Below are 115343 nucleotides of genomic sequence, written 5' to 3'. Positions count from 1 at the left end.
CGTGAAGTTGTGGATGTTGCGCAATAATATTGAAAGCTAACAGTAGGCGATTCTCGTTATTTTTTATACCTTTACTACTAAACGCTTCTTATGCATACTTTTAGGTTTTTATTTCTATTATTTGTGCTGTTCAGCTTCGCAAGTTGCCGAACGGATATGGATTTTGAACCCGCTACTCAAGCTTTGCGTTTTTCTGCGGATACGGTTTATTTGGATCCCGTTTTTTCAGAAACACAGTCGAGTTCCTATTTGGTAAAAATCTACAATACGAGTAATAAGAACATCAAAATTCCACAACTCAGGTTGGGCAAAGGTGATCAATCCTACTTCAACTTATTAGTAGAAGGGGTGTCGGGCAAACAATTTTCCAATGTAGAACTTTTAGCCAAAGACAGCTTATATGTTTTTATTCACACCTTAGGCAAAGCCGATCCACAAGCCAAGGAGTTCATTTACACCGATCAGTTACGCCTAATGGGCAATGCACAACCTCAGAGCATTGAACTGGTAACGTTGATCAAAGATGCATATTTTTTACATCCAGGAAAGGCGGATCAACAAGTGCTTCACGATATAAAAATTGCCGATGAAACGACAGTTGAGGGATTTTATATAGGAGATACTAACGTTCACGCAAAGAATACGCTCCACATGGACAATGCCAAGCCTTATGTGGTTTATGGGTATGCTATTATACCTGAGAATCAAACCCTCTATATCGCTGCGGGAACTGAATTATACTTCCACGAGAATTCGGGTATTATTGGCTTAAAAGGCAGTGCAATTCAAGCAAAAGGCACAAAGGAAGAACCCATTATATTTCGCCATGATCGCCTGGAAGCTTCTTATGCGTACACCGCGGGACAATGGTCGGGCATTCGCCTGGAACAACCCGGGGCTAGTACCTTAGATCACGTGCGAATCGAACAGGCTAAGATTGGTCTATACCTGGATAAGGCTGAGGATTTTACCCTGACAAACGCTCAATTGTACAATCATGCATATACCGCTTTAGAAGCGATAAACTCAACGCTAGTGGGGCAAAATATCGTGGCAGCTACAACGCAAAATGCAACAGTGGTATTGCGCAATGGTGGCAATTACCTTTTTCAGCATTGTACGTTTAGCAACAGTGGATTTCGTCCAGACCAACTGGCCTTGCGTATCGAAAATAGCAAGGATGCTCCTTTCGAACGCCTACTAATTCAAAACAGCCTGCTACACACGGCTATCGCACAGAGTTTTGCCTTTATAGGGGATGAAGCACCAAGCCAAGTACAATTTGACTCCAATGCGCTAAAAGATACCAGTAAGCGCAAAGCAACTGCTGCAGTATACAACTACGACAACGAACAGATGTACCTCAACAATATTTTCTTGGACACTCCTACCCTTGCGGCAGTGGATTTCCAAGATCCAAAAAAGAACCTCTTCTACTACTCTAGTCTGATGACACACTTACTCGCTAAGGGCAATCGCACTATTGCAGCAAGTGTTCCGCTTGATTTAGACGGTAAAGATCGACGAAACGCACCAGATTTGGGGGCTTACCAGCATATTGAAACTACGAAAGAATAATTTTTTAATTGTCTTTTTTTAGTATATTTTTGCATCTTACAACAACAACTAAAATAATCTTATCGCAATGATTTATTTCTTCGAAAACCCTTCGAAAAAGTTCTACGCTGTTCAGGTGGAGAACGTTTTATCTATTGAAGATATTCAAAAACTAAATTGGCTTTTTGGCAATGCTACGCATCTAGATCAAAAAGTAATCCACAACAAATTTATTGGTCCACGTGCAACGATGATTACTCCTTGGAGCACCAATGCGGTTGAAATTACCCAAAACATGGGCATCAATGGAATTGTTCGCATTGAAGAATTTTTCGAAGCAAACCAACAGGAATTTGATCCGATGTTGTCTCAAGTATACGAGGTGTTAAATCAAGATATTTTCGCGATTAACATTCAGCCTGAGCCTATTCTGTACATCGAAGATATTGCGAAATACAATCAAGAAGAAGGTTTAGCGCTAAATGAGGAAGAGATTGCATATTTAGAAGACTTAGCTCAAAAAATAGGACGTAAACTAACAGATTCAGAGGTATTTGGTTTTTCACAAGTAAACTCAGAACACTGTCGTCACAAGATATTTAACGGAACCTTTGTCATAGATGGAGAGGAGAAACCGACTTCTCTATTCAAATTAATCAAAAAGACGTCGGAGACGAATCCGAATGCGATCGTTTCAGCCTATAAAGATAACGTTGCATTTGTAAAGGGGCCACGTGTTACCCAATTCGCACCTAAATCGGCAGATAAGCCAGATTTCTATGTGGAGAAAGAATTCGATTCTGTAATTTCATTAAAAGCGGAAACGCATAACTTCCCTACCACGGTAGAGCCCTTTAATGGAGCGGCAACGGGATCAGGAGGAGAGATACGCGATCGTTTAGCGGGGGGACAAGGATCATTACCTTTAGCAGGAACTGCGATCTATATGACTTCTTACTCGCGTTTAGAAGAGAATCGCCCGTGGGAAAAAGCCATGGATGAAAGAGTGTGGTTATACCAAACCCCTATTGATATTTTAATCAAAGCTTCGAATGGAGCCTCTGATTTTGGAAATAAATTTGGTCAACCGTTAATTACGGGATCAATCCTTACTTTCGAACACGAAGAAGACGCGCGCAAACTTGGTTTTGACAAAGTCATCATGCAAGCGGGAGGTATAGGGTATGGAAAGTTAGAGCAGGCGAAAAAACACAAACCAGAACAAGGAGATCAAGTCGTGATTTTAGGTGGAGAAAACTACCGCATTGGTATGGGAGGAGCTGCGGTTTCTTCTGCTAATACGGGGGCTTTTGGTTCGGGTATTGAGTTAAATGCTATTCAGCGTTCAAACCCTGAAATGCAAAAACGCGCGGCGAATGCAATCCGCGGTTTAGTTGAAGCAGACCACAACCCTATTGTATCGATTCACGATCACGGAGCAGGTGGACACCTAAACTGTTTATCTGAATTGGTTGAAGAAACAGGAGGTCATATCAACCTAGATAAACTACCTGTAGGTGATCCAACACTTTCTGCAAAAGAAACGATTGGAAACGAATCACAAGAGCGTATGGGATTGGTCATTGCTCAAAAGGATATGGATACTTTGACGCGTATTGCGGAGAGAGAACGTGCACCGATGTATGCTGTGGGTGAAATCACCAATGATCATCGCTTCACCATCGAATCAGCAAAAACAGGAGACAAACCAATGGACTTTGCTATTGAAGAAATGTTTGGTAGTTCGCCTAAAACAATTATGGCTGATCAAACCATCGAACGCATTTACGCGGATTTAGATTATAGCGTTGAAAAAGTAGATGAATATTTAAACCAATTGTTACAATTAGAGGCTGTTGCATCTAAAGATTGGTTGACCAATAAAGTGGACCGTTGTGTGGGAGGTCGTGTGGCTAAACAACAATGTACAGGTCCTTTACAGTTGCCGTTAAACAATTTAGGGGCGATGGCGCTTGATTTCAAAGGAAAAGAAGGAATTGCTACAACAGTAGGCCATTCTCCTGTTGTTGCTCTAGTTGATCCAACAGCGGGAAGTAGAAATGCCATTGCAGAAGCCTTATCTAATATTGTGTGGGCGCCGCTAAACGAGGGAATGAAAAACATTTCTTTATCTGCTAACTGGATGTGGGCGTGTAATAACCCTGGAGAAGATGCTCGTTTATACGAAGCCGTACAAGCGTGTTCGGATTTTGCCATCGAATTGGGAATTAATATTCCAACAGGAAAAGACTCCCTTTCAATGAAGCAAAAATACCCGAATGACGAGGTAATTGCTCCTGGAACGGTTATTATATCTGCAGCATCAAACTGTACAGATATTACGAAAATCGTTGAACCAACCTTGAAAAAAGACGGTGGATCGATTTATTACATCCGCTTATCTCAAGATGAATTCAAATTAGGAGGTTCTTCTTTTGCACAGATTTTAAACAAAATTGGGCAAGAGGTTCCTACAATTCAAGATGCGGCTTATTTCAAAAAGGCATTTAATGCGGTTCAGACCTTAGTAAACAATGGACAAATTGCAGCTGGACACGATATAGGAAGCGGTGGATTAATCACTACCCTATTGGAAATGACGTTTGCTGATGTGAATTTAGGAGCGGCATACGACTTGACTGCTTTACATGAAAAAGACACCGTAAAAGCGCTTTTCAACGAAAATATTGGTTTAGTCATTCAGGCGAAAAACGACAGCGAGTTCGAAAAAGCACTAGCAGCAGCGGGTGTTGAGGCGACTAAAATCGGGACGGTTCACACGGAAGAAACTGTTAGCTTTAAAAATGGCAACGACAGCTTTAGCTATAGTGTTCCGGCAATTCGCGATACGTGGTTCAAAACCTCGTATTTATTGGATCAAAAACAAACGAAAAACGACAAAGCGACAGATCGCTTTAACAACTATAAAAACCAACCCTTACAATTTGCATTTCCTTCTCAATTTAACGGTAAAAAGCCGGCGATTGACGCGTCTAAACCTCGTCCAAAAGCAGCGATTATCCGCGAGAAAGGAAGTAACTCCGAGCGTGAGGTTGCCAATGCAATGTATTTAGCAGGATTTGATGTAAAAGACGTTCACATGACGGATTTAATCTCAGGAAGAGAAACACTAGAAGACATCCAATTTATTGGAGCAGTAGGTGGATTCTCTAACTCAGACGTATTGGGATCTGCAAAAGGATGGGCTGGTGCATTTATGTACAACGAAAAAGCTAACACTGCTTTGAAAAATTTCTTTGCGCGTAAGGATACACTTTCTGTGGGGATTTGCAACGGATGTCAGTTGTTTATGGAATTAGAGTTAATCAATCCAGAGCACGCTGTACACGGAAAAATGTTACACAACGATTCTCAGAAGCACGAGAGTAACTTTACTTCTGTTAAGATTCAAGAAAACAACTCCATCATGCTATCTACTTTAGCGGGTAGTACCTTAGGTGTTTGGATTTCACATGGTGAAGGTAAGTTCAACTTGCCAGAGGCAGAAAGCAACTACAACATTGTAGCGAAATACGCCTACGATAGCTATCCTGCTAATCCAAATGGATCGGATTACAACACAGCGATGTTATGTGATTCAACAGGACGTCACTTGGTAATGATGCCACATATTGAGCGTTCCTTATTCCAATGGCATTGGGCAAATTACCCTGAAGGTCGTCAGGATGAAGTTTCACCTTGGATGGAGGCATTTGTTAATGCGCGTCAATGGATCGAAGCAACGAACGAAAAATAAAATAAGTAAAAAGCCCTCTAATTCGAGGGCTTTTTTTATGGTCATTAACAAGTAATTAGCAGTAAACTACCTGCGTTGTCGAAAAAAATATGTAGCTTTATAGGAAGGCACTCAAATGCGTGCGCTTATCAATTGAAAAACATGTAAAAAGAAATCATTATGAAAGTAAGACCTATTCGTACGGCGGAAGATTATCACATGGCTATGATAAAGGTACAATTATTAGAAAGCACACCACAAAACAAAGATACTATTGATGAATTAGAGGTGTTGCATATTCTAATTGAAAAGTATGAGCGAGACAATGCCCCCATGGGAATGCCCGATCCGATTGACAGTATCAAAATATACAACCAATACTTTTCTGATGATAAAGAAGAGTAACTAAAAAAACCAACACCCTGCGTAAAGCCATGTGTTGGTTTTTTGTTTTATTTTTTACTATAGACATGACAGCGTCAAACGTGCTAAATATTTACATGAAGAAGATTCAGGCTTTCCTCTACCCTATTTGTTTAATGACGTTGCGAACTCCACCTGCATTGTACACCTGTTGATAGCCTAACTGTTCCAATACTCTTTTTGCCTGTTGGCTGCGCATTCCACTTCGACAGTATACAATAATGGGGGTATCCTTACTATAGCGACCTATTTTAGTCGTTAATTGATCTAGGGGTATATTAATCGCTTTCTTTGCGCCTCCGCCGAGATATTCTCCTTGGGAACGCACATCAATGAGTAGCGCTCCTTCTTTTAATGCCTTTGCCCAGTCTACTTTTGCTTCAGATGACCCAAAAAGGCTTTTTAACCACTGTAACATATTTTTTCTTTTAACTATTCAAAGATAGTACACCTGTATAGGCTGTACCGTAACTTGTGTTACACTACGCTTATTTTGTAGTCCTTCGCCTTACTCTCGAAGTTTGAAAAAAGGATAGACTTCCTCGTAAAAATCGTGAGTTAACGCCACATCGCGAACAAAGCTTACAAAATCCATCTTGTAATCATATCGCGTATAAGGCGTATGCATCATACATTGGTGAATGGCATGTCCCACTGCTTTTTGCTGCTGTGTATTCGCTAAGTCATACAGCTGTTTTAACAGGAGTCCGTCTGTGGTCCACTGGGCACTATGTTGTATAAACACTTGATCCAAAATTTGCATTACTTGAGTTTGCCATTGTTTTTCGCTTTGCATATTGTTAAGCGATAAAGCAAACCAAGTGCTATAGTTTTGGTAAAAATCCTCAAACTTCTTACTGTGATGGGAAATGCGTTTGTCAAAAGCTTTCATCGTATTCATAATCGTTGCAAACAAAGCATAAGCAATGGGTTTATCGAGGTTTACGGTGATGAAATCATTTACTGGTTCAAAGGCAATTTCTAACGTATCTAAGATTTTTTTAATCTTCACACCTTCCAGCGTTTTCCTCTTTCCGGCAACCGCCTTAAAGGTTTGCTCCATAATATCGGATACATAAGTAGCGGTATAGTCCATTTTTTCTTGTGAAAAAGTAACGATAAACTGTTGTTCTAAGGTTTTGTTTTTCTTGAATATTTCTGCCAACCACTGTGCCAGCGTCTCTTTGGTTTGCGCTTCTAACAAAGCACCACTGGCAGAAACCTTGGCTTTTGCTCTTCCTTTTTTAGCCAATTGTGTTGGTGCAACCTTCACTCCTTTTTGGGCAATATGCTGCAGTACCGCTGCCTGGTGAATACAGCGTGTTCCCTCCTCTCCACAGTCACACCTCATCTGTTGGACAACTAGCTCATCTAGCTGTATGTGTACGTCATAGGTTGCTTCCCCTTCATCGACAAAAGCGACAAAATACCCTTTAACTTCTTCATCTAATTCTCTAACTTCTACGGTCTTAATTCTCGCTTTCTCTTGGGTAGTTAAGCGTTGAAGTAGTTCTTGTATGGTCATGTATGCGTTGTATTATTCTATTTTTTTGCTTGTTCACCGTCTAAAGCTATTTGAACAAGAGCAATTAGTTCATCTTTTGTCATCAATTGATTGAGGTAATCTTCTAGACTTCCCTCGTTGGTCATCTCGCCAAAAAAATCTTCGTGATCGGTGCCAAAAACGGTTGGATTATCTGGTTGAGGATCGTCTAAACTAATATACAATTGATCTGGGAATCCGTAACTGTAAAACAATTGTAAAAATTCACCACCTTCTTTTCCCGTCACTTTTTGCACTTCACTGAGGTCTATAAGGGTATCATCGTCAAAATATCCAATATACCACTCGTCATAATCGGCGGTCCCTGCTGTGAAAGGCGTAAATAGCACAGGTTGCCAAAAAGTTTGTCCATGAGGTTCTTCTGTCAGGACATAGAAGTGATCTAGGATTTTTTGATACAATAATTCGCGGTTGTTCTCTACTAAATCGCGATGTTGTTCAATAAAATCGCCTAGTCCATAAATAGGTTCCGTTTCTGCTGCCGTTGCCCAAGGCGTATCGACAGGCTTTCGGTATAAAACAGTCGAAAAGTCAATACTCAAGAGATCTGCTACACGCGAAATGCCTTTTACTTGGCTAATATCTCCACCTAATTGACTAATTCGTTCTAAAATTTCTTTTTTCATCCTCTATTTTTTATCACCTAGCTATTACCTCTCGTCTTCCAATTGACAAGTTAATACTACCTACTAAAGTCTTAGTATGCTCAGCGGTTTGAATTTTCAAAGATACAACAAGTGACCAGTTTACAGCTTACAGTTTTACTTCTCTTTATATTGAACAATCTTCCGTAAAGCGTGAACCGTACACTGTCAACTAAAAAACCTCAACAATCCCCTTTGGAAAGTTGGAGTTAGTGTACTATTTATTACTACTTTTATACAAAGCCTTATATAAAACTTCATCATTTTGCGTTACTGTTATCATAACATCCTCTTCTTTCATTGCATTATATCCATCAAAGTCATTAAATAAATTCGTATCTAAATCATTGTATTGAATCTCTATTTCGGAAAGTTCTACTAAAGGATCTGTTATAATCAACTTATAATAACATTGCTTATTTACTGTCACTCTATGTTTAAATAATTGTAATAATCCATAACTCTTTGAATAACTAAAATCATATTTATAAACATAAAATCTATAATTCATTTTATTAGTATAAACAATGTTTGGTTCAACTACATCTATAAAAGTTTTATTTGCAATTGCTTTTTCTTTTGGTACACTAACTATTTTACCAATATGTATAAAAGTATTATGTGGACTAATTAGTAACGATCCGATAATATATACCGCAACTATTACCAAAAACCATAATAATATTTTTATTCTCTTATTTAGCATCATTTCCTTTATTTACATCATTAATTTTTAATTTATTGTCAATACGCACACCACTATTTTTGTTTTTAATATCATTAAAATACGAATTGGGCCAAAAAGTAGTTTTATCTGCACCTTCTAATCCACCTGCTTCAACTGCCCCATTGACGTTATCAGTACACCAATTAAAAAACTCAGTATAATCTTTCTCAGTAATATCTTTCGCTGTATTATACATATCTAAATCCTGCTTTTCATTGGTAGAAATCTGAAATGCCTTCTCATATCGTTGAAGAAGATTTCCGTCTCTATCTCTTTCTGAACTTTCAAAGCCTTTTCCATCGTAATAATTATCCTTACACGTATTGTGCTCTGATTGCGCAAACTCTTCAACAGACTTATATTTGCCTTTGTCAGATACTATATAACCAGGTTTTACAACTTCTTTTCCTTTTTCATTTTGATAAGTATATTTTCCTCCGTCCAACGAAAAATAAGTCCAACCTTTTTTGTCATCTCCTATAAGCATTGCTAAATGTCCATATTTATGTCCTCTCCTTTGAGCTCCATAGGACAACACAACAATATCTCTTCCATCGGGATCAATTGCATTAATCGGATTATTAGCTACATATACGTAAGGGGTAATATTTGGGTACTTTTCAGCATGCGGATCCATACTCAAAAACACACTCATCGTCGGATCGTAATAACGCGCACCGAAATAGTAGTAACCCGTTTACCTCCTCCTTATTATTTTTTAGGTCTCAGTGAATCTATCTCACCGAGTTATTATTTTGTTTGGGTGTTCGATGAACCTTGCTAACACTGCGGTTTCTCCTCACGAAGTACACTGAATACCAAAACAAATATAAGCGTTAATGAGATAAACGAAGTTCATCGAATACCAATAAACAATAATAAAGTAAATGAGATAAACGAAGTGCATCGAATACCAAAAAAAATATAAGCGTTAATGAGATAAACGAAGTTCATCGAATACCAATAAACAATAATAAAGTAAATGAGATACATGGTCGCTATGATACCACCAAATTTTCCCTTGTCTAAATGGAGGATTCGGAATAGTAGATGGTAGTGCGTCCATGGTGACACCATTGCATATACATAGTAAAGCTTAAAAAAAGAGTGACCTTTTGGGTCACCCTTTTTTCTATCATTCTACAGTTACTTACTACTCCTGTAACTCCACTAAAAACTATCGCTCTTCAGGATGAGTTCCTGAAGACGACGGATTTCCTTTGCGTCTAGTTTCATAGAAGCGAATAAACTCTTTGCTGTAATCGGAATCGGGTAAGTCTTCCGCCCGATTATTCGACGATTCTTTCTCTTCTTTTTTCTTTGCGCGTTTTTCTGCCTGATTTAAAAACTTCGACAATAGCTCTTTAAACGTGTCGAAATCCACTTCATAAGTCAATCCTACACCTTGGGTATAACCAATGCCCTCTCCAATATAGTTGATGTCGTTTTCTCGATTAAAGAAGCGCGCATTTAGCGTTCCCTCTTCGTTAATGCGCAGCAATACTTCTACGTCACCCACAATTACCGATTGCTCTACACCACCCACAGGAACTCCTAGTTTTCCATTAACCGATATGCGATCGTTGACCTTAGTCGTAAAAGTTACCCCTAAACGACCTTCGGTTTGAGTGTATGGATTTCGTTCTCCTTGGGCATAGTTCAATCCTACCTTAAATTTGTCATCCGCATCAGAAAACAAATCGTCAAAAATACTACTCGCACGTTCAAACAAGCTTCCTGCCAAAGCCGAAGATGAGTTGTCAGAAGAAAAGAATGACCCCGTAGCCAATAAGGCCATCGCCTGGCGTTCACGCGTATCTCTATCGCTTAACTTATAGTCTAATTCCGACTTAACAACGGAACTCACTGTTGGAAAATTAATATCAAAATCTACTTCCGGGCTACTCAAACTACCATTTAATACAATGGCAACATCCGTCGGCACTTTTCGGTTGATGATGGAATTGTCAATAATCACACTTGGATTAGCTTCAGTATGGTAAATCGCCTGTAGATCGAGAATCGCATTCATCGGGTTACCATCCCAACGAATGGTTCCATATTTCTTCACCACAAATTTTTTGTCAATTAACCCGCCATATTTGAAGTTGTATTCTCCTTCATAAGCCTGAAAATCTCCCCACATATTAAATTTACCCAACGTATTGATTTCCATCGTAATAAACCCTGCTCCTTTTCCACGCATGGCATGACCAGATTCGCGATCGAGAATAATTTCAATTTCGGCATCTGGTGTTACATAAAATTCAAAATCGAGCTCAATTCCACTGTTACGGTACTTATAGGGATCGAAATCTACTCCCGTCAGACGTAATTTTTTCTCTTGAGGGGATAAGAAGTGAATGAAATTATTCTCTCCTGTACTTTGGGCTTCTTTTAGCGGAATCTTAATGGACGTTCCTTTATTGGAGGTCGCATTGATGTTGATACTCAACATTTCTATAGGCCCTACTATATCCGCTTTCCCGTTAATATAGGCCGTTCCATAGTACAAGCTTCCCTCTTCATATTGGGTATCCAAGGCCAAGAGATTAGAAGACGAGAGCGACAAATTCATCACCCAATCTTTAAAAATCTTATGGGAAACTGTTCCATCGACAAGTCCTCTTGTCTTGTATTTCGTATCCATTAAGCCTGCTTTGCGCAGAATGAACTGTTTGGTTGTAATATCTAAAGGAGTTTCCTGATCAAAGGCATAGGTCACTCCCGTAAACTTGGATTTGAATTTGGTGTCGTTTAAATACAAACGTCCATTGACATCTGGATTTTTAGGTGTTCCCAAAAACGAAATCTTTCCAAAAGCCGTTCCTGTCATATCACTTGCCACACTACTCAAGAAAGGCGCAATCGTTTGCAGCGGAAAATCAGTAAGTCCTGATTCTAAATTGAAATGCGTTTGCCTGTTGATCACATCTACATCCCCATTCAAATAAAATCGCTCTTTCTCATCATCGTCAACCAAGCTCGATTGAACCGTAAATTTTTCTAAGCTTTTGTTTCCGTCTACTTTGAAAAACATATCCCCCAGATACACCTTATTGATCAATAAGGAATCAATTGCAATATTCGCCTGGGGATGATAAATATCTCGTTGTTGGTAAAACTTAACATCTCCATCAATTTTCCCTCCAAAAGAAAGGTTTTCAATATCGGGGGTAATTTTAGCCAAATCTACATTACCGAAGGATAAATTCAACTGTTTATAGGTTGAATCACGCATCACACCACTGAGGTTTACCCGTTGTTTATTATGCGATATCGCCAGGGAATCAATGGTAAAATCCATCAGTGTTTTATTGAAAACTAATTTATTAGCTTTGTCGTTAAACTCGTTGATACTCCACTGGAAATCTTTGAAAAACACTTCGGATTTCTTGAATCCCACAACCGAAAGTTTCTCTTCGTTAATCGTGTGATACAAGTTTAATTCGTATTTGTCTTTTTTATTTTTCCCTCCTTTAAACTCAGAACGCACAAATAACGTATCGTTATGCGTTAAATTCAGCAAATTAAAATCGGTAACATCGTAAAAATTAGTATGGACACTATCAATGGAGACATAGGTATTGTAAATGGGGTTGGAATTGTTGACATTCAGGAGAATATTAAAAAATTCCACACCACTAACTGCAATACTAGGTGAATCGAAATTGAGTTTAAACAAATTTTCATCGCTGTCAATTTCACCATCAACGTGGGTTCTCTCGTTCAGGGTTAACTGTGGGAGAAAAACCTCAATTAGGCGATTGTGAACCGTAATATCAAAGTCGACGTACTGCCCTTTTTTAGTTTTATAGGGAGAGTAATTGGTATACAAACTACCCAATGCATTTGTAAACAACTTTTTTGACTCCACAAACAAGAATTTCCCTTTGATATATCCTTGAATAGCTTCTTTAGAATTGAGTTGTAAGAAACGTTCGCCGTCTGGTGTAAAGGTTGATTCAATTGAAAATTCATCAAACACATAGTGATCCTTACTATTGTCATAAACGGCATTGTGAACTTTAAAGATTCCTTCTAAATCTTCTATATTATTGCCCTTGGCTTTAAATTCGAAGTCGCCCGTAAATTTAGACAGCGTATCATTGACGAATCCAAGTGCGTGTAGATCAGCATAATCCACTTGTGCAACGAAATCGTAGTTCTTTTCTTTGGTACTCAAGTCAATAGTACCGTTAAAATCGAGTTTTACATTGGGATCGGCACTGTGTAATAAGCCGCGGTAATACGGCATTTTCATTAAACCATCAATGGCCAATTGGGTATACTTATACTTTCCGAAAACGAATGAAAACACATCCCCCTTAACAGTTGTATTCAATGATTTTTGATTGAATCCATGTCCATCGACATATAGGTCAAAGGAGGTTAATCCAAACTGTTTATTATCAATAAAATGCCCTAAATCAAAGTGATCGAGTTTAATATTTCCTTTGTAGGTGGCGTGATTGGGATCATCTAATTGTTGAATGGCAATTTTGGCATTTCCCTTTCCGATAGAGGTCATCAATTCGATATCCGTATCCAGGGTTCTCTTGGTCAATTCAATGGTTCCGACAAGATTCACCAAGCCCAATGCCTCTAGTTCAGTTGGCAGTGTTTTGCCCAAGAGGTCAGGCATCAACGCGGCTAAGTTGTAGCGTGTCGTTTGTAAACGCGCCAAATTTGCACGCATCCAAAAAGGTTTGTGATCGTCAAAAACGTTTCGAAACGCAAAATTCCCAATAATTTGAGAGTTATTCTCATCGACTAGATTTGCCCGTTCTAAAACAAAATCATTCATCACCCCTTTCATATGTCCTTTGAAAAAAACTTCCTTATTCGAAGCAAATTCATGGGCAAAAACGTTGATATCAGACGAATTTAGCTTTGCCTTTTTGATTTGAAAATCCCAGTTTACCTTATCGACAAATTCTTTCATGTCCCCTGGTTGAAAGCTCAACAGCAGATCTCCTTCAATATCAGATTGATCCGTAACCAAATGCAATTCTTTCAAACCAATAGTCGTTCGGGTATGGGAAAAATTGGTCGATAAATGTTGTACATTCATTCCCCAGTGATCCATAAAGCTCACTTCTTTCACCAATCCGTATATTTCAGGCCCTTTGATAAAGAAATTATCCACTTGTCCTTTTAACTTTCTGAAATCTACTGCAACTTTTGCTTTGGTATTGTCGTCTGAAATAATCAGTTGAGAATTTTTGATAAAAATACGAGATGCTTTTAATCGAAACTTTCCTTCACCAGGTTGACCATCGTCAAAAATGGCGATCAGTTCATCCAAATTGGTTAGCTCTTCCTTTTCGTATTTGTGAATATTTAGGTATAGTCCGTTGATTCGCGTGGTTCCCAAATACACTTTTCCTTGTTGTAAAGCGTCGAGGTCTGCCAATCGCGTTTGCAATTGATCAATACTGATCAAGATATTTTGATGATTGTCTTTTGCCTCTACTCCTTTAAGGTGAATCACCCCAAAGATGTCGATAGCTAAGCGATCAATATAAAAGTCCGTACCAAATTTTTTGTTTATTTTCTCGGTTGCATATTGTGCCAAATAGCTTTGAACAACAGGCAACATCATTGATCCTACTGCTAGAATCAGCAAACAAAACAGCGCCAAGAATAGGCGAAAAACTATTTTTTTAAATTTTTTGATAACTATTAATGTTTTAAATTTGCTCCTTGTAATCTTCTTTCATTTGAGACCGAGGTACAATCAACAAATTTAATTAATTTTTGCCGTGATTGACCAAAAAAGAAGATATTAATTAGCTTTAAATTTAATTAAAAATGTCCATACAACCCACTTATATATTAGCGATTGAAAGTTCTTGTGACGACACGGCTGCAGCTGTTTTGGCGGACAATCGCGTGCTGTCAAATGTGGTGGCTCGTCAAGAGATACACGAAGAATATGGCGGTGTTGTGCCAGAGCTTGCTTCGAGAGCACATCAGCAGCATATCGTTCCTGTTGTTGATATTGCCTTAAAAAAAGCGGGAATCACCAAAGATCAACTACATGGCATTGCCTTTACTCAAGGGCCTGGTTTAATGGGATCGCTATTAGTTGGAGGGTCGTTTGCCAAGTCATTAGCACTGGCACTAGACATTCCTTTAGTTGCAGTCAACCACATGCACGCCCATATTCTATGCCATTTTATTGAAGAAGACGGTTTTGAACAACCTACTTTTCCGTTCTTGGCGTTGACTATTTCAGGAGGGCATACTCAAATTGTGCAAGTCAACAGTTTCTTTGACTTACAAGTATTGGGTGAAACAACAGATGATGCTGTAGGTGAAGCATTTGACAAATCGGCAAAAATTCTCGGTTTCCCTTATCCAGGTGGGCCGTTAATTGACCGTTATGCCAAAGAAGGAAATCCAAAAGCCTACGCCTTCACCAAGCCAAAAGTAGACGGTTTGAACTTTAGTTTTAGCGGTTTAAAGACACAATTTTTATATTTCATCCAAAAGCAAGTCAAGGAAAATCCCAACTTCATTGAGGAAAATAAGGCGGATATTTGTGCGTCTATTCAACAGACGATCATTGCTATTTTAATGGACAAGCTCAAAAAAGCGGTGGAACAAACAGGTATAACGCAAATTGCTATTGGCGGTGGAGTATCAGCCAATTCGGGTATTCGAAAAACCTTGCAAGAAGCCGAGCAAAAATACGGGTGGAAAACGTTTATTCCCAAGTTTGAATATACCACAGATAACGCAGCGATGATTGGTATTGTTGGATACTATCGCTACCGCGAATCGCTATTTGCCGATTCGTCTGTTGTGTCCAAAGCGAGAATTGAATTTTAATCTACACCAAGTATGCAGTTATTTTACTCCCCTTCTATCGATAAAGAACAAACAACTTTCACCTTTGACAAAGAGGAAAGCAAACACATCATACGCGTATTGCGCAAAAAAGAGGGCGATATTCTCTTTGTAACCAATGGTAGAGGCACGCTGTTTGAAACCAAAATTTCCTTGGCATCAGATCGCAGCTGTTTAACGGAAATTATCAACTATTCCGACAAAGAACAAAAGCCTTTTCGCTTGCATTTAGCTGTAGCTCCTACAAAAATGAACGAGCGCTATGAGTGGTTCTTAGAAAAAGCAACCGAAATTGGCATTTGCGAAATAACCCCAATTATCTGTGATCACTCGGAGCGCAAAGTAATAAAAACCGAACGCTTCGAAAAAATCATTCAATCGGCAATGAAGCAATCCCTTCAACTGTATTTGCCCAAGTTAAATGATCCCATCTCCCTCAAAGAGTTTTTAAAGAAAGACCATGAAGGTGAACTATACATTGCTCATTGTGAAGAAGATAAAGAAAAAGAACTACTTAAAAACAAGATTAAACCCAACGAAAACTACTTGTTATTAGTTGGACCTGAAGGTGATTTTTCTACTGTTGAAATAAAAATAGCGCTAGAAAAAGGTTTTAAACCTGTATCTTTAGGTCATACAAGATTGAGAACAGAAACAGCTGCTCTTGTTGCTTGTCATAGTTTTGTATTCGCTAACGAATAAATCCATGCATATTGAAAGCCAAAGAAATTTCTAAAGGCATCGTCCGCGCGATCCTCATTTTAAGTGGAATTGCACTAAGTGCTGTTTTGTTGTATCAAATCCGCACTTTATTCATTTACCTTGCGCTAGCTTTTGTTTTAGCCTTAATCGGCAAACCATTAGTTGATTTTTTACACCGCAAATGCAAGTTGAAAAAACTCTTTGCCATCAGTGTAACCATGGTCTTTTTTATTTTCGTGTTCATCGGCTTTTCTTTTATGTTTGTCCCGCTCTTCACCACACAAGCTCAAAACTTGTCCGTGTTGAATACCGCACATTTACAAGAGGATTTCAATGGACTTATCTCCAAAATTGACCTATATCTAGACGCAAAAGGCATTAGTTTGGACAAAATTGTGGAGGAATCCCATCTAAAATCACAACTTAACCTCGATTTCGTCCCCAATTTACTCAATACCCTTATCAGTATGTTGAGCGATATTGGAATTGGCTTATTCTCAGTGCTATTTATCGCCTTTTTCTTTTTGAAAGACCAAGTAGTCTTGGAATACCAATTCAAAAAGTTATTCTCTAAAAAGCACGAAAATAAGGTTCTAAACTCCATCAACAAGATTAACAATTTATTATCCCGCTATTTTTTAGGCCTTTGTGTGCAGATGTTTGTCATCTACATTTTAGCTCTTAGCGTATTGTTGATATTTGGAGTAAAAGGCGCTGCAACGATTGCTTTTTTATGTGCTATTCTCAATATTATCCCGTATATCGGTCCATTGATTGGCAATATTTTAGCTGTTGTGTTTACGATGTTAACCTATATTGGCGATGACTTTATTGAAGTTACACTTCCCAAAGCCATCTCCGTAATGATTGGCTTCCTTGTAGTCCAACTCATTGACAATGTGGTAAACCAGCCGTTAATCTTTTCTAATAGTGTTAAATCACACCCCTTAGAAATCTTTATTGTCATCTTAGCAAGTGGTATGTTTAGTGGAATTTTTGGAATGATTGCCGCAGTTCCCTTGTATACCTGTTTAAAAGTGATTGGAAAAGAGTTTTTCCCCAATGTTCGATTTATTCAAGTACTGACCAAAAAATTATAAGTGGATATTCAACTCCTGACACAACCTGAAGTTCAAGCCTATATAGAGGAACACCTCTCGGATTCCCTTGCCTCTTTGGCATTCAAAAAGAGTCCATTTCCCGATTTGACAATGTCGGATTTGCTCACGCAAATTGAGAGTAAGCAAAAGGCTAAAAACAAGCTTTCCAAGTGGTATAAGACGAAAAACATAGTTTTTCCTGCAAAATTGTCTATTGAACAAACCTCATCGGAAGAATGTGCAGCCTATAAAGCTGCATTGGTTGAAGGAGACTCCCTCATTGATTTAACTGGTGGGTTTGGCATTGATTGCTACTATTTTGCTCAGCGGATCAAAACAGTCACACATTGTGAGATACAACCCGAGCTCAGTGCTATTGTTCAACACAATTACCGACAACTCCAACAAGATAATATTGATTGCATTACTGGAGATAGCTTGATTTATCTAGCCAATAGCAACAAGCAGTTTGACTATATTTACCTCGATCCTGCACGGAGAAATCAAAGCAAAGAAAAGGTGTTTTTCTTGCGCGATTGCACCCCTAATATTGTGGAACACCTTGATTTACTCCTAGAGCATACCAAGACGATCTTAGTTAAAACGGCACCTCTCTTAGATATTCAAGCGGGTCTGAGCGAACTAAAACACGTGAAAGCTATTCACATCGTTGCACTGCAAAACGAGGTCAAAGAGTTGTTGTGGATCATCGAGAAAGACTATGTAGGAAAGATTGAATTAATTGCGGTCAACCTAACCAAAACAGAACAACAGCGCTTTGTGATTGATTTATCCGATGACAGCATAGCTACATATGCCCAACCGAAAACCTATCTCTATGAGCCCAATAGCGCCCTGTTGAAGACGGGAAAATTCAATGCAATTAGCGCCATTTTTAAAGTAGATAAATTACAACAACACAGCCAGTTATACACTAGCGATGAATTGGTAAACTTCTCGGGCAGACGCTTTAAAATAAAGCAGAATTTGCCTTATAATAAAGCTACAGCCAAAGAATATTTACAACAACAAAAAGCAAATGTCACCGTGCGTAATTTTCCGTTGAAGGTAGATGAATTACGCAAAAAATGGAAGATCAAAGAAGGAGGTGAAACCTATATATTTTTCACCACTACCCTATCCGATCAAAAGGTATTTCTAATTTGTGAACCCGTATAAAAATCAGCCTTATTATGCCGTTTCGTGAATCCAACACAGTTGAGAAATACTGTGCCAGGTAACGGTTACTGTAGTATTGGGATGCAGGGACAATCCTGGTTGATTGGCAACGAGTAAATAGCGTTTATCTTCGTAGAACACCTCAACTAAAGCGCGTTGTTGTGCATCCTCTCTTATCAACTTTCCCGCATGATCAATAGCCACTACACGTCCCATGGCTCTTAACTTTCCCTTTTGCACGCGTTTGCGATCAAATCGCGGATACAAGTGGTGATACACCCAAACCAAAGGCGTTAACCCCAAAATCATACTTAGAAAGAAAGAAACCACCTCAGCTGTGGTCCAATCAAAATTTTCAAAGTTCCACACAATCGCAACAACTAACGTCAGTGCAACGAGTAAACCCCCAAAAGATAACGTATCGCTAATGCAATGTCCCTTCGGTCGTGGAAAGGCTTTTGGCGTTGGCAAGGCATCCATACCTTTTGTTTTTCTACCAATTGATCTTGCTTGTGCTTGTTCGATAGAATCCTGCAAACCCAAGGCTAACGCATGTCTATACTTTTGTTTCATCTTTTCTGCAAATAATTAATGAACTGTACATCATAAAGCCAATAAAAAAAGTTACAATTACAACACACAGACTACAAATAGTAACAAATTGGGATCAATAAATAGAAAAAACTCTAGGTGAGAACGTGCATTGGTCATTTCCTTCTGCTTGCTCAAAAATCGCTTAAAAAAATAGAATTAGCCCATTGTTATTGTAAATTGTAACTTTAGATCATTGTCTTTTTTATTTCTTTTTCATAAGTCAAAAATACATACAATAAATTCTATAACAATCGAAAAATCAAAGTCTTAACTATTTCATAATTCAATATACACTTTCCAAACATTGGCGTTACATTGCCGAAATATTGCCCAACTTATCCGCTTCTTGTTCCTGTGGTTTTCATGGAAACTACTAGGTGATTATGAAAAAAATAACCCAAAGAAGTAGGGCAAATTGCGCATAATTTCATTACTTTGTAAGGTAATTCCAAATGAATCGTTTCCTATGAAAAGAAAGATATTCTTTGTGGTAACCCTGCTGTCAACTTTAGCTTTTATGAGCTGTAAAAAAGAAGGAAGCACCATACCGCAACCAACTCAAGAAGCAACAGAAACAACTCCAACTACGGAAGTTGATACGGTTGCATTGAAAAAGCAAATTGAACAAGAAAAAGAAACCTTGAGCAAGCCTTATAATGAAGAAGAAGACGCACAAGCGAAATTAGATGCTCTTATCGCTCAAGCAAATAAAGAGGGGAAATTCGTATTTGTACAAGCGGGTGGAAACTGGTGTATCTGGTGCTTGCGTTTCAATGATTTTGTGCAACAGACACCTGAACTAAAGCAAGTAGTGGATCAAAACTATCTGTATTACCACTTAAACTATTCGAAAAACAACAAGAATAAAGCGGTATTTGACAAATACACCCCAAACAGCAAAGGATTGGGATACCCTTTTTTCTTTGTAATCGACGGGACAGGTAAAGTTACAAACATCATCTCTTCTGAAGCCTTAGAAGAAGGCAAGGGATATAGCACAGCCAAAGTGAAAGAAATGTTTATAGCAAACGCACCTAAAAAATAAAAAAATAGCCTCAACGATTTTGAGGCTATTTTTTTTCTCGTACCACAAACGCTTATCCTACAACCAACCTCCTCAAAAACACAGCTACAACAATTGTACAGATTGAGTCGTACGCATCGTGTACATCCATAGACGTAGTTAAATCGTCTTTTGCGATTGCCTAAATATAATTTTAAACCGATGCTTTTTTTGCTATTAGTAAGATTTAAACAGAACACCTTCAGCGAAGAGACATAATCGATAAAAACAGCTTTTATTTTTAGGTTCAATTGTTAATATTTTACACTTTTAAAACTCAAAAACCCTTACATATCCTAATTTCTGATAATAAAATTGTGTTAAATAGCATTATCCTATTTTACACCTGATTTACATTTGTTTTTCTCAACCATAAATTATTCAACTATGTTGATGACTACATTACCCTTAGGAGGAGTAGCGCCCTCTGAATTTATAGTTGTTGTTGTAATCGCTTTATTGCTATTTGGAGGTAAAAAAATTCCAGAATTAATGAAGGGACTTGGAACAGGAATTAGGGAATTCAAAGAAGCTACACGAGAAACAAATGCTACTACAGCAGCTCCTAAACAAAAAATCACGGAACCAATTACGGAAACTGTTGTTGAACCCGCTACAGAAGTAGATACAGCAACAAATCAAGTAGTTGAAAAGTAAAAAAAAGGTTGGATTTGATCCAACCTTTTTCTTTATAAATTGAGAAGTGAGCTATGGGCAATTTGTTCATCCCTCAGTTTGTATAAAACCGTTAGCGTAAACTATCGGATCACCTTGACCTTATCACTATAGCGAATGGGTGCTATAGGACTTTCCGCAGGATATCCCAAAGCGACGTTAATCGTTACTTCGTAATCTTCTGGAATGTTGATCAAGCGCAATAAGTCGGCATTTTCAGGTAAGTTCAAAATAGGAACAATAGTACCCAGTGGGCAAGTTCCTAACCCCAAAGCATGAGCGCTCAAGAGGATATTTTGCAACGCAATTCCCGCGTCTAATCGCGCATGTGCTGCACCTTTTTCTGTAGCAATGACAACAAATGTTGGGGCATGATGTGAAATACTAAATCCAGGTTCCCTATATTTTGCTGCACTTCCTTGAAATTCTTTTCCTTGGGCAAAGGTTAAGAATCGCTGGTTGATTTCTGCAATAATCTTGGGGTTTTGGATAAATCGAATCTCCCAAGCTTGTTTATTCAAAGCACTAGGTGCATAGATCGTCGCTTTCATAATGGTATCCAATTGATCTTGGCTTACTTGTTGATCCGTAAATTTGCGAATCGCCCGACGCTGGAGTAAGTTGTCAATAATGGCTTCTTTTGCACTACCTTGGTAAACCACCTGTTCTACTTTGGTCTCTTGTGTACAAGAAGTAAATAAAACCCCTAGGGTTATTCCTGCATATAGGTATTTTTTCATTTTATTTCTTTTAAATAACGTTGTGAACTTGCTTTGCATACGCATAATTGAATTTGACAATAGTGTAAATGATATAGAGATAAACGAGATAGGGAATCCACCCGTAATAGTACAAGCTGATGACTGCCAATGCACAGCCCAAAATTTGTAGGGTTAAAAAGAAGATTGTCTCCACTTCTTTTTTGCGGTCTTTGGTTTGTCCCCATACTCTAGGTTGAAATACTTGGCTTATTTGAGGAGAGAATCCGTTGAGCAACAAAATGGAATAGGACATGTATTCATAGCGAACGTTCCCTAAAATAAAAAGGTAGACTAGGAGTCCAATCATCGCGCCATAGTACAACTTTCCTTTAGCATTGGTAGGACTAGAAGGCATATCTGTAGCCATAAAGATTGTTGCTAATACAATACCACTCATGGAAAAGCGCAAATCCGTCTCCGTTCCCATCCAGGCGCTCAAGGTAAAGACACTCAACAGGGCCAAGGGAATATGCCAGCTAATTCTATTTCTCAACAGGAGATATCCTCCACCTAAAGCGAGGCAAAGGATGGAATATTCCCCCAAAGCACCAGAAGTTTTATATACTAAATCACTGAAATAATGGGAGATGAACGCATTGTCCAAAGCGGAGAACAAGTTTGAAGCGGGAGTTTGTATGGCGGTCTTGGTGTCCCAAATCGAGGGAGAAGTCATAGTCGAAGCAAAAAATACGCCCATAAATTCTCTGCCTACCAAAGCGGGATTAAACCGATTTTTACCCAAACCACCCCACACTATTTTGCCAAATAAAATAGCCGAAAAAGCGCCAAAAGCGACGATATATCCAGGGGTAATAGGCGAAAGTGTACAGACTAACAACAAGGCTGTAACAACGGCTGATCCATCGCCTAAGGTATTCTTTTTACCCAAAAACAGCCAGGAGCAACAAAACTCAGTGACTAAAGCTGTGAAAACAGCAATACCTACTTGATACAGCAGTAAATGGCCAAAAGCGATCCACCCTACAAACAAAGCAGGTAGCAACGCGATAACCACGTCGAGCATCAGGAGTTGAAGGCGATCAAATCGCGGTTTTATATACGGATACACAGTCATTTAACTCGTTTTAATTGAATTGGTTACTACTTTTGTTTTTCCGTCAAAAATATGCTTCATCAACGGAATATCACTGGGGCAGCTATAAGCACAAGCACCACATTCAATACAATCGAGTAGGTTGAGATTGAGCAAGTCGTCCACTGCATTTCTTTCATTGTGACGCACAAATTCTAACGGCATCAATCGCTGTGGGCACACCTCTATGCACCAGCCACATTTAATGCAATTTTGCTGATTCTGAGGTTGTTTCTTTAACAACAAAACACCTCCTACTCCTTTGTGGAGAGGTGTGAGCCCTGATTGCGCGTGTTTGCCCATCATTGCACCTCCTACTATGGCCCAGTGGGTATTCGAATTCCATGTATTCGCCGTGGCTTGAATCAAGTGTTCCATCGGCGTTCCGACCTTAACTACATAATTTCCTCCTAAGGTTCCCTTCACCCCCGAAAGCGTTACCACGCGCTCAATCGCAGGTTTGCCTTCAAATAATGCTTGGTATATCGCCCAAATTGTTCCGACATTATTGACTATAATGCCGTGATTCGCAGGCACACTTCCTTTGTGAATCTCTTTTTGAGTGGCAGATCGAATCAGTTGTAATTCTCCTCCTTGGGGATAGTTATTTGGTAAAAGTTTGACCTCAACGTTCATATTTGCTTTCGCAGCGGCTTGGTGAATTCCCTTCTTCAACACCCTATTTTGCTTTTCAATTGCCCATATCACACGCTTTACCCCCAATACCGTTTGTATGACACTTACCGCTTGTAGGAGTTCCTCTATTTTCTCTTGCATTAAACTAAAATCTGAACTCAAATACGGTTCACATTCAGCTCCATTCAACAGCAAAGTATCAATCGAACCCTGAGCCACCCTATATTTTAAATGGGTTGGAAATTGAGATCCTCCAGCACCTACAATGCCGGCTTGCAGCAAAATATCGCAAAACCCCTCTAGTGTAAGGGACTTGTGTTCCACGGGTTGTAAGGGAACCTCAGCATCTTTAAAATCATTTCTCAACAAGAGAACGGCTTGTCCGTCTATTTCAGTGAAAGCCTCAACCACACCAGAAACAGGTGCGTGTAACTGAGTGGCAAACGTCCCAGTACTCTTGGCAATGGGCTGGTATTTACGCACGTATTCTCCCTGTTGAACCAGCGGATGCATCACATGGCGATACGCTTGTAAAGGCAGGTAAAAAAGAGCTGCATCTGCTATAGGTGCTATTGCACTTCCCCTGGTCTTTTTCTTGAATGAGGGAATCAAAACCATAGTGTATTATTTATTTTTATTGTGTTCAATTCGGTAGTAGTCAAAAGCAAAATGAGCGCGCAATTGAGCAATGACCGATTCTAATTCTCTCTCCTGTACCGTAAAAAGGGCGGTGGATAAGGCGTCTCCCAAAAAAGCAGTAGGCGTAATCACCCCTACTTGTGCCGTTGATACAGGATATCCCGTTCGCCCATCGAGAATGTGCCCATAAGATTGCCCCTGTATAACCAATTGATTATGCGCAGAACCCGATAAGCTAAAACACGCATTCTCAATCGCTATAGTTCGCTCACATTGGCCAGGTATAAATGCAGAGGGAATATTGACTTTCCAATGCGGATGTGTAGCGTCATTTATCCCCATAATTGTACTTCCGCCAGCGTTGATAATGGCATCGGTTACTCCCCTTGCCTTTAAAAAAGCAAAGACTTGATCCACCGCATATGCCTTGATAAAAGACCCGGTTATTAACTCTTGTCCTCTGGCTATCCGCACAAAATTAGATCGAATGTCTATCTTGTGGTAACCTACCTTTTTCAGGGTATTGGCTAGATCCGTTGGAGAGGGAACCCGTAGATCAGCTGTGTCTTGTTGGTAAAAACCCCAGAGGCGAATCAGGGGCATACAGCTAATATCATAACTCCCATTGGTAAGGGCAGCGATCAATTGCACTTGCTTTAACATCCCAATACACACTTCATCTACTTCAACCCATTGCCCTGCCTTTTGATTGATGCGACTAAAAAAAGAACCCGGTTGATGGGAATTGTAGCGTCGATCCAATTGGTCGAATAGCGCAAAACACTCCTCCAACAATCCCTCGCCATACATCACAGGTATTTTGATCTTCACTTGGCAGTGAAAGAGCCTTCGCGTTTGAGCGAAATACGCCTTAGAAACTGTCGGACGCATTTTCATCATCATGGTGTTCTACAGTTGTAGTTCCTCTATTTTTTAGCGACTTGAAATTGACATTACCCACGTGTATCGTCTGAAAGTAAACGTGATCATTTTTCCATACCCCTCGGGTTGAATCATAGGCTACCTCCTGAATTTCAAAAGGTCTATTCGAAATCATCGCTTCTTCTTGTTGTTGTTTCTCTTGGAGTGCTACTTGCTTTCTAGTCTCCTTGTACTTCTCCCAAAAACTGCGTTGCCCAAAAAGTAACAACACAATTCCCACTAGATATAAAACGAGTGACTGCGGCTTTCTGTGTATCATCTGCTAGTATTAAAACTATTTTAGGTTACAATAATACCAACTACGGATAAAAGTCAAAAGCAATACCGGTTATTCTAAAAAAGAAAATGACCAATTGCATTGGTCACGAAAGGCGGAGGCAATTTAAAGATATCCCTATCTTTGCAACAAAGAGTAGTAGCACAATGCGAGATTTTTTAGAGCGAAAATGGGCACAAGAATTGGGTATCTTGGTGTTCTCATTCATTTTATTTACCTTAAATGACTGGATACTCATTGCCAGTTGGAGGAGTCTTTTTTTGGGCTTGGTTTACTTTATGTTGCTATACGCCCATGCCCAATTGAACCGCTTTTACCTCTTACCTCTATTGGTCAAAAGGGATCGCATTTACCTTTACCTCTTTCTAACCCTTTGTTTGCTCTCGGTAACTGCCTTTTTTCTCAGTCATCTTACGCAAAGTTTTTTATATAAATCTTGCTTTTTGCATTCGAACAATTCCAAGCTCACCTTTCAATATCAATTGGGTGTTTTGTTGGGATCCAATGTTTGTATTTTGGGCACCACTCATTTTTTGGAGTATTACCGCAAACAAAAGGAAATGGCCCATCGAGAAATCATTACCAAAAAAAATGAAATCGACCTGTTAAACAAGCAGCTGAATCCCCATTTTCTCTTTAATACCCTAAATACGATTTATGGGTTGAGTATTGCGTTTCCCGATAAAACCCCTGATGCCATTATGAAAGTGTCTGAACTCTTGCGCTATCAAGTAGAAAATAGCAATAAAGATGTTGTGGCCTTAAGCGATGAGATTTCCTTTATTCAAAGCTATATCGAATTGGAACAAGAACGGGTGGGCTATCGCTGTGACCTCCGCTTTAGGTGGGATATAGACCAGGCAAACAAATATACAATCGCACCGTTGATCGTCTTTACCTTTGTGGAAAATGCCTTCAAACACGGAACCTCTACAATTGAACATTGTTTCATTCACATTGACCTACACGTCAACCAAGGCGTGTTACAACTCGATATAGTCAACCCCCTACCGCTAAAATCGACAGCGCCTACCTCAACCAAAGTAGGCTTAGAAAACACAACAGCGCGCTTGCAAATGATTTACCCCAATCGACATACACTGCGCGTTTACCCAGAGGGAAATCAATTCATTACTCATCTATCAATTGACTTATAAATCATGGAACACCAACAATACAAATGCATGATTATTGACGATGAACCTGCTTCTCACTATGTCTTGCAGAGTTATATTGAAAAAAACGCCAATTTACAATTGGTCAAGCAGTGTTATAATGCTTTAGAAGCCATGGACTACATCCGTCTTCACCCCGTGGATTTAATCTTCCTAGACATTGATATGCCACAAATGTCGGGCATTGAATTTTTAGAGAGCATTCCACAAGCGCCAAAAACCATTTTGACAACTGCTCATTCCCAATATGCCTTAAAAAGTTACGACTATGGCGTGTTAGATTACTTGTTAAAACCCATTTCTTTTCCTCGTTTTATCAAGGCAATTGAGCGTTTTTTATCGCTTTACCTCCCCCAAGAAGTTGAGCTACCTCCCTTGGGCATACAACTAAAAGTAGGAAAAGAAACAATTGAAATACAACAAGATACTATCAATTACATTCAGAGTTATGGCAACTATGTCAAGGTTTTTACTTGCGAAAAAGTTCATATTGTTACCACTACAACCCAAGAGATTGTGTCTCTTTTAGCTGCACAACATTTTTTGCGTATCCACAAATCTTATGTGGTAAATCTCACTAAAATAACAGCGTATACCGAACAGGACGTTTCGATACAAGGCGTTCAAATTCCCATTGGAATCACCTATAAAAGAGAACTTTACAATCGCTTGGACAAGGTGGAATAAGCGTTTTTACTTAAACTTTAGATCCTAAATCTTTACCCGATGCACTGCCCTCGAGCAAAAAAGTAAGCTCCTCACAACGGATTATCTTGCCGTCTAGAAAGGTAAACTCCGCCATCACTAAATGTTTGTGGTACGCTCCATCGCGCAAAACCGATTCAACCTGATGTTTTGTAAATACCACCTGATCCCTCACGGCAGTACTGCATACTTCTACCGCTACTCTTTCGATCAACTCTTTTAATTTTTTGATGTGTTGTTTAAAGGCCTTAAAATCCAACTGTTTCCCATCGACAACCTGTACGTAATCTGGTGAAAAATACGCTTGAATTAACGCTTCGTCATAGGTTTTACCCTCGATGATGTTGTGCAACATCTCTTGTACTCTTTTTTCCATTTTTACACGTTTGATTAAACAGTAGCAAAGGTGAAAAAATCATAGGCTACAGGCGATAACAATTGTTATCAAATAGTCGAGTGCCATTTTTTTTTTCAACGCATAACAGAAGGTTTGGGTTTGTTCAGCTATCTTTGTGTATAAACACGATTCGATTATGAGTATACTATCAAAATTCACTATAGCAACAGAAGAGGGATTGCGCATTCTCTTTCAATTCAGAGAAGCTCAACTAAGAGGTATGTATGCCTCAAAAGTAGAAGAAGATCAGTTCAATCAGTACCTTAGACAGCAATTAGATCACAAGGAAACCATTTTAGAGCTCAATGATTTAAGTACACAAATGTTGACGGTCTATAAAGACGAGATTCCTGCGGGCTATGCGATGATTAAGCAAGTGGATCAACCGGCATTGGCAGAGAACAAGGTGATCAACTTAACTTCCTTTTACCTCTTACCTGACTTTGATCAAGAAGAAGTGCGCGCTTCGCTCTGGAGTAAGACTTTGTCTTTAACGCGACAGTACGACGCCATATGGATGGAAGTTTTACAAGATAATCCGCTACTTCCGCATTACAAGGCATGGGGATTTGAGGTAGTATCACAACTACAGCTACCGCCTTTCGATCAACCGGCCTATCTTTTGGTTCGATGGAAAGATACATTATAAAAGTAAAAAAGGGAGTTTGTGAACTCCCTTTTTTACTTTTATATTTTTGCTAACGCTCGATTGATAAAATCAATTTCAGCTTCATTGAGGTCAATTTGCATGGCTTGTGCGTTGGCAACGGCTTGTTTAGCGTTACGCGCACCAGCTAAAGTAATTGTAATAGCGGGTTGCAAAGTCGTCCATCTCAAAACCAATTGAGCAAATGTTGCTCTTTTTTCTTCTGCTAAAGGGCGAATTTCCTCTAAGAAGTTTTCTACCTTTTTTAAGTCGAATTGGGCAAAGTAGCCTGAGCGGTGATCTCCTTCATCAAAGGCATTGGCTTTAAAATATTTTCCCGTTAACAGCCCTCGTTCCATTGGACTATAGGCAATGATACTCAGATCATGCGCTAAAGCATAAGGAACTAAATCTGCTTCAATACCGCGATTGAGCATACTATAGGGCACTTGATTACTTACTATTCCCAAGGTATTTCTCGCTTCTTTTACTTGATCTACAGTATAATTACTCGCCCCTGCGGATAGAATTTTTCCTTGTTGAATCAACAAGTCCATGGCTTCCATGGTTTCAGCAATGGGCGTTGTAACATCGGGCCAGTGAATTTGCAATACATCGATATAATCTGTTCCCAATCGCTGTAGGCTATCTTCAACTTCTTTGATGACGCTTGCTTTACTAGCGAATTTATAAATAGCGATATCTTTTCCATAATTGTCTTGACTATTCATGACAAAAGTACCTTGAGGCGTTGCTAAGTCCCAGCGCATGCCGAACTTGGTTAGCAATTGTACTTGATCGCGGGCCATTCCTTTGATTGCTTCCCCAACGATTTCTTCACTTACCCCTTGTCCATAAATCGGGGCGGTATCAATGGTGGTTACTCCTTCACGATGCGCAGCGATTATCGCTTCTACGGCTTCTTTTCGATCCGTACTTCCCCACATCCATCCTCCTGCTGCCCATGCACCAAAGGCAATAGCGGAAACTTCTATAGCAGAAGCACCTAATTTTCTAAATTCCATCTGTTCTGTTTTGGTTTACTTGAATACTAAACCCTAAAATCACTCGCGTTTTGGTAAGAATCATCGCTTTTCGATTTTAAGGATGTTATAAAAATAGCAAAAAAAGCGGGCAATTCCAAGAAAACAAGGGAGATATAAGAAAAACTTAACAGCCAAAACCAATAAAATCAAGCTGAAAATCAAAGAGATACCCCTGATCTCACTCTAGTTTACTCGTCTGCCAACCAAAGTGGTTTGTGCGTTAAAACCACCTCGTATATTGGGCAAGTCTCCACATGGGCTCCTTTTAAATAGCCAATACTCATTAAAAACTCATTGACAATTTCTCCTCCAGTAAAGCGAAAGTGTTTCTTAAACAATTTTACCCACTCCTCTTTCGTCTTGGGGTGGTGGTGTTTTAACCAGTTTTCAAAGGATCCGAATTCAACTTGCAACCCTAGAATAACCTTAGCATTTTCTATGGCAGCATTGATTTTTAGTCGATTGCGAATGATTCCCGCATCTTGCATCAATCGCGCACGATCCTCTTCTGTATAAGCGGCAACGGCAGACAGATCAAAATTGCTGTACGCCAATCGAAAGGCGTCTTCCTTTTTGAGGATGGTTTCCCAACTCAACCCCGCTTGGTTAATTTCCATCAGCAAACGCCCAAACAACTCATTGTCATCGTGAATGGGAAAGCCATAGTGGTGATCGTGATATTTTTTGTGTAGCGCTTTTCGATCGCCCGTTAATTGTTCAATGGTATCGCAATAAGACATCTTGTATAATTTTCTTGATTAATGAATAAGTGACTTCCCCTACATCCCCATCTACCGACACTTTGCAACAAAGATAAAATATCTTTGCGACAACCGTTTGTCAGTTTGTTTTCAAAAAAATTAAAAAACAAACCTTTTTTCTTTTTTTTAGCCTGTTGAATTCCGCCTTTACTTTTCCTTTTTTTAGCGTATTTTTGCGCTTTAATTTTTTATTGCTTTATAAAAAAATGCCACAAGAATTACAGTTACAAGTACTTCCTGAAGTTGCAGCTTCAGCCGATTTACTAACCCAACATGTTGCGCAACATATCCGAAGTACTGTTTCCGATATTCAGCACGTGACCATCCTCAAACGATCCATTGATGCTAGACAACGCGCCGTAAAAATCAACCTCAAAGTTCAGGTCTTTTTCGCGGGTGAAGAAGTCATTCACCGACACATAGCTTTTCCCGTTTATAAAAACGTCAAAGACGCAAAGCGCGTAATTGTAGTTGGAGCGGGACCTGCGGGTTATTTTGCTGCCTTACAGCTCATAGAATTGGGAGTAAAACCCATCGTTATTGAGAGGGGAAAAGATGTTCGTGGCCGTCGAAGAGACTTAAAAGCCATTACAATTGAGCACCTTGTCAACCCCGATTCCAACTACTGTTTTGGTGAGGGCGGTGCAGGTACCTATTCAGATGGTAAACTATATACGCGCTCGAAGAAACGAGGCGACATCAATCGCATTTTAGAACTTCTGGTAGCCTTTGGTGCACCCCATGATATTCTCGTTGAGGCACACCCGCATATTGGCACCAATAAATTACCAAAAATCATGCAGGACATGCGCCATAAGATTGAGGAATTTGGCGGCGAGGTATTATTTGAAAAACGCGTGGTTGACTTTGTTTTAGAAGGCAATGAAATTCAAGGTGTCCTATTGGAAAATGGAGATAGGATTGAGGCGAAAAAAGTAATTCTAGCCACGGGACACTCTGCACGTGACATTTATGAATTACTCGATCGAAAAAATATCTTAATTGAAGCCAAGCCTTTCGCATTAGGCGTTCGCGCGGAACATCCTCAATCGTTAATTGATCAGATACAATATTCTTGTGACTACAGAGGAGAGTTTCTCCCACCTGCCCCCTATTCCATTGTAAAACAAGTCAATGGTAGAGGAATGTACTCTTTTTGTATGTGTCCAGGAGGTGTAATTGCTCCTTGTGCTACCGCCCCTGGTGAGGTAGTTACCAACGGTTGGTCTCCATCTAAACGCGATCAACCAACAGCGAATTCGGGTATTGTTGTCGAATTGCGCATGGAAGATTTTAAACCTTTTGAAAAATTTGGCCCTTTAGCAGGAATGGAATTTCAAAAGTCCATCGAACAAAAAGCCTTCCTATTAGCCGGTGAAACACAACGAGTTCCCGCTCAACGCATGGTCGATTTCGCTCAGAAAAAAGTGTCGAATGCTATTCCCAAAACATCCTACCTTCCAGGTACAACTTCCCTAGAACTGGGTGAGGTATTCCCTGGTTTCTTGACGGATATTATGCGAGAGGGTTTTAAAGCCTTTGGACAGTCCATGAAAGGCTATTTCACCAATGACGCCATTCTTCACGCTCCAGAAAGTAGAACCTCTTCCCCTGTGCGAATCCCCCGTGACGATCGCTCTTTGGAACACCCACAAATTAAAGGACTCTATCCGTGTGGGGAAGGTGCAGGATACGCAGGCGGAATCATATCTGCCGCTATTGATGGTGAAAAATGCGCTATTCTATGCGTTGAAAGTCTATCGTAAATCATTCCTTTTCCCTATATCTAAAGTCTAGTTGTTCTCTCAACTAGACTTTTTTTATTTATATAGAAATAACCCTAATCAGGCGGATTTGAATCCGTGCGTTAGATTGCGTTAGATACCCAATGGCGCAGATTTGAAATCCCCTATTCTATACGTTGAAAGTCTATCGTAAATCAATCCTTTTCCCTATATCTAAAGTTTAGTTGTTCCCTCAACTAGGCTTTTTTTCTTTATACAGAGATAATTTATGAATTTCCCTTTTCTACTAAAGATTTCACACCGCTTTATCTTTACCCTTTTCTTTATTTCCCATAGCACAGAAAATAATTCAACCTATTAACACAAAATAACAGTTTACATATTCACAAAACGCGAATTTACCGTTTTATATTATGTTAATTTATTTACTATTTAGTTAATTATTAGAAATAAAATTTAACTTGCACAGACGTAATTCTTTATATATTCAAATTAAAAAAGCTAAAAAATACACTTTTTTGGATGATGTACTTACGTAAACAAAAATAAACCTAGGATGTTGGAAACAATATCTCAACTAATTCAATTTACTTATGAGAAAATTATCGTTTTTAGTTAGCTTTCTTTTACTTGCAACTGCAGGGCTTACATCATGTAGTAGTGATGACAACAAAGGGAGCCATAACACACCTATTACTGTAGAGCAATCAACAGGGACGTACCTTGGTGCTGTGGAGAACAAAGGAGAGTTCACTATCGTTTTAAAGACGAATAAAGGAGAATTTCACTTGAATTTCCTTTCAAAAGTAGTGGCAGAGGAAGATTTATTGGAAGCTACGCTACAACCTGAGACCTACTTAGTTGCTGAAGGAGGGATTATGTACACCCTGACCAGCAAGAGTGTGGTAAAACAAGGCGAGGCTCAGTACAAACTTATAGAAGGAGCACTTGCAGTAAGCCTTTCTAATGAAAGTTATACCTTCAAAGGGGTAGTAAAAGATGAGCAAGGAGTTGCTTATGACATCAACTTTACCCAAGTGATTGACATTGAACCCCTATACAATACGATTTATGAAGTTCAAAATGGTTGGTACTGGGGAGATAACGTATTTGATCACCCAGGTATAGCGGAATACATGACGTATTTTACACAAGGAGATACCAATCAATATGGAGAATTAGACGAAGAGGGAGATGGATACTATATTTCTGCTTCTCTTTTTGATGAAATGGCTCCAAAAGCATGGGAAGCAAAAATTCCAACCAAAACCTTTAGAGCCTCTACTGAATTTGAAGTAGGGACTTTCAAAGTTGGATCAAAAGAAGCGATTGAGAATGGAGATTACGATTATTCTTTTGCCTCATTCCAACACAATGACAAAGCGGCTGGCATTCAAGAGGAATTGTACATTTTAGACGGTTCAATCAAAGTGATGGACAACGAAAAAGGGCAAGAAGTTCGCTTTAATATTGTATTAGAAAACGGGTCAAGACACCTAGGTAAATACATCGGAAAAGTAAAACAAGGCGATGAGTATACCATTTCTACGTTGAGAGCAGATAAAAGCGTTCAGCCATTAACACAGGGATTTTTAGAGTACAAAGGCAAATCACCGATCACAAATAAACCGAATAACCGTTGGAATATGTATTTATACTCAGGTACTTTAACGCCTTACCCTGGGGAGTATTTTGGTGTAGAGGGAAGTGGAGAATGGATGCGTGTAACGCTTTACACAGATGTAAACACAACGACGGATATTCCAGTTGGTGAATTCCCAATTGGAGAGGAACAAGCTGGAAATGCAGGTTTAGGTGGAGGTTCTGAACCAGGATTAGACTGGGGAACTTGGTTCTTCAAACAATCGATAAATGAAGCTGGAGAATCTGTAACATCCGATTTTGCTCCTACGCGTACAGGAACAGTAAAAGTAGAGAAAACAGGAGATCAATACACGATCACTGTCAACGCCATTGACGATAGAGAAAACAAAATTACTGCAAGCTATACAGGAGCTTTACCTTTGGTAAACAACGCAAGTAGAGCTGCTACAAACCAAATAAAAGGAGTTAAAACTTCCTACGGAAAAGGCAAAAAATTTGATGCTGCTAAAAACAGCAGAAAATAAATTGACTGGATCAAAATACGGAAGCCCAAGTGCAGTTGCACTTGGGCTTTTTTTATTTGTCATTCAACCAAAATACTGCTATTTATCATCTTATACTTTTATTTTTCCTTGTACTTTTGAGTATTAACCAATAAAGCTACAGCATATGCAAACAGGAAATTTTACTTGGGACAATCGAATTACACAACTAGTACAAACTAAATACCCGATCATTCAAGCACCTATGTTTGGGGTAGCAACTCCTCAAATGGTTGCGGCAGCGGGCGAAATTGGCGTATTAGGCACCTTGCCTTTGGGTGATTTACCAGCGTCAAAATGCACAGCACTCATTCGAGCCACCAAACAACTTACATCTCATCCGTTTGCAGTGAATATATTTTTAAATCCCTTGCCGGAACGCACAGCGGAATTAGAGCGTCAATATACACGGACTAAACAATTTATTGAAGACTTAGCCCAAAAATCAAATATAACAGTCAACTTAGCTCCCTATGATGAAGTACAGTACACAGATTACCGCGATCAAGTGGATGCAATTATTGCGGAAGGGTGCAAAATAGTTAGCTTCACCTTTGGCGTTTTTGACGATTCTACGATTGCCAAATTAAAGGCCCATCACATTGTACTCATCGGTACATGCACTTCCGTAGAAGAAGCCAAAGTACTAGAAGAAAAAGGAATCGATCTCATTTGTGTACAAGGAATAGAAGCAGGTGGTCACCAAGGAACATTTTTAAGTGAAACCCTACCAAAAATCGGCGGCTTATCCTTACTTGCTCAAGTGTCTGATGCGGTCCGTGTACCGTTGATTTACGCAGGTGGACTCTACAATGCCAAAACAATCTTAGCTACTAAAGCCCTTGGTGCAGAAGGATTTGCCATTGGCAGCTTATTAATGGGATCCCAAGAGAGCAATCTAGCCGAATTTGAAAAAGAAGCCTTGCGTCATGCTAAAGCCAATGATTTGGTGTTGACGAAAAGTTTTTCAGGTCGCTATGCTAGAGGATTAAACAACACCTTTACCAAGCAACTGGACCACACCGATTACATCCTACCCTATCCCTTCCAGAACAAGCTCACTGTAGCATTGAGGCGCATAGCAAAACAAAACGAAGATCCCGAGTTTTTGAGCCTATGGACGGGACAATCAAGAGGTCCCTATAGTGGGGCTTCCATCAAAGCGATTCTCACCCAACTCATTCACGAGGTGGAAACCCATAGCTCCACAACCGATTAAAAAAAAAGGCGAAGAAATTTCGCCTTTATTTTTTATCGAGCAACGGAAGATAGTCTTCATAACCTGCTGTTTTCATTTCTGCTTTGGGAATAAAGCGCAATGACGCCCCATTGATACAATAACGCAGGCCGCCCGTTTCCGCAGGACCGTCGTTAAAAACATGACCCAAATGCGCATCACCCGTGTTACTTCTCACCTCTACACGTTTCATCCCGTGACTGTTATCTGTTTTTTTAGCTATTAATTTCTTGTCAATAGGTTTTGTAAAACTCGGCCAACCACAGCCTGCATCGTACTTATCAGAAGAGATAAACAAAGGTTCACCTGTGGTAATATCTACATAAATTCCCTCGCCAAATTCCTTCCACAGCTCATTGCTATAGGCTCGTTCTGTCCCGTTATTTTGCGTTACTTCATATTGAATAGGAGTCAAACTCTGTTTTAACACTTCCTTCTCCTGACGCTGATAAGCCTGTTTCTTTTTGGGGTTGGCATTTCGCGCATACTCAAATAAATCCGCTCCTATATGACAATAGCCCCCTGGATTTTTGTCTAAATAGTTCTGATGGTAGGTTTCTGCATCGTAAAAATTGCGCAAAGGTTCTACTTCTACCACTATTTTTTGGGTATAGGTTTGAGCTAATGCCTTAATTTTTTGCGAAATTAAGGCTTCATCTTCTGGATTAACATAATAAATTCCACTGCGGTATTGGGTCCCCACATCATTGCCTTGTCGGTTTAAGGTTGTTGGATCAATAGTCTTGAGAAACAAATCTAGTAACAATTCAAAATCTACCGTTTGTGGATCATACACTACTTTCACTGCTTCTGCAAAACCGGTATTCCCTGTGGTTACTTCTTTATATGTTGGCGCACTGGTCGTTCCATTGGCATACCCTACTGTCGTAGATAGCACGCCTCTTACCTGTTGAAAGAAGTGTTCCGTTCCCCAAAAACAACCACCTGCAAAATAGATTTCTCTTCTGTCTTTCTTCTTTCCTCTCCCTGTGTGATCAATCATTTCCTCTCTTGATTTATTGTTGTGAAACCAACTGCTATTCGCTAGTACCAATCCGCTTGCTGCTAGTATAACTATAAAAATAACTTTTTTCATGGTCCTGTATGTTAACGGTTTACCCTATCTTTATTTCTATTTCCTGCAAAGTATTGATTTTTTTACAAGTCTCTCTACAATAAAACATAAATTTAACGCTCTCACCCTATCCTCTTTTTTTCTAAACCTCCTCAAAAAAAATTTGGTACAAAAAGATGTTTAAAATACCTTTCACCTCCAGAAAGTAAAGCTGATTCTATACCGTTCACAGCGAATAAACCAGGTTCTACTGTCTCTGTTACCGACTTAAAAACCACAACGATGATTCCTTTTTTCAAAAAAAACCTTTTTGGGTAAAAATACAAAAGTGGTTTATGGGCAGTGTGTTGCTTTTTCTAGCGACTAAAATGGTGTTGTCAAAAGGGAAATAGTGAACCGTAAAATGTGAACCATAAACCATAAACCAAAATACCGTATCTTGCACATGAACTAAATACTAGTATAAAAATTCAATTCACATGTCAAAAAATACCCGTACCTATACTTGGGAAGCCCCAACTGCTGTTTTAGAAGAAGCTAAAAACCTTACTGGATATGAGATCTTAGTTCGTGTACTTGAAGGTACACTACCCCAAGCCCCTACGTTAGATACCATTGGCAGTACACTACGCACGGTTGAAAAAGGACAAGCTGTTTTTGAATTACACCCTTCAGCCTTTTTATACAATCTGATTGGTACGATTCACGGGGGAGTGATCAGTACCGTATTAGATACAGCAATTGGCTGTACATTACTTACCACCCTAGCTGCAGGAGAAAGTTTTACCTCTTTGGATCTAAAAGTGAATTTCCTCAAAAAAATCACCAAAGACAGCCCTGTTTTACACACCCATACCACCATCATTCACCAAGGTCGCACAACAGCCTATATGGAATCGAGATTGCTTGACCCAGAGGGAACCGTTTACGCCCATGCCGTATCTACTTGTATGATATTTAGGTAAATTCATCCTCTACCCTTTTCAATCCCTCTTCAGAATGAAGTTCAATAAAAAAATTTTCTAATTCGTTTAAGTCAAGTTTTTCAATTGCTATTCGATGCTCTTTTTTGTTATAGTCATACGAAATTGTACCATCATCATAAGCACCATATTTATCAAAGATTGCATTCATTTCAATAACTTTTTCTCGATATTCTTGTTCTGTTAACTGAAATGTGGAAGAATCCTTTACTATTTCTTCTTTACTACATCCCGTAATAAAAATGCTAGTGATTGCTAAAAAGCAGACGAGTAATTTTTTCATATGGATAAAATTTTTAATGGTTATTATTCTATAAAATTAGCAACAATAAATCAAATTAAAAATCTAAAAATCAACCACTTACACTTAATTTCATACTAAAATCAAACATCCTTTTTATACCAATACAAAAAGGATATTTCTTTTACTTCGCGGCCCAAATTTCAATTTCAATCGCAATTTCTGGCAATCCTAAAGCGGAAATATACGCAACGGTCATGGATGGATATTGATTTCCAAAAACGCTAATCCAGATCTGGTCAAAATATTCCCAATCGATGGTTTGTGTGGCCCATATATTCACTTTGATTACATCTGCAGCAGTCAAGTCTTGACTAGCTAATAGAGCTTGAATATTGTCAAAAGTCAATTTTACTTGTTCATTAAAATTAGACGGAATCACGCCTTCTGCATTGATGCCAATTTGGCCTGAAAAGGTATAAAGTGTTGCATCTTTGGGGATGATAGTCACATGAGCGTATTTTCCTACTGGGTGAGGTACATTAACAGGATTCATTCGACTGATTTTGTTTTGCATTTTTTCTCTTTTTAAAATTATACTGCAAAACTAAAGCGTCATCTTTTGCCTAAATTGGATAAAACCGACAGCTTTAAAATTATTCGTCTTTGGCTGTTTTCCATTCGGGAAAGTTCGTCAGTTTTTCATTCGAATACTGCAAGAACTGCGTGGGATTATTTCCTGTAAAGGTCTTAAACTCTCGGATATAATGCGATTGATCAAAATACTCTTGCTCGTAAACGAGACTAGTTAGCGTATCGAATTCTCTTGTGCGCAAGAGCGCTAAACCCGATTGAAAGCGAATAATTCTCGAAAATTGTTTGGGTGACATGCCGATATGTTGCTTGATCAATCGCTCTAATGTGCGTTCAGATAGCTGCATTTTGCGCTGAATTTCCGATAGCGATTCTCCTTGTTGTAGTAGAATTGAAGCGTATTTGGCCTTTTGATTTTCGTATTGTACCGCTTGAATTTGGTCTACTACAAAATGTGAAAGCAGTGAAATTTTCTCTTCTACTGTTTTGGCATAGCCTAATCGTTCTAAAAGTGAAGTAGAGACCAAATCGTCCAGGGGGATATTTTGATTCGTCAGTTCAAAGGCATCTACTTTAAAAATGGCTTTTAAGGCAGTGGGTTCAAAATATGCACCAATCAGGCGAAAAGGTCCGGTTATGACCTGGTTGGTATAGGTTGTAAAGGCTCCATACACATAAAGTTGAGGAGTGACTACTTCTCGTTCGTCTCGAAACAGATTGGGCGAATCTTGATAAATCAAAGCGGGAATTCCATCAGGTAGTACTTTAAACTGACGTTCCCCTTGTTGTTCTCCACTTTCTAACACCCAAAAGTAGCGGATGTATTCTTTTAAAGCGGGAATGGGTTTAATTTCTTGATATCGCATCGTCCTATGTACTTGGTAAGAGCAAAGATAGTATTTTTATCCTTGGCAGTTCCAATTGGGATAAAGCGCATCGCTACGCCAGGCTTATTCAATAACAGTTACTTAACCAGTGTTTCTCTCATGCGAATCCAAACGACAATTCCCGAAAGGAGTGTAAGAAATCCCGCCAAGTGTACCGCCCATCTCAAGCCGAAATAATTACCAACAATACCCGCCATTAAAGCCCCAACAGCATAACCCATATCTCGCCAAAATCGATAAACCCCCAAGGAGGAAGCACGCCAATTGGGATGCGCCGCATCACTCACGGCAGCTAGTAAGGCAGGATACACCATCGCCGTTCCTATTCCCAATAGGATTGATCCTACTAATCCAGCAGTCAAGGGATCAAATCTCTCAATACCAATGACGATATGCCCAAGCACTTGGACGAACATACCCCAAACAATCAACGGTTTTCTCCCCCACCTATCGGTCAACGGTCCTGTCACAATTTGTCCAACTCCCCAAACAACTGGATAAACAGCCTTAATCCATCCAACGCCTTCTACGCCTACTCCCATTGACATAAAAAGCAAAGGGAATACCCCCCAAGACATGCCGTCATTGAGGTTATTGATTAATCCCGCTTGCGAAATGGAAAATAGGTTTTTACTCTTCCACGATGTTTCTTTGAATACCCACCACAAACTCGGTCGTTCTTGTGGAACAGTTGCGGATTGCGCATGTAGATTGGCTTCAATTTTGGCGTAGGCACGCGTATCTTTAATCACTAAAACAGATAGGATCAAACCAAGAATTGTGTAGGCAATACCTAAGTAAAAAGGCGCGGGACGCAATCCGTAGTGGGACGCAATAATTCCCGTCAACAAGGCTGTAATCCCAACTGCGCCATAACCAGCAGCTTCATTTAATCCCATTGCCAATCCTCTGCGCTTGCTCCCTACCAAATCGATCTTCATATTAACCGTCATCGACCACGCCAACCCTTGGCTAATACCCAACAATATATTGGCCAGTAAAATCCAATTCCACGACGGTCCATAGCCCAATAAAAAAGGAACAGGTAAACCGATGAGCCACCCCAAAACCAAAACCTTTTTACGCGTATACCGATCGGCTAATACACCAGAAACTAAATTGGTCAAAGCCTTCACTACCCCAAATGCGATGATAAAGGAAAAAATGACCACTTCCGATTGAATCCCAAACTCTTGTGTTCCTACCAAAGGAACTACTGTGCGCTCCAATCCCACCATTCCACCAACCATCATATTGACAAGTACCAAAAGGGTGAATTGCTGCCAGTTTTCTTTTAATCCTAATTGTATAGCCTTCATAGGTTGTTTGTTTTGTTTGCTCTTTCCCACCAACTGTGGAAGGACAAATATAGCATTTCTTAACCATCTATTCAATAAAGTTATTGAATAGATGGTTAAGAAATGCTTGGTCTGCTCTTTCATCGGTATTCAAAAGTGATTAAAACACAAAAGAGGCGCTAATGACGGATGCATAGGCCTCTTTTGAATATTATTTTTGCTTTTTAGTCTTCTGTTTGACGGGTGGGTAAACCTAATAATGCCCATTCGCCATACCCTTCTTCCAGGCGAATTGCTTTAAATCCCTTGCTGATTAACAAAGCAACGGCTTGATCTGCATAAACACAAAAGGGACCTCTACAGTAAACAACAAGGGTCTTTTTCTTTGTTAAGTTTTCCAGTGATTCTGCTAATCGACTGATTGGAATGGAAAGGGCATGCTCAATATGCCCCCGATGGAATTCTTCTTCCGGTCGTACGTCGAGCAATAGCACTTCTTCTCGTTCTAGCATTTCTGATAAGTTTTCAGCCTTGATCCCCTGTACAGTTGCGTTTACCTCTTGTCTGAAGTCGCCAATGGTCTTTTCTATTTCTGCATTAAACTCCATTCCAAGCGTTCGCAAGGACAGCCAAGTTTGGTATACGCTCTTACTGCTCAAGGTATACAAAACAAAATTTCCTTGTTTATTCACCTGAACTAGCGCGGCATTTTTTAAGTTTTGAAGATGCTGAGAGGTATTGGCCACAGATTGATCGATCGAAGTAGCTAGTTGTTCAACTGTAAAAGGCCCTTGGGCTAATAGATCAATGATCTCGAGTCGAACGGGGTTAGCCATAGCTTTAACTACTTTTGATAGTTCTGTATAAACGGTAGTCTTAAATGCTCTCTTATCCACAATTTACTTCTTTTACAAACGAATCACTTACTGAATACAACAAAGATACGTTATTTTGTTACGGTTTACCGTCAAGCGTACTCCTAATTCCACTTTGAAAAACTCGCCATATAGGGATCCGTAATACTACTTTTTCCGTTTTCGATATGACCAGCATATTGATACATAAAAGCCTTGTGATCTACCAAAGTAACTATAACATCATACCACCCTTTATAGTTGGCATAGTCCAATTCGATTAATTGTTCAGCCTGAGGGTCAACGGTTATTTTTTGGTTTGTTTTTTCGTACACTACGTCTTGTATAAAAAACGAAAGGGGTAGGTTTGTCTTGTTTTTCAAGACGAGTTGTATCATTTGATTGGTCAGCACCCTAAAGTCAATTTCTACTTGGGGATCCGCTATATGACCCTTAAAATTGCGATAGAAGCCATTAAAACTATGTACACTAAAGTTATACAGTCCGTCTTCTAGGGCTTGTTTGTTCCAAGCATAGGTAATTGGGTCGTTTTCATCTACACTAAAATTCCAATTTCTTCCATTTTCGCCTTGAAACTTTTGATGGGAATACACTTGAAGGGGAGCCAAATACGCTTTGTTTTTCAACTGATTAGCTTCGATTTCAAAATGCATTTCTACTTCTTTGGCCTTCACTCTTATATTGGCATTGATATTATAGGGCAATCCACAGGCTTTTTTCACCCCTCTTTCTTGTTTTGGAAAAGCTTTGAGGTCATTCCACACTTGTTGCTGTTGCAGCTCAACAGCGCTATATTGTGAGAAACCATGGGGTAGGTTTTTGTTTCGAGCAGATAAAATACGTTCTACATATTTATTGCGATCTACAAAGTCAATCTCCAATTTTTTCAAATCATTAGCTGGTTGAAACACAGAAGTCATATTACTACAGGTACCTCTTCTCCATAGAGATAAATTTTCTTCTATCACTTTTTTTCCTGTTTTTTTCTCTATGAAATACTCCAAGAACTGCAGGGTTGATGTTAAATCGCACACTTCAGAATTAACCCATCCCCCTCTGGTCCAAGGAGAAGCCACTACCATAGGCACGCGATATCCCAAGCCAATTGGGCTTGCCAAATTACTCTTGTTATCCCTTGCTTTGTCTTGTTCACGCGTCACCCATTCGTCTTGCGTATCTAAGTTTCCTGAGACTTTTCCTTGATTTTTATCTGTACTCAATGGTGGCACAAAAGGGGGTACATGGTCAAAATACCCATCATTTTCATCATATGTCAGAATAAAAATGGTTTTTTTCCACACGTCTGGATTTTTAGTCAAAATATCCAATACTTCAGATACATACCAAGCACCAAACCAAGGAGCTCCCGGATGATCTGAGAAATTACAAGGCGCAACCAACCAACTTACCATAGGCAATGCGTCTTGGTTGACGTCTTTTCTGAACTGATATAAAATATCTCCTTGTGGTACTTCAACTTTTTTTACTACTCCATTTTCCTGATATTCAATCTCTTCCAATTTGTGATAGGCGGGATCTGCTGTATTAGTAGTAAAGGCCTTGTTGTGAATATTTTGTTCAAAAGTACTCAACCTCCCAAAAGCATCTTCTCCATATTGTTCTAAGTATTGCTCTAGTTTCGCTTGCTCTTGGAGCAAGGTGTCAACAGTCGTACCTCCTTGTATTTCTTTTTGTATTTTATCTTGTAAACGCTTTAATTCCAATTGTTTGAAATGGATATGTGCTTTATGATAACGCACGTTATACTGTTTGTAGAATTCCAGGTTATTATCTGTAAAATTCGCCAACCACGCTTCCTCTATATCCGAAAACCCGACAGGCAGGCTTAATTCATTTTGGTATACTTTCCACGAGATATTATTTTCTTCCAATCGTTCTGGATAGGTTTTCCAGCTGACGTCTTGGTAGTTGATTTGGCCATTATTGACGTGAGCTACAGAATTGGGATCGCGAGGATTCTCGCGTATAGCGCCTGCCCAAAAGTAAGAACGATTAGCGCTTGTTCCAGTCAAAGAAGAGCAAAAATGCTGATCACAAACGGTAAAAGCATCGGCAAAGGCATAGTAAAAAGGGATGTCTTCCCTTGTAAAATACCCCATAGTTAGTGGCATGTGGGCGTATTCTTTATTTCCTGGTTTCTTGGCGAGTAACCATTGATCCATTTTCCCATCATTTCTCGCTTCCACCATATCCTTCCAACTGTGGGGTAAACTACCCATCCAGGTGATTTTGGTATTTTCAATATCCAAGCGAAACGGCCCGTAAATGGAGTGATCTTGGTCTTTTTGAAACCAGACAGGCAGTTGATTCGGCTGGCGAATAACACGGGGATCATTAAATCCACGCACCCCACTTAACGTTCCGTAACAATGATCAAAAGAGCGGTTTTCTTGCATCAAAAACACCACGTGCTCCGCATCGAGAAAGGTGGTTCCTGGGTTTGCTTCAATGCTCAATGCACGCTGTATAGAAGCGGGCATGGCATTTAAAACCGTCATCCCGCCCATAAAAAGGGATGACGTTTTAATAAAATCTCTTCTTGTCGTACTCATCTTTGCTTATTTTAACCACCAACTAATTCCTCTAATATTATCTGAACCACTAAACTGACGATCCAATGCTTTTTGTAAATTCTCTTGATTTCGACTGTATTCTGAACTCGGATACTGCCATCTTGTTGGAGCAGTAACCCCTTGTTGAAGTTTAAACTCAGGGTATCCGGTGCGCAAATAATCGTAGTAAATTGTCATCCCCGCTTGGTGAAACATTATTAAATACTTTTGAGTCAAAATTTGTTTCAATTGAGACGCTATATCCCCTCCTTTATAGCGCACAGCCTCTTGTTGTACATAGCCCTCGTATTGCTCAGCACCATAGTAGTGCGCCAACCCTTTTGCGTATTGGGCGTAGTATTCAAAATTTCCTTTAATCCCCTTGAGATAAAACTCCTCTGCATTGCCAGCAATCCAACCTCTTGCTGCGGCTTCTGCTAAAATAAATTGCAATTCCGAATAGCTCAAAATCACATTTGTTTCTGTTGTTGGATCTTGGTAGTACCTATTTCTAACCTTGGAGATGTTTTTGCTTTGTACTAATTTTTCATTTTCTGCATAAGGTACAATAGGATCCCCACCGTTATATCCATTAAAATCATCTTCAGCTAATCCGTTTTCTAGGGCTGTAGCAGTGCGTTGAGCAAAGGCAAACAACCTTGGATCTTTCAACTCCTTTAGTAAGTTGACAAACGTACTCGACATATACATACTAGATCCATACGAACTCGAGTTAAACTGAGGATAACGACTCCCCGCTTGATCAAAAAAGGTCAGCTGTCCATTATCTGCATTGTCCATCAATAATACCCCTTTTTGATAGATCTCATTAAAGCGCTGGGCGATATTTAGGGTCCCTACTTTTTGTTTTTTAGAAAGGGTTAAAAGGACTTTTAACTTATAGGATTCAATTAACTTTTCCCAACGATGCAAGTTTCCGTTGTAAATTATATCCCCTTGTAGGGTTGCATCCTTCTTGATTATTTGAGATGCCTGATCTAGCTCCTCTAAAATGCCAACAAATACAGCTTCTTGCTCATCGTACTTCGGAAATTGAATATCTCCTTCCCCTAGTAAGGCTTCAGAAAAGGGAATATCACCAAAGTTCATCGTCAATTCATAAAAGAAATGTGCCTTTAAGAAATGTCCAATTGCTAGGTATTCCTCTTTACCCGTTCGCGTTGCTTCATCCATCATTTTCTTGGTTTGCAGCAAATCATTATAGCGATTAAATCCCTTACTTCCCCATTTCAAATACTGATAGGTGCTTTCACCATCTGTTTGAATAATCATACGCGCTGCATATTCTTTATCAATATTCTGTAAGGAAAAAGCTGATTTTTCAATCTTAGTCAGCAGTAAATACGGATCCGTTTCTTTAATTTTATTTGGATCTTCATTCAATCGATCTAAATCATGGCATCCTACTACGGTTAAAGCCAAGGTAATTGCATATAGTGTTTTAAGGTATTTTTTCATGATCATGGGTATTAAAATTTAACTTGTAGGCCTAATCCTATCCAGCGCGTGGAAGGATCTTGGATATCGTTTTTCGATGCTGTATCGTAATCAGGATCGGAATATAATCCTTTTGACTTTTTCCACATCCACAGGTTATACCCTGTTAATGAAGCCGACAACTGACTGATTTTGGATGACTTAACCATCGGTGTAAAATCGTAAGACAAGCTCAGTGTTCTCAATTTGAAATAGGTACGATCGAATACGTTGGCAAATAATTTGCTTTCTTTTTCCGTTACTCTAGCGCGGTAGGGGTAGTTTTGCGCCCAACTTTGCCAGCTTACACTTCCCGTATGTGTTTTAAACACGCGGGTATCTGAAATAACATTCCCCTGTACATCGGTTACTAATTCACCTGAAACGAGATTCACCCCTTCAGGAACGAATACTGGATTTCCTGATTTGTATTCTTGATCTCTGTATTGAACCGATTCCGGGTGTTTACCGCCCCACCACATTTTTTCCACTACTTCAGAGCGCATTACACCGCCCCAAATACCGTCAATTCCAATGTTTAAGCCCCAATTTTTATACTTAAAACTGTTGTTCCATCCCAAGGTCCATTTAGGGTCTCTATGTCCTAGATAAGTTGCTTGTTTATTCGCCGTTGGCATTCCTGTTTTCTCATCTAAAATCACTTTCCCATCAGGTGATTTCATCCATTCTGTTCCATAGTAAGCATCCACTCTATCGTTGAGTCTCAAATCACCAAACTGGGCTGCTCCTTCGTGAATCTTAGTCAGACGTCGGGTTCGCGCACTCCAGTTAATTGCTGAATTCCATTGAAAATTGTCGTTCTTTACTACAGCTCCTGAAAGGGTAACCTCCCAACCATTTGTGGTGTATTCATTGCCGTTGACTTTCATATTATTAAACCCAGAAGCCTCTGAAACGGGATAATCGATAATAAAGTTTGAATCCAATACGCGGTAATAGGTCACGTCTAGGTTGAGGCGTTTTTTGTAAAATGCACTAGACAGTCCCACCTCAAAGGTTTTTGATTTTTCAGGAAGTAAGTATGGATTTAAAACCGCATTGGGATATTCAACCATTTGGTTCCCGTTAAACGACGGATTGACAGGCGAATAAGTTGATTGCAATTGATAAGGAGTTAAATCACTTGAAACATTAGCCCAAGATGTATAAACTTTCAAGTAGTCAATTTGATGGGGCATCTCGATCAAATTTGACACTACGACACTCAAAGAAGCAGAAGGGTAAAAATACGAACGTTGACTCTTAGCCAAAGCAGAAGACCAGTCGTTGCGACCTGCAAAACTTAAGAAAAACGCGTTATACAAATCAAATTCGATGGTTCCATAAACACTGTTTACTGCTTTTTTCTCAAGGTAATTTGTCGCCGTTACAGGTCCTTTTGAGTTTCCTAAGTTGTGTACCCCCGGCACGGTAAGTCCATCTGCTGCTGAATAGGCATTAGTCAAACGGTAATAACGAGAAGCAGCTCCAGCATTCACACTGATACCCAAGTTATCCGTAATGCTTTTGTTGTACATCGCCAAAAAATCGTAATCCACATCTAAGCGATCATTTTTATCTAAGCTATACCCTCCTTCTCTGGAAGCACTGTAGTTAAAATAGGATTTAGGACTTTGTAATTCGGTATTATTATTGGTAGAAATCATCGAAGCACGCCCTTGTAACACCAAGTCTTCGGAGACTTGATAGCTCAAGCTCAACTGTGCATTGGTTACATCTTTATTCCAAATTCGCTTAAAGTATTCTGAACCAAACCAAGGGTTGTTATACCAGGCATAATTGTAACTCGCCTGCTTATACCCTTCCATTCCTGGTGTCCATAAATTGTTTTTTAGATCGCGTCCATTGACATCATCTCCCATCCAAATTAAAATGGTATACATATGCCCACTTGGATTGTAGTCGTAGTTTGGAACATTAGGAGCGTGTACGCGACTATAAGACAACTTGGAATCCATGGTCAACTTATCTGTCAGCTTGGTGGTTGATTTAAAATTCAAACTTCCTCTGTACATGCTAGTGTTAGGCACGCGATCCTTGTTGTACGAAAAATCTCCACCCAAGCGGAACGATCCCTTTTCAGACTTATTTGTCACGGCAAAATTCGTACGTGAAATAATCCCGGTTTCCAAGAATTCTTTTAAGTTATCGTGGTATTCCCATGCAATAGGAACTCTTTCATAGCGCGACTTATCGTTGTATTGTGTTCCTTCTACGTTTCCGTACCACGGAATGACACTTCCCGTTGCTTTATCGCGAATCGGACTGTTCCACTGTGGAATTTTTACTCCTGCTTCAAATTTAGGCCCCCAAATCATATCTCCATCGCTAATTCCCCCATCTTTTCCGTCCCAGAATTCGTATTGCCCATTAGAACCACTTCCGTATTCATTTTGGGTTTTAGGAAATAACGTATAACCCGCACTAATCATCGTATTTTGAGAGACCTCAACCATAACTCCCTCTGTTTGCGCATTTTTTGTCGTAATCATAATCGCTCCATTACGCCCTAAGGATCCGTATAATACGGATGCACTAGTTCCTTTGAGCACGTTGATATTGGCGATATCTTCAGGAGATACATCGTAAAAATCAGTGGTAACAGGTATTCCGTCAATCACAATTAATGGATCTTTTCCCCTTAAAGAAAATTTAGGCGATTGCAACATCCCTGGTGGATTAGATACTTGAAGTCCTGCTACTTGACCACTCAACAAACTTCCCATATTAGGTGTGGCTACTTCTTGTACTTTTTTGACATCGATAGCTTGTGTGGCATAACCAATCTTCTTCTCCGCTTTTGTAATTCCTAAAGCGGTAATTACCACTTCGTCTAAAGACGCTTGCTCGGGTTGTAACACAAAAGTAAAGTCCGCTGTATTTTGCACCGCTTTCTCAGCGTTTTTGTACCCAATAAAAGAGACAATAATCCAGTCTTTCTCATCTACTGATAAGGTAAATTTTCCATTCAAATCGGTGGTTGTTCCACTTGTTGTTCCTTTAATCACAACAGAGGCCCCTGGCAACTCTAATCCCGCTTCATCTTGTACAACTCCTGTAATATTACGCTTTTGTTGCGCATAGGTCAGCGTAATACAAAACAAGAATACGGTATTCCAAAATAGTAATTGTTGTCTCATGATTCTTCTTTAATTTAGTTGAGACAAATATTGTATTTTAGACTTGCTAACGTATTACGCTAAAAATAAGAATCCTCAGATTTACTTTAACTTAGTATTAAGAATTAAAACAAAAAGAAACAATAAAATAACATCTTAGAACAACTCCCTCTATTTCAACTCAATATCTTATTTACACGAGGTGTTTTTCGCTATAATTCGTTCTGATTCGAGCAATTTTTCTTAGGTATACTGTTTTTTTTAGGATAAAAATTAACGATTAATTGGTCAAAATTCACCCGTATTTTCTCCCTTGCTCCCAATGCATTTTAGTAATTTTGCACAAAAATCACATCCAAAATGAACGTAGTCAAACAAGTTGCAGTCATCTTTGGCTGCCTTGCCTTTGGTGAATTAATCATTTACCTTACAGACATCAAGCTTCCTTCTAGTATTATCGGTCTTATTACTTTGTGGATCCTCTTGCAAACAAAAGCAGTAAAAGTGGAGGCAATTCGAGACATTTCAGGTTTTTTAATGCGTAACATGGGTATTTTTTTCGTTCCACCTTGTGTGGCCATGCTCAATTACTTCGACCTGCTTAGTGCGTCCTTTATTCCTCTTCTCGTTGCTACTCTAATCAGTACCATCCTCGTAGTATTCACAACGGGATTAACCCATCAATTAGTAAGAAAACGCAAAAAATGAGCTTTTTATCCAACCCTACGTTTCTCCTGTTTTTAGTAGTGGCCCTCTATGCTTTGGGACTCTCACTTACTGAAAAATACAAGTGGATTATTTTCAATCCCATTATTTTATCCACAGCCATATTAATCACTTACTTGGTTGTATTAGATATTCCTTATGCCAATTTTAGTCAGGCAGGACAATACATTGACTTTTTTCTAAAACCGTCAATTGTAGCCTTAGCGATTCCGTTATACCTCAACTGGCCTGTGATTAAAAAACAGCTAGTTCCCATTGTGTTGAGTCAACTTGCAGGATGTATCACGGGAATTGTATCTGTCATATTTTTGGCCTATTGGACAGGAGCCGAACGGGAGATTATCTATTCTTTGGTTCCTAAATCGGTCAGCACGCCTATTGCACTTGAGATTTCCAAAACCGTACACGGCATTCCGTCCATCACTGCGGCAGCGGTAATGATAGCGGGAATATTCGGCAGTATGATTGGCTTTCAGTTGCTCAGCATTACCCACATCAGCAACCCCATGTCACAGGGAATCGCACTGGGCACTTCCTCTCATGCCATGGGTACGATGAAAGCCATGGAAATTAGTAATAAATACGGGGCTTTTGCAAGTGTAGGGATGATTTTTAACGGGATTTTGACGGCCATCTTAGCTCCGCTTATTTTATCGTTCTTACTGCCTTTTTTGCAATAACTTGCTTTAGTTTTAAATTATTATTAAATTAAGACGGGAATCCAACTACGGTAATGCTTTTTGAGTAACTTTATAGAAAAAATTACTGCGATCTAAAAGATTGTGATCTAAAATCACTTCTATCGCACAAAACTGTAGATAGTATTCCGCTCAAACACACAAAATTGCAGAGTAAAAAAGAAAACTAAAACTAAGCCACTGAATATATGCTTCATAAAGCAAGAAAATACACGGACAACACCCATTTAGCAGACTCCTTAAAAATCACCCTCTCAGGTGTAATTCCCTTTTTAGTATTTATGCCAAGTCAACAATTTGACTGGGCGTTTGCTATGGCTGTTGGAGCGTTACTGACCGCACCCGTCGATATTCCCAGTAATCTAAAAGACAAAATTAACGGTATTCTCGTCGGTGCACTACTCGTTCCATTCGTTACTTTACTGTTGTCCTTGACCCAAAATCATTGGTTTTTTTATCCGGTATTCATCTTTATAATCTTTAGTTTGAGTATGATCTCCGTTTATGGACATCGTGCCAATATGCTATCTTTTAGTGGATTATTAGCAGCAAGCTTGGGATTAGCCCATAGCTATCAAGGGATAGATTTGTGGTTACACGGTTTGTTTTTACTCCTAGGTGGATTGCTTTATTTAGTGGTTTCCCTGAGCTTTTACTTTATTCGTCCTCGCCGTTATGGCGTATTACAAACTTCTGAATGTATGGACCTTACCGCCGAATACTTACAGTATCGCGCGCAATTGTGGACCAAAGAAGCGGATGCTGATAAAATCGTAGAAGAACAACTCAATATTCAAATTAAACTCAATGAAGTACACGAGAATTTACGAGAGTTTTTGGTGCTCAATAAAGCCAATACAGGCAACTCATCCAATAACCGCCGCTTACTCGTGGCCTTCTCTACGCTGGTAGAAATCTTAGAAATTGCCGTTTCTACTTCTTTTGATCACAAAAAATTACACGAATTACTCGAGGACGATCCGACCATTATACGCGATTATCAACAACTAGCAGAAGATTTTGCTACCACTATTAAAGAGATTAGCGACTCCCTCAACATGGGGTTAAACTATAAACCGAAATACGACTTTGACCGAAAATTATCGGCATTGCAAACCAAACTCAATGACTTTATCGCTACGAGTACTTCACCCAACAAAGTCGAAGCCGTCCTTCTATTTTCTAACGTTTTACACTATGCACAAAGCCAGATAGATAAAATACACATCTTAGAGCGCATCTTAACGGAAAAAGTTTTTAGCGATAACGTAGAAGATCGCTTTAAAGAATTGGAAAAATTCTTAACGCCTGTTCACTATCGTTGGGGAACATTAATTGAAAACTTGACGTTTAACTCCACCATATTTAGACATGCTACCCGCCTTACCCTGACGATTTTAGTTGGACTTATCATCAGTAATATCTTTAATCCGCTGAACGGATATTGGATTTTGTTGACCATTGTCGTGATCATGCGTCCTGGATATGGATTGACGAAAACCCGATCATTTGAGCGTGTAATCGGTACAGTTCTAGGAGGCTTAATTGCCTTTGGCTTGTTGTTTCTCATCCAGGACAACCACACCATTATCGCCTATCTGACGATCTTAACGATGATTCTCGGCTATTGGTTTTCCCATACCGATTACAAAGTAGGTGTAACTTTTATTACCATGTATGTGGTATTGATTTACGCTATACTTACGCCTAATTTTATGGACCTCTTGATTTACCGCGTAATTGATACTGTGATTGGTGCCCTCTTAGCCTTAAGCGCGAACTATCTCTTATGGCCTTCTTGGGAATTTTTAAATGTAAACGTTCACTTGTCGAAATCCATCAAAGCCAACCAAGATTACGTCAAGGAAATCAAAGAGATTTACAATCAAAAGAACGATCCAACCCTTGCTTATAAATTAGCGCGTAAATACGCTTTTATTGAAATTGGAAACTTAATGGCGTCTTTTCAACGCATGATTCAAGAACCGAAATCCAAACAGCGTTTGCGTTCGGAAATATATGAATTAGCGGTATTGAATCACACCTTCTTATCCACAGCGGCTTCTATTGGAGTGTATGTACAATCCCGTCATACGACCAAAGCATCAGAATCCTTTAATATGGTGATGAATTACATTGATAAAAACTTACAGCTAACCAATAATTTACTCAACAACACCCCTTCGGAAGAAGACCTCATCACTGCGGAAGACATCGAAAGTTTCCGTGTCAGTATGAGTTATTTGCAGAACATCAGAGAATACGAATTGAAAAAATCGTTTTCTGATGATGCGCAAATTAAAAATCTAATGGAAGAATCGACCATGGTTATCCAACAATTAACCTGGTTGGCCCATCTGTCCGAAAAAATCTTAAAGATCAGTAAAGTGATCCGAGATAAACGCGAGGAAATGCAACAGAAAAAAATAACATTAAATCCCACGGTATTATTCAAAAAAGGATAATTGCGCGGCGTGAATTTTCGACAACAAATTCTTTTTTATAGCTAAAAAAACGAGGAGGCTCTTTATTTATCAATTGATTTTAATGCGAAAAACCAATCAAAAACAGCGTAAAATCAGGAGTATTACTTCTATTTTTTTTAATAGTTAACAACTTTGTGGTCAGATGCGAAAAATTGTCTTTTTTTTCGTATTTTGCAGTAACTAATCAATTTTGACGATGATAAATCCAACTAGACTTTTCGATATACCTTATTTCCAACAAGAGAATTTTCCTTTGGAAGATGCATTGGTGACCAAAGTGAATGGTGTTTGGGAAAGAACATCATCCGCTGACTATCTACAAAAGGCCAACTGTTTATCACGAGCTCTTTTGCGATTAGGCGTGCAAACCAATGATAAAATCGCTGTTATCTCGAGTAACAATCAAACCAAATGGAACTTATTGGACATTGGTATTTTACAAATTGGAGCACAAAACGTTCCCATATACCCAACCATTTCAGCGGAAGATTATCAATTTATATTGAGTCACTCAGAAGCGAGTTATTGTGTGGTTTCCGATCAAGAAATCTACGATAAGCTGATGACTGTCATCGATCAATTGCCGTTGATAAAAGCGGTTTACTCCTTCGATAGCATAGCAGGCTGTAAACATTTGGATGAATTGTTTGCCCTAGGCGCAGATGAATCCAATCAGGAGATCGTAGAACAGCGCAAAGCCAATGTGACCCCTGATGATCTAGCAACCTTGATTTACACTTCGGGAACAACAGGAAAACCCAAAGGAGTTATGCTGTCACACAACAATATTTTATCTAATGTATTGGGCAGTAGTGAACGCGTACCATTCACAAGAGAACAACACTTTAAAGCACTGAGTTTCTTACCGCTATGTCACGTTTTTGAGCGTATGTTGATCTATTTGTATCAATATAGCGGTGTTCGCATTTACTATGCGGAATCTATTGATAAAATGGGGGATAACATGAAGGAAGTTAAGCCCAATGTAATGACGGTTGTGCCTCGTTTACTAGAAAAAGTATACGATAAAATCTTCGCGACTGGATCTGCTTTAACTGGTATTAAAAAGAGTATATTTTTCTGGGCACTTGAGCTTGGATTCAAATACGAACCATATAACCGCGGTGCTTTTTACAATTTCCAATTGGGTATTGCCCGCAAATTGGTCTTTAAAAAATGGCAAGAAGCCTTGGGCGGTGAAATGAAAATCATCGTTTCAGGAAGTGCGGCCTTACAACCAAGGCTATCACGTGTATTTAATGCAGCAGGGATTCCTGTAATGGAAGGCTATGGTTTAACTGAAACCTCTCCTGTAATTGCGGTAAACGACGCAAGAAACAGATCTATGAAGATTGGAACAGTGGGAAAACCTCTGAGCAATGTCGTAGTGAAAATTGCAGAAGACGGTGAAATTATCTGTAAAGGCCCCAATATTATGTTAGGCTATTACAAAGATGAAGAGCGCACCAAAGAAGAGCTAAAAGACGGTTATTTCCATACGGGAGACATCGGTACCATTGATGAAGAAGGCTTCTTAAAGATCACAGATCGCAAAAAAGAAATGTTCAAAACCTCTGGTGGTAAATACGTCGCTCCTCAACTCATTGAAAACACGCTGAAACAATCGCGCTTCATCGAACAAATTATGGTCATTGGCGAGGGTGAAAAAATGCCAGCGGCATTGATTCAACCCAATTTTGACTTCGTGAGAGAATGGGCCAAGCGCAAACATATCAATATTGGAACCACCAACGAAGAACTCATTCAAAACGAGCAAGTTCGCAAACGTATCGAAAAAGAAGTGGAATACGTCAACCGTAAATTTGGCAAATGGGAACAAGTGAAAAAATTTGAACTTACTCCTGATGTTTGGAGTATTGACAATGGTCAACTTACCCCTACTTTAAAACTGAAACGAAGAGTTATTTTAGAAATCTACAAAGATTTATACGAGAAGATTTATAGAGAATAAAAAAGGAAGCCAATCGGCTTCCTTTTGTTTTATTCCTTTTAGTATTTCTTACTCACAAAAGGGAATTTGTCTGTACGACCACTCCCAACCTTTTACTTTTCACTTCCTACTAAAGCGTTCTGATGGTGCTCAACGTGATAAATAGCATTATAAGCCATTTCTTTCAACGTGATTAAACCCAAGAGTGGGTGTGGAATTTGCAAGCTTTCGAAGTCGTTTGTATTCATTTGCACAAGGGCGTCATTTAGTTTGCCAATTAAAGCTATTAATTGCTGTTTTAATGCCTCTTTTGAGGGCATTTCTCCGGCAGGCGGTACAAACTGTTCCGGCGCCTTTCCTCCCGCCGCTAGTTGCTGCAAATAAATCGCTTTTAACTCCTCATAGGTTTTGTTGATTCGTTCTACTCGACCAAACTTTTCTTCAATCGTTTTTATCGGTTGCATATACACATAAACCAAAGGTTGTACACATAATACCAAGTGATGAAGATGTTGGGCTGCATTCCATTTTCCTGATGGGTGATAGAGATACTCCTCCGCTGTCATTTCACTCACGCGTTGAACAAAAGCTAAATATTTCAGTTCTATTTGTTTTTTTATTTCTTGTTGATTCATAGATTCTTTATTTTTTGTTGGTTTATCGATCTTGCTTACCTACCTCTTCTATACAGTGGTAGTAGCAACAAGTGAATACACCATAGGAATTTTATCGCCTAAATGTTCAATTCTATACTTGTTGGGCTCAAATTCTATCGTATGGGAAAAACACGCATAAGGCGAATAATCAAACTCTTGAAATTGTTTGATAGATAATCCATTTTGAAGTAAACTACTTACCACCTCACCTAGGCTGTGATTCCAACACACATAGGATTGGGTAATATCCGCTGTTTTATCCGCATAGGTTCCGCTTTGTGTTTCGACAATAGCTTCTCGATTAAAATAGTTATACCCAACTTTTTGAAAATCATCGTCAAACATCCAAACTACAGGGTGAAACTCAACAAAGATAAATTTCCCTCCAGGTTTTAAAAATGTTTGAATTACCTGTGCCCATTTATCCATATCAGGCAACCATCCAATCACTCCATAACTGCTATAAACCACATCAAATTTTTCATTTAAATGGTTGGGCAAATCATAGACATCACAACATATAAATTGGGCCGATGACCCAGTTTCTTCTGCTAGTTGTTTTGCATTTCTAATGGCTTCATCCGATAGATCAACACCTGTTACTTCAGCACCAAGTCGACTTAAAGATATAGTATCTTGCCCAAAGTGACATTGTAAATGCAAAATCTTTTGCCCTTTACAATCGCCTAATAAATTGAGTTCAATCTCATTTAAAGAGCTCTTTCCTTTCTTGAATCCTTCTACATCATAAAATTCTGATTCTATATGGGCCTGCGTACGGTTATTCCATGAATTACGATTAATCTCTATATAGTTGAATTCTGGTTTCATCTTTTTGCTTTTTGTTTGTTATTCGTTGTTATTTGCTCGTTGCGCGGTTTGTTCGATACTTTTTGTTCTTTCTTCTTATCAAGCGATCAACCGTTAAACAAACCAACCTTTTCTCCCTTTGTACAAGCGATAAGAACCAGGACCAATCATAGCAATAGCTAAGGCTCCTACAAGATAGAGCAAATTCAATTCCGCACCTACCCCTCCAGTGGCAGGACTTAAAGCAAAAGACCCGCCCCCTTTAACGAGCACCAAAGACATCACCATCGTAAAGGCGATTAACACCCCTGACAAGCGCGTAAAAGCACCGACGATCAATAAAATGGGGGCAACAATTTCCCCGATAGGAACACCTAGCCAGAGCCAAGTTGGTAACCCTTTGGCCGCCAATTGATCTATAATCATATCGTGTCCGTGGATAATTTTGTGGATGCCGTGAAAAATCATCAATCCACCCACACCTAATCGTAAAATAAATTTTCCTAAATCTTGCATATTTTTTTTCTAAGGGTTAACTTGTTTTTAAGGGTCTAATTTCAATCTTACTTGGCAAAGTACGCGGATTCATTTTCAACAAATCCACTACTAACGCTCCAATATCTTCTGGTTGAATTTTCCAAGCATCTTTTTCGCTGGGTTCATGGTTATTAAAATGACTGCTAACTGAACCTGGTAAAATGGTCGTTACTTTAACGTCATGAGCACGTAAATCAAGCATAGCGGCTTGGGTAAAACCTACAACACCAAACTTACTGGCATTGTACCCACTTCCTGTTGCAAAGAAGTTAATCCCTGCTAAACTCGCTACACTGATATAGTATCCTTTGTTTTGTTTTAACTGAGCAACACTCGCTTTTAACGTATGAAATACCCCCGTCAGGTTGGTGTCAATCATCGTATTCCAATCTTCAATTGACAATTCCTCAATCGAGGCAAAAATACCTACACCTGCATTGGCAATAACTACATCCAAGCGACCAAATTTGGCAACAATCTTTGCTACCGCTTCTACTTCATCTTGGTATTGTGTTACATCAGAAGCAAGGGCTAACACTTGCTCTGTTGTGCCTATTTCGCGAGCAACTCGTTCTACTTCTTCCAATTGACGCCCTGATATAGCTACCTTATAACCTGTTGCAACCAAAGCTTCTGCTATTCCTCTTCCTATTCCTTTAGTTCCACCTGTAATGTATACTACTTTTTCTTTACTTGCTGTCATTTTGATTTTTAACTTTTATTTTTACTAAAATAAAGAATAAAAAGCACTTTTACACACTACTAGTTTACTAAATAAGATCAAACACACAATAGCCTTGCACAGGTAAACGTTATTTAGGTGATGTGCATTGTATTAACTAAATTTAAGCTACAATTAATTTTTTCACTTTTATTTAAGGGTATGAGCCCTAACAATTATGTATCTTAGTCTATACGTTTTACTAGCGTTCATTCACTTCATTTAAACGCATTTTTAAATTCAATCAATAAAAAATCAAACATATGGCTGTTAAAATAAAAGGTTCAGGTAGTTACATTCCTACCGAGGTTGTGACCAATAACGATTTTCATCAGTTTGACTTCCGCGATGAAAACGGGCAACCTTTAAAAGATTCGACCGAGAGAGTGGCAAAAAAGTTGGAGCAAATCACGGGCATTCAGGAAAGACGCTATATCACGGCTAACTTAACAACCACAGATATTGGTACGATTGCTGCTCAACGCGCCATTGACAATGCAAAAATTGATCCTGAAAAACTAGACTACATCATTTTCGCACACAATTTTGGCGATATGAAACACGGCACAGACCAATCGGATATTGTACCAAGTTTAGCGTCCCGTGTAAAACACAACCTCAAGATCAAAAATCCGAACTGTGTTGCATATGATGTATTATTCGGATGTCCGGGTTGGTTACAAGGTGTTATTCAGGCCTATGCGTTTATGTCCTTGGGCATTGCTAAATATTGCTTGGTTATTGGTGCAGAAACCCTTTCTCGCGTAATTGACTTACACGATCGCGATTCGATGATATACGCCGATGGCGCAGGAGCCACTGTGTTAGAAGTAACAGACGAAGCGGGAGGCATTATCGCCACCAAAAGCTGTAGTTTTACTGCAGACGAAGCCTACTATATTCACTTTGGAGAATCCTATAAAAAAGACCCCAAACAAGATACGCGTTACATTAAAATGCACGGCCGAAAAATCTATGAATTTGCTCTAACCGAAGTTCCGCAAGCCATGAAAGCCTGTTTGGACGATAGCGGCATTAAAATCGATCAAATCAAAAAGATTATTATCCATCAAGCCAATGAGAAAATGGATGAAGCCATCGTGAAGCGCTTTTATGAATTATATGACACAACCATGCCTGAACACGTGATGCCCATGAATATCCAAAAACTCGGAAATAGCAGTGTTGCTACCCTACCCACGCTATACGATATGATAATCAACAAACAACTCGATAACCACAGCTTTGAAAAAGGAGATTATCTCTTGTTTGCATCTGTTGGGGCAGGTATGAATATTAACGCATTTGTCTACCAAGTATAGAACAATTCTAATGGCAATTTGCTCTTTTTTACAATGGATCTACCTCTAAATGAGCGAATTGCCTTATATACTTCTCCTCTCCTTTCTGAATAGTTGAGTTATTCACCCTTATTCTTGTACTATTCACCCATTTTACTCCTTTTACTTCTAAAAATAAAACTTCACAAACTGCCTTTATTTTAACTTTATTTTATTTGTTATTGCAAATAGAAACATCATTAATTATATTATTAATAAAATATAAACACATATGATATTATATTATAATTAAATACCTAATTAAAATAAATATCTTATACTAAAAAGTAATAATATATTTTACTTTACTCTTTTTATTATAGCTATGTTTGCACCGTAATAATTACACGTACGTACGTAAGTATCAATTTAATAACAAATTAAAAGCTATGAAAAAGAAAATTTTACTATTCGCTTTATTAGGTGGTTTTATGTTGAGTACAACCGCTTGTAGTAGTGATGACAGTAACAGTGGAACTGAACAAGTTGAAGTACCTAACACGCTAAAAGACGACTACTTCAATATTGAAGGCGCTACTTTTAACGCGGGCAGCATCGAATCGGGAACTGCAGAAGCAATTGCAGAAATCAATGTCAACAATTTCATCATTAACGGTGGAAAGGCGATCATGACAGTGAGCAGTACAGCTCAATTACAGTCGATTCACATTGGTTTAAAAGGACATGATGGCTATTATGATGTAAAAACATCAAATGAAAATCTGACGCGAAATGGACTTTACAGTTATGAGGTAATTCTAGATTTTTCTCAGGATCTGATTTTAGACATTGTAGGATTAGAGCTAGTAGGGTATATCACAGATGGTACACGCACTATTTTATACTATAGAGAGCTTCAAGTGATTCCTGCAGGTACAGGAGAATTGCAAATTTCACTTTCTTGGGATAGAGAAGATGACGTGGATTTACACTTAGTGAAAAGAAATGTGGATCGCATCTACTACGGAAGTAGACAACTACACAACGCAGACGGTGAAAAAATTGCGGAATTGGATATTGATTCAAACCCAGCATGTCGCATTGATGGAATTAAGAATGAAAACATTTATTTCGATCGTTTAGAAGACGGTGTATACTCTATCTATGTGGATCTTTACCGCAAATGTGAGGTTAGTGGTTCGGTGGGAAGTAAATACATCGTTAATGTGATGTACAATGGAACGAGTATTCGCTTATCGGATCACATGATTGGCAAATTTGACGATACAGATACAGGAAGTGGAAATACCGAAAGTCGTCACGTGTTGATTGGTTCATTCTCTGTGGTAAATGGTAGTTTCTCTTCAGTTGTGGAAGAAGAAGCTACAACGAGAACTTTAGATACTTTTGGATTATCTAAAAAAATGATTTACACAAAATAAAGTGACACCCCAATAGCTTACTATCTTATTCCTTTAGTAGGTTGATTGGTTTTATTTGAAATAATTTGTCTTTAATTTTTCAATAAATTACCTGAAACGCCAGTAAAAAACACTCTTTTTTACTGGCGTTTTCTTTGTTGACTCCTCTTTCAAATTCAAGGGATATTTCTGTGAATATATTCGAGAAACACCGTGTACAAACTAAACTATTTTGAGTATTTTTGTCTAAACTCATAAAAAGCGACTGAGGTGGATTTTATTAGAATTACGGAGCAACCTTCTTCCTATGATGATTTGGAAAAGATGTCTGTTCAAGAGATTTTGACTAATATCAATACAGAAGATCAAAGCGTGCCTTTGGCAGTTGAAAAAGCGATTCCGCAAATAGAAGCAGTAGTTGAACGAATCGTTGAACAGCTACAAAAAGGCGGGCGTTTGTTTTATATGGGTGCGGGGACTTCTGGTCGATTGGGTATTTTAGACGCTTCGGAGTGCCCTCCTACTTATGGTGTATCTCCGGACTTGGTGATTGGCTTAATCGCAGGAGGAGATCAAGCGATTCGCAAAGCTGTAGAAAATGCAGAAGACAACGCAAACCAAGGTTGGTTGGATCTTCAAGCGCACCAAATCCAGCCCAACGACTTCGTCATCGGAATTGCTGCTTCAGGTACTACGCCATACGTGATTCACGCCTTGCAAGCATGTCAAACGCATCAAATCCCAACCGCCTGTATCACGTGTAACCCCAACAGTCCAGTAAGTCAAGTTGCCCTACTACCTATCGAGGTTGTGGTGGGACCTGAATTTGTTACGGGTAGCTCCCGCATGAAAGCAGGAACAGCACAAAAACTAGTGCTCAACATGATTTCTACCACAGTGATGATTCAATTGGGACGCGTAAAAGGCAATCGCATGGTCGACATGCAAATGACCAATGCCAAACTTGTACAACGCGGTATTAAAATGCTGCAACAAGAACTACAAGTGAGTGAAGAGAAAGCCTCTCAACTCTTACATCAGTATAAAAGCGTGCGTGCAGCACTCGAAAACTACAAATTATAAACATTATGCAAGCAGAAGGAGTAAATCGAAAAGTACTACAAAAAGGAGTTAAATACCTTGCTATTACACTGCCTTTATTGTTTCTTGGTCCAATTGTTATTCACAGTTCGTTGAAAAATCAGGGACATCCATTCTTTATTCCAATCTTTGGATTGGGATGCATCATGTGTTTGTCTGCTATGCTTTTACTATTTAAAGGCATTAACACCATTATGAAATCATTATTTGGGAAATAATTATCTATGAAAACTAAACTATTCTATCTTTTACCTTGTTTTGCTTTATTTGCATCTTGCTATCAACAAGAGCGAAATTGCGCCAATTTCCGCACTGGTAAATTTGAATTTGTCACGGAAATCGACGGTGTTGAAAAACGATCTACTTTTATTCGCACAGAAGAATACGAAATTGAAGAATTCGAAGGGAAAGTAGATACATCAAGCATCCGTTGGGTCAATGATTGTGAGTTTGTCTTACAAAAAAAACACCCTAAGAATATGGCTGAGAAAAAAGCGGTAAGTATTAAAATCGTCACGACTGATGGTGATACTTGTGTTTTTGAATATGGCTTAGTAGGAGACGCGAGAAGAGAACGCGGTAACCTTAAAAAAATTGGCGAATTATAATTGTTACTCCATATGGAAATTTTTTTAACAGCAGATGCCATTGTAGCGTTTATTACGCTAACATTTTTAGAGATTGTCTTAGGGATAGACAACGTTATTTTCATTTCGATTGTAACAGGTAAACTCCCAGAAGAAAAAAGAAAAAAAGCAACCAAAATAGGGTTGTTTTTAGCCATGTTTATGCGAATAGGTTTGTTATTTGCCATTACTTGGCTAATCAAAATGAAAGCCACCTTATTTGAAGTAGATTGGGGTTGGTTTAGCGCCCATTTCAATGGACAAGCCCTCATACTTCTGGCTGGAGGTATCTTTTTGATTTACAAATCAACCAAGGAGATCCACGAAAAAGTGGCACATGTTCAAGTAGCAGAAGACGTTAGCTCTACACCCAATGCCAAGCAAATTGCAACCAAATCATTCGGAAATATCCTAGTTCAAATCCTATTGATCGATTTGATTTTCTCTGTGGATAGTATTCTTACTGCAGTAGGAATGACCAACGGAATTGAAGGTGCTTTGTACATCATGATTGCTGCCGTTATTGTTTCTGTCGCTGTAATGATGATTTTCGCTGTACCTGTAGGAACCTTTGTCAACAACAATCCATCAATTCAAATCTTGGCTTTGTCCTTCTTAATTCTAATTGGATTTATGCTTACAACTGAAAGTATGCACTTGTCAGACGCAAAATTAGCTGGACAAGATATTGGTGCTGTTCCAAAAGGATATCTGTATTTCGCCATCGCTTTTTCTTTAGTGGTCGAGTTTATCAATATGCGTATTAGAAAGAAAAAATAACAACATGGTTATCGGAAACCGAAAGGTAGTGCTGGTTCGTCCAACACTAAAACCAATATAAAATCAGTGAGATAAATGGAAAACCCGTTTACCGTTTACGGGACATATATCAAATAAAAAAGGATCAATCTAGTAAAAGATTGATCCTTTTTTATTTATCGTGTATTATTACTCTTCTCCCTTCTCTGCTCTCCCATCTCCAAAATAGCGTTCGGTAACAAAGTCTATATCCTTAATCGTTTTTCTGGCCCAATCAATGCGTTTAGCAAGTAATTCTTCTTCAGACAGCTGCCAATTGACTTCGGATTCTCTCAAGCGAGTCGTTAAGCTTTGGATGATGATTGCCGCAGAAACAGAAATATTCAAACTTTCGGTGAATCCCACCATGGGAATAGTAATAAAATCATCGGCTTGTTCGATAATTTCTGGTGACAATCCCGATTTTTCTGTTCCAAAAAAGATAGCAACAGGTTCTGATAAATCAAATTTATCCAAACTTTGTGCAGTTCCATGCGGCGTTGTTGCGACCACTTTATACCCTTTAGCTTTAATGGCATCAATACAGCCTTGCACCGAATTATAGCGGTGAATATCCACCCATTTTTCTGCTCCTAGGGCAATTTGCTTATCGATTCGCTTGCCAAACTTTTGTTCAATGACATGGAGTCCCTGTACTCCAAAAACCTCACAACTACGCATCACTGCACTGGTATTGTGCAATTGATAGACATCTTCTGCTACTACTGTAATGTGATCCGTTCGATTGGCTAAAACGTTTTTGAAGCGTTCTACACGATTCTCAGTCAAAAAAGTTTCTAAATAAGCTAAGTATTCCTTGTCTTGAAATAGCTTGTTTGAAATATTCATTATATCTTTAGTTTTATTCAAAAAGGCAAAGGTAACAATATTATGGAAAAACGGTTAGTTGTGCTTTCAGGAGCAGGGATGAGTGCAGAAAGTGGAATAAAAACCTTCAGAGATGCGGACGGACTATGGGAGGGACACGACATTATGGAAGTTGCTTCTCCCCTGGGTTGGGCAAACAACAAAGAACGCGTATTAAAGTTTTACAACGATAGACGCCGGCAGTTGTTGACTTGTGCACCCAATCCGGCACATGAGGCTATTGCAGACTTAGAGCACTATTTTAAGACAACGGTAATCACCCAAAACGTAGATGACTTACACGAACGTGCCGGCAGTCAAGAGGTGATTCACTTACACGGAGAATTGCTCAAAGTGCGCAGTGAGGTCAATGAACACCTAGTATATCCTTGGACAACCGATCTCACGGCTTCCGATTATAACGAACATGGACATGCATTGCGCCCGCATATTGTGTGGTTTGGGGAGATGGTTCCTGAGTTGGAACGCGCCATCCCCTATGTAGAACAAGCAGATGTTATTTTAATCATTGGGACTTCCCTACAAGTATATCCCGCAGCTTCTCTGCTGGATTTCGCTAAACCCGAGGCTGTGGTTTATTATATTGACCTTCACCCCGCCTCCACCAAGCACTTCAAGCACAAAATCGAAGTAATTGCCGAAAAGGCCTCTGTGGGTATGAATATAATTCGAGAATCACTCCTAGAGTTGAGTCAATAGACAAAAAAAATAGGATGGCCATTTTTAACCATCCTATTTTTTTATATCAATTAGTTTAAGACTTTTGCGCCTTTTAGAAAAATCCATGACACACAGATTTTATCTCCTTCATCCGTTTTAAAAACTTTAAACTGTGGAGCGAACACTGTAGCTACAATAGCACTTACTATAGGGAGCCAGATGCCCGACAAATCGGTAAAATACATCAAGCCTACACGCGCTAAGATAAACAAGATCGCAAAACTCACAAATTGCAACAGTAATGTTTTAGTTCCTGCACTCATCGTTTTTTAATTTTGATTCATATATTTTCCTTTTTTACTTCCTTCGTAAAGATCGTATTTCGCCAAACGCGCTTCTAATTTACCATTAAATAATTTAATCTTTCTCGAAGGGCGTAAACCTACGTATTTCAACGCCTCAATATTAGCGGTAATAAACCAGGCTTCTGTTCCTGGGTAGCCTTGCTTTAGGGTATCTCCTATTTCGCGGTAAAAACGCTCTAAATTAATATCCAATCGCTCGCCATACGGTGGGTTAAAAACCATATGTAGAGGTCCTTCAACTTCTTTAGAGGTATCAAAAAAGTTGAGATTTTCCACTTTAATATACTCCTCTAAGTTAGCATTGCGCACGTTATCCATGGCTTTCATCACAGCAGAAGGCGCTTTGTCATAGCCTTGAATGGTATAGTGGAATTCGCGAACGCGTTTTAACAGAGAACCTTGAATCACCTCAAATAAATCAGCATCCCAATCATTCCAACGCTCAAAAGCAAATTCTTTTCTATTGATATTGGAAGGAATATTACAAGCAATCATCGCAGCCTCGATCAAGAGTGTTCCTGAACCACACATCGGATCCATGAAGTGACTTCTGCCATCCCATCCCGAAAGCAAAAGCATACCTGCAGCTAGCACTTCGTTAATTGGCGCAATATTCGTCGCTGTTTTATATCCTCTTTGATGCAAAGAAGCGCCTGAAGAATCCAAAGAAACCGTACACAAATCGCGTTGAATATGCACGTTAATACGCAAATCTGGAAAGTCTTTATCTACATTTGGACGTTTTCCGAATTGCTCTCTAAACTGATCAACAATAGCATCCTTTGCTTTTAATGAAACGAATAAGCTGTTGTTGAACTGATCAGAAAACACAGTCGAATCAATAGCAAAGGATTGATGCGCACCTAAGTATTTACTCCAATCAATACTTTGGATTCCCTTATACAGATTGTTTTCATTGTATACAGCAAATTGTTTAATTGGAACTAAAATTTTTAATGCGGTACGCAAAGCTAAATTCGCCTTATATAAAAATCCTTTATCTCCTTCAAAACTCACCATACGAGTTCCTTCCTTCACTTTCGTCGCTCCTAAAAGCTGTAGTTCTTTTGCCAAAACCTCTTCTAAACCGAACAAAGTCTTAGCAACCATTTTAAAATTTTCCATTTTTTTATATCGCTATAAGGAATAATTGCATTCGTTATCCAAATGTGCAAAAATAAAGTAAATTTGCAAGCTAATAAAAAGATTTAAATTAAAACTATGTCTGAACAAAAGAAAGCTTGGTACGCATCGTGGTTTGACACCCCTTATTATCACATTTTATATAAGGATAGAGATTATGATGAAGCACAACTTTTTATAGATAATCTCACCCATTATTTAAACTTCGATGAGGATGCTACGATTTTAGATTTAGCTTGTGGTAAAGGGCGTCATGCGATTTACCTCAACAGCTTAGGCTATAATGTAGTTGGTGCAGATTTGTCGCCAAACAGCATTGAGGTAGCCAAAACCTTTGAAAATGAAAAATTACACTTTGTGGTGCACGATATGCGTGAACCCTTAGAAAAAAAATACGACGCCATTTTCAACTTATTCACTAGTTTTGGTTATTTTAGTGATCCCGAAGATAATATCAAAGCACTAAAAGCCATCCACAATAGCTTGACTGACTATGGACTCGCTGTGATTGACTTTATGAATGTCAATAAAGTAATTGCAAATTTAGTTCCTACAGAAGTTAAAACCGTTGAAGGGATTGAATTTCACATCGAACGAAAAGTAGAAAACGGCTATATTTACAAAGATATTCGCTTTCATGCAGATGGAGAAGACCATGCTTATACCGAAAAAGTAAAGGCATTCACCCTGCAAGATTTTGAGGCGATGATGAGTGAAAACGACATTTATCTGCTCGATGTCTTTGGCGATTACAAATTAAGAAAATTCTATCCAAACGACTCTGATCGATTAATCATGATCTTTAAATAAGCCGATGGCGTATACTGTACCTTTACTAGCCGTAATTATTGGATATTTAATTGCGCTACTTATTCAACCGAAAAACAAAAAACACATTAAACTCTTGATGGCGTTTAGTGGTTCTTTTTTGCTTACGATCACAGTAACACACCTATTGCCAGATGTTTATCAGGCAGCCATAGGAGATCTTGTTGCGGCAGCTGGTGATCACCTTCACGATCACGGCCACAGCCATGATCACAGTGGAGCAGGTCGAATCGGTTTTTTCATTATGGCGGGAATCGTATTCCAAATTATTTTAGAATATTTCTCAAAAGGAGCCGAACACGGACATGTGCACGGGCACGAAAAATTAGAGCGCATCCCTTGGTTGTTGTTTATCAGCTTGTGTATTCACGCCTTTTTTGAAGGAATGCCCATCAGTCAACACAATGAACTGGCCTTGGGAATTGGTATTCACCACCTCCCCATTGCCATTATTCTAACGGCCTTTTTTATCAATGCCCAAATGAATAAAAAGATGGTGTTTGCCTTTATGATGCTCTTTTCTATAATGACGCCTTTAGGCACCTTGGTCTCAAGTAGTATTCCGGTATTGAGTACGTATTATGCAGAGATATCGGCTGTGGTAGTGGGAATTCTTTTCCACATCTCCTCTACCATTATCTTTGAAAGCAATGAAGACCACAAGTTCAATATAAATAAATTAATAGCGATATTACTCGGTGTAATTGCCGCTTATTTCATATAAAAAGTCGGAAGGATTCTTCCGACTTTTTTGTCTGGACTTGATTTATTTTAGCAATTTAAAAAAACCTCCAGACAACCATATAAATCATTTGGTTTGTTTTTAGTATTTTTGATGCTGTTTACTATTTGTTAGACTTATTCTTTTATGAAAAAAATAATAATGATCACTTCTTTTTTGTGTGTAGCTGCCTTTGTATTTTCGGCTTGCGAAAAGGATGATATATGCGGTAAAACTGAACCGACAACCCCCCAGTATAAAATAGAATTCTTTGATTATGAAGATCAAGAAATTAAAAAAACAGGATTGGTTGAAGCGTATGCTGTAGGCATTCAAGACACCATAAAAAGTACGGGGAATACCTTGTTACTTCCGTTGCGCTTAGATCAACAACAAACGGATTGGGTCTTACAAATCAAAGAAACAAAGGGAAAAGAAACCCTAATTCACCGAGACACCCTAACCCTAAAGTACAGGATAAACACACAGTACTTAAATAAGGCTTGTGGCTATGTATCTACTTTTTCTTTGCTACAAGATGGTAGTTCACCTCAACTCAATGGAGCTGCCAATACAACCAAAGGCAATTGGATCAAATTATATATAACAGAAACAAACGAAATAGAAAATGCAGAGCAAACTCATTTTAACCTATATTACTAGTAGTATACTTTTGTTGTTTTCTGTTGTAAGTATTGCGCAAGAAAAAGGCAAAGACACCAAAAAGAAAACAGAAACCCAGCATATGGCAGCTGTTGCTCCACCGAAATATCCACAGCGCTATGGTTTGCGTTTAGGTGCGGATTTATTTAGAATTACGCGTTCATTCTACGATAAAACGTATAATGGCTTTGAAGTGGTAGGTGATTATCGATTGACTAAAAAGTTATTTGCGGTAGCCGAATTAGGTCACGATAAGCTGGAAAAAACAGAAAGCACCTATGGTTTTACGACCAATGGTACCTATTTGCGCATTGGAGTTGATTACAACTTACACGAAAACTGGCTGGATCGCGAAGATATGATTTACGTCGGTGCACGCTACGGTTTTGCCACTTTTTCACAAAACTTAGATTGGTATAAACCCTATAGCAGCAGTGATTATTTTTCGAATCCTCCTATAGCGGTAGACAAAAAATACAGCGGATTATCCGCGCATTGGGTTGAATTTGTTGCAGGTGTAAAAACTCGCGTTTTCAACAATGTTTTTATGGGATTTAGTCTTCGTTTAACGGGTTTGGTTGCTCAAAAACAACCGGATGATTTCGAAAATCTATATATTCCAGGCTACAATAGAAAGTACAGTGGCGCTATTGGTGTTGGTTTTAACTATACGGTAAGCTACTTTATTCCGTTGTACAAATCAAACAAAAAAGCCTTTACAATTCCGGAAAAAGATGCTCAATACGATTTAGAAGGAAATAAAATCGAAGCGGAAGAGTTGAAAATGATCCAAGAGAATAAGCAGAAAGCTGCCGAAGATCAAGGACAACAACCGTAACATACACAAAAACCTCCTAGTCAAGAACTAGGAGGTTTTTTTATACTACCTGAAAGATAGAATACAAAAACAAGGCGAATGAGGTTCGCCTTGTTTATTATGACCCTTTTGTATTGTAATTCTTTACTAATTGCTTTAAGAAGGCCCATTGTTTCAATGTGGTCTTCGCTTCTAAAGCTGGATATCCCAGTACAGTTTTCCCTGCCTCAACGTCTCCTGTCACACCTGAACCAGCACCTACTACTACACCATCGCCAAGGGTTACGTGATCTTTAATAGAAGCACTTCCCCCTATTACAACGAAATTTCCTAACGTTACTGAACCTGCTAATCCACTGTTGCCTGCCATGATACAGCATTTACCTAAAACAGAATTATGTCCAATTTGAACCAAATTGTCTATTTTACATCCATCTCCAATGCTAGTTGCGCTGAATTTCCCACGGTCAACACAAGAGTTTGCGCCAATTTCAACGTAGTTTCCAATTTCTACATGACCTATTTGTGGAATTTTCACTAATCCTTTTTCCGAAGGGCAGAAACCAAATCCATCCGCACCAATCACCGCATTGGGATGAATAATACAGTGATGTCCGATTTTCGTGCGCTCGCGAATCACAGCCCCTGACCATACGATTGTATCATCGCCGATCACACTGTTATCCATGACTGTAACATTAGGGTATAAAATTACATTCTTACCTAAAACTACGCGATCTCCTACGTAACATCCAGCCCCTATTTGTGTGCCTTCCCCTATTTGAGCCGTCACTTCAATCGTTGCTTTGGGATGAATTCCCTCTTTTACCTCTGGTAATTTAGGTGCAAAAAACGACAGTAACTGAGACATCGCTATATCGACATTGTCTACCTTAATAAACGCTCTATCTTCACCTGGTACTATCGATATATCTCGATTCACAATCGCAATGCTCGCTTTGGAATTTGCCCATAAGCGTTCATACTTCTTATTACCTATAAAAGATATTTGACCATCTTCGGCTTTCTCCAACTGCTCAGCTGCGTGTATCTTCTTTACAGTTGTGCCTATTACAACACCATTTAGGACTTCGTTTATTTCATTAAGGGAGTACGTTCTCATACTGAATTTGGGTTTCTTGGTTTATATCAAAGAAAACGAATAAAAATTAATTATATTGCAAGAATACCTTTTTATTTTTCGAAAAAATAAAGCATAACAATTAATTAACCTAATAATATTCAAAAACACATTTTTATTTTTATTAGTTCACAATGCCTTTACCTAAATCACATACAAATAATCTATCATTTTAACAGAATATAATAGATTATTACTTCATTACATACTAAAATACATAACTGAGAAATAAACACTCAAAAGGCGATCTTTTGTTGCTTTTTTAGTATCAAGATTCCTCAATTACATTAAATACTAAAAAATAAAGGACCTATTTTTTCTTTTTTTTACTTCAACATGGCTCTTTAAACCTACTTATGACTATTGCTTCACGGTATTCTCTTTCAATATATTATGCAGTCTTGATCCTTTTATGTATATTTTACTACCACAAAAAATTAGAAATTACATGAAAGAATTATTTAGAATAATCGGCGAGCACATTGCTGAAGAAAATTTCAGTGCTCTACACGATTTAAAGGTAGAAGAGCCGACCCACTTCAATTGGGTAACGGAAATATTCGAGGGAATCCACGTCAAAGAAACGCCAGATAAAACGGCATTACTTTGGACAGATGGTGAAAAAACAGCGCATTATACGTTCAAAACGCTCTACCATCGATACAACCAACTCTTGAATTTTTTGCGTAAAAAGGGCATTGAACAACAAGATGTCATCATGACGCAAATGATGTTAGAGCGCATTAATTGGGTCACCCACTTAGCGACAATCAAAGGAGGCTATCGCCTTTCTCCTGCCGCTAGTATTTTAGGCATCAATGACTTAAAATATCGATTTGAAAAGATTGCACCCAAAGTAATCTTAGCTAATGCCGATAACGCAGCCAAGATTGATGCAGCTGAAAAAGCAGCGAACCACAGCATTTCTATCAAAATCATCATTGATGGAGCGCGCGAGGGATGGTATCCTTTATCTGTTTTAGATGAGCAAGAAACCGAAGCGGAAGCTGCTAATACTAAACCCGATGACAACCTCTTTTTATTTTTCACTTCTGGCACAACGGGTATGCCTAAAATAGTGTGTCACACTCAATTGAGCTATCCTATTGGCAATCTGACAACTGCTGCTTGGATCGGCTTAAAAAAAGACGATATTCACTACAATATTTCTCAACCTGGATGGGCTAAATTTGCTTGGAGTAGCTTATTTGCTCCGTGGAGTGTGGGTGCAGCTATATTTGCCTATCACACCAAAGCGCGCTTCCATGCGCCGACAACTTTAGCGCTCATGGAAAAACACAATATTACAACGCTCTGCGCACCTCCTACAGTTTTACGCTTTTTTATTCAAGAAGATTTAACTCAGTACAACTTTAGCTTGCGCCAATGTGTAGCCGCAGGAGAACCGCTAAATCCCGAAATTATCGAAGAGTGGTTTGCTGCTACTGGCTTGTATATTCGCGATGGCTTCGGACAAACTGAAAGCACGTGTATGGTGGCTAACTATCCCAATGCTAAACTCAAATACGGCTCTATGGGAAAACCAACTTTTTTATACGATATAGTTATCGCAGACGATGAGGGATATGAACTAGCGAATAATGAAGAAGGCAATATTTGCGTGAGAACCAATACGGGAAAAATCAATGGAATCTTCAAAGAATACATGTTCGACAAAGAACGCCAAAACCAAGTTTTTAAAAATGACGTTTACTTTACGGGCGACAAAGCTTATAAAGATGAGGAAGGCTATATTTGGTTCATTGGACGTGATGACGATGTGATTAAAGCCTCTGATTACCGCATTGGTCCTTTTGAAGTAGAGAGTGTTTTACTGGAGCACCCCGCTGTAATTGAATCGGCTGTCGTGGCTAGTCCTCATCCTGTGAAGGGATTTGAAGTCAAAGCATTTGTTGTAATCCAAGATTTTCAACAGGCCAACGCTACCTTAGCCCAGGCGCTTTTTCAGTTTTCTCGCCAACACTTAGCCCCCTATAAAATGCCGCGAAAAATCGAATTTGTAACAGAACTACCTAAGACTATTAGTGGTAAAATAAAACGCGTAGAACTTCGCGCCTTACAAGCAGAACGCCTTGCAAAAAAAGAAGAAGTTCCGATGGAATTTGTTTATTAATGGAGGGGCAAGTGGCGATTAAAAAACGCCTCTACCCCTATTTAAACTTGATATAAACTAGAAAGGTCAAAAATATATTTTTCAATTTTATTGTACCTTTCTACATATAAAAAACACTGTTATGCTATCCGAACGCTATGCTACTTTTGCACGTGAATTGGCGGCCTATATCAATCCGCTGCAAATCATGACCAATCCGATACAAACGATTGCCTATGGTACGGATGCGAGTTTCTATCGCCTTACGCCACAGCTTGTTGTAGAAGTTCACAATGAAGCGGAGGCGATACGCACCATTACTTTGGCACATCAACAGCAACTTCCCCTTACCTTTCGCGCAGGAGGAACTAGCTTATCAGGACAAGCAATTACCGATTCTATCTTAGTAGTTGCTACCCACCATTGGAAGAACTACAGCATTAGTGCTGATGGCTTACAAGCTACATTTCAGCCTGGTATTATCGGTGGGAGGGCAAATATACTACTAGCGCCTTATGGCCGTAAAATAGGACCTGATCCAGGCTCCATTAATGCCGCCATGATTGGTGGTATTGCTGCGAATAATGCCAGTGGTATGTGCTGCGGAACAGCACAAAATTCATACAATACCCTTGCCGATATTCGACTGGTTTTTTACGATGGGGTCGTCTTAGATACAGCAGACCCACAAAGTAGAGAAGAATTTGCGGAAAAACATCCAGAAATTCTGAAAGAACTCACCACTATACACAGCGAAATACAAGAAAACAAAACGTTGTACGAGCGCATTCAACGCAAGTATAAAATCAAAAATACCACGGGATACAGCTTAAATGCCTTCCTCGATTATCGCGATCCGTTTGATATCATCAAACACTTGATGATTGGTTCAGAAGGCACACTTGCCTTTATCTCGACAATTACCTACAACACTGTTGTAAACTACCCGAATAAATCGTGTACATTAATGGCATTTGACAGTATTGGAACGGCTTGTCAAGCAGTCCCTTACCTTAAAAAAAGCCCTGTTGCAGCTGTGGAACTCCTCGATCGAAATAGCATTCGATCGATTGAACAAGAACCACAAGCGCCTGCTTACTTCAAAACGTTACCTGATTCAGCTTGTTTATTACTCGTTGAAGTTCAAGCGACAACACAAGAAGAATTGGCACACAAACAACAACAAGTACAAGCAGCCGTTTCGCCTATTCCGACTTTGGGTGATTTCAGCTTTACTTCAGATCCCAAAGCTTACGCATTTAATTGGAAAGCACGCAATGGCTTACTTCCAACAACAGGAGCGCTAAGGGAAACTGGAACAACATGCATTATTGAAGATGTTGCATTTCCATTGGATCGCCTAGCAGAAGCTAGTCTAGCTTTACAACAGCTATTTGCCAAGTACCACTACGACGATGCCGTACTATTTGGTCATGCCTTAGAAGGTAATTTGCACTTAGTCTTTTCACAGGACTTCAGCCAAGCGGCTTCCATTCAGCGCTATGCTGATTTAATGGATGAATTAGTGGAATTAGTCGTTCATCAGTTTGATGGTTCGCTAAAAGCCGAACACGGAACGGGACGCAATATGGCTCCTTTTGTTGAACGCGAATGGGGCGAACAAGCCTATACCTTGATGTTGCGCATCAAACAAATCTTTGATCCCCATTACATTATTAACCCTGGCGTAATCATCAATAGCAATCCACACATCCACTTAGAAAACCTAAAAGCAACACCTGCTACCCATCCCATCGTAGATAAGTGTATTGAATGCGGGTTTTGTGAATCACATTGCGTATCGGAAGGATTGACCTTATCCCCTCGTCAACGCATTGTAATAGGACGCGAAATCAAACGTTTGGAACAAACGAATGAGAATCCCTTGCTTCTAGCTCAATTGAAAAAAGAAGCCCAATATTACTTGGATGACACTTGTGCTACCGATGGCTTATGCGCTATTTCATGTCCGGTAAAAATTGATACAGGTGTTTATGTAAAAGCCATTCGCGAAGAGAAATTAACAGCTAAAAATCACCAAGATGCGCTGTACTTTGTAGAACATTTAGACCGTGTGACTCAAATGGGCCGCTATAGTCTAAAATTTGTGCGTCTATTTCAAAATATGCTCGGTAATCGTTCGATGTTGCGCATAGCCACAAAAATGCGAAAAATAAGCAACAATCGCCTTCCACAGTGGAACACTGCCATGCCAACGGGTACGGCAACAGCTCTTAAACAACCAACACCTACTACAACAGCTAAACCAAAAGTGGTTTACTTCCCTTCTTGTATTAACCGAACTATGGGAAAATCAAAAGACTACGACAAAAGTGAATTGGACCTCAAAGATCTAATTGTCGTATTGCTTGAGCGCGCAGGTTATGAGGTTATTTATCCTGCAGATGTACAAAACTTATGCTGTGGCATGCCGTTTAGCAGTAAAGGTTTTCAAGAAGAAGGACTACAGAAGTCCACCGCCCTTGAAACAGCCTTACTCACCGCTTCTGAACAAGGAAAATACCCTATTCTATTTGATATGAGTCCTTGTTTTTACACCTTCCAAAGTCATCATACCACATCAGATTTTACGTGCTATGACCCGATTGAATTTGTATTGGATGTGGTTTTCCCTCTGCTACCCATTACCAAACCTAGGGAAGAAGCAACCATTTTCCCGGTTTGTTCTGTTAAAAAATTAGGTTTAGAAGGAAAATTACTAGATATTGCGAAGCGTTGTGCAAAAAAGGTATATGCAATTGATAGTAATTGTTGTGGTTTTGCCGGAGATCGCGGTTTTACTTTTCCTGAATTAAATCAGCATGGAACGAGAAACCTCCAACAGCAACTCTCTTCCAATTCGCTCAATTGCTCCGATGGTTTTTCAACGAGTCGCACTTGTGAAATAGGGCTGACTGCTAGTAGCAATCACTCATTTAAATCAATTTTTTATTTAATAGAAGAGGTTACTAGATAACGATAAGTTTTACTTAACTCAATAAAAATGTTTACAAAAAAGGCATCTAAGTTCCCTTAGATGCCTTTTTAAATTATAAGCTTATTTCTTTTACAATTCTATATTGTATAGCTTCATTTTATTGTAGAGTGTTTTTCGATCGATTCCAAGCAATTGGGCTGCTTTTGTCTTGTTGAATTTCACTTTTTCCAACGCTGTACGGATCGCTTGTTCTTCGTTTTTAGACGAAAACAATTTCAAATCGCGTTCTTCTTCATTTGAGCTGTCTACAGTGGCGATTTTCGGAGCAAACATTTCGTCTGGCAAAACTTCCTTTTCGATGTAATCTCCTTTAGTTAAAAGTACAGAACGCTTGATAATATTTTTCATTTCACGCAAATTTCCTGGCCAATCATAGGTTAAGAAAATGCGTTCAACCTCACTTGAAAATCCTTTAACTTTTTTCTCTAACTCTTGGTTTGAGTATTTTAAAAAATGTTTGGCGAAAGAGAGAACGTCACTACCGCGATCGGTCAATCTTGGTGCAACAATACCAAATTCATTTAATCGGTGATATAAATCCTCACGGAATTCTCCTTCTCGAACTGCTTTAGGCAAATCCTCATTGGTAGCAGCGATCACGCGGATATCCACGTCAATTTCATTGCTACTGCCCACGGGTTTTACTTTTCTTTCTTGTAGCGCACGCAACAATTGTATTTGCACTTCATAAGATAAATTCCCTACCTCATCTAAAAAGATTGTTCCGCCATTTGCCGCTTCAAAATGTCCAATTTTATCTGTAACAGCACCAGTAAATGACCCTTTTATATGGCCAAAGAACTCACTAGAAGCTAAATCCTTGGGAATAGCACCACAATCAACGGCGATATAGGGTTTATTTCTTCGTTTACTCAACAAGTGAATGGAATGGGCTATATTTTCTTTTCCCGTACCACTATCTCCGATAATTAATACAGACATATTTGTAGGGGCCACCAATTCGATATATTCTTGGAGCTGAAGCGAAACTTTGCTTTCTCCTTTTACATATTCTTCTGTATTTTCTTCCCTTTGTTCTATACCTACAGCTGTAGGTCCTGTTTCTTTGCGCCCTTTGTCTTCTGCTTTACTTTTCTTATCCAAAGCTTGTTTTATTGTTAAAACAATTTCATCTGGATTGATTGGCTTAGCCACATAGTCAAAAGCACCTAATTTCATCGCGTTTACAGCCGTTTTAATTTCGGTATACCCCGTCATCAAAATCACTTGAGAAGTAAAACATTTGGCTTTGATATATTTCAACAATTCAATTCCGTCGCTATCAGGAAGTCTAACATCCGTTAATACAATATCATAACATGTATCATCAATTGCTTTTTTGGCATCTTGGGAATTGAAAGCGTTCATAACAACAAAACCTTTTTTAGTCAAAAAGGCTTTCAACATCTCGCAAAATGGAACATCATCGTCTATAACAAGAACTTTATGACTCATATTTTATCCGTCTTTTTTTAAAGGGCTAAAGACAAATTTAATATAATTATTTTGTAGAAACTAACAAGTCGTAAAACTTTAACCTACTATAAAGGAATAAGAAGGAAAACTAAGGATTAGGGATTGTTTCTTACAACCTACTTTAGTTGCCCTCAAGCATCGACCGCCTAAAAAAGTAAAAGGGAGCCTGAGCTCCCTATTTACCTGAAGATTTCTCTTCTTCACCTTACTAACGATCTAACCTATTACCTCATTAGGTAATAAAATTTTTTTAAAACAAACACTTAATTTTCTTTTTCTAGCAATTATAGTTGACGAATCAACTCATTTGTTTTTTTGTATAACACCTTACGCTATAGTATATAGAAAAAAGCGTGCCAAAAACTTTTTTTTAGTCAATATTCAAACAAAACATTACCTATCAACGATTTAGGTTGTTTTTTTCTTTTTTGCTCCACCTTGGGGAAATGGTTTTCCACAACACAAATTGGGTACATATTCCCCAAATACTAGAATGGATACCCAATTGCCAAGTTAAACATCAAGTTGTCTTTTCTCCATTTGCCGCTACCAAAATTAATATCTTTCACTACCCAGCGTTCGCCAGGTTCGTTATAAGGGACGCGCAATGGAAAGGCAAAATCAAAACGCACAACCAAAAACGTAATATCAAATCGGAGTCCTGCTCCGGCACCTAAGGCAATTTCTTTGTAAAAATCGCCAGAAATTTTTCCTCCTGGTCGATCGGATACCTCATTTAAGTTCCAGATATTTCCGCCATCTAGGAATAAAGCCCCATGAATAATACTCACTAATTTTTTGCGGTACTCGAAATTAAATTCAAACAACAAGTCACCGGATTGATCGGGAATAAACTTAGCGTCAAATGAATTGGGATTAAAGCTACCCGGTCCTAATGTTCTTGCCCTAAACGCACGGATGCTGTTGGATCCTCCAACAAAAAATTGCTTGGTATACGGAAGGTTTTTTGAATTGCCATACGCATATCCTATCCCTGCGTGAATGCGGCTGACAAATTGGGCGGTTTTACTCAACTTTAAATAATGTCTAAAATCGTGTTCTGTTTTGAAGTACTGACTAAAGGGCACACCTAAAATTGATTTTTCTTTGTCTTTATCGACATCAGCCCCCATGATTAATCCCGTAATATTTCCGGAAAAATCAAGTCCCCCGCGGTAGTAAAACGTATTCTTTTTAAACTGATTCATCGTATTTGTATACGTATAGGTATAGGTAGGACCAAAAATCAATTGCTTGTCTAATACGCGTTCCAATGAAGGATTTCCTGCTGCTGTTTCTCGGTACAAATCGGTAATATTTTGGGGTGTTACATAATTAACTTCCAATACATTAAACTGATGCTCCTTTCTGACGTTTTCTTTCCACAGGTATCCCCAAGATCCTTTAAATGAGGTCAGTGAATACAGCTTGCTTCGCTCTAGGTATTCTCCACCTAGCGTTGCTCGTGTTCGTGGAATATAACCACTTGAAGAATGGAAATTCCAAGGGGCGATTAGGCGTGGCCATGTTAAACTCGCTTCCATCCCCGTTTTGTATACATTGTATCCTTTATTTTTGGACGACATTTGAAAATCAGCTCCTCCATATGCCGATACAGAAAATAGCTCGGCTCCCTTGAAGAAGTTTTTGTGACTCCAATTGACTTTTAATTCAGCTCCGTTATAACTAGCTGAATTTGTTTTCCCCAACATTTCTAATCGAATAGACTTTGGATTATCTGGGGTTAGAAAATAGTATACATCCAATTTATTTGAAACTGAATCCACTAATTCAAACTGGTTTTTTACATATTTAAAAACACCTAAGTTCACGAGTCTGTTGAGCGATAAGTTGTGGTCATTTCGATTGTATAGTTCACCTTCTTCCAAGTAAACTGTGCGATCGTAAATACTCGGTTTAAATTTATTTTTGGGATCGATAATTTCGAAACCATTATATGATTTAGCGTTTTGTATATCGCGTTTGATGTCTGTTTCTGCTAGGGAATAATCGGGAAAAATATACACTTTATTGATTGTATAGGCTTTTGTAGCCAATACGGGCGTATCGTCTTTAACTTTGACAAATAGATTGACTTTGTGGTTTCCTACCGTACTATCCACCTGAACCAAGAGGTTATCGGGGCTAAAATAAAAATAGCCTTTGTTTTTCACGTAATTATCAAAGCGAACGCGTTCTTCTTTGATCTGATCGAGATTATAGGGGCGGTCTTTTTTCAGCCGAGTCCAACGGTTTCCAGCTTCGTAAATGGTTTGTTGTAAAGGCGTAGAATCATTTAAAAAGGTTACGTCATTTATGGTAAACTGCACTCCTGGAAGCACGCTATATTTCGCTCCTTTTTTCTTTTCTCCTACTTGAAGGGTATCATAGGCCACTTGAACATTAAAATACCCATCATTTTCCATTCGGTTAACCAAAATGGCTTGGTTGTGTTCCATATCTACCTGACTAAAAAGTACAGGCGGTTGCCCCATAGAGTTGCGCAACCAACGTCTAACTTTATTTGTTTTAGTTGGATCGCCCCCTAAATTGTAAAAAAACAATTTGGGTCTAAACCCCAAAAAAGAAGCATTGGGTTCTGGACGCAAAAGGGACTGAAGGGATTCTTCCAACTCTTTTTTCTTTGCTTTATCTACTTCTTCTCCATCAATATCAACAACTCCTTTGGTATACAGAGCTTCACCATCTTCGATATACTTGGTCGAACTACAAGAACTTATAAAGAAACCAGCAATTCCCGTTAAAGTAAATAGTAGTACGTTAGTCTTCTTTTTTAGCTTCATTCCTCAGTTGTTTTTTCAATTGTCTTTTGTCTTTCGAGCGTTCAAATAGCTCTTTAAAATGCTCATAACTCATGGTAATAATAAATCCTACGCCCGTTTCCACAACTTGACCTTGTAAGGCAACTTCGTATTGATTTTTGCGGTAAACGCGCAATAAATAGCGTCCGTCTTTTGACAGAGCATATTCCAATTCTATATCACCTGCAATATTTGTGGCTTGTTCATTTTGCCTTTGATTACCTTCTACCTCAAAGCTACTGCCCACGGTTACTTTTAGGCGATCGGAGAACAAGCGTTTGGAAACGGCAATATTCAAGTCAGTTCGATTTTCTCTGCTTCCAGAGGAGAAATCTTCCGTTGACTCGAGGTTAAAGTTTAGTTCTACTCCCTGAATCAAGTTCGTAGCCAGGTTGTTCAACTGGTCAGACAAGAGTCGGTTTACACTTTGACGAGCCATTGTTCCCGCGCTTAACCCACCCATACTACTTTCAAATGGGTTATCACCAATGAAGTGATTCAGTAAAAGTAAGGCAAATACCTGTTTGTTTAATTCAGACTCGTTGGCTTTAATTTGCTCTAACTTGGATTTAGTTAGGGAAATTACATCTCCTGAAGCACTTGTTATTCCGTCTTTCAAACGAATATCAAACGATATTTCCGGTTTGAGCAACTCGCCTTTCATCATCAACAAGGCCTGGAATGGCAATTGTTGTTTATACTTATTTTGTTCAGTCGGCGTCATTGCTGATAGCTGATTTTGAAGCAAGTCAATTGGGGCTGTTTTGGTTTCATAGATAGCCGTTAAATTGAGGATTGCATCAGTTGGATCCCCAGCGAATGTAATCGAACTTCCTTTTTCAACTAAGAATTTGCGTTTAATAAAATTAAAAGACAAGTCATAGGATCCCTCAGAAAACTCATAACGTCCGGTTAGGGTCACTTTTCCGGAAGGATCAATACCTCCCACAATATCACCTTCTCCTTTTATTACAACTTTATCGCCACTGCTCTTATCCATAATCATCGTGAATGTAGCTTCTTTATCCACAACAATAGATACCGATACATCCATGCCTTTTAAGGCAGATTGATCAAAATCAGCTTGGTATTTAAGCAATTCTGCTTGTCTCAAACTCGCTTCATCAATAAATTCTACAATTCCCTCTCGATCGGCAATTGAAGGATCCTCTTGAGGCATGACCAAGGTAAAATCTGTTTTCTCTCCTATTGTTACTTGACCTGATACCTTTGGCGTATTGAGATCTCCTCTTATTTTGAGATCAGAATCAAAAATCAACGTACCATAATACATATCATTATCCTTAGATGTAGAACTAACTGCTTTAAAATCGACCGCTTTTACATCGAGATTGAATTTAAAATCTGTATACGTTTGCGTTAAGATTTGTCCGTCAATGACTAGTAAATTCCCCTCTGAATCGGTGATACTAAAGGTATTTAGTTCAATTCCTTTTGGGGTAAAGGCAATTTTTTCATTGATATCTTTAAAATCAGCATTGATAGGATTGACGTGAAAACCAATTTGATTAAAGTCGATCGCCCCTAAAATAGCAGGTTGTTCATACTTACCGCCTAGGGTTATTTCTCCTGAAAGGTAGCCTTGAGCATTACTGAGGTTCCCCATGCTGAAATGTTCTACTGCTTTCAATTGGAATTTATCTACTGCTAGTTTTAAATCTAATGTTTGTTGATCTACATCAGTAGTTCCAAACAAGCGAATTTTATTTTCTTGTCCTTCTAAAACGATATTCGCCCCATACTTGCTATGTGATTCATTAGCCACTCCTATATGCAGATTTCCCAAGCCTATTTCGTAGACTGTTAGATCGGCAATGTCAATATTGGAAACAAAGCGAAAATCCGTGGTTAAATCTTTTAAGTGAATCTCTCCATTAATAGTACCAGCCGCTAATAGTTTTTCTTTTTGAATCATTTTAGTCAGGGTTTCAATGCTAAAATTTTCAAATTTTACAGCCAGTGGGCTATTGATCTTTTCTTCTTCCGAAGCCAAGCGAATCAGACTGCTTTTATAACTCATTTCAAAATCTGTGGCAAAGAAGCCTTTATCGCTGAGCACAATACTATTATTCGGGTGAACAGTCCACGGTTTGTAATCTAAGATAAAACCACCTTCTTTTAGTTTAACGCGTTGTTGTTGCGTCCCAGCTAAAATCTCTGCTCCCACTAAATAGCTCGTTTGTTCTTGGCGATCGAGTAATTTAAAATTGAGGTCAATTTTATTGTCTTTAGCAAATCCATCCAACACCATACGTCGAATTTGAAAGGAAGCATTCGAAATACTTTGAATCGCTAATTCATATGACAAAGCCGATGCGCTATTTGGTTTAACATCCAGCGTGATCGAATCAATAGTCATATCGCCATATTGAATAGAAGGAATTTCCCCTTTTAAGGTGAGGTAATCGTCTTTTTGTCTGTAGGTTCCACCAAATACAATGGGTTGAATTTCCTTTAAATCTGGCGCTATTTTTTGAAAAATAGGGTCATTTTTGATGCGCAACTGATACGTAAAATGGTTCTGTTTTTCGGTTGTTTCGAGTTCATTTGCATTCGAATCTACTTTCTTAGCTTCATCATTAGCACGTAAGTTGTAATACTTTTGAATGGTTTGGGTCATCGCATCACCTAATTTTGTCAGGAGATAATCCCCCTCCATGTCAAAGTCTAAAATTTGTGATTGCAGACTCATCTTGCGGTAAGCAGGCGTTGCTTCTGCATTGAATGTAATGGGTTGCAGCACAAAAGATCGACTTAATGCGTTGAAACTCAAATCGCGTATTGAGGCTGTTCCGACAAGACTATCTGGCAATATATTCGGCATATCCACTTCTACCTTTCCACTTAGGACAGAAGCTTCATCATTTAGGCGCAATTGATGTAAGTCGATTTGCTTTAAATCCGCTAACAATGATAGACTAAGTGCTTTATCTGTCCAAGTTCCTGTGGCATTCAGATTAAAATTCAAATTGGGATCGTCATTTTGACTGTGTACTTCATAGTGTCCATCTGCCAAATGTGCTTGCAGCAGCATGTCTTTATACTCATAGCCGTTATAGGCCGCTTTTACAAGTTTAATCGAGGCATTGGCTTTTGCATGTGCAGGTTCCAATCCCATTCCATCTACTTTGGCCTGTAAGCTTATGCTTCCAATGGAATCATTTTTAATAATTCGCCCGACATTCAATCGGTCAATTGTCAGATTACCCCAGTATTTTTCTTTGTTTTTTATGCGTTGATTAAATCCTCCATCAAAAAGAATAGATCCTGAACTTGTTTTTAATTCAAACGTACTAACGAGGTCGCGTTGAGTTCCTTTGGCTATACCTGTAAAGCGAATTAATGCAGGAATTTCAATGTCTTTAGGAATTACACTAGCGGGTGCTAGGGTGTAAATATCTTTGGCTGTAGTTTGAAAATCTTTGATATTGACGTCGAGATAGGCTTGCTCAACATCAGGTAAATTTCGAACCTTGCCCTCTGCGTTGATAAAGGTCGACCCCAACAAATTGACATACATTTTCTCGAGAGAGAGATCGCTCATCAATCCTTTTGCGATGAGGTCAATCTCAATTTTCTCTTGGCTTAGTTTTGTCAATCCATGAGCTTTAAAAACATCAGGCATCAAGAGATAGGCGTCTTTCAATCCCAAGTGAGAGTTAGAAATTACCACATCTACAGAGAGTTGTCCTAGTTGTGTTGTCAATTGTTCCAAACTTTTGTAATTGAATACAGCTGTTGATTGGAATTGGGTATTTGGGGTTTCAATACTCAGGTTTTTCACAAAGGACGCCTGCTGACCATATTGAAAATACGCCTTGCTATTCGATAGGGTAAATCCACTTTGTTCTTTAAAGGCAAGCTGTTGTAGATTTCCATTTAAACCCGCATCTGTGTATTGGAAGTCTTTCAAACTAAACTGCAAGTCTTCAATAGCCACGTGATTGACATCTAATCCTTCTTGGCGTTTTTTGTGATTATTATCGTCGTATTTCGCATTAAAGTCGTTGATATCAAAATTGCGCACAGCAAGATTCCACCCCAAGGTCTCATTTTCGGGTGTAGCCAAACTATCCGGGCTCACAGCAGCGGGTGGAGTTGTTGCTTGTGGACGGGATAAGAAGGCAACCTCAGCTTTAGTTTTATTCAACAACACCTCCTCAATATCGAGTTGTTGCTTGGCGAGATCTAATTTATTCAAGGACAATTTGAATTCGCCCAAGTCTAAAATAGCTTGTATATAATCTTCGGCACTTTGATAGTCAATATACGTTTGAGTCAGTTCTATTACACCAACATTCAAATCAATGGGTTGTTCATTCCCTTCGGGTGATGCTGCGGTATCTTCTTCTATTACCTCTGGGTGTTCACCAGCTGGCGATGCCTTGTGATACACCAAAGTGATACCATCAGACGCGATCTTTGGAAGCGCAAAGCGCATCTGCTCTAGATCAAAATCCTTAAAACGAGTAACAAATTGATTGAGTTTAAAATCGAGGTGATGACCATCGTAGGCGTCATCAAAAGTAAGAGCAATGGAATTTAAGTTGATCTGCCCTACTGAAACAGTCATAGAGGAAGGTGTTTCCTCTTTTTCTTCTTCCGAGGCAAAAGCATCAATAATATAATCAAAATTAAAACGCTGTAAACTATCGCGTTTCACCGTTGCTCTTAGTCCATTTAAATCAACTGAACTAACATTAATTTTATTTTGTAGCAATCCGAATAATCCTATGTCGACACCTAAGTGGTTTACATAGGCTAAGGTATCTTTTTCTTGGGATTCAAGATAGAGTCCTTTTAAGACGATTTTCTTAGGAAACGAAATGGCAATTTTATCCAATTTTACAGGAGTCCCTATCTTCTGTTCAACGAAGGTAATAGCCTTGTCTTTGATGGCATTTTGAATCGAGGGTAGCTGCACCAATACAATTAAAAGTATTAGTAAAACAAGGATTGAAAATACAATCCAACCCACTATTTTACTTATTCTAATAAGGAGTTTCTTCAAGGTCTTTTATTTTTAATCAAAAATAGCAAAAACATACCGTATTTAGAGGTGTAAATAACTAATTTTTCACAAATATTCTTGTTTTGACCCACAATAACAGAGAAAAAAATAAAAGTTTAGCTAGCGTACTCACTACTATTACAGCATACTTATTTTTTGCTTCTTTAGCAATTAACGGAAACAGTACATTCAAAAAAGTAACTTTTTTTTTTGAACTGACCGTGATCTGCATATTCTCTATTTCTCGTTGACAAAGAAGCATGCCACCTCCTATAAAAATTAAAAAAAAGTTAAAAATAACAGTAGGTATCAATTGTTTTTTTAGTAGAAAAACAACTAGGATTCCCAGTACTGGTCAAGGATTAAAAGAATAATATTTTTCAAAAAATATCCATTCCTTTTTAAATAAAAAGAAACTAACTTTAAATTTTAACGAAATTAAGTTAAAAATAAAATTATTTTTAGTAATTTTACAGTAACAAAACAACACTTACAATTTTAATTCTATCAAAGCCCCTTACAAAATTGATTGTCGTTCTTAAAAAGTAGCCGAAATGAAGAAATTATTTTTCAATCAAGAAGGAATTGAGCAGAAACAACAAAACATGACTCAACTTCCCGCTCAACAATTGCAAGAGGAGCTCTTAATTATGCTGTATGATACAAAAAATTGGGTTATTAGTAACTTCATTTTATCAAAGCATCAATTAGAAAAATTAGAAAATGCACCAGAGGCATTTCTGAGAAATTTTAAACTTACAACGATGAATATCGTTTGTAATTAAGCTAATTGCAAATTATTAATTGATACTGAAAACAAAAAAAATCCAGCTCAATAGAGCTGGATTTTCTGCTTAAATTACATTTTATTTTTTGCTAAATAGGTTCTAAAATATCCACATTCCTTAATAACCTCTTGGTAGTATTTTGTATCGCTGTATTGGGTCGCCAATTCTTGGAATCCCTTCCATTTTTTAAACATGGGGTCATCCCATCCTGCCCCCCAATAGTAGTCTCTATTGTGGTACTGATTCGCATAAAACTCATTGCGTTCTATCTTGGCTTCTAAATAAGCAATTTTTGCTTTTTGTTCCTTTGTTGTAGCAGCTTTTTTCGCTATGCCGTAGTATTTTTTGGCCTGACTCATATTCAATAAATACTTGCGTTCCGCAGGTGAAATTGAGTTGCCATATTCATTGACTAAGGCATTGTAATAAAATACACGTGCGTTTCCGTAATACGTGGCATTGTAAAAAGCATTTCCTACTAATAGCGCATTGTTAAATCGATCGTCTCCGTTGGCAATTTTATCTTGCATTTCTTTCACTTTGACTAAGAAATCTAATTTTGTGTATTGAATGGACTGTTTTGCCGCGTGATCACAATCGTTGCAATCTTGAATCTTGCCGTTGAATGGATTTCCTAACAATACTGTGTTCTTATACGATTTTTCATAGGTATCTCCGCTGTACTTTGAAACAGTGCGTACAGGTTCTGCCTTTTTCATTTCGACAATCGCCTCGTCTATTATGTCTTGGTAGAACAAATTAATGGCCCTTCTCTCGTATATATCACTTAAATTATACTCGTATTTGTCGACCATCAATTGCTCCAAACTGGTTTTATTTTTGCTCAACAAGAATTTTTCCATTTTCACTGTATTGTCTACTTTACTGTAGAAGTCTAAGTTAGAAAATACAATCTCACTCATAACGCTATTGCCTTGTTCTTGGTAGATGGTAGCCAAGTATTGACGGATCCAATGAAGGGCATAATCATAGCGAAACGGATCTTCCCATGTAGCATTAGGTATGATGTCATTGTAGATCCACTGCATATCAGCCAAGATTACTTGTTCTGCTTGGGCGTCTATTTTTTTAATCTGTGACACTTGATTAATTAGACCAAATAGGCGAAGTTGATTGTTGATTAATTCATTGCCTTTTGCGTCTTTTTTCGCTTGAGCAAAAGCGAGATCTGCCTCTTGATACTGCCCTTGAAAAATAGCTAAATATCCACTAGCCATTTGCCATAGCGCAAGATTGTCAACATGACCTTCTTTTGTTGTTTGCTTCACCCATTCCAAGCCTGGTTGATCAATTTTGTTCTTTAGACTCTTGAAGTAATCTTTGCTCGATTGAAAAGTTTCTTCTCGATAAGCCAAGATAGCTGCTTCTTGTTCATTGACCCAACGCGTGAGTAAGAAATTGGCATGCGGACTTTTACTGTCTACAGCAACCACCTCTTTTAAGGCTTCTATCGCATGGCTATAATATCCTTGCATAGCCCATAAAGCTGCTTGTACCTCTTTTGTAGGTATTGTTTGAGCCAACGCTTTTACACGCGTTGTTTCCATTGGTTTGTAGTTGTATAAAGCCACTTGTCGCAAGGCGGGACTTCCGTTGAAAACTTCTGCATACAACGCATTAGAACGCTCGTAATCCCCGTCTTGGTAATAGGCTCCCGCTACATAACTCAACCCCCTGTAATACAGTGTATTCTTAGGCTGCTTGGCTGCTGTTTGCTCAAAAAAAGTGATAACACTCGCGCGATTAGTCGAATAAAACTTCGCTTTCATCACCTGAAACCACATCCTATTGGTGTAGAACGCATCTTTGCTCTTGAGGTTTTTATATACTTTTTCCACTTTATCCGCTTGACCTTCATGCATCAGATTCGCAACATAGGATTCGTAATCCCAATAGCTATAGCTGTCATTTGAATGCGCATCAATGGCTTTAGCGTGATATAGAAAAGTAACGAAATTCTTTACTTTATCATCTTTTAAGTCCCAACCTTTCGATTGCTTCTTATTCAAATTGGCATACAATTGATCAATCTCAGTGGCGTGTGAACTGGTTGACAAGACAAAGTCCTTAATTTGGTCTTGGTCTATTTTGCCCTGTAAATAGGTGGCCCACTCTTGGACAATATCCTCGTCAAACATCGTGGCATTATCCATATAACCGCCATTGTAAAAGCGATCATAAGGAGCAAAAAACAAGGGCTTGTAAGATTCATCGGCAAAAGCCTCTGGGGTAAAATTAGAAATGCTCGAATAGCTCCACCAGCCATCTGCACAGCCATAGGTGTATACGCCTGATCCTAAGATCAACGACATACTACCTACAACGCACCATTTCTTTAAAGATTTCTTGATCATAGTATTTGATGTTTTTTGAATTCAAATCGTATAGTATTATTTCAGTGGGGCACTTTCCACTGGCTCGATATAAGTCGGTAGTCATTTCTTTGAGCTGACTAGCAGTAGTGTTCTCCACTTTTAGGCGATCTCCTTTTTGAAAGACAAAACCAAACATACTCGCTTCTTGTTTAACTACAAACTCATGGTCTGTTAGTTGTTCTAGTGCTGACTGTTCTTTTAAATCAGCCACGCGCAAGCGACTCACTAATCGAACAACTTGATCGTTTCTACTGTGAACAACCCAAGAATAAATGGGCAAAGCATAAGCTAATGACAATGGATAATCCTTTAATCCGCTATTGTATTTTTGTGCGATATTGCGATCGTAAATGGAATTAAGAGAATCACTGGCAATGCGCCCCATATTGTAATACATCAACACGCCTCGATCAACAGGAGGCACACCTGTTTTGGCTGCATATTTTACTTGATGCAGACGTATTGTTGCGGAAATTTTCATTTCTGTTTCTTTGCGCAATTGCTCTATTAGGGCAAAAAAACGATCTTTACTAGTCAAAGACCAATCGCAATCAAGCTGGATTTCTTGACTGTCGATATTGTTGTGTTCATTAATTTGCTGCACAAAATCCACGAGTTGACTCGCCAATTTTTTAACGTCTAATTTGTCGTAGAGCACTACCTCATTCTTGAGGTATATAACGGGAACCACTTCTAGTTGTGGCACGGATTCTTTAAATACAATCGGTGTAATGGGAACGGCTGTTCCATTTTTTAATCCCACGTCAAAATAGCGTATATACAGTTTAGTCACGGCTAAATTTTGGAGGGTTTCCCGTTCGATTTGATCCAAAGCAAAACTAGTTTTCCAATAGTAAAAGGAAAGTTTAGAATCTGATTTAGGTGAAGAATTCACACAAGATACTACAAGCATAAGTAGCATCCCAACTAGTATTTTTTTCATAGCATTTAAAAGCATCTCATTCCCTTAAAATAGGATGATCTTTGCCATGCAAATGTACAGCTTAGCCTGTATTTTCAACAAATTTATCTTGATTTAATTTCAAGCTTATAGACGCGGTTGACTCCCACAGTGAATGTCATTCCCCCACCTATTTCTCACGATGAATCTTCCAATTTATTAGGGATAGCATCTTGTCTTTTATCGCCTCTGTACAGCAAAAGATCACAAAAAAAGAGAGAATCGTTTGTGATTCTCTCTTTCTATAGCTTTCTTTACTTACTAAATTCGTTCATTCGTCAAATCAAATCCCCAGTCTTTCCCTTTTAGGACAGCAGGCACTCCTCTTACCATCCAAACAGGTGCTTGCGCATCTTTTAGATAGTAGTCGAAGAATTGTTGTTGACGAATCTGAATGTCTTTTCTATTTTGACGTTTCATCAAATTGTGTTCATCTCCATTGTAGTTTAGCATCCATACGGGTTTTTCTAATCTACGCATAGCCATAAACATTTCGATTCCTTGATACCATGGCACAGCTCCATCATTGTCATTGTGCATGATTACTAAAGGAGTAGTTATTGCAGGCACTTGAAATAAAGGAGAGTTTTCAATGTATAGGTCATAGCCTTCCCACAGTGTTTTTCCAATTCTGCTTTGTGTTTTTTCGTACTGGAATTGACGGCTCATTCCTGTTGCCCAACGGATTCCACCGTAGGCTGAAGTCATATTAGCAACTGGTGCACCCGCCCAGGCTGCCGCATACCTATCCGTTACCGTAACCAAATGTGTCACTTGATAGCCGCCCCAGCTTTGGCCCTGAATTCCAATTTTATCTCCATTTACCCAGTAATTTTCTTTTAAGAAATCAACGCCCGAATTAATAAACTCCTCTGCCGCTTTTCCTGGAAATCCATCAGTATAGCTAATATCAGGTGTAAAGACTATATAGCCATTACTGACGAAATACGGAATATTCAAACGTGAAGGTGTCGGTGCAGGTGCTTCATATCGATGAAGATTGTCCGATAATTTTTCGTAAAAATACACAATCATAGGATATTTCTTTGTGGGATCGAAATCTTCAGGTTTAAACAAAACACCCGTAGCCTCATAGCCATTTGGCGTAGTCCAATGCACCAATTCATTTGTTCCCCAATTGTAGTTTTGTTGCTGCGGATTCAACTGGCTAAGGCGAGTCGTTTGATCTAACTTTTCCCCAACATATAAATCATTTGACTGGGTGAAATTTCCTTTTATTAAAGCGTAAACATTCGCGTCTTTTGCTTTACTTAAAGAAGCAAAACCACTGTAATTTTCAAGCAATATTTGCGCAGGATCTTGCTGTTTTGCTAAATTAATTTCAAAATACCCTCCCTCTTTTGTCACTTCATTAAAAGCGGTAGCTAAGGTATAGGATTTTTTATCGAAAGATTTCTTCTCTTTGTCCAGCTGGATCAAATCAAATTTAATCTTGTTTTTGCGTCCATAGCCATTAGTAATCATTCGCGCTGCTTTATTTCCTTTGAGGTAAAACTCCCAGATATCATAGCGATCCCCAATAAAAACGGATTCATCGTTATCGCTCCAGCCTTTGATTCCATATGCATCAGGCAAATCAGGCATATCGAATTCTTCTTCGGCAAAAGACACGGATAAGCCTGCATTTAATTGTTTCGTTTTACCCGTTTTCACCTCATAGTGATACCAATTAGCCTCTTGACTATTGTAGTACACAACTGCTGTCCCTTTGGGTGAAACAGACGCAGTTCCTGAAAGGTCTTTACAAATTTCTTTGCGTTTACCTGTTTGTACGTCTACGGTATAATATGAGGTATACCCAGCGATATTCCATTGTCTTTCCACACGTCTTCCGAAATCAGAGGTCTGAAAAACAAAAGAGGCATTTCCTTCATCTACCCAAGTGGTACGATTGGACGTTTCATCCGCTAGGGGTACAATTTGCGTTGTTTTAGTTAGATCAACAGTAGCGAGATACGATCGCTTGAGGTCTTTTTCTAGGTTAACCAATTGTTGGGGTTGTAAATAATCTTCTTTATAGTGCCAGATATCTACAATAGCGTGATCATCGGCTATTAGTGTTGTATCTTTAGGTACGGGATTCGGTGCAATTCCAAAGTACAATCTCTTTCCATTTTTACTAAATTGAGGGCTGTGATTTTCGACAATACCCCACTCTTTTGGCATTCCATTTCCTTGATTTGAAAGTAATACCTTTGCCTGATTGGGCAGGGTGCTATGGTAGATTGTATAGGACTTAACTAAGGCTTTTTCATCATCTTCTGTATAAGTAAAGACCATTTGTTTACCTGCTGTATCAAAACTAAACTGAGAAAACTTTCCTTCGCCTTGAAATAATTGCGTTGTTTTACCTGTTTTAATGTGCAACGCATAAACACCGTAGTTTTCCTTTTCCGTTGTTGTTGGACTTTCTACTGTTTGTACTTCAGCACTCACTTCGCCTTGTTTTTCGTCCTCTTTTTGATCGTCTTCTTTTTTCTTCGGTGTAGGATTCGCTGTTACATAGACCAAATAATGTCCCATGTCATCGAAATAGTAAGCCGATACATTGGCGATGTGCTCTTCAACTGCTGTTTCTAAGTTGCGAACAACAAGTAGAAGCGGTTGATTTTTGTCGTCTTTTTTGGTTGATTTCGCTTTTTTGGTCTGTGTTGTATCTTTTTCCTTTTCTAGTAGATACGCCAATGTTGTTCCAGCTTTTTCAGGCACTTTGAACGATTTTACACCAGGGAGTTTAACTAAGGATTGTGTATTGAGATTGAAAATTCCTAGGGAATCTTTAGCGAGTTCATCTTCTTTCTTTTTTTTGTTTTTTACTGCTTTTATATCCTGATAAAAAGGTTTAATCGCAAAAATCATATACTTAGAATCTGCGGTAAACACCGCATGTTCACCTCGATAAAATTGTGTGTTTACTTTTGTTTTAAGCTGGTCAATAACAAGCTTCTTATCTCCTTCTTGTGGGGCGATTTGATAAAAAATAGCCGTTCCATCATTGGATAATTGCTTCTGCGTAATACTTTCCCAACCATCATATACGCTGTGGTCAAGGGGTTTCTTTTGTCCATATCCAAAAGCAGTTGCAAGAAGCATAAAAGCAATGGAAAAGAATCGATTCATTCGGATCATTTTGTAGATGACTTGGAGTTAATTAATATTTTGAGAAAAGTTACAAGATATTTCTTTATGAATTATATAACAAACCTATTAACACCATCGTTTGAAGGCAGTTGTTTCGATTTGAACGATGTGCAATAATTTAACGTTTTTACAGCTATAGCGCAACACTGACAGAAAAATTTGCCATAAAAAAAGGATAACCCCTTTGTGGTTATCCTCTATAATGGCTATTCTTTTTTTAGATTTATTCCTGTAATTCTCTAATGAAAGTTTCTACATCGGTATCGAATGTAGGTTCTTGTATCAAGGCTAAGGCTAGGGCAGTCATTTTCTTAAAGTGTACTTTGGTATAACTGCGTCCAAAGCTCAGCTTACAGAAATCGCCAACGATACCAAAAACACCGTTAATTTCGGCTTCGGTTACTTTTTTTTTATCTGCATATCGTCCTCTTAGTACAGCTGCACCAACAAAAGCACCAATTTTCACCACCAAATCTGTATTTAAGACTCCTTTTTTATCTGCTAAATACAATAATTCATCCAGGTTGTGATGAATCAATGTCTTTATATCCATAATCTTTATTCTTAGTTAAAACACAAAGTTATAAAACAATTGACGAAATTCCTTGAAATAAAAAAAGCTTCTAGTAAAAATAGAAGCTTTATATAATTTTAGTTGATCTTACATCTTTTTAAAGTAAAGGTAGACCTTCTCACCATTTAATCTTTTGTAATTTGACAAATGATCCTCAATACGCAGGTAACCTGCTTGGAAACCGATTTCTAAAGTACCTGGATAATGTGTTTTTCTTTTTCTTGTTTTAATTATCTCAACTTCAATATTTCCATCTTTATCTACTATGTCTCTTGTTGTAACTTCGATATAATCATCTGTTACATCTGCTTTTAGTTGACCTGAGGATTTTAATTCCATATTTCTAACGATTCTTGGAAACTCGAAAATACTCATACAAGTTTCGCTATTGCCGCTTACATTTCTACCATAATTATTGTATGATAGGGAATCTAAAACTGCTCCTGTACGGTGTGCCACTAAATAATCTTTAGTCTTACACTCATTTGTTTCATGAACTAGCCCTACCTTTCTATCGCCAATCTTATTTCCAACATAGGCATACTTTCCTCCTACTAATTCATCCAAACTTGCCAATTCGGTATATGGTTGAGAAAAAATAGGATCTACAGAACTAGAAGAGCTATCATCGCTAGAACAAGCAACTAGAACAATTGCGCCAGATAACAGAGCCAATACTTTTTTCATTTTGTTTATATTTATATAAATTAGGAAAACAAATATATTGTTTTTTATAGCACAACAACTAAAAAGGAGTCTAAATATTCATTTAGACTCCTTTTTTAACATATATCTATTAAAAATACTTATACGTGTAATGCGCGATTCTCTGTAGCGGCCAAAGCAGCTTCTTTGATTGCTTCAGCAAACGTAGGGTGTGCGTGAGACATTCTTGAGATATCTTCTGCAGACGCTCTAAATTCCATTGCTGTAACCGCTTCTGCAATTAAGTCTGCAGCACGAGCTCCCACCATGTGGATTCCCAATACTTCATCTGTATTTTGGTCTGCGATGATTTTCACTAACCCGTCTAAGTCCCCGCTAGCACGAGAACGTCCTAAAGCTCTGAATGGGAAGCTACCTACTTTGTACGCTACTCCCTCTGCTTTCAATTGTTCTTCTGTTTTTCCGACAGCAGCAACTTCTGGCCAAGTATATACAACACCTGGAATCAAGTTATAGTTGATATGCGGTCTTTGTCCAGCTAAATATTCAGCTACTAGAACACCTTCTTCTTCTGCTTTGTGTGCCAACATCGCACCGCGAACTACGTCACCAATAGCATAAATATTAGAAGCTGTTGTTTGTAAGTGATCATTTACTTCGATTTGTCCTCTTTCTGTCACCTTCACACCTGCTTTATCCGCTTGTAACCCGTCTGTATATGGACGACGACCTACAGCTACTAAAGTGTAATCTCCTTCTAATGTAACGATTTCACCTTTTTTATCTTCGGCAGAAACTTTTACTACATCTCCTTCGCGTACAACACCTTGTACTTTGTGAGACGTATAGAATTTCATTCCTTGTTTCTTTAGTACTTTCGTCAATTCTTTTGAAACAGCTCCATCCATTGTAGGAAGGATACGATCAGCGAACTCAACAACAGAAACTTGTGCTCCTAATCTCATGTAAACTTGACCTAATTCCAATCCAATTACACCACCACCAATGATGATTAAGTGTTTAGGTACTTCAGGAAGTTTTAATGCTTCAGTTGAGGTAATGATACGTTCTTTATCCAATTGGATAAATGGCAAAGTTGACGGTTTAGATCCCGTAGCAATAATGGTGTGTTTTGCTTCAAACTGCTCAACAGAACCATCATTTTTTGTTACATTAATTGTAGTTGCATTTTCAAATGATCCCACGCCTTCAAATACGGTAATTTTATTCTTATCCATTAAGAATTTTACCCCTGAACAAGTTTGATCTACAACTGCTTGCTTGCGTTCAATCATCTTAGCTAAATCCACTTTTACATCACCAGGGATTTCAATACCGTGCTCTGCAAAGTGTTTCACCTCCTCCACCATGTGAGACGATGCCAATAATGCTTTCGATGGAATACAACCTACGTTTAAGCAAGTTCCTCCCAATGTTGCATATTTTTCTACGATTGCAGTTTTAAAACCTAATTGGGCGCAACGGATTGCAGCTACATATCCACCAGGCCCTGAACCAATTACAACTACGTCAAATGAATTCATATTTTTTTTAACTTTTTGATGTTTATAAACGATGTACAAATGTACGCTTTTCTAAAGTAACTCTTTACACGATTTCGTGTTGTTTTTGTGCCAAAAAGGCGAATTTTATGTTAGCAAATAACTTGTAAGCTCTTTTGGATGACTTCGATAGTAAAAAGATGGGTATCATATTCGTAATACTCCCCATCAATTTGAACGCCATTTTTAGGGCTATTCAAAATTTCCACCTCTATTTTGGAAGTTTGTACATAATCAGTACGTCTAAATTTTTCTGTTTTTTTCAGCAGAACATATAAGCCAAAGGTCAATTGTTTTAAAATACCTATTTTAGGTACCATTAAATAGTCCAATAAACCGTCCGTCAAACTTGCTTTTGGCGTTAGACTCATGCTATATCCCATTTCATTTGAATTGGAAATAAATAGCAGCAACGGATTGACGTTTTTGGTATGTCCGTTATAGGTAACGCGCATTTGCTTGGCTTTGTATTGTTGAGCCGAATTCAATGCAGCGCGAATATAGGATCCCAATTTTCGCTTGCCTGATTTTTCGTACTGTTCAATAATTGTCGCGTCAATTCCGAATCCCATATTGCTAAAGAAATACGCCCCATTTAAGGACCCAACATCCATAGCGATCACCTTTTGTTTTCGGATTAACTCCAAGGCTTTGTCTATCTCCTTCGGAATAGACAAATTAGAGGCTAATCCATTTCCCGATCCGACTGGTACGATACCAAACCGCACGGACTTTCCAACTAATTCGGTTGCAACTTCGTGAATAGTTCCATCTCCCCCACAAGCAACAATAATGGAGGCTCCTTGGTCTAACGCGAGCTTAGTCAATTCAATTGCATGTCTTTTTCGCTGGGTTAAATGCACGGTAACTTCGTATTGTGTTGCAGGAAAAAAAGTTTTTATATAAGACTCCGTCAGGTCGTGTTTTCCTTTACCTGAAATGGGGTTTACGATGAAGTGAATGTGCGTCATATACGGGCAATAAGGGGTTAAAGAATCAAATCCAGTGGTCTTTTACTGTAACAAAAAAGCCAACTAACGTTGACTTTTTATACCGTTGGTCCTTCCCAAGCTGTGATTCCTCCTACTAAATTGAAGGTATTTTCAAATCCAAGTTGGTTCATTAGCATACACGCTTGGTGACTTCTTCCTCCTGCTTTGCAATATACGTAGTAGTTTTTTGACTTGTCCAGTTGTTCAACTGCATCTAAAAAACCTTGTCCTAAATAGATATCAATATTAATTGCATGAGGTATTGCTGCTTCCTCCACTTCTTCATCGGTGCGAACATCTAAGATAACAGCATTTTCATCTTGCTGATATTGTTCCCACCATTGTTCTTGTGTTAAATCCATTTTTTTTAATTCTAAGAATAGCTTCAAAGATAAAGTTATTTTGTGTTTTATCTAGTATTTGGGGTTAAAAAAAGACTATTAGTAGGATTTATTGTTTTACTTTGTTTACTCAAACGCAAAAGTAATTTATGTCATCACACCACATCGTTCGCGATGATCAAGAACCCGCTTTAATAATTGCTAATGGCGCGGCTTGTAGTCAAGAGTTAATGGACCAATTACTAGAATGGTCTCCTTATATTGTCGTACTAGACGAAGCAATAAAACGCGTCCTGGCCTTAAACATCAAAGTAGATGTCCTTATTGGAGATTTTGACAGGAATTTTGATCCTGCACCCTATTTAGCCATGCAGTACCCTTTAGAGGTTATTCACGATCCCAATCAAGAAAATACCGACTTGGAAAAAGCGCTTAATTTTTTACTTAAAAGAGGAATTAAAGCCGCTAATGTTATTTGGGCAACAGGTAAACGCGCCGATCATACCTTTACGAATATTACTACTTTAGTAAAATACCGGGATACAATGAAAATTGTCATCCTCGATGATTATTCTAAAATTTTTAGATTACCAGCTACCTATAAGAAATGGTATACAAAAGACACTATTCTCTCGCTGATTCCCGTTGGCACAGCTAGGGGAATTACGACAACCAATCTAAATTACCCCTTGCAAAAGGAAGATTTAGTACTGGGTGTACGAACAGGTTCCAGCAATAGTGTTGCTACAGATGGTTTGGTTACCATCACTTATGAATCAGGAGATTTATTGTTGATGGAATGTACAGATTGAACGGTCGACTAAGAGAAAACCGCAAAGAAATAACCATAAAAAAAGGACTGATTTCGCAATCAGTCCTTTTTATTATTCTATAATTTACTTCTTATTTTCCTAAGAAAATTTGGAAACCAAATGCAATACCTAATCCATTTTGAGCGGTAGCGTTTGCTTGATTTGATTTACTGTAGTTATATCCTACGATTGCTTCTAAAGCCACGTTACGGCTTACAAAGTGAGAATATCCTGCATTGATAGCGAAGGCGAAAGAAGTATCACTTGTAGCTCCATCTGTACCAGAAACTCCAATTGCACCTTGTCCGAAGAAGCGTCCTGTTTCACTAGCTCCTTCTGGGAAGTAATAGCGAACAAAAGGCATTACTTTGTAGTTCCAATCGTTTTCAGTTCCCTTATGTGTAGTTAATCCAGTGCCTAACTCAAGTCCTACTGCAATACCATCAGAGATGAAGTATCCAGCTCTTGGTGAAATATTGATATTAAAACTCTCGTCTTCAAAGCTATACCCTGTAGAACCTAAAGCTCCCCCTACAATCCAGTTTCCTTTCTTGATCGGAGTAGTACCCACTTTCTCAGATAACTTTGGTGTTTCTACTAATTTACCTTTTTGTGCGTGTGCTACGGTCATACCTGCTAACAATAACGCTGTAATCAATGTAATCTTTTTCATCGTTTTTTGCTTTTTAATTATACCTATTTTTTTAACTTCCTGGTTTACTGGCTCGATAAAAAATTTCGTTTCAATTCTAACAAGCTCTTATTCGTATTAACCAGACCGTTAATTAAATATCTTCTAACTTCTTCTTGATCGGGATGGGTAATATATTTATACCAATCATCTGCAAGAAGAACTTTTTTAATTTCAACAATGCGCTTTGCTGTATCATTTGCATTTCTACGACAGGCATCGCTGTCCTTAAGACTAGCATAATGTTTAAAGGTCACTTCTTTTAATAAAAAATTAACACTTATAACATAGTTGTTTTCTTTTTCATCATTGGGAAAAAAGCTAGACCAGGAAGCGTAACCGACACAGAATCCTTGGTTTGCTTTTCGATCTGAAATTAATTTCCATCTACAATTAGCTACCCTTCCCCAATGGTTTGCATAGCGAAAAATTCCTTCCTCGCTAAAAAAATAACAGCTGCCTTTTTCGCTTTTGTAATTGGGCGTTTTTTGAGCAATTGCGGTTAAGGGCACTTCGGTCCATTCGCAATAGGTGTGCTTAAAAAAATTCCCTGCGTTGTATTTTTTCATTTAGACGTTTAATTCATCTGGGGTTTGTACCACAACAATCCCCTGTTGTATCATTTCGGCTTTGGCTTGTTCTAGCCCCACAGGAGAGATTGGCTTGGTTGCAAAATCTAAAAAATACGTTTTAAACCCCGCCTTTTGTGCATCTCTTGCTGTGTAAAACACGCAAAACTCAGCCGCTAATCCACAGACGTAAACCTCGGTAACTTGTTGTTCATTCAAGTAACCCAAAAGGCCTGTAGAATCAACTTTATTGTTGTCGTAGAACCCACTATAGGAGTCTATTTGCTTGTTCATACCCTTTCTGAAAATGGCAGCTACTTTAGCACTATTCCAAGCGTTGCTAAAAGCAGCACCTGTTGTTCCCTGCACACAGTGATCTGGCCATAATACTTGAGGTTGTCCTTGTAGTTCAATCTCATCATATGGATTTTTCCCTTGATGCTGAGAGGCAAAACTCTGGTGGTCCAAGGGATGCCAATCTTGGGTTGCAACGATCAAATCAAAGCGATCTTGAATGGCATTGATTTTTGGAATAATTAAATCCCCCTCTTGGACAGCCAACGCTCCATCTGGCAAAAAATCATATTGCAAATCAACAACTAATAAAGCCGTCATAAGTTACTCATTTTATTTGAAATAATAAAGAATAAAGGAATAATATAAGATTATTCGTTTATTTTTCGAATTCTTTTAATGTTTGAGTGATGATAGAAACACATTCTAACAATTGCTCTTCCGTCATAACTAAAGGCGGTGCGAATCGGATAATATTACCGTGAGTTGGTTTAGCCAATAATCCATTATCTCTCAACTTCAAACAAATATTCCAAGCGGTATCACTTTCTTCCGTATCGTTAATAAGAATAGCGTTTAACAATCCTTTTCCGCGAACGAGTGAACAGATATTGCTTGTTTGAATGTACTTGTCCAATTCAGCTCTAAACAAATGTCCTAAGCGTTCTGCATTCGCTGCTAATTGTTCGTCTAAGACAACATCAAGGGCTGCAATAGCGATTGCTGCTGCCATGGGATTTCCTCCAAAAGTAGATCCGTGTTGACCTGGTTTGATTACGTTCATAATTTCATCATCTGCAAGGACAGCGGAAATTGGGTAAGCTCCCCCAGACAAAGCTTTTCCTAATACCAGGATATCTGCTTTTACATTTTCGTGTTGAATAGCCAACATTTTTCCAGTACGCGCGATACCTGTTTGAACCTCATCTGCAATAAACAATACATTGTGTTGTTCACAAAGTAATTTTGCTTCGGCAAGGTAGCCCGCTTTAGGCACGTATACTCCAGCTTCTCCTTGGATTGGTTCTACTAAGAATCCAGCGATATTTGCGCTATCTTGTTCTAATATTGCGCGCAAGGCATCGATATTATCATAAGCTACGCGTATAAAACCTTCAGTATAAGGTCCGTAGTTATTTCTTGCCTCTTCGTCATTTGAAAAAGAGATAATCGTAGTTGTTCGTCCATGGAAGTTATTTTCACAAACGATTATTTTAGCTTGATTTTCAGCGATTCCCTTTTTCTCATAGGCCCATTTACGACAAACTTTCAAAGCTGTTTCTACAGCTTCAGCCCCTGAATTCATTGGCAATACTTTGTCGTACCCCATCAATTCAGTAATTTTTTTCTCGTAAACGCCCAATTGATCGTTGTAAAAAGCACGAGAAGTCAACATCAATGTATTGGCTTGTTTTGTCATTGCTTCAACAATTTTCGGGTGACAATGTCCCTGATTCACTGCTGAATATGCAGATAAAAAGTCATAATATTTTTTACCTTCAACGTCCCAAACATAAACACCTTCTCCTTTTGTAAGTACAACAGGTAAGGGATGGTAATTGTGTGCTCCGTGTTTATCTTCTAATGCAATCGCTTGTTCTGAAGTTATTTTTTCTGACATCATACTATCTGTTTTAATTTACCTGCAATTTACTGCTTTTTATGTAAATAATTCGAAAATACCTTTGTTCTCCTCTACTCTATTCCCTCCATTTGCACAAAAACCGGAGGCTATTCGTTTTCGGTATTTTCTATCTATACCGATAAAACCAATTTTCCTTCTAGACTATCTCCTTATTTTTTACACTAAAACGATACAATTTTTGTTTTTTATATCAAAATCACAATTCTTCGTTGAAACAAAAAGGGGAATAAAATTACTTTTACTCCCCTTTTATATTTTTGTTTTTATTTACTTTTTTGCTCTTGTTCTTTGCTTTTTAACTGCTGCTCAATTTCAACCCATTTGGTTGGATCTTCTTTTACCTCGATATAGTAGTCATATAGCATTCGCGTTAGTTTAACTTCTACGCGTTGTCCCATAACTTCGTTAAGCGTAAAATAGCCGTAAAACTCGCCTCCTTTTTTAATAATAGGTGGTTTTTCGGCATGCTGGTTCCAAGGAGAAAAATTGCTTTTTTCATCTCCATAAACGCCATATTTATTCCAAATAGACTTTTTATTGTACTCATTTCCGTAGATACCATATGAATTCCACACGGAATTTTTATTTTCAGAAGGACAATTAAGACATCCTAAATACTCTTGGGCTTTATTATTGCTGTAAATCTCCAAAATTTGCGCTTTCAAATTAAAGGAAATCAAACACAGCAAGGCTACGATTAGACCTGTATTCTTTTTCATTGTTTTTTTCATTGTTTTGCCTGTGCAAATTACAACTATTTTTAAACATTAACAGCATCGCTTTTTTTCTTATTTGTTAATTTTATGAAGACAACACCCTCCTTATATAGCTGAACACTAGCGTTTACAAAGCTTTAAATTATATTTAGTATTGGAGATAAAAACTTAATGTTATAATTTATACTAAATTAAAAAACACTAAATTTATTCTTTTAACACATCCTACAACAAACACATTAGTTCTTTACAAAAAAAACAGAGCTCCCCCTTCAAAAGAATAACACATTACCTCATGGAAAATATACAAACTCAGCGCTTGCTTTTGACAAAGATTGACTATTGTGATACTGATTTTTACCTTGAACTTGTCAACACACCCACTTGGTTGACCTATATAGGGAATCGAAACATATACAGCACATTAGATGCTCAGAATTACATTCAGGCTATCCTAGATAACCCTCAGACAAGCTACTGGACGGTACACCTAAAAATGGACCAAAAGCCAATAGGCACTATTTCTTTGATCAAACGAGAGTATTTGAAAGCACATGATCTTGGCTTTGCCTTTTTACCGCATTATATGAACAAAGGGTATGCCTATGAAGCGGCTCATGCGGTGGTTGAACAACTAAAAAAAGAGGGAACCCATGTGCTGCTGTATGCCGCAACTTTACCTGAAAATAAAAGTTCAATCAAATTGTTGATGCGCTTGGGCTTTTCCTTTGTTGAAGTCATCAAGCCCGCTGGGGAACTATTGAATGTATACCAATTAAATCTATGGGAGGAATAGCGCCAAATCCTCCTTATCTTCGCCTTTTAAACGCCTAAACGTCTTTCTATCATGAACTGTATACTATGTCAAAGTCCGCTGACGCATCAAATTGATTCCCATTACTATCAATGCAGTAGGTGTTATGCCTACGTCAAAGATGTTGCATACTACTTTTCTGAAGCTCAGGAAAAACAGCATTACGAATTTCACAACAACGACGTCAATGACTTGGGGTATCAAAAATTCACTTCTCCTATTACCAATGAGATTCTCCACCGGTTTTCAACAGACACCTTGGGATTGGATTTTGGCTGTGGTAAAGGTCCAGTGATCACGAAGCAATTAGTGGATCGCGGCTATCATGTAAATTTATACGACCCTTATTTTTACCCTGATCAGTCGTATGCGCATGCTGTATATGACTATATTTTTAGCTGTGAAGTATTTGAACATTTTTATCAACCTGCAAAGGAAATTGCCCACCTCAAATCACTGTTGAAACCCGGTGGCTTACTCCTTATTATGACGCACCTTTATCAGGAACAAGTGCCCTTTAACTCCTGGTATTACCGAAAAGATGAAACCCATGTTTTTATTTATACCCCTCAGACAATTGCCTATATCGCTCAGCAATTTGACTTTGAAATACTTAAACTTTCAGAGCGCTTCATTGTTTTAGCATCGAGAAACCGGAACTAAACAGTTGTATCCTCATTTTACTGCACAAGTAAAAGGAGTAACTCAATAGAACTACTCCTCTTACAAATGCTGCTTGGGTACAAACAGCGAGAACAATAAAAAAAACTATGAAATCTAGGTAAAAAAATCGCACTGCGACTATTTTTACTTTTGCTACTAAAAATTGGTGATCTTCTGTTGATAGCTAGTTATGTTTATTCAAACTAAGCTGTTTTTGTTTGATTTTTTAAAGTCTTCATTTATTAATTATCAAGTATCATACCAAAAAATCTCAATAGTAGATTTTCTCTTATATTTTTACAAAAAAAGTAAAACCTTTACAATCAATAAATTAAACAATTAAAAAGGATTAACCGTTTCCGGCTAATCCTTTTCTTACAATCACGTTAGGTTTTATATAAAATACTTACAGGTTTAAAATAATAAATTCACTACGTCTATTTGCTTGGTGTTCTTCATTCGTACATTTCACTCCATTGCTACACTTGTTAATCAATTGACTTTCGCCATACCCTTTACCTGATAAACGGCTAGCTTCTACTCCTTGACTAATTATCCATTGCATGGTTGCTTTTGCACGACGTTCTGATAGTTGCATATTGTAGTTATCATTTCCACGACTATCGGTATGTGAACGAACATCAACTATCATACTTGGGTTTTCGAGCATGGTTTTCACCACTTTCATCAGCTCAATTTGAGCATCAGGACGAATCACAGCCGAATCAAAATCAAAATGGATAGGTGCTAACTTCAATTTCTTGAATGCATCATCTCCTTTTTCCATCGATTCTAGTTCAATATTTAGGCGTGTTTGTGCTTTTCGATCGGTATCTACTGTAAACTCCTGCGTCCAATACTTCTTTTTCCCTACCTGAATGCGATAGTGGTGACCACAGCTTAATTTCTCAGCGCTGTAATAGCCTAGTTCGTCCGTGTACACTTTTTCTACTATATTATTTCGCTGATCATACACCACAACTTCCACCCCTTCGAGTCCTATTTTGTTATTGCGATCAGTTACTACACCATCAATAATTTGAAAACATGGTTTTTCTATAAACAAGTAGATATCATCACTACCTAAGCCTGTATTTTTGTTTGAGGTCACAAAGCCTTTTTTAGTTGAAGCATCAATATATAGACCAAAGTCGTCAAAGCTACTGTTGATGTCAGGGCCTAGGTTAGCAGGAACTCCTAATTGTCCATCGCGATTGATTTTCACTTTAAACAAGTCCAATCCTCCAAATCCAGGATGACCATCACTTGAGAAGTACAAGGTATAGTCAGAAGAGATGAATGGAAAGGTTTCTCGTCCTGCGGTATTCACTTGATCGCCCAAGTGTTCAACCAAGCCAAAACGCCCAGATTCAAAGAGGCTAATGCGAAATAAATCCGACTGTCCTATACTACCTTGGCGATCAGACACAAAATACATCCACTTTTCATCGGGGGTTAAGGCTGGATGTGCGGTATTGTATCCGTCTAAATTAAAAGGCAATTCTTCCACTGCTCCCCATGTGCCATCCCCTTGTTTTTTTGCTTTGTAAATCTTCAATAAAGAAGATTCGTCTTCATTGTATTGGGCGCGTTTGCTTCCCTTAGTTGAGCCATTGTTGCTCGTAAAATACATCGTATTGCCATCTTTAGTAAAAATAGCTGATCCCATGTTTAGCTCTCTTGAAGCAATTTCTTTGGCAAACAATACCGGTGGTTCAAAACTACCCTCATCGGTAATGGTTGTTGCATATAATTTGGTGTATTGCTCATTGGTCCAATTGTGTATTTTGTTTTTCATTTCATCACTCTCTCGTGAAGAAGTGAAAATCAATTGATTACCCAGAAGCGTTCCTCCATAATCAGAATACTTACTATTCGTTGATAAGTTGAGCATTGTAAAACGAGAACAATCGAGGGTTTGATGGACTAATTCCCCTTGTGAAATCAGTCGCTGGGCTCGAGAGTCATTAGCGTCTAGAGCAGCGAACTCTTTCAATACGGCATCTGCTTTTGCGGGTTGGTTGACTGCTTTGAGCGTTTGTGCATAGCGGTAGTAGTACTCTTTATTTAAAGCACTAAGGTCTTTGTCTTCATAAACCCCTTGAAACAATTGATCGTACCATGTATAGGCATCCACAAATTTTCCGTTGTAGTAATAGGAGTCGCCCAATTTACACAAAATAGATGCCGTTATATGTCCTTGTTCCACCATTGTTTCATAATAACTAATAGCTTCTACATAGGCGTACGTATCGAAGTTTCGATCTGCTTTTTTTTCTTTTCTTGTTTGTCCAAAGCTAATCAGGCTGGAGAACAAGAAACAAAGTACTATCCCTTTGGTTATGTTTTTTACCATCATTGCTTGTATTTAGAAAAATCGAGGAGCGACTTTTCTTCTGTTGTTACTAAATAATTCGAATTTCATAAAGATCTCATGGGATCCAGAGTGATACTTTCCTAACTTACTAGTATCCGCATCATACGTATATCCAACAAACAGTCCATCAGTGATTTGGAATCCTGCTAATCCGCTAACGGAAGCATCCCATCGGTAAGCGGCTCCTACTGTAAATTTGTTGTACAACAAAAAGTTTGCTGTAAGGTCTACTTGTAAAGGAGAGCCTGTGATCACCTTAACTAAAGCGGCAGGTTTGAATTGAATATCGGGATTGATATCAAAGACATAGCCTCCCATCAAGTAAAAATGCGTTTTTTCTTTCATCACTTTATAGTCGTTCTCGTTGTATACATTACTCGACAAAATCATAGGAGCGGATAAACCGACATAGGCTTTATCTGAATATAGATAAACTCCAGCGCCAATGTTTCCTGAAAATTTATTTTTGATGTTGTCTTGCGTAATAGGATCAGTACCATCGTAAATTTGGAGCTTGTCATAGTCCACATCTAGAAGCGTTCCTCCTCCTTTTAATCCGAAGGCCAACTTATAGTGATAGTTCAGATTCACGGTATAGGCTAAATCGATAGATAGACTATTTTCATCCATTACCCCGAGGTGATCGTTTTTAAAGTGAACACCTAACCCCAAACCATTGTCAGTTAGTGGTGTGGTTACGGATAGATGAGCCGTTTTTGGGGCTCCTTCTAATCCAACCCACTGGGTGCGGTAGAGTCCAAAAATTTGTAAGTTACTCACACTCCCTGCATAAGCAGGGTTGATTACCGCCGGATTATACATGTATTGTGTATATTGGGGGTCTTGTTGTGCTGAGACTTCTTGTATACCAAATACGCTCAAACAAGCGAATATAAAGGTTTGTATTATGTTATTTCTTTTCATCTCCTGCGGTTTTAGTTATTCTCCAAGTGAAGGTTGGCCGCTTTTTTGATCATGCGACTTCCGTTATCATCTGTGTATTCGTACGTAATGACGTAATAGTACGTACCACTTGGAAGCTTACTTCCCTTATCAATGGTTGCTTTTCCTTCAGAATAGCCACGGAAAACATTACTGCTTCCATCGCCATTGGGGTCATACCCACGGGTTTCATACACCCGTGATCCCCAACGATTGAAAATTTCAACCTTATTGTTGGGATAGTTCTTAATATTATCGATAATAAAGTAATCGTTCTTGCCATCACCATCGGGTGTTACTAAGTTGTAGATCACGATATCTCCGTCTAAAACCCAATCCTCTTTCACGGTAGCAAGGGTAAAAAACCCATAGCCTTTTACAGTTGCTATAGTGGTTACTTCTTTGGTTGACATATCCACAACCCCTCCTTCGTCAACCCAAAGTTGTGCTTTATCATCCCAACGGACAATGTGCAAGTTTGCTTCGGGTGTTTTCAATACTTCGGGCGAGGTGGTTGTCTCATTCCAACTCAGGGTTAAGAGCACATCACTAGTATTATTTTCTCCTTTATCGATCAGCCAATATTCTTTGGTATTTAGGGTATTAATTACCCCTACTTTATTGGGACGAGACTCAAAAAAGGCAGGATCGTCATAGGTATATGCACCAGTAAAAGCATCTTTGCTTCCTTTAGGTGCAGAAATACGCGCATAGCGGTATTTTCCTTGATCGCCACTAGGATAAGTAAACGACTCATTTCCAATCTTTTCAATCACTCCATCCACATGGGCTTCATCGCGTACATTCAAGGTCGTTGAGCCATTTTGAAATGTGATCATTCCATGAGAAACTCCAGTAACCGCATTCTTTTCGGGATCTACTTTGATAATACCAGATTGAAAATCGGCTGTTCCGTATATATCGATATTCTGCTTCAAATCAAAAGCCACCTGTTGAATGGGATTGTCAAACTGTACATTGTAAAAAGAGGCAATTCCGTCTCCAAGTAATTGCTTGATTCCGTTAGGACGGCCATCAACGGTAAATATAGTTGTGGAGGTTTTGTGATTTTCTGTAATACCATATAATCCATCATTTAAAAAATGTTGAAAGTAAATTACAGTTCCATCATTGGTTACATCTCCAGATTCTTGATTTTCAAAGGTACCTTCAAAGGAGACCAAATCTCCTGATGATACAGACAAGACCCCTTCGTTGCTGGTCAACGAAGGTTCCTGACTGTAAGTTGTTATACTAATACAACAGAAGGCTACTGCAGTAAATATTATTTTCTTATTCATGCTTTCTTTTTTTTGGGGTTCTACAATCGTTTTGACAATTAGTGGTGATCGTAATAGTGGTCATCCGTATTGCGCTGCACATAATCAATTGCCCAAGCCAAGAAGTTCATGGTAAAGTGGCTGTTGTACGTTGCTGCACTACTATTTCCTTTTGACCCAGACCCTGTTGCAAAAGTAGCATTTGAAGAACTTCCACTTGCTCCAAAGACTGTGTGTTTAAAGAATCCACTATCTCCAACATAGACAAAGGCATGTTGGTTGTGTCGGACAACCCAACATTTAGTTGGATCGGCATCATAGCGAATATAAGAGGATGGTAGATTATTAATTATTCTACCCGAAACATCTTCTCCAAGCATTCTTCCTCTAACATCAAAAAATGGTCCTACAAGTAAAGGATCGTTTGTATTAACTAACGTATGGAATGTACTTTGCAAAGAAATGCTTGCATTTCCACCTCCTGCTAATTGGTTAATAAAATTAGCGGCATGACCTCCATCCGACTCGTTTACAATCATCGCAGCACCTCTTTTGTTTACTAAGAATTCATATAATGCATTATTCTTGTCTCGATCAAAACCAAAATTTAAAGACCCCATAACAATATCGACCTTATTATTTCTCAAAGCCGCAATAAAATTATTTGCAGTGCTATGGTTTCCTGAAACTACAGTTACACTCTCCACTTTAACGATTCCATGTGGTCCAAAATAAGCTGGATTTTTAAATAAGCCTGCTTTCGTACCATCATCTACTCTAAAACCAGCACTACTTCCTGAAGCTAAAATCACCATTGGTCTATACAGTACAGGTACTACAACAGTTCCTCGTTGTTCTGCGTTTCCAACGCTATTTCCAAGAAGTTCCATCGTATAATGTTCCGCAATTTGAGGGGTACCTGCCGCAGTTAATACCATAGTTACTTCACGGCCAACCTCGGCATCCGTTAGTGTTCTAATTCCTTTATACGTAATACCATTAACAGGGTTTGTTGTTTCAATCACAGCCTCACCAGGGAAGATAACCTTAACTGGTAATTCAATTTGATTGGGTCCTGTCAAGAATGTTGGTTTATAAGGGCGTAGTTTTCCGATTACTCTTGCTCTGCTCCAATCTACTTCATACTGTACCGGGGCACCCGACACTGGAATATCGTAGTTACAACCATCCAATTCTGTTAATTCAGGTGGATAAGAAGCATCATAATCATGGGCTCCTTTAGAGATCAACTTCATTTTTACGGTTATATTTCGATTGCTAACCGTTGGCTTACCTGTACCACCTTTAGGTGTTAGCACAACATTCTGTACATCATCGCGTAAATTATTAAATACAAAGTCAATTAACCCTGAAGTAAATTCTATTTTTTCGGTTTGATTTCCATAGCCTATACCATCAATTTCAACTGTTCCTGTTAGTTCACCACGACCAGTAGCGTTAACTTTTAGTGGAACGTGTATTTTATGGTCTGCCGTTAGATTCACGTTGTATTCAAATACCCCTTCATGGCTGATTGGATACTGAGCATTTGCACAATAAAACGCTACAGTCAGCGGTTCAATTGGCACAGTATAGTCATAAAAATCAGGCGATTGTCCTAATTCAACTTGAACATGTGAATTAGTAAAGAAATTCAAAGGGGTATTTCTTGGAACAACGGGTGCTCCTTGACCTCTTAAAATTATTTTGGCTGTTCCGGCAGCAATTTCTGCATTCGTTAAGGCACGTCTACCTGAGAATCGAATTCCATTGTTGTCCAACGTATTGATTTCAACCGTTCCGCCCATCGTAATATTTGAAATAGTTGCTTCAAGGTTTCCACTTTTCGGATCAGTCATGTTGACACCAGTAAAAAACTTTCCTACTGGATTAATATGGGTAATCTTATATTTTAGTGATTCTTTTTCAACAAAATTGTTGATTACACAGCTCGAAGTCTTTCCGTTTAATACAAATTTAATCTCATCGCCTGAGCTTGTTGGTACTCCATTTCCATCACGTAAATACCCTTTTATGGGAGTACCTGATCCTCTTAAAACGATGTGGTAATTCCCTGCATCAGGAAAGATACCGCTGCCTTGAAAAGCATATCCATTGGGTTCTGTACCGTTATAAGCTGTAGCTTCAACAGTATATCTACCAGGTGTTGACACACTGACTTCAAGGAAAATCATATTCGAACGCTCTTTTAAGAACACCCCTTCAAAATAATTCCCCTCTATTTGGATGGTTGAACATTTGCTATTCTGAATTACAAAAGTAGCAGGCTCAATTTCTCCACATAGATTTAACCATCTGTCTCGAGATTCATTATAGAACTCCATACAGTCGATGGTCGTATTATATATCATTAATCCTTGCTGTAAATCCGCTTTGGGAATATTTCTACGCTCGCTCGTTGTCATTTTAGGCAACAAGAAACCTTTTTCTACCGAACTTAGATCTAAAATACTAAAAGGTAATACATCACTAGCTGGCTCACTAACCGATAGGTCAGATAATTTCATTCCATTTCTATTGTTTGTATTTTGCCCTTGTGCTGTAGTGATACAAAAAAAGACGGCTAAGAATATATAATACAATAATTTATATTGTTTTTTTTCTAAATTCATATGCATTATTTTTTGATTAAAGAAGCTGAAACCTACTAAGACGTTTCAGCTTCTTCTCTATTAATTAGAAGGTCTATTTTCTTTCACATAGTCGATAGCCCACGCCATCACGTTTGCATAAAGCACACTATTGTATACCGTACTACCTTTATAGTAAGGTTTTCCAACTGGTGTACCATCTGCTAAATATTTTGAAGGCCAAATAGAAGTATGCGTACTTGTAGAGGTTCCTACAAACCATCCACCATCTCCGAAGAAAGCAAAACCTAAATCTCTGTGTTTAAGTCCCCAAACCTCAGATGCGTCACCGTCTTTAGAGATCAACGGTACAAGGCTAGTTGGTAGATTGCTGTAATACCATCCATTTGAAGCATCGTTTCCTATGTATTTTCCACTCAAGTTTCCGAAAGGTCCGTTGATAATAGGATCGTTACTTGCGCTGTTTAATACTGGGTTTAGCATGGTATAACGACTAGAGTGGTTAATTCCACTACTAGCTGTTAACTGCTCAATAAAGCTCTTCGTCGTCGAATGTACTCTATTCTCATCTCCAACAATCAACACTCCTTTTTTGTTTTTCACGAAGTGAAGGAGAACTTGATTGGTTTGCTCTGTTGAGTTGTATCCAATAACATTAACAATGATATCTACCTTGTTTGCTTCAATAAAATTACCCAAGTTTTGACCTTGTAGTTTGGTATCTAGGATGCGGATGTTGTTTACTTTTACAGTTCCATTTGGTCCAAAATTAACACGGCTGTTTAAGATTGCTCCACCTGCATAGGCATTAGACGTTGATGGTCCATAATTCTTATGTCCTAAACGCAGGACAACTATCTCTCTATATCGCACAGAAACCATAGCGGAACAGGTTGTTGTTCCCGCTTGACTGTTCGTTGTTAGGGTGTAAGTTATATTTCCTCCTACCGTGTATTTTCCAGTTGGAACTAAGCGAATTGTTTGCTGTCCTTGTCCATTGAATGTACCTGAAGCACTGAAACTAACACCGTTGACTTCGTTCGTACTAATTGTATATGGACCTGGATAATCTACATTTACTTGAACTTCAATATAGTGATTCCCTCCTAAATTTGAATCTACTGTGTAAGTTCCATTTACTTTTACTGTGCTACACAAGATAGAGTAGCGAATCGGTTGTACTTCTACAGTAATTTCTGGGAATGTTGCACAAATTGCAGCTGTTCCAGGTGTAAGGTTGGTAAACTTAATTGCTGTTGTTCCCTTTGGAATCATTGTTTCTTCCGGATAAAGGGTTACAAACTGAATATTGTTTCGATTTGCATTGAAGGCTAAGTTTACATTATTTGCTTTAAAACTAACTGGTGTTGTTGTCGTTCCAGTAACAAAATGACCTTTTAATTCAATAGAGGTTGTTCCTGGTGCTAAAACTTCTACTGGAATCAAAATAGAATTTGCCTGAGATAATCGAGTGTCTTCTTGGTAGGATCCTCTTATTTCAATAGGATTGTTGGCATCATCACAAACTAAATTAAATGCGACAGGTTTTACGTGAACCATCACTTTGGCATTCGTTGGATTGGTATGACTAATCGAATTCGTTGTGAAGGTAAACACATCAGGATTTGCAGCTGAGGTAGAAACAACGGGTGTTCCCTGCCCTACTACTTCAATTGATTGTGATCCTTCACTTGTAAATTCACCTGAACCACTAAAAGACATTCCATTTGTTGTATTGGATTGTACTCTCCAGAAGCCTGTTCTTGTTACATTAACATCTAATACGACTTTATTGTCGTTTGCATTCAAAGGAACTCCGATGTAGGCATCCCAAGCAACTACTTTATTTTGTGGTTCATTAATCGTAAAATTAAGATCCGAAGGTTTTACTTTGATACGCGTATTCGCACAAACTGTACTTACTTTTCCGTTCACCGAAAAGGTTAATAAATCCCCTTGAATTTCATTTCCTGTAAGTGGTGTACCAAGACCATCCAAGGCAATTGTGTAAACCCCGGCTGCATTAAAACTTCCACTTTTGCTAAAAGAATAACCATTTTCAGGGTTTGGTGTAGCCGTAATATGATACGAACCTGCTTCTTGTACATTCAATTGTACATAGAGAATATCAGTTTCTTTTAAGAACTTTCCTTGTTCTAAGTAATCATTGCCTGATGCACTTAGGACAATTCGACTACAATCAGTTAAATCGGCAATAGCTGGAGGTAATGTTCCACATAAGCTCAACCAACGATTCCCTTCTCTACTGTAATAATTGATACAATCGGTATCTGTATTGTAGATAACTAAACCATTTCCACGTTCTACATCTGTAATATTAATAGCATTTCGCTCTGCTGTTGTCATACGTGGAAGTAAAAATCCTTTGGTAGAACTTTCTAATTCCAATAATGTTGCAGGCGCTGCTGTCACAGCACTATTGGCTACCGAACCATCCGTAATCTTCGTTGTGTGAGGATTATTTTGTCCGAAGGTGGTGGCTATTGTACAAAACACAGCCACCATCATCCATACTATATATTGAATAGATTTCAAGTTATTTTTTTTCATCAATATCATTTTTGACTTATACAATTATCTATTTTAAAAGCGCTTCAAGTGCTTCTAATCGCTTAGTTAAATCCTGTACTTCATTCTTCAATACTTGAATTTCATCCGCTTTTTGATCTAACTCTTTTTTCTGTTCAATTAGGTGTAAGAAAAGTTCTTCTGTTTTTTCCAATAATTGAATGGATAACTCTGATACGTTAAATGAATACCCAGTTTCAGTTTTTTCCAATTCGCTAATTGGTGTAATTCCAGGTAAATGTCTATTTGTTTTAATATAGCTATCTACTGTAGTTAAATCATTAAATGTATAGTCATATTTCAACGAAGAGAACCCATCAAAATAGTTTTCAAATACATAATCCGCATAGTAGCTATTTGTAGCAGTAATACTACCATTTACACGCAATCGTTCGTTTGGTGCAGCTGACTTGGTAGTATAACCAATACCTACCCATCCCATGGTATAGATATCTTGATCATTTTTAGTTGCTTGCACCCCATTACCTGTATGCCAAGGCTCTTGAACAAGCTCATTGAACGAAATAATAGTTGCGTTTTTATTCTCGTCTGTATAAATTAATTCGCGCGAATCTAATTTTGCTTCTAACTGAGTTAAGGTTTCAGACTGCTCAAAAATATCCTTGATATAAATTGGGTTCTTCGACTTTTCTTCGTCTTGGAAAACTAAGGCTTTACCAACACCCGCATAATTATCTTCTAAGGTTAATGAGGTAATCGTTTCTAAACTATTACTACCCGTTGATCCAAATAATTCTGTCCCTTTAATTTCCACATCTTCATTCGCCTCATTTTTATATACATACTTGGTAGCCTCATAGGTTCTCAAATACGTTTCTCCTGGGCGTTCAGTTTCTTCGTGTACTTCTAAATATTCGCCATTCACTTCATCCAAATACACATACATATCGTATTTCTCTGGGGTTAATGTCGTTTTCGTTTCCTTACTTCGAATTTCGGTAGTCAGGTTAAATTCATTATTCCCTGCAGTAATGATAATATCATCATTTACGTCACGTACAACCGAAACATCTCCAGTAGATGATGAAATAAAAGTTTTTAATAGCGTTATTACTTTAGGATCTTGGATAATTTTCTCAAAATCAGTGATCACATCTTGGGTAATTTCCAATACTACATCATCTTGCTCTCCTGTTTCATCAACGAAATAGTACTCAATCATTCCTGTCGTTTGATTGCTTCCTTTTTCCATTTTTGTTAGAGTCTCAGCGAATTTTATCTCAATTGCATCTTGCCCATTATTGAATACAAATCCTGCTTTTACTTCTTCTTTATTCAGATTGGCATCCGTCGTCTTTAAACTGGCTAGTGCTGAATTATTCTTAATCACCGTTTTAAATTCATTACTATTTCCAAGTTTTGTAATAAACTCTTGGTTGTCTACAAGTTCTGTTACAAATACGTCGTTGTTCGCGATGATTTTTCCTAAGTCATCCATCTTCACAGCAAACACATTGTTTTCTGTATCGGTAATCGTTAAGAATTCATCTGTCGCTACAAACGATTTGATTTTTGTATTCCCTAATGCATCCCAGCTAATTACTACCGGTTGCTTATTGTCATCGTAGTAGAAGAAAGTGTTGTTTACTGTATCGTAACCTACGTTTCCATAAACGTCTTTTAATTCTTCAATGATGTTGGTAATGAACTCATTGTTGTTGGTGATTTGCTCAATGAACTCTACCTTATTTCCTAACTTGGTAATAAACTCTTGGTTGTCTACAAGTTCTGTTACAAATACGTCGTTGTTCGCGATGATTTTTCCTAAGTCATCCATCTTCACAGCAAACACATTGTTTTCTGTATCGGTAATCGTTAAGAATTCATCTGTCGCTACAAACGATTTGATTTTTGTATTCCCTAATGCATCCCAGCTAATTACTACCGGTTGCTTATTGTCATCGTAGTAGAAGAAAGTGTTGTTTACTGTATCGTAACCTACGTTTCCATAAACGTCTTTTAATTCTTCAATGATGTTGGTAATGAACTCATTGTTGTTGGTGATTTGCTCAATGAACTCTACCTTATTTCCTAACTTGGTAATAAACTCCTGGTTGTCTACAAGTTCTGTTACAAATACGTCGTTGTTCGCGATGATTTTTCCTAAGTCATCCATCTTCACAGCAAACACATTGTTTTCTGTATCGGTGATCGTTAAGAATTCATCTGTTGCTACGAACGATTTGATTTTTGTATTTCCTAATGCATCCCAGCTAATTACTACCGGTTGCTTATTGTCATCGTAGTAGAAGAAAGTGTTGTTTACTGTATCGTAACCTACGTTTCCATAAACGTCTTTTAATTCTTCAATGATGTTGGTAATGAACTCATTGTTGTTGGTGATTTGCTCAATGAACTCTACCTTATTTCCTAACTTGGTAATAAACTCTTGGTTGTCTACGAGTTCTGTTACAAATACGTCGTTGTTCGCGATGATTTTTCCTAAGTCATCCATCTTCACAGCGAACACATTGTTTTCTGTATCAGTGATCGTTAAGAATTCATCTGTCGCTACAAACGATTTGATTTTTGTATTTCCTAATGCATCCCAGCTAATTACTACCGGTTGCTTATTGTCATCGTAGTAGAAGAAAGTGTTGTTTACTGTATCGTAACCTACGTTTCCATAAACGTCTTTTAATTCTTCAATGATGTTGGTAATGAACTCATTGTTGTTGGTGATTTGCTCAATGAACTCTACCTTATTTCCTAACTTGGTAATAAACTCTTGGTTGTCTACAAGTTCTGTTACAAATACGTCGTTGTTCGCGATGATTTTTCCTAAGTCATCCATCTTCACAGCAAACACATTGTTTTCTGTATCGGTAATCGTTAAGAATTCATCTGTCGCTACAAACGATTTGATTTTTGTATTCCCTAATGCATCCCAGCTAATTACTACCGGTTGCTTATTTTCATCGTAGTAGAAGAAAGTGTTGTTTACTGTATCGTAACCTACGTTTCCATAAACGTCTTTTAATTCTTCAATGATGTTGGTAATGAACTCATTGTTGTTGGTGATTTGCTCAATGAACTCATTGTTGTTGGTGATTTGCTCAATGAACTCTACCTTATTTCCTAACTTGGTAATAAACTCCTGGTTGTCTACAAGTTCTGTTACAAATACATCGTTGTTCGCGATGATTTTTCCTAAGTCATCCATACTCACAGCAAACACATTGTTTTCTGTATCGGTAATCGTTAAGAATTCATCTGTCGCTACAAACGATTTGATTTTCGTATTCCCTAATGCATCCCAGCTAATTACTACCGGTTGCTTATTTTCATCGTAGTAGAAGAAAGTGTTGTTTACTGTATCGTAACCTACGTTTCCATAAACGTCTTTTAATTCTTCAATGATGTTGGTAATGAACTCATTGTTGTTGGTGATTTGCTCAATGAACTCATTGTTGTTGGTGATTTGCTCAATGAACTCTACCTTATTTCCTAACTTGGTAATAAACTCTTGGTTGTCTACGAGTTCTGTTACAAATACGTCGTTGTTCGCGATGATTTTTCCTAAGTCATCCATACTCACAGCAAACACATTGTTTTCTGTATCGGTAATCGTTAAGAATTCATCTGTCGCTACAAACGATTTGATTTTCGTATTCCCTAATGCATCCCAGCTAATTACTACCGGTTGCTTATTGTCATCGTAGTAGAAGAAAGTGTTGTTTACTGTATCGTAACCTACGTTTCCATAAACGTCTTTTAATTCTTCAATGATGTTGGTAATGAACTCATTGTTGTTGGTGATTTGCTCAATGAACTCATTGTTGTTGGTGATTTGCTCAATGAACTCTACCTTATTTCCTAACTTGGTAATAAACTCCTGGTTGTCTACAAGTTCTGTTACAAATACGTCGTTGTTCGCGATGATTTTTCCTAAGTCATCCATCTTCACAGCAAACACATTGTTTTCTGTATCGGTGATCGTTAAGAATTCATCTGTCGCTACAAACGATTTGATTTTTGTATTCCCTAATGCATCCCAGCTAATTACTACCGGTTGCTTATTGTCATCGTAGTAGAAGAAAGTGTTGTTTACTGTATCGTAACCTACGTTACCATAAACGTCTTTTAATTCTTCAATGATATTGGTAATGAACTCATTATTATTTGTAATGTACTCAATAAACTCAATATTGTCACCTAACTTGGTAATAAACTCTTGGTTGTCCACCAAATTCGTAACGAACGTACTGT

General features: G+C 38.4%; 91 protein-coding genes and 1 pseudogene (1 of these 92 only partly in view). 38 read left to right on the top strand and 54 right to left on the bottom strand.

All coding sequences use genetic code 11. The features are described from left to right. From HX062_RS03745 to HX062_RS03730, 4 genes are all read left to right on the top strand, one after another. A protein-coding gene (locus tag HX062_RS03745; protein ID WP_286466462.1) for a glycosyltransferase family 2 protein crosses the window boundary here: on the top strand, positions 1-40 show its final stretch. The gene continues 725 nt to the left of window position 1, outside the view; only the last 40 of its 765 coding nucleotides appear in the window; the start codon falls outside the window, past its left edge; its stop codon occupies positions 38-40. 116 nt (positions 41-156) lie between these two features. Beyond that, the gene (locus tag HX062_RS03740) at positions 157-1578 is read left to right on the top strand and encodes a hypothetical protein (protein ID WP_286466461.1); all 1422 of its coding nucleotides are present in this window, start codon (positions 157-159) and stop codon (positions 1576-1578) included. A 67-nt stretch (positions 1579-1645) separates the two neighbouring features. Next, the gene (gene purL, locus HX062_RS03735; protein WP_286466460.1) at positions 1646-5314 is read left to right on the top strand and encodes a phosphoribosylformylglycinamidine synthase; all 3669 of its coding nucleotides are present in this window, start codon (positions 1646-1648) and stop codon (positions 5312-5314) included. A 159-nt stretch (positions 5315-5473) separates the two neighbouring features. Next, the gene (locus tag HX062_RS03730) at positions 5474-5698 is read left to right on the top strand and encodes a hypothetical protein (RefSeq protein ID WP_182626121.1); all 225 of its coding nucleotides are present in this window, start codon (positions 5474-5476) and stop codon (positions 5696-5698) included. A gap of 118 nt (positions 5699-5816) precedes the next feature. Here HX062_RS03730 and HX062_RS03725 read toward each other — a convergent pair whose 3' ends face one another. From HX062_RS03725 to HX062_RS03700, 6 genes and pseudogenes are all read right to left on the bottom strand, one after another. After that, positions 5817-6134, bottom strand: a complete 318-nt coding sequence (locus tag HX062_RS03725) for a rhodanese-like domain-containing protein (RefSeq protein ID WP_286466459.1) — start codon at positions 6132-6134, stop codon at positions 5817-5819. A 90-nt stretch (positions 6135-6224) separates the two neighbouring features. After that, positions 6225-7241 carry a hypothetical protein gene (locus HX062_RS03720; RefSeq protein WP_286466458.1) on the bottom strand — a complete coding sequence of 339 codons (1017 nt, stop codon included), beginning with the start codon at positions 7239-7241 and terminating at the stop codon, positions 6225-6227. 17 nt (positions 7242-7258) lie between these two features. Beyond that, positions 7259-7906, bottom strand: a complete 648-nt coding sequence (locus tag HX062_RS03715) for a hypothetical protein (protein WP_182626124.1) — start codon at positions 7904-7906, stop codon at positions 7259-7261. Between the two features lie 235 nt (positions 7907-8141). Beyond that, the gene (locus HX062_RS03710; protein WP_286466456.1) at positions 8142-8633 is read right to left on the bottom strand and encodes a hypothetical protein; all 492 of its coding nucleotides are present in this window, start codon (positions 8631-8633) and stop codon (positions 8142-8144) included. After that, positions 8620-9336, bottom strand: a pseudogene (locus tag HX062_RS03705) (RHS repeat-associated core domain-containing protein); the annotation flags it as partial. The gene HX062_RS03710 and the pseudogene HX062_RS03705, both read right to left, overlap by 14 nt. A 492-nt stretch (positions 9337-9828) precedes the next feature. Then, on the bottom strand, positions 9829-14256 hold the full coding sequence (locus tag HX062_RS03700) for a translocation/assembly module TamB domain-containing protein (protein WP_286466455.1): 4428 nt from the start codon (positions 14254-14256) through the stop codon (positions 9829-9831). A gap of 209 nt (positions 14257-14465) precedes the next feature. Between HX062_RS03700 and tsaD the strand changes: the two genes are divergently transcribed. The 4 genes from tsaD to HX062_RS03680 are packed head-to-tail and all read left to right on the top strand — an operon-like array spanning position 14466 to position 18487. Continuing rightward, positions 14466-15488 carry a tRNA (adenosine(37)-N6)-threonylcarbamoyltransferase complex transferase subunit TsaD gene (gene tsaD, locus HX062_RS03695; RefSeq protein WP_286466454.1) on the top strand — a complete coding sequence of 341 codons (1023 nt, stop codon included), beginning with the start codon at positions 14466-14468 and terminating at the stop codon, positions 15486-15488. Positions 15489-15500: 12 nt separating this feature from the next. Then, complete coding sequence (locus HX062_RS03690) at positions 15501-16208, top strand: 16S rRNA (uracil(1498)-N(3))-methyltransferase (RefSeq protein ID WP_286466453.1); 708 nt, start codon at positions 15501-15503, stop codon at positions 16206-16208. A gap of 8 nt (positions 16209-16216) precedes the next feature. Continuing rightward, the gene (locus HX062_RS03685; protein WP_182626297.1) at positions 16217-17308 is read left to right on the top strand and encodes an AI-2E family transporter; all 1092 of its coding nucleotides are present in this window, start codon (positions 16217-16219) and stop codon (positions 17306-17308) included. Next, entirely contained in the window at positions 17309-18487 is a 1179-nt protein-coding gene (locus HX062_RS03680; protein ID WP_286466451.1) for a class I SAM-dependent methyltransferase, read from the top strand. Between the two features lie 12 nt (positions 18488-18499). Here HX062_RS03680 and HX062_RS03675 read toward each other — a convergent pair whose 3' ends face one another. Continuing rightward, positions 18500-19060 carry a hypothetical protein gene (locus HX062_RS03675; RefSeq protein ID WP_182626129.1) on the bottom strand — a complete coding sequence of 187 codons (561 nt, stop codon included), beginning with the start codon at positions 19058-19060 and terminating at the stop codon, positions 18500-18502. Between the two features lie 487 nt (positions 19061-19547). On the opposite strand from HX062_RS03675, the gene HX062_RS03670 reads away from it, so the two are divergent. Next, positions 19548-20126, top strand: coding sequence for a thioredoxin family protein (locus HX062_RS03670; protein WP_182626130.1), 579 nt, complete (start codon positions 19548-19550; stop codon positions 20124-20126). Positions 20127-20531: 405 nt separating this feature from the next. Further along, positions 20532-20801, top strand: coding sequence for a Sec-independent protein translocase subunit TatA/TatB (locus HX062_RS03665; protein WP_182626131.1), 270 nt, complete (start codon positions 20532-20534; stop codon positions 20799-20801). A gap of 101 nt (positions 20802-20902) precedes the next feature. On the opposite strand, the gene HX062_RS03660 is transcribed toward HX062_RS03665, so the two are convergent. From HX062_RS03660 to HX062_RS03640, 5 genes are read right to left on the bottom strand one after another with little or no spacing between them, the layout of a single operon-like run. Beyond that, positions 20903-21559, bottom strand: a complete 657-nt coding sequence (locus tag HX062_RS03660; RefSeq protein WP_182626132.1) for a nitroreductase family protein — start codon at positions 21557-21559, stop codon at positions 20903-20905. A 10-nt stretch (positions 21560-21569) separates the two neighbouring features. Beyond that, positions 21570-22655: an RnfABCDGE type electron transport complex subunit D gene (locus tag HX062_RS03655; protein WP_286466450.1), complete on the bottom strand. Its 1086-nt coding sequence runs from the start codon at positions 22653-22655 to the stop codon at positions 21570-21572. Further along, entirely contained in the window at positions 22656-23927 is a 1272-nt protein-coding gene (gene rsxC, locus HX062_RS03650) for an electron transport complex subunit RsxC (protein WP_286466449.1), read from the bottom strand. It lies immediately after the preceding gene. Between the two features lie 6 nt (positions 23928-23933). Further along, the gene (locus HX062_RS03645; protein WP_286466448.1) at positions 23934-24851 is read right to left on the bottom strand and encodes an FAD:protein FMN transferase; all 918 of its coding nucleotides are present in this window, start codon (positions 24849-24851) and stop codon (positions 23934-23936) included. Then, the gene (locus tag HX062_RS03640; protein ID WP_286466447.1) at positions 24820-25149 is read right to left on the bottom strand and encodes a hypothetical protein; all 330 of its coding nucleotides are present in this window, start codon (positions 25147-25149) and stop codon (positions 24820-24822) included. Before HX062_RS03640 ends, HX062_RS03645 begins: the two co-directional genes overlap by 32 nt. Positions 25150-25313: 164 nt before the next feature. Here HX062_RS03640 and HX062_RS03635 point away from each other — a divergent pair, with 164 nt between their 5' ends. Both HX062_RS03635 and HX062_RS03630 read left to right on the top strand, forming a co-directional pair. Further along, the gene (locus HX062_RS03635; protein WP_182626136.1) at positions 25314-26324 is read left to right on the top strand and encodes a sensor histidine kinase; all 1011 of its coding nucleotides are present in this window, start codon (positions 25314-25316) and stop codon (positions 26322-26324) included. A gap of 3 nt (positions 26325-26327) precedes the next feature. Next, entirely contained in the window at positions 26328-27029 is a 702-nt protein-coding gene (locus tag HX062_RS03630; RefSeq protein ID WP_182626137.1) for a LytR/AlgR family response regulator transcription factor, read from the top strand. A gap of 10 nt (positions 27030-27039) precedes the next feature. Here the strand turns inward: HX062_RS03630 and HX062_RS03625 are convergent, their stop codons facing one another. Continuing rightward, the gene (locus HX062_RS03625) at positions 27040-27423 is read right to left on the bottom strand and encodes a nuclear transport factor 2 family protein (protein WP_286466446.1); all 384 of its coding nucleotides are present in this window, start codon (positions 27421-27423) and stop codon (positions 27040-27042) included. A gap of 157 nt (positions 27424-27580) precedes the next feature. Here HX062_RS03625 and HX062_RS03620 point away from each other — a divergent pair, with 157 nt between their 5' ends. After that, a complete protein-coding gene (locus HX062_RS03620) occupies positions 27581-28093 on the top strand; it encodes a hypothetical protein (RefSeq protein WP_286466445.1) in 513 nt (170 codons plus the stop codon). A gap of 38 nt (positions 28094-28131) precedes the next feature. On the opposite strand, the gene HX062_RS03615 is transcribed toward HX062_RS03620, so the two are convergent. Together HX062_RS03615 and HX062_RS03610 are read right to left on the bottom strand one after the other, a co-directional pair. Next, entirely contained in the window at positions 28132-29115 is a 984-nt protein-coding gene (locus HX062_RS03615; protein ID WP_286466444.1) for an aldo/keto reductase, read from the bottom strand. 209 nt (positions 29116-29324) lie between these two features. Beyond that, on the bottom strand, positions 29325-29876 hold the full coding sequence (locus HX062_RS03610) for a DNA-3-methyladenine glycosylase I (protein WP_286466442.1): 552 nt from the start codon (positions 29874-29876) through the stop codon (positions 29325-29327). 227 nt (positions 29877-30103) lie between these two features. On the opposite strand from HX062_RS03610, the gene HX062_RS03605 reads away from it, so the two are divergent. From HX062_RS03605 to HX062_RS03595, 3 genes are all read left to right on the top strand, one after another. Beyond that, complete coding sequence (locus tag HX062_RS03605; RefSeq protein ID WP_286466440.1) at positions 30104-31663, top strand: NAD(P)/FAD-dependent oxidoreductase; 1560 nt, start codon at positions 30104-30106, stop codon at positions 31661-31663. A 572-nt stretch (positions 31664-32235) separates the two neighbouring features. Next, positions 32236-33771, top strand: a complete 1536-nt coding sequence (locus tag HX062_RS03600; RefSeq protein WP_286466438.1) for a hypothetical protein — start codon at positions 32236-32238, stop codon at positions 33769-33771. A gap of 145 nt (positions 33772-33916) precedes the next feature. Beyond that, positions 33917-35008 (top strand): NAD(P)H-dependent flavin oxidoreductase, encoded by a 1092-nt coding sequence (locus HX062_RS03595; protein WP_286466436.1) that lies wholly within the window; start codon positions 33917-33919, stop codon positions 35006-35008. Positions 35009-35033: 25 nt separating this feature from the next. Here HX062_RS03595 and msrB read toward each other — a convergent pair whose 3' ends face one another. Beyond that, positions 35034-36122 carry a peptide-methionine (R)-S-oxide reductase MsrB gene (msrB, locus tag HX062_RS03590; protein ID WP_430530238.1) on the bottom strand — a complete coding sequence of 363 codons (1089 nt, stop codon included), beginning with the start codon at positions 36120-36122 and terminating at the stop codon, positions 35034-35036. A gap of 458 nt (positions 36123-36580) precedes the next feature. Between msrB and HX062_RS03585 the strand changes: the two genes are divergently transcribed. Further along, entirely contained in the window at positions 36581-37066 is a 486-nt protein-coding gene (locus tag HX062_RS03585; RefSeq protein ID WP_182626147.1) for a PaaI family thioesterase, read from the top strand. On the opposite strand, the gene HX062_RS03580 is transcribed toward HX062_RS03585, so the two are convergent. From HX062_RS03580 to HX062_RS03545, 8 genes are all read right to left on the bottom strand, one after another. Then, complete coding sequence (locus HX062_RS03580; RefSeq protein ID WP_286466434.1) at positions 37059-37367, bottom strand: hypothetical protein; 309 nt, start codon at positions 37365-37367, stop codon at positions 37059-37061. The two genes, HX062_RS03585 and HX062_RS03580, sit on opposite strands and share 8 nt — an antisense overlap. A 142-nt stretch (positions 37368-37509) precedes the next feature. Continuing rightward, positions 37510-37902 carry a RidA family protein gene (locus HX062_RS03575; RefSeq protein WP_182626148.1) on the bottom strand — a complete coding sequence of 131 codons (393 nt, stop codon included), beginning with the start codon at positions 37900-37902 and terminating at the stop codon, positions 37510-37512. 79 nt (positions 37903-37981) lie between these two features. Then, the gene (locus HX062_RS03570; protein ID WP_286466433.1) at positions 37982-38785 is read right to left on the bottom strand and encodes a helix-turn-helix domain-containing protein; all 804 of its coding nucleotides are present in this window, start codon (positions 38783-38785) and stop codon (positions 37982-37984) included. 98 nt (positions 38786-38883) lie between these two features. Further along, on the bottom strand, positions 38884-40125 hold the full coding sequence (locus HX062_RS03565; protein WP_286466432.1) for an MFS transporter: 1242 nt from the start codon (positions 40123-40125) through the stop codon (positions 38884-38886). 203 nt (positions 40126-40328) lie between these two features. After that, positions 40329-41000 carry an ArsR/SmtB family transcription factor gene (locus tag HX062_RS03560; protein ID WP_286466431.1) on the bottom strand — a complete coding sequence of 224 codons (672 nt, stop codon included), beginning with the start codon at positions 40998-41000 and terminating at the stop codon, positions 40329-40331. An 83-nt stretch (positions 41001-41083) separates the two neighbouring features. Then, positions 41084-43552, bottom strand: coding sequence for a phosphocholine-specific phospholipase C (locus HX062_RS03555; protein WP_286466430.1), 2469 nt, complete (start codon positions 43550-43552; stop codon positions 41084-41086). Positions 43553-43558: 6 nt separating this feature from the next. Then, the gene (locus HX062_RS03550; RefSeq protein WP_286466429.1) at positions 43559-45031 is read right to left on the bottom strand and encodes a SusD/RagB family nutrient-binding outer membrane lipoprotein; all 1473 of its coding nucleotides are present in this window, start codon (positions 45029-45031) and stop codon (positions 43559-43561) included. Between the two features lie 11 nt (positions 45032-45042). Further along, positions 45043-48210, bottom strand: a complete 3168-nt coding sequence (locus tag HX062_RS03545; RefSeq protein WP_286466427.1) for a SusC/RagA family TonB-linked outer membrane protein — start codon at positions 48208-48210, stop codon at positions 45043-45045. Between the two features lie 339 nt (positions 48211-48549). Here HX062_RS03545 and HX062_RS03540 point away from each other — a divergent pair, with 339 nt between their 5' ends. The 4 genes from HX062_RS03540 (at position 48550) to HX062_RS03525 (ending at position 54071) form a co-directional block, all read left to right on the top strand. Continuing rightward, positions 48550-48897: a CidA/LrgA family protein gene (locus HX062_RS03540; protein WP_182626154.1), complete on the top strand. Its 348-nt coding sequence runs from the start codon at positions 48550-48552 to the stop codon at positions 48895-48897. Then, positions 48894-49595, top strand: coding sequence for an LrgB family protein (locus HX062_RS03535; protein ID WP_182626155.1), 702 nt, complete (start codon positions 48894-48896; stop codon positions 49593-49595). The genes HX062_RS03540 and HX062_RS03535 overlap by 4 nt, the downstream gene beginning before the upstream one ends. Before the next feature lie 206 nt (positions 49596-49801). Next, entirely contained in the window at positions 49802-52078 is a 2277-nt protein-coding gene (locus tag HX062_RS03530) for an FUSC family protein (protein WP_286466424.1), read from the top strand. A 217-nt stretch (positions 52079-52295) separates the two neighbouring features. After that, a complete protein-coding gene (locus HX062_RS03525) occupies positions 52296-54071 on the top strand; it encodes an AMP-dependent synthetase/ligase (RefSeq protein WP_286466423.1) in 1776 nt (591 codons plus the stop codon). A gap of 92 nt (positions 54072-54163) precedes the next feature. Here the strand turns inward: HX062_RS03525 and HX062_RS03520 are convergent, their stop codons facing one another. From HX062_RS03520 to HX062_RS03505, 4 genes are all read right to left on the bottom strand, one after another. Then, positions 54164-54685 carry a DinB family protein gene (locus tag HX062_RS03520; protein ID WP_286466422.1) on the bottom strand — a complete coding sequence of 174 codons (522 nt, stop codon included), beginning with the start codon at positions 54683-54685 and terminating at the stop codon, positions 54164-54166. A 48-nt stretch (positions 54686-54733) separates the two neighbouring features. Next, complete coding sequence (locus HX062_RS03515) at positions 54734-55537, bottom strand: class I SAM-dependent methyltransferase (RefSeq protein WP_286466421.1); 804 nt, start codon at positions 55535-55537, stop codon at positions 54734-54736. Between the two features lie 93 nt (positions 55538-55630). Further along, positions 55631-56032, bottom strand: coding sequence for a DoxX family protein (locus HX062_RS03510; RefSeq protein ID WP_286466419.1), 402 nt, complete (start codon positions 56030-56032; stop codon positions 55631-55633). Positions 56033-56048: 16 nt separating this feature from the next. Next, positions 56049-56756: an SDR family oxidoreductase gene (locus HX062_RS03505; protein ID WP_182626162.1), complete on the bottom strand. Its 708-nt coding sequence runs from the start codon at positions 56754-56756 to the stop codon at positions 56049-56051. 281 nt (positions 56757-57037) lie between these two features. Between HX062_RS03505 and HX062_RS03500 the strand changes: the two genes are divergently transcribed. The 6 genes from HX062_RS03500 to HX062_RS03475 all read left to right on the top strand — a co-directional run bounded on the left by HX062_RS03500 (position 57038) and on the right by HX062_RS03475 (position 61982). After that, positions 57038-58096 (top strand): 3-oxoacyl-ACP synthase III family protein, encoded by a 1059-nt coding sequence (locus HX062_RS03500; protein WP_182626163.1) that lies wholly within the window; start codon positions 57038-57040, stop codon positions 58094-58096. A gap of 407 nt (positions 58097-58503) precedes the next feature. Beyond that, positions 58504-59496 (top strand): DUF2135 domain-containing protein, encoded by a 993-nt coding sequence (locus tag HX062_RS03495; RefSeq protein WP_286466418.1) that lies wholly within the window; start codon positions 58504-58506, stop codon positions 59494-59496. Positions 59497-59745: 249 nt separating this feature from the next. After that, positions 59746-60558: an N-acetylmuramic acid 6-phosphate etherase gene (gene murQ / locus HX062_RS03490; protein WP_182626165.1), complete on the top strand. Its 813-nt coding sequence runs from the start codon at positions 59746-59748 to the stop codon at positions 60556-60558. Between the two features lie 5 nt (positions 60559-60563). Next, entirely contained in the window at positions 60564-60794 is a 231-nt protein-coding gene (locus HX062_RS03485) for a DUF6095 family protein (protein ID WP_182626166.1), read from the top strand. 6 nt (positions 60795-60800) lie between these two features. Beyond that, a complete protein-coding gene (locus tag HX062_RS03480; RefSeq protein ID WP_182626167.1) occupies positions 60801-61184 on the top strand; it encodes a DNA topoisomerase IV in 384 nt (127 codons plus the stop codon). Positions 61185-61196: 12 nt separating this feature from the next. Then, positions 61197-61982 carry a TerC family protein gene (locus tag HX062_RS03475; RefSeq protein WP_182626168.1) on the top strand — a complete coding sequence of 262 codons (786 nt, stop codon included), beginning with the start codon at positions 61197-61199 and terminating at the stop codon, positions 61980-61982. A 168-nt stretch (positions 61983-62150) separates the two neighbouring features. Here HX062_RS03475 and HX062_RS03470 read toward each other — a convergent pair whose 3' ends face one another. Continuing rightward, entirely contained in the window at positions 62151-62849 is a 699-nt protein-coding gene (locus HX062_RS03470; protein WP_182626169.1) for a TrmH family RNA methyltransferase, read from the bottom strand. 42 nt (positions 62850-62891) lie between these two features. Between HX062_RS03470 and HX062_RS03465 the strand changes: the two genes are divergently transcribed. Next, positions 62892-63587, top strand: a complete 696-nt coding sequence (locus HX062_RS03465; RefSeq protein WP_286466417.1) for an SIR2 family NAD-dependent protein deacylase — start codon at positions 62892-62894, stop codon at positions 63585-63587. Positions 63588-63637: 50 nt separating this feature from the next. On the opposite strand, the gene HX062_RS03460 is transcribed toward HX062_RS03465, so the two are convergent. Beyond that, positions 63638-63871, bottom strand: a complete 234-nt coding sequence (locus HX062_RS03460) for a hypothetical protein (RefSeq protein WP_182626171.1) — start codon at positions 63869-63871, stop codon at positions 63638-63640. 6 nt (positions 63872-63877) lie between these two features. Beyond that, positions 63878-65038 carry a THUMP domain-containing class I SAM-dependent RNA methyltransferase gene (locus HX062_RS03455; protein WP_255492362.1) on the bottom strand — a complete coding sequence of 387 codons (1161 nt, stop codon included), beginning with the start codon at positions 65036-65038 and terminating at the stop codon, positions 63878-63880. Between the two features lie 96 nt (positions 65039-65134). On the opposite strand from HX062_RS03455, the gene HX062_RS03450 reads away from it, so the two are divergent. From HX062_RS03450 to HX062_RS03435, 4 genes are all read left to right on the top strand, one after another. Then, complete coding sequence (locus tag HX062_RS03450) at positions 65135-65866, top strand: class I SAM-dependent DNA methyltransferase (RefSeq protein ID WP_286466416.1); 732 nt, start codon at positions 65135-65137, stop codon at positions 65864-65866. Between the two features lie 4 nt (positions 65867-65870). After that, positions 65871-66608: a ZIP family metal transporter gene (locus tag HX062_RS03445; RefSeq protein WP_182626173.1), complete on the top strand. Its 738-nt coding sequence runs from the start codon at positions 65871-65873 to the stop codon at positions 66606-66608. A 144-nt stretch (positions 66609-66752) separates the two neighbouring features. Next, entirely contained in the window at positions 66753-67268 is a 516-nt protein-coding gene (locus HX062_RS03440) for a DUF6452 family protein (protein WP_182626174.1), read from the top strand. Continuing rightward, positions 67234-68106, top strand: a complete 873-nt coding sequence (locus HX062_RS03435; protein ID WP_182626175.1) for a DUF6048 family protein — start codon at positions 67234-67236, stop codon at positions 68104-68106. Before HX062_RS03440 ends, HX062_RS03435 begins: the two co-directional genes overlap by 35 nt. Positions 68107-68203: 97 nt before the next feature. Here HX062_RS03435 and lpxD read toward each other — a convergent pair whose 3' ends face one another. Beyond that, entirely contained in the window at positions 68204-69208 is a 1005-nt protein-coding gene (gene lpxD / locus HX062_RS03430; protein ID WP_182626176.1) for a UDP-3-O-(3-hydroxymyristoyl)glucosamine N-acyltransferase, read from the bottom strand. Between the two features lie 466 nt (positions 69209-69674). On the opposite strand from lpxD, the gene HX062_RS03425 reads away from it, so the two are divergent. Both HX062_RS03425 and HX062_RS03420 read left to right on the top strand, forming a co-directional pair. Further along, a complete protein-coding gene (locus tag HX062_RS03425) occupies positions 69675-71360 on the top strand; it encodes an acetate--CoA ligase (protein ID WP_182626177.1) in 1686 nt (561 codons plus the stop codon). A gap of 121 nt (positions 71361-71481) precedes the next feature. Next, positions 71482-74316 carry an FAD-binding and (Fe-S)-binding domain-containing protein gene (locus tag HX062_RS03420; protein WP_286466414.1) on the top strand — a complete coding sequence of 945 codons (2835 nt, stop codon included), beginning with the start codon at positions 71482-71484 and terminating at the stop codon, positions 74314-74316. Between the two features lie 90 nt (positions 74317-74406). Here the strand turns inward: HX062_RS03420 and HX062_RS03415 are convergent, their stop codons facing one another. The 3 genes from HX062_RS03415 to HX062_RS03405 all read right to left on the bottom strand — a co-directional run bounded on the left by HX062_RS03415 (position 74407) and on the right by HX062_RS03405 (position 83667). Continuing rightward, positions 74407-75792: a sigma-54-dependent transcriptional regulator gene (locus HX062_RS03415; protein ID WP_286466413.1), complete on the bottom strand. Its 1386-nt coding sequence runs from the start codon at positions 75790-75792 to the stop codon at positions 74407-74409. A 509-nt stretch (positions 75793-76301) separates the two neighbouring features. Then, on the bottom strand, positions 76302-78617 hold the full coding sequence (tamL, locus tag HX062_RS03410) for a translocation and assembly module lipoprotein TamL (RefSeq protein WP_286466412.1): 2316 nt from the start codon (positions 78615-78617) through the stop codon (positions 76302-76304). Continuing rightward, positions 78595-83667, bottom strand: a complete 5073-nt coding sequence (locus tag HX062_RS03405; RefSeq protein ID WP_286466411.1) for a translocation/assembly module TamB domain-containing protein — start codon at positions 83665-83667, stop codon at positions 78595-78597. Before HX062_RS03405 ends, tamL begins: the two co-directional genes overlap by 23 nt. A 554-nt stretch (positions 83668-84221) precedes the next feature. On the opposite strand from HX062_RS03405, the gene HX062_RS03400 reads away from it, so the two are divergent. Next, complete coding sequence (locus HX062_RS03400; RefSeq protein WP_182626182.1) at positions 84222-84452, top strand: hypothetical protein; 231 nt, start codon at positions 84222-84224, stop codon at positions 84450-84452. Between the two features lie 74 nt (positions 84453-84526). Here the strand turns inward: HX062_RS03400 and HX062_RS03395 are convergent, their stop codons facing one another. The 8 genes from HX062_RS03395 to HX062_RS03360 all read right to left on the bottom strand — a co-directional run bounded on the left by HX062_RS03395 (position 84527) and on the right by HX062_RS03360 (position 95130). Next, entirely contained in the window at positions 84527-86830 is a 2304-nt protein-coding gene (locus HX062_RS03395; RefSeq protein WP_182626183.1) for a tetratricopeptide repeat protein, read from the bottom strand. Continuing rightward, the gene (locus HX062_RS03390; protein ID WP_182626184.1) at positions 86790-87794 is read right to left on the bottom strand and encodes a hypothetical protein; all 1005 of its coding nucleotides are present in this window, start codon (positions 87792-87794) and stop codon (positions 86790-86792) included. Before HX062_RS03390 ends, HX062_RS03395 begins: the two co-directional genes overlap by 41 nt. Positions 87795-88073: 279 nt before the next feature. Next, the gene (locus HX062_RS03385; RefSeq protein ID WP_286466409.1) at positions 88074-90953 is read right to left on the bottom strand and encodes an alpha/beta hydrolase family protein; all 2880 of its coding nucleotides are present in this window, start codon (positions 90951-90953) and stop codon (positions 88074-88076) included. A 244-nt stretch (positions 90954-91197) separates the two neighbouring features. Then, entirely contained in the window at positions 91198-91527 is a 330-nt protein-coding gene (locus tag HX062_RS03380) for a hypothetical protein (protein WP_182626186.1), read from the bottom strand. 108 nt (positions 91528-91635) lie between these two features. Further along, entirely contained in the window at positions 91636-92235 is a 600-nt protein-coding gene (locus HX062_RS03375) for a hypothetical protein (protein ID WP_182626187.1), read from the bottom strand. Between the two features lie 119 nt (positions 92236-92354). Next, positions 92355-93758: a dihydrolipoyl dehydrogenase gene (gene lpdA / locus HX062_RS03370; RefSeq protein WP_182626188.1), complete on the bottom strand. Its 1404-nt coding sequence runs from the start codon at positions 93756-93758 to the stop codon at positions 92355-92357. A 110-nt stretch (positions 93759-93868) separates the two neighbouring features. Next, on the bottom strand, positions 93869-94747 hold the full coding sequence (locus tag HX062_RS03365; RefSeq protein ID WP_286466408.1) for a diacylglycerol/lipid kinase family protein: 879 nt from the start codon (positions 94745-94747) through the stop codon (positions 93869-93871). Positions 94748-94824: 77 nt separating this feature from the next. Continuing rightward, positions 94825-95130 carry a rhodanese-like domain-containing protein gene (locus tag HX062_RS03360; protein ID WP_182626190.1) on the bottom strand — a complete coding sequence of 102 codons (306 nt, stop codon included), beginning with the start codon at positions 95128-95130 and terminating at the stop codon, positions 94825-94827. A 128-nt stretch (positions 95131-95258) separates the two neighbouring features. Between HX062_RS03360 and HX062_RS03355 the strand changes: the two genes are divergently transcribed. Beyond that, positions 95259-95921 carry a thiamine diphosphokinase gene (locus HX062_RS03355; protein ID WP_286466407.1) on the top strand — a complete coding sequence of 221 codons (663 nt, stop codon included), beginning with the start codon at positions 95259-95261 and terminating at the stop codon, positions 95919-95921. Positions 95922-96012: 91 nt separating this feature from the next. On the opposite strand, the gene HX062_RS03350 is transcribed toward HX062_RS03355, so the two are convergent. From HX062_RS03350 to HX062_RS03330, 5 genes are all read right to left on the bottom strand, one after another. Continuing rightward, entirely contained in the window at positions 96013-96594 is a 582-nt protein-coding gene (locus HX062_RS03350) for a porin family protein (RefSeq protein WP_182626192.1), read from the bottom strand. Between the two features lie 44 nt (positions 96595-96638). Then, a complete protein-coding gene (locus tag HX062_RS03345; protein ID WP_286466405.1) occupies positions 96639-97181 on the bottom strand; it encodes a hypothetical protein in 543 nt (180 codons plus the stop codon). After that, the gene (gene pncA / locus HX062_RS03340) at positions 97182-97796 is read right to left on the bottom strand and encodes a bifunctional nicotinamidase/pyrazinamidase (protein WP_182626194.1); all 615 of its coding nucleotides are present in this window, start codon (positions 97794-97796) and stop codon (positions 97182-97184) included. It lies immediately after the preceding gene. A gap of 58 nt (positions 97797-97854) precedes the next feature. Further along, positions 97855-99096, bottom strand: coding sequence for an ornithine--oxo-acid transaminase (gene rocD / locus HX062_RS03335; protein WP_182626301.1), 1242 nt, complete (start codon positions 99094-99096; stop codon positions 97855-97857). Between the two features lie 287 nt (positions 99097-99383). After that, positions 99384-99839, bottom strand: coding sequence for a hypothetical protein (locus tag HX062_RS03330; RefSeq protein WP_286466403.1), 456 nt, complete (start codon positions 99837-99839; stop codon positions 99384-99386). A 292-nt stretch (positions 99840-100131) separates the two neighbouring features. Here HX062_RS03330 and HX062_RS03325 point away from each other — a divergent pair, with 292 nt between their 5' ends. Both HX062_RS03325 and HX062_RS03320 read left to right on the top strand, forming a co-directional pair. Then, positions 100132-100632, top strand: a complete 501-nt coding sequence (locus HX062_RS03325; protein WP_286466402.1) for a GNAT family N-acetyltransferase — start codon at positions 100132-100134, stop codon at positions 100630-100632. 51 nt (positions 100633-100683) lie between these two features. Continuing rightward, on the top strand, positions 100684-101313 hold the full coding sequence (locus HX062_RS03320; protein ID WP_182626197.1) for a class I SAM-dependent methyltransferase: 630 nt from the start codon (positions 100684-100686) through the stop codon (positions 101311-101313). A 406-nt stretch (positions 101314-101719) separates the two neighbouring features. Here HX062_RS03320 and HX062_RS03315 read toward each other — a convergent pair whose 3' ends face one another. The 6 genes from HX062_RS03315 to HX062_RS03290 all read right to left on the bottom strand — a co-directional run. Beyond that, a complete protein-coding gene (locus HX062_RS03315) occupies positions 101720-103669 on the bottom strand; it encodes an OmpA family protein (RefSeq protein WP_430530239.1) in 1950 nt (649 codons plus the stop codon). A gap of 12 nt (positions 103670-103681) precedes the next feature. Then, positions 103682-104614 carry a PorP/SprF family type IX secretion system membrane protein gene (locus tag HX062_RS03310; RefSeq protein ID WP_182626199.1) on the bottom strand — a complete coding sequence of 311 codons (933 nt, stop codon included), beginning with the start codon at positions 104612-104614 and terminating at the stop codon, positions 103682-103684. Between the two features lie 11 nt (positions 104615-104625). Further along, entirely contained in the window at positions 104626-105933 is a 1308-nt protein-coding gene (locus tag HX062_RS03305) for a T9SS type B sorting domain-containing protein (RefSeq protein ID WP_182626200.1), read from the bottom strand. Between the two features lie 38 nt (positions 105934-105971). Next, on the bottom strand, positions 105972-108545 hold the full coding sequence (locus HX062_RS03300) for a phage tail-like protein (RefSeq protein ID WP_286466400.1): 2574 nt from the start codon (positions 108543-108545) through the stop codon (positions 105972-105974). Positions 108546-108605: 60 nt separating this feature from the next. Beyond that, positions 108606-111095: a phage tail-like protein gene (locus tag HX062_RS03295; protein ID WP_286466399.1), complete on the bottom strand. Its 2490-nt coding sequence runs from the start codon at positions 111093-111095 to the stop codon at positions 108606-108608. Between the two features lie 28 nt (positions 111096-111123). Beyond that, positions 111124-115343, bottom strand: a 4220-nt coding sequence (locus HX062_RS03290) for a hypothetical protein (protein WP_286466397.1), incomplete at its 5' end; no start/stop codon positions are given.

Source organism: Myroides sp. DF42-4-2, from assembly GCF_030326445.1.
Classification (GTDB): domain Bacteria; phylum Bacteroidota; class Bacteroidia; order Flavobacteriales; family Flavobacteriaceae; genus Flavobacterium.
Note: the sequence above shows the minus strand (reverse complement) of the source record. Positions and strands in the feature narration are given on the sequence as shown.

Coding starts and splice junctions, on each gene's coding strand:
- HX062_RS03415 (WP_286466413.1), bottom strand. CDS start 75,792: ATGAGTCATAAAGTTCTTGTTATAGACGATGATGTTCCATTTTGCGAG.
- HX062_RS03540 (WP_182626154.1), top strand. CDS start 48,550: ATGAACGTAGTCAAACAAGTTGCAGTCATCTTTGGCTGCCTTGCCTTT.
- HX062_RS03595 (WP_286466436.1), top strand. CDS start 33,917: ATGCAAACAGGAAATTTTACTTGGGACAATCGAATTACACAACTAGTA.
- HX062_RS03600 (WP_286466438.1), top strand. CDS start 32,236: ATGAGAAAATTATCGTTTTTAGTTAGCTTTCTTTTACTTGCAACTGCA.
- HX062_RS03470 (WP_182626169.1), bottom strand. CDS start 62,849: ATGAATATTTCAAACAAGCTATTTCAAGACAAGGAATACTTAGCTTAT.
- HX062_RS03300 (WP_286466400.1), bottom strand. CDS start 108,545: ATGAATTTAGAAAAAAAACAATATAAATTATTGTATTATATATTCTTA.
- HX062_RS03450 (WP_286466416.1), top strand. CDS start 65,135: ATGTCTGAACAAAAGAAAGCTTGGTACGCATCGTGGTTTGACACCCCT.
- HX062_RS03635 (WP_182626136.1), top strand. CDS start 25,314: ATGCGAGATTTTTTAGAGCGAAAATGGGCACAAGAATTGGGTATCTTG.
- HX062_RS03710 (WP_286466456.1), bottom strand. CDS start 8,633: ATGATGCTAAATAAGAGAATAAAAATATTATTATGGTTTTTGGTAATA.
- HX062_RS03575 (WP_182626148.1), bottom strand. CDS start 37,902: ATGCAAAACAAAATCAGTCGAATGAATCCTGTTAATGTACCTCACCCA.
- HX062_RS03690 (WP_286466453.1), top strand. CDS start 15,501: ATGCAGTTATTTTACTCCCCTTCTATCGATAAAGAACAAACAACTTTC.
- rsxC (WP_286466449.1), bottom strand. CDS start 23,927: ATGGTTTTGATTCCCTCATTCAAGAAAAAGACCAGGGGAAGTGCAATA.
- HX062_RS03605 (WP_286466440.1), top strand. CDS start 30,104: ATGCCACAAGAATTACAGTTACAAGTACTTCCTGAAGTTGCAGCTTCA.
- HX062_RS03395 (WP_182626183.1), bottom strand. CDS start 86,830: ATGATCAAGAAATCTTTAAAGAAATGGTGCGTTGTAGGTAGTATGTCG.
- HX062_RS03345 (WP_286466405.1), bottom strand. CDS start 97,181: ATGAAAAAATACAACGCAGGGAATTTTTTTAAGCACACCTATTGCGAA.
- HX062_RS03700 (WP_286466455.1), bottom strand. CDS start 14,256: ATGATGTTGCCTGTTGTTCAAAGCTATTTGGCACAATATGCAACCGAG.
- tamL (WP_286466412.1), bottom strand. CDS start 78,617: ATGAAGCTAAAAAAGAAGACTAACGTACTACTATTTACTTTAACGGGA.
- HX062_RS03325 (WP_286466402.1), top strand. CDS start 100,132: ATGGAAAATATACAAACTCAGCGCTTGCTTTTGACAAAGATTGACTAT.
- HX062_RS03645 (WP_286466448.1), bottom strand. CDS start 24,851: ATGATGATGAAAATGCGTCCGACAGTTTCTAAGGCGTATTTCGCTCAA.
- HX062_RS03465 (WP_286466417.1), top strand. CDS start 62,892: ATGGAAAAACGGTTAGTTGTGCTTTCAGGAGCAGGGATGAGTGCAGAA.
- msrB (WP_430530238.1), bottom strand. CDS start 36,122: ATGAAAAAAGTTATTTTTATAGTTATACTAGCAGCAAGCGGATTGGTA.
- HX062_RS03475 (WP_182626168.1), top strand. CDS start 61,197: ATGGAAATTTTTTTAACAGCAGATGCCATTGTAGCGTTTATTACGCTA.
- HX062_RS03720 (WP_286466458.1), bottom strand. CDS start 7,241: ATGACCATACAAGAACTACTTCAACGCTTAACTACCCAAGAGAAAGCG.
- HX062_RS03565 (WP_286466432.1), bottom strand. CDS start 40,125: ATGAAGGCTATACAATTAGGATTAAAAGAAAACTGGCAGCAATTCACC.
- HX062_RS03500 (WP_182626163.1), top strand. CDS start 57,038: ATGGCTGTTAAAATAAAAGGTTCAGGTAGTTACATTCCTACCGAGGTT.
- HX062_RS03455 (WP_255492362.1), bottom strand. CDS start 65,038: ATGGAAAATTTTAAAATGGTTGCTAAGACTTTGTTCGGTTTAGAAGAG.
- HX062_RS03380 (WP_182626186.1), bottom strand. CDS start 91,527: ATGGATATAAAGACATTGATTCATCACAACCTGGATGAATTATTGTAT.
- HX062_RS03400 (WP_182626182.1), top strand. CDS start 84,222: ATGAAGAAATTATTTTTCAATCAAGAAGGAATTGAGCAGAAACAACAA.
- HX062_RS03420 (WP_286466414.1), top strand. CDS start 71,482: ATGCTATCCGAACGCTATGCTACTTTTGCACGTGAATTGGCGGCCTAT.
- HX062_RS03320 (WP_182626197.1), top strand. CDS start 100,684: ATGAACTGTATACTATGTCAAAGTCCGCTGACGCATCAAATTGATTCC.
- purL (WP_286466460.1), top strand. CDS start 1,646: ATGATTTATTTCTTCGAAAACCCTTCGAAAAAGTTCTACGCTGTTCAG.
- HX062_RS03495 (WP_286466418.1), top strand. CDS start 58,504: ATGAAAAAGAAAATTTTACTATTCGCTTTATTAGGTGGTTTTATGTTG.
- HX062_RS03715 (WP_182626124.1), bottom strand. CDS start 7,906: ATGAAAAAAGAAATTTTAGAACGAATTAGTCAATTAGGTGGAGATATT.
- HX062_RS03550 (WP_286466429.1), bottom strand. CDS start 45,031: ATGAAAAAATACCTTAAAACACTATATGCAATTACCTTGGCTTTAACC.
- HX062_RS03440 (WP_182626174.1), top strand. CDS start 66,753: ATGAAAAAAATAATAATGATCACTTCTTTTTTGTGTGTAGCTGCCTTT.
- HX062_RS03520 (WP_286466422.1), bottom strand. CDS start 54,685: ATGAATCAACAAGAAATAAAAAAACAAATAGAACTGAAATATTTAGCT.
- HX062_RS03480 (WP_182626167.1), top strand. CDS start 60,801: ATGAAAACTAAACTATTCTATCTTTTACCTTGTTTTGCTTTATTTGCA.
- lpxD (WP_182626176.1), bottom strand. CDS start 69,208: ATGAGAACGTACTCCCTTAATGAAATAAACGAAGTCCTAAATGGTGTT.
- HX062_RS03610 (WP_286466442.1), bottom strand. CDS start 29,876: ATGTCTTATTGCGATACCATTGAACAATTAACGGGCGATCGAAAAGCG.
- HX062_RS03740 (WP_286466461.1), top strand. CDS start 157: ATGGATTTTGAACCCGCTACTCAAGCTTTGCGTTTTTCTGCGGATACG.
- HX062_RS03625 (WP_286466446.1), bottom strand. CDS start 27,423: ATGGAAAAAAGAGTACAAGAGATGTTGCACAACATCATCGAGGGTAAA.
- HX062_RS03670 (WP_182626130.1), top strand. CDS start 19,548: ATGAAAAGAAAGATATTCTTTGTGGTAACCCTGCTGTCAACTTTAGCT.
- HX062_RS03445 (WP_182626173.1), top strand. CDS start 65,871: ATGGCGTATACTGTACCTTTACTAGCCGTAATTATTGGATATTTAATT.
- HX062_RS03545 (WP_286466427.1), bottom strand. CDS start 48,210: ATGAGACAACAATTACTATTTTGGAATACCGTATTCTTGTTTTGTATT.
- HX062_RS03485 (WP_182626166.1), top strand. CDS start 60,564: ATGCAAGCAGAAGGAGTAAATCGAAAAGTACTACAAAAAGGAGTTAAA.
- HX062_RS03725 (WP_286466459.1), bottom strand. CDS start 6,134: ATGTTACAGTGGTTAAAAAGCCTTTTTGGGTCATCTGAAGCAAAAGTA.
- HX062_RS03525 (WP_286466423.1), top strand. CDS start 52,296: ATGATAAATCCAACTAGACTTTTCGATATACCTTATTTCCAACAAGAG.
- HX062_RS03365 (WP_286466408.1), bottom strand. CDS start 94,747: ATGACGCACATTCACTTCATCGTAAACCCCATTTCAGGTAAAGGAAAA.
- HX062_RS03535 (WP_182626155.1), top strand. CDS start 48,894: ATGAGCTTTTTATCCAACCCTACGTTTCTCCTGTTTTTAGTAGTGGCC.
- HX062_RS03360 (WP_182626190.1), bottom strand. CDS start 95,130: ATGGATTTAACACAAGAACAATGGTGGGAACAATATCAGCAAGATGAA.
- HX062_RS03640 (WP_286466447.1), bottom strand. CDS start 25,149: ATGATACACAGAAAGCCGCAGTCACTCGTTTTATATCTAGTGGGAATT.
- HX062_RS03315 (WP_430530239.1), bottom strand. CDS start 103,669: ATGGTAAAAAACATAACCAAAGGGATAGTACTTTGTTTCTTGTTCTCC.
- HX062_RS03730 (WP_182626121.1), top strand. CDS start 5,474: ATGAAAGTAAGACCTATTCGTACGGCGGAAGATTATCACATGGCTATG.
- HX062_RS03305 (WP_182626200.1), bottom strand. CDS start 105,933: ATGAATAAGAAAATAATATTTACTGCAGTAGCCTTCTGTTGTATTAGT.
- HX062_RS03555 (WP_286466430.1), bottom strand. CDS start 43,552: ATGAGTACGACAAGAAGAGATTTTATTAAAACGTCATCCCTTTTTATG.
- HX062_RS03355 (WP_286466407.1), top strand. CDS start 95,259: ATGTCATCACACCACATCGTTCGCGATGATCAAGAACCCGCTTTAATA.
- HX062_RS03310 (WP_182626199.1), bottom strand. CDS start 104,614: ATGAAAAGAAATAACATAATACAAACCTTTATATTCGCTTGTTTGAGC.
- lpdA (WP_182626188.1), bottom strand. CDS start 93,758: ATGAATTCATTTGACGTAGTTGTAATTGGTTCAGGGCCTGGTGGATAT.
- HX062_RS03655 (WP_286466450.1), bottom strand. CDS start 22,655: ATGACTGTGTATCCGTATATAAAACCGCGATTTGATCGCCTTCAACTC.
- HX062_RS03615 (WP_286466444.1), bottom strand. CDS start 29,115: ATGGAATTTAGAAAATTAGGTGCTTCTGCTATAGAAGTTTCCGCTATT.
- HX062_RS03515 (WP_286466421.1), bottom strand. CDS start 55,537: ATGAAACCAGAATTCAACTATATAGAGATTAATCGTAATTCATGGAAT.
- HX062_RS03675 (WP_182626129.1), bottom strand. CDS start 19,060: ATGAAACAAAAGTATAGACATGCGTTAGCCTTGGGTTTGCAGGATTCT.
- HX062_RS03435 (WP_182626175.1), top strand. CDS start 67,234: ATGCAGAGCAAACTCATTTTAACCTATATTACTAGTAGTATACTTTTG.
- HX062_RS03580 (WP_286466434.1), bottom strand. CDS start 37,367: ATGAAAAAATTACTCGTCTGCTTTTTAGCAATCACTAGCATTTTTATT.
- HX062_RS03660 (WP_182626132.1), bottom strand. CDS start 21,559: ATGAAAAAATACCTATATGCAGGAATAACCCTAGGGGTTTTATTTACT.
- HX062_RS03390 (WP_182626184.1), bottom strand. CDS start 87,794: ATGAAAAAAATACTAGTTGGGATGCTACTTATGCTTGTAGTATCTTGT.
- HX062_RS03585 (WP_182626147.1), top strand. CDS start 36,581: ATGTCAAAAAATACCCGTACCTATACTTGGGAAGCCCCAACTGCTGTT.
- pncA (WP_182626194.1), bottom strand. CDS start 97,796: ATGACGGCTTTATTAGTTGTTGATTTGCAATATGATTTTTTGCCAGAT.
- HX062_RS03350 (WP_182626192.1), bottom strand. CDS start 96,594: ATGAAAAAGATTACATTGATTACAGCGTTATTGTTAGCAGGTATGACC.
- HX062_RS03330 (WP_286466403.1), bottom strand. CDS start 99,839: ATGAAAAAGAATACAGGTCTAATCGTAGCCTTGCTGTGTTTGATTTCC.
- HX062_RS03510 (WP_286466419.1), bottom strand. CDS start 56,032: ATGCAAGATTTAGGAAAATTTATTTTACGATTAGGTGTGGGTGGATTG.
- HX062_RS03630 (WP_182626137.1), top strand. CDS start 26,328: ATGGAACACCAACAATACAAATGCATGATTATTGACGATGAACCTGCT.
- HX062_RS03385 (WP_286466409.1), bottom strand. CDS start 90,953: ATGAATCGATTCTTTTCCATTGCTTTTATGCTTCTTGCAACTGCTTTT.
- tsaD (WP_286466454.1), top strand. CDS start 14,466: ATGTCCATACAACCCACTTATATATTAGCGATTGAAAGTTCTTGTGAC.
- HX062_RS03570 (WP_286466433.1), bottom strand. CDS start 38,785: ATGCGATATCAAGAAATTAAACCCATTCCCGCTTTAAAAGAATACATC.
- HX062_RS03665 (WP_182626131.1), top strand. CDS start 20,532: ATGTTGATGACTACATTACCCTTAGGAGGAGTAGCGCCCTCTGAATTT.
- HX062_RS03295 (WP_286466399.1), bottom strand. CDS start 111,095: ATGAAAAAAAATAACTTGAAATCTATTCAATATATAGTATGGATGATG.
- HX062_RS03375 (WP_182626187.1), bottom strand. CDS start 92,235: ATGAAAAAAGTATTGGCTCTGTTATCTGGCGCAATTGTTCTAGTTGCT.
- HX062_RS03460 (WP_182626171.1), bottom strand. CDS start 63,871: ATGAGTGCAGGAACTAAAACATTACTGTTGCAATTTGTGAGTTTTGCG.
- HX062_RS03530 (WP_286466424.1), top strand. CDS start 49,802: ATGCTTCATAAAGCAAGAAAATACACGGACAACACCCATTTAGCAGAC.
- HX062_RS03620 (WP_286466445.1), top strand. CDS start 27,581: ATGAGTATACTATCAAAATTCACTATAGCAACAGAAGAGGGATTGCGC.
- HX062_RS03505 (WP_182626162.1), bottom strand. CDS start 56,756: ATGACAGCAAGTAAAGAAAAAGTAGTATACATTACAGGTGGAACTAAA.
- HX062_RS03425 (WP_182626177.1), top strand. CDS start 69,675: ATGAAAGAATTATTTAGAATAATCGGCGAGCACATTGCTGAAGAAAAT.
- rocD (WP_182626301.1), bottom strand. CDS start 99,096: ATGTCAGAAAAAATAACTTCAGAACAAGCGATTGCATTAGAAGATAAA.